The sequence below is a fragment of the Cupriavidus sp. C1SS-2L genome (assembly GCF_057073735.1).
This window is the reverse complement of the sequence record NZ_CP172708.1, coordinates 1,014,963-1,127,700: the sequence shown is the minus strand read 5'-3', so window position 1 is coordinate 1,127,700 and position 112,738 is coordinate 1,014,963. Positions and strand designations below refer to the sequence as shown.

The 112,738-nt window shown below is 64.2% G+C and carries 109 protein-coding genes and 1 tRNA gene (1 of these 110 running past the window's edge); 38 read left to right on the top strand and 72 right to left on the bottom strand.

Annotated features, from left to right (window positions below):
• Positions 1–58: 58 nt before the first annotated feature.
• Together ACIGJG_RS05225 and ACIGJG_RS05220 are read right to left on the bottom strand one after the other, a co-directional pair.
• Positions 59–646 (bottom strand): malonic semialdehyde reductase, encoded by a 588-nt coding sequence (locus ACIGJG_RS05225; RefSeq protein ID WP_011297228.1) that lies wholly within the window; start codon positions 644–646, stop codon positions 59–61.
• Between the two features lie 89 nt (positions 647–735).
• Positions 736–1,662 (bottom strand): DMT family transporter, encoded by a 927-nt coding sequence (locus ACIGJG_RS05220; protein ID WP_011297227.1) that lies wholly within the window; start codon positions 1,660–1,662, stop codon positions 736–738.
• Between the two features lie 102 nt (positions 1,663–1,764).
• Here ACIGJG_RS05220 and ACIGJG_RS05215 point away from each other — a divergent pair, with 102 nt between their 5' ends.
• Together ACIGJG_RS05215 and ACIGJG_RS05210 are read left to right on the top strand one after the other, a co-directional pair.
• Positions 1,765–2,196 carry a DUF1841 family protein gene (locus ACIGJG_RS05215; RefSeq protein WP_483672853.1) on the top strand — a complete coding sequence of 144 codons (432 nt, stop codon included), beginning with the start codon at positions 1,765–1,767 and terminating at the stop codon, positions 2,194–2,196.
• A gap of 129 nt (positions 2,197–2,325) precedes the next feature.
• Positions 2,326–3,579 (top strand): phospholipase A, encoded by a 1,254-nt coding sequence (locus tag ACIGJG_RS05210; protein WP_483672852.1) that lies wholly within the window; start codon positions 2,326–2,328, stop codon positions 3,577–3,579.
• Positions 3,580–3,583: 4 nt separating this feature from the next.
• Here the strand turns inward: ACIGJG_RS05210 and ACIGJG_RS05205 are convergent, their stop codons facing one another.
• Together ACIGJG_RS05205 and grpE are read right to left on the bottom strand one after the other, a co-directional pair.
• Complete coding sequence (locus ACIGJG_RS05205; RefSeq protein WP_483672851.1) at positions 3,584–4,009, bottom strand: thioredoxin family protein; 426 nt, start codon at positions 4,007–4,009, stop codon at positions 3,584–3,586.
• 101 nt (positions 4,010–4,110) lie between these two features.
• Entirely contained in the window at positions 4,111–4,665 is a 555-nt protein-coding gene (grpE, locus tag ACIGJG_RS05200; protein WP_011297223.1) for a nucleotide exchange factor GrpE, read from the bottom strand.
• 272 nt (positions 4,666–4,937) lie between these two features.
• Here grpE and ACIGJG_RS05195 point away from each other — a divergent pair, with 272 nt between their 5' ends.
• Positions 4,938–5,096 carry a hypothetical protein gene (locus tag ACIGJG_RS05195; RefSeq protein ID WP_011297222.1) on the top strand — a complete coding sequence of 53 codons (159 nt, stop codon included), beginning with the start codon at positions 4,938–4,940 and terminating at the stop codon, positions 5,094–5,096.
• Positions 5,097–5,167: 71 nt separating this feature from the next.
• On the opposite strand, the gene ACIGJG_RS05190 is transcribed toward ACIGJG_RS05195, so the two are convergent.
• The 3 genes from ACIGJG_RS05190 to hrcA form a co-directional block, all read right to left on the bottom strand.
• Positions 5,168–5,563, bottom strand: coding sequence for an RNA-binding S4 domain-containing protein (locus tag ACIGJG_RS05190; RefSeq protein ID WP_011297221.1), 396 nt, complete (start codon positions 5,561–5,563; stop codon positions 5,168–5,170).
• Entirely contained in the window at positions 5,560–6,675 is a 1,116-nt protein-coding gene (gene hemH / locus ACIGJG_RS05185) for a ferrochelatase (protein ID WP_011297220.1), read from the bottom strand. Before hemH ends, ACIGJG_RS05190 begins: the two co-directional genes overlap by 4 nt.
• Before the next feature lie 82 nt (positions 6,676–6,757).
• A complete protein-coding gene (gene hrcA, locus ACIGJG_RS05180) occupies positions 6,758–7,795 on the bottom strand; it encodes a heat-inducible transcriptional repressor HrcA (protein ID WP_011297219.1) in 1,038 nt (345 codons plus the stop codon).
• A gap of 112 nt (positions 7,796–7,907) precedes the next feature.
• On the opposite strand from hrcA, the gene ACIGJG_RS05175 reads away from it, so the two are divergent.
• From ACIGJG_RS05175 to mprA, 4 genes are all read left to right on the top strand, one after another.
• On the top strand, positions 7,908–8,825 hold the full coding sequence (locus ACIGJG_RS05175; RefSeq protein WP_041679527.1) for an NAD kinase: 918 nt from the start codon (positions 7,908–7,910) through the stop codon (positions 8,823–8,825).
• Between the two features lie 53 nt (positions 8,826–8,878).
• Entirely contained in the window at positions 8,879–10,609 is a 1,731-nt protein-coding gene (gene recN / locus ACIGJG_RS05170; RefSeq protein ID WP_483672850.1) for a DNA repair protein RecN, read from the top strand.
• A 63-nt stretch (positions 10,610–10,672) separates the two neighbouring features.
• A complete protein-coding gene (locus ACIGJG_RS05165; RefSeq protein ID WP_483672849.1) occupies positions 10,673–11,107 on the top strand; it encodes a hypothetical protein in 435 nt (144 codons plus the stop codon).
• A 142-nt stretch (positions 11,108–11,249) separates the two neighbouring features.
• On the top strand, positions 11,250–12,911 hold the full coding sequence (gene mprA / locus ACIGJG_RS05160; protein ID WP_220631450.1) for an MprA protease, GlyGly-CTERM protein-sorting domain-containing form: 1,662 nt from the start codon (positions 11,250–11,252) through the stop codon (positions 12,909–12,911).
• A gap of 12 nt (positions 12,912–12,923) precedes the next feature.
• Here mprA and rrtA read toward each other — a convergent pair whose 3' ends face one another.
• Together rrtA and glnE are read right to left on the bottom strand one after the other, a co-directional pair.
• Positions 12,924–13,502, bottom strand: coding sequence for a rhombosortase (rrtA, locus tag ACIGJG_RS05155; protein WP_011297214.1), 579 nt, complete (start codon positions 13,500–13,502; stop codon positions 12,924–12,926).
• A 31-nt stretch (positions 13,503–13,533) separates the two neighbouring features.
• On the bottom strand, positions 13,534–16,386 hold the full coding sequence (glnE, locus tag ACIGJG_RS05150) for a bifunctional [glutamate--ammonia ligase]-adenylyl-L-tyrosine phosphorylase/[glutamate--ammonia-ligase] adenylyltransferase (RefSeq protein WP_483673051.1): 2,853 nt from the start codon (positions 16,384–16,386) through the stop codon (positions 13,534–13,536).
• A gap of 226 nt (positions 16,387–16,612) precedes the next feature.
• Here glnE and ACIGJG_RS05145 point away from each other — a divergent pair, with 226 nt between their 5' ends.
• The 4 genes from ACIGJG_RS05145 to aroG all read left to right on the top strand — a co-directional run bounded on the left by ACIGJG_RS05145 (position 16,613) and on the right by aroG (position 24,762).
• On the top strand, positions 16,613–20,872 hold the full coding sequence (locus ACIGJG_RS05145) for a YhdP family protein (RefSeq protein ID WP_011297212.1): 4,260 nt from the start codon (positions 16,613–16,615) through the stop codon (positions 20,870–20,872).
• Positions 20,873–20,909: 37 nt separating this feature from the next.
• The gene (locus ACIGJG_RS05140) at positions 20,910–21,731 is read left to right on the top strand and encodes a carbon-nitrogen hydrolase family protein (protein ID WP_011297211.1); all 822 of its coding nucleotides are present in this window, start codon (positions 20,910–20,912) and stop codon (positions 21,729–21,731) included.
• An 84-nt stretch (positions 21,732–21,815) separates the two neighbouring features.
• Positions 21,816–23,276, top strand: coding sequence for a metalloprotease TldD (tldD, locus tag ACIGJG_RS05135; protein ID WP_041679861.1), 1,461 nt, complete (start codon positions 21,816–21,818; stop codon positions 23,274–23,276).
• A gap of 406 nt (positions 23,277–23,682) precedes the next feature.
• Positions 23,683–24,762 (top strand): 3-deoxy-7-phosphoheptulonate synthase AroG, encoded by a 1,080-nt coding sequence (gene aroG, locus ACIGJG_RS05130; RefSeq protein ID WP_140950138.1) that lies wholly within the window; start codon positions 23,683–23,685, stop codon positions 24,760–24,762.
• A 93-nt stretch (positions 24,763–24,855) separates the two neighbouring features.
• Here the strand turns inward: aroG and ACIGJG_RS05125 are convergent, their stop codons facing one another.
• The gene (locus ACIGJG_RS05125) at positions 24,856–25,254 is read right to left on the bottom strand and encodes a c-type cytochrome (protein ID WP_011297208.1); all 399 of its coding nucleotides are present in this window, start codon (positions 25,252–25,254) and stop codon (positions 24,856–24,858) included.
• Between the two features lie 13 nt (positions 25,255–25,267).
• Entirely contained in the window at positions 25,268–25,615 is a 348-nt protein-coding gene (locus tag ACIGJG_RS05120; RefSeq protein WP_011297207.1) for a c-type cytochrome, read from the bottom strand.
• A 503-nt stretch (positions 25,616–26,118) separates the two neighbouring features.
• On the opposite strand from ACIGJG_RS05120, the gene ACIGJG_RS05115 reads away from it, so the two are divergent.
• Genes ACIGJG_RS05115 through ACIGJG_RS05105 form a run of 3 tightly spaced genes read left to right on the top strand, consistent with a single transcriptional unit; the run spans position 26,119 to position 28,812 of the window.
• A complete protein-coding gene (locus tag ACIGJG_RS05115; RefSeq protein WP_140950139.1) occupies positions 26,119–27,006 on the top strand; it encodes an AAA family ATPase in 888 nt (295 codons plus the stop codon).
• Positions 27,006–27,599: a GNAT family N-acetyltransferase gene (locus ACIGJG_RS05110; protein WP_483672848.1), complete on the top strand. Its 594-nt coding sequence runs from the start codon at positions 27,006–27,008 to the stop codon at positions 27,597–27,599. Before ACIGJG_RS05115 ends, ACIGJG_RS05110 begins: the two co-directional genes overlap by 1 nt.
• Before the next feature lie 37 nt (positions 27,600–27,636).
• Positions 27,637–28,812: a vWA domain-containing protein gene (locus tag ACIGJG_RS05105; protein ID WP_220631446.1), complete on the top strand. Its 1,176-nt coding sequence runs from the start codon at positions 27,637–27,639 to the stop codon at positions 28,810–28,812.
• Positions 28,813–28,851: 39 nt separating this feature from the next.
• On the opposite strand, the gene ACIGJG_RS05100 is transcribed toward ACIGJG_RS05105, so the two are convergent.
• Together ACIGJG_RS05100 and ACIGJG_RS05095 are read right to left on the bottom strand one after the other, a co-directional pair.
• Positions 28,852–29,892, bottom strand: a complete 1,041-nt coding sequence (locus tag ACIGJG_RS05100; RefSeq protein WP_181184419.1) for an ABC transporter substrate-binding protein — start codon at positions 29,890–29,892, stop codon at positions 28,852–28,854.
• A 213-nt stretch (positions 29,893–30,105) separates the two neighbouring features.
• A complete protein-coding gene (locus ACIGJG_RS05095) occupies positions 30,106–31,008 on the bottom strand; it encodes a LysR family transcriptional regulator (protein ID WP_041679524.1) in 903 nt (300 codons plus the stop codon).
• Between the two features lie 133 nt (positions 31,009–31,141).
• Between ACIGJG_RS05095 and ACIGJG_RS05090 the strand changes: the two genes are divergently transcribed.
• The 3 genes from ACIGJG_RS05090 (at position 31,142) to ACIGJG_RS05080 (ending at position 34,023) form a co-directional block, all read left to right on the top strand.
• Positions 31,142–32,128, top strand: a complete 987-nt coding sequence (locus ACIGJG_RS05090; protein ID WP_011297201.1) for a tripartite tricarboxylate transporter substrate binding protein BugE — start codon at positions 31,142–31,144, stop codon at positions 32,126–32,128.
• Positions 32,129–32,141: 13 nt separating this feature from the next.
• A complete protein-coding gene (locus tag ACIGJG_RS05085) occupies positions 32,142–33,032 on the top strand; it encodes an N-formylglutamate amidohydrolase (RefSeq protein ID WP_011297200.1) in 891 nt (296 codons plus the stop codon).
• Positions 33,033–33,237: 205 nt separating this feature from the next.
• Positions 33,238–34,023: a BspC domain-containing protein gene (locus ACIGJG_RS05080; RefSeq protein WP_368013928.1), complete on the top strand. Its 786-nt coding sequence runs from the start codon at positions 33,238–33,240 to the stop codon at positions 34,021–34,023.
• A gap of 69 nt (positions 34,024–34,092) precedes the next feature.
• On the opposite strand, the gene ACIGJG_RS05075 is transcribed toward ACIGJG_RS05080, so the two are convergent.
• Complete coding sequence (locus ACIGJG_RS05075) at positions 34,093–35,235, bottom strand: M14 family metallopeptidase (RefSeq protein ID WP_140950145.1); 1,143 nt, start codon at positions 35,233–35,235, stop codon at positions 34,093–34,095.
• A 23-nt stretch (positions 35,236–35,258) separates the two neighbouring features.
• A complete protein-coding gene (gene yaaA, locus ACIGJG_RS05070; RefSeq protein WP_140950146.1) occupies positions 35,259–36,044 on the bottom strand; it encodes a peroxide stress protein YaaA in 786 nt (261 codons plus the stop codon).
• Positions 36,045–36,083: 39 nt separating this feature from the next.
• On the opposite strand from yaaA, the gene ACIGJG_RS05065 reads away from it, so the two are divergent.
• Both ACIGJG_RS05065 and ACIGJG_RS05060 read left to right on the top strand, forming a co-directional pair.
• Positions 36,084–36,608 (top strand): putative toxin-antitoxin system toxin component, PIN family, encoded by a 525-nt coding sequence (locus tag ACIGJG_RS05065; RefSeq protein WP_140950147.1) that lies wholly within the window; start codon positions 36,084–36,086, stop codon positions 36,606–36,608.
• 79 nt (positions 36,609–36,687) lie between these two features.
• Positions 36,688–37,860, top strand: coding sequence for a pyridoxal phosphate-dependent aminotransferase (locus tag ACIGJG_RS05060; RefSeq protein WP_483672846.1), 1,173 nt, complete (start codon positions 36,688–36,690; stop codon positions 37,858–37,860).
• Between the two features lie 87 nt (positions 37,861–37,947).
• Here the strand turns inward: ACIGJG_RS05060 and ACIGJG_RS05055 are convergent, their stop codons facing one another.
• The gene (locus ACIGJG_RS05055) at positions 37,948–38,589 is read right to left on the bottom strand and encodes a glutathione S-transferase (protein ID WP_011297194.1); all 642 of its coding nucleotides are present in this window, start codon (positions 38,587–38,589) and stop codon (positions 37,948–37,950) included.
• A gap of 184 nt (positions 38,590–38,773) precedes the next feature.
• Between ACIGJG_RS05055 and ACIGJG_RS05050 the strand changes: the two genes are divergently transcribed.
• From ACIGJG_RS05050 to ACIGJG_RS05030, 5 genes are all read left to right on the top strand, one after another.
• Positions 38,774–40,297 (top strand): 3-hydroxyacyl-CoA dehydrogenase, encoded by a 1,524-nt coding sequence (locus tag ACIGJG_RS05050; RefSeq protein WP_011297193.1) that lies wholly within the window; start codon positions 38,774–38,776, stop codon positions 40,295–40,297.
• Positions 40,298–40,339: 42 nt separating this feature from the next.
• Positions 40,340–41,119, top strand: coding sequence for an oxepin-CoA hydrolase, alternative type (locus ACIGJG_RS05045; protein ID WP_483672845.1), 780 nt, complete (start codon positions 40,340–40,342; stop codon positions 41,117–41,119).
• 89 nt (positions 41,120–41,208) lie between these two features.
• Positions 41,209–41,934: a histidine phosphatase family protein gene (locus tag ACIGJG_RS05040; protein ID WP_140950806.1), complete on the top strand. Its 726-nt coding sequence runs from the start codon at positions 41,209–41,211 to the stop codon at positions 41,932–41,934.
• 60 nt (positions 41,935–41,994) lie between these two features.
• A complete protein-coding gene (locus ACIGJG_RS05035) occupies positions 41,995–43,071 on the top strand; it encodes a phosphotransferase (RefSeq protein ID WP_011297190.1) in 1,077 nt (358 codons plus the stop codon).
• Between the two features lie 222 nt (positions 43,072–43,293).
• A complete protein-coding gene (locus ACIGJG_RS05030) occupies positions 43,294–44,295 on the top strand; it encodes a Bug family tripartite tricarboxylate transporter substrate binding protein (RefSeq protein WP_011297189.1) in 1,002 nt (333 codons plus the stop codon).
• Positions 44,296–44,375: 80 nt separating this feature from the next.
• Here the strand turns inward: ACIGJG_RS05030 and ggt are convergent, their stop codons facing one another.
• The 3 genes from ggt to ACIGJG_RS05015 form a co-directional block, all read right to left on the bottom strand.
• Positions 44,376–46,262 (bottom strand): gamma-glutamyltransferase, encoded by a 1,887-nt coding sequence (ggt, locus tag ACIGJG_RS05025; RefSeq protein WP_483672843.1) that lies wholly within the window; start codon positions 46,260–46,262, stop codon positions 44,376–44,378.
• Positions 46,263–46,383: 121 nt separating this feature from the next.
• The gene (locus ACIGJG_RS05020) at positions 46,384–47,493 is read right to left on the bottom strand and encodes a CAP domain-containing protein (RefSeq protein WP_483672842.1); all 1,110 of its coding nucleotides are present in this window, start codon (positions 47,491–47,493) and stop codon (positions 46,384–46,386) included.
• A gap of 266 nt (positions 47,494–47,759) precedes the next feature.
• A complete protein-coding gene (locus tag ACIGJG_RS05015; protein WP_041679860.1) occupies positions 47,760–48,698 on the bottom strand; it encodes a LysR family transcriptional regulator in 939 nt (312 codons plus the stop codon).
• A 177-nt stretch (positions 48,699–48,875) separates the two neighbouring features.
• On the opposite strand from ACIGJG_RS05015, the gene ACIGJG_RS05010 reads away from it, so the two are divergent.
• Both ACIGJG_RS05010 and ACIGJG_RS05005 read left to right on the top strand, forming a co-directional pair.
• Positions 48,876–50,138 carry an acyl-CoA dehydrogenase family protein gene (locus ACIGJG_RS05010; RefSeq protein WP_483672841.1) on the top strand — a complete coding sequence of 421 codons (1,263 nt, stop codon included), beginning with the start codon at positions 48,876–48,878 and terminating at the stop codon, positions 50,136–50,138.
• A 144-nt stretch (positions 50,139–50,282) separates the two neighbouring features.
• Positions 50,283–50,975: a glutathione binding-like protein gene (locus tag ACIGJG_RS05005; RefSeq protein WP_140950800.1), complete on the top strand. Its 693-nt coding sequence runs from the start codon at positions 50,283–50,285 to the stop codon at positions 50,973–50,975.
• 52 nt (positions 50,976–51,027) lie between these two features.
• Here ACIGJG_RS05005 and ACIGJG_RS05000 read toward each other — a convergent pair whose 3' ends face one another.
• Positions 51,028–51,600, bottom strand: a complete 573-nt coding sequence (locus tag ACIGJG_RS05000; RefSeq protein WP_483672840.1) for a hypothetical protein — start codon at positions 51,598–51,600, stop codon at positions 51,028–51,030.
• Positions 51,601–52,124: 524 nt separating this feature from the next.
• Between ACIGJG_RS05000 and ACIGJG_RS04995 the strand changes: the two genes are divergently transcribed.
• On the top strand, positions 52,125–52,514 hold the full coding sequence (locus ACIGJG_RS04995) for a helix-turn-helix domain-containing protein (RefSeq protein ID WP_483672839.1): 390 nt from the start codon (positions 52,125–52,127) through the stop codon (positions 52,512–52,514).
• A gap of 9 nt (positions 52,515–52,523) precedes the next feature.
• On the opposite strand, the gene ureG is transcribed toward ACIGJG_RS04995, so the two are convergent.
• The 45 genes from ureG to ACIGJG_RS04770 all read right to left on the bottom strand — a co-directional run bounded on the left by ureG (position 52,524) and on the right by ACIGJG_RS04770 (position 96,546).
• Entirely contained in the window at positions 52,524–53,153 is a 630-nt protein-coding gene (gene ureG, locus ACIGJG_RS04990; protein ID WP_224002923.1) for an urease accessory protein UreG, read from the bottom strand.
• 14 nt (positions 53,154–53,167) lie between these two features.
• Positions 53,168–53,860, bottom strand: coding sequence for an urease accessory protein UreF (locus tag ACIGJG_RS04985; protein WP_483672837.1), 693 nt, complete (start codon positions 53,858–53,860; stop codon positions 53,168–53,170).
• A 21-nt stretch (positions 53,861–53,881) separates the two neighbouring features.
• Positions 53,882–54,517 carry an urease accessory protein UreE gene (gene ureE / locus ACIGJG_RS04980; protein WP_483672836.1) on the bottom strand — a complete coding sequence of 212 codons (636 nt, stop codon included), beginning with the start codon at positions 54,515–54,517 and terminating at the stop codon, positions 53,882–53,884.
• Positions 54,518–54,531: 14 nt separating this feature from the next.
• Entirely contained in the window at positions 54,532–56,250 is a 1,719-nt protein-coding gene (gene ureC / locus ACIGJG_RS04975; RefSeq protein WP_280640419.1) for an urease subunit alpha, read from the bottom strand.
• Positions 56,247–56,552 (bottom strand): urease subunit beta, encoded by a 306-nt coding sequence (locus ACIGJG_RS04970; protein WP_011297177.1) that lies wholly within the window; start codon positions 56,550–56,552, stop codon positions 56,247–56,249. Before ACIGJG_RS04970 ends, ureC begins: the two co-directional genes overlap by 4 nt.
• A 10-nt stretch (positions 56,553–56,562) precedes the next feature.
• Positions 56,563–57,174, bottom strand: a complete 612-nt coding sequence (locus ACIGJG_RS04965) for a HupE/UreJ family protein (RefSeq protein WP_483672835.1) — start codon at positions 57,172–57,174, stop codon at positions 56,563–56,565.
• 50 nt (positions 57,175–57,224) lie between these two features.
• Entirely contained in the window at positions 57,225–57,527 is a 303-nt protein-coding gene (locus ACIGJG_RS04960) for an urease subunit gamma (protein ID WP_011297175.1), read from the bottom strand.
• Between the two features lie 34 nt (positions 57,528–57,561).
• Positions 57,562–58,431 carry an urease accessory protein UreD gene (locus tag ACIGJG_RS04955; RefSeq protein ID WP_483672834.1) on the bottom strand — a complete coding sequence of 290 codons (870 nt, stop codon included), beginning with the start codon at positions 58,429–58,431 and terminating at the stop codon, positions 57,562–57,564.
• A gap of 133 nt (positions 58,432–58,564) precedes the next feature.
• A complete protein-coding gene (urtE, locus tag ACIGJG_RS04950) occupies positions 58,565–59,257 on the bottom strand; it encodes an urea ABC transporter ATP-binding subunit UrtE (protein ID WP_011297173.1) in 693 nt (230 codons plus the stop codon).
• Between the two features lie 2 nt (positions 59,258–59,259).
• Entirely contained in the window at positions 59,260–60,108 is an 849-nt protein-coding gene (urtD, locus tag ACIGJG_RS04945) for an urea ABC transporter ATP-binding protein UrtD (RefSeq protein WP_011297172.1), read from the bottom strand.
• Positions 60,105–61,319, bottom strand: a complete 1,215-nt coding sequence (gene urtC / locus ACIGJG_RS04940) for an urea ABC transporter permease subunit UrtC (RefSeq protein WP_140950136.1) — start codon at positions 61,317–61,319, stop codon at positions 60,105–60,107. The genes urtD and urtC overlap by 4 nt, the downstream gene beginning before the upstream one ends.
• Positions 61,319–62,980 (bottom strand): urea ABC transporter permease subunit UrtB, encoded by a 1,662-nt coding sequence (gene urtB, locus ACIGJG_RS04935; RefSeq protein ID WP_140950131.1) that lies wholly within the window; start codon positions 62,978–62,980, stop codon positions 61,319–61,321. Before urtB ends, urtC begins: the two co-directional genes overlap by 1 nt.
• A gap of 139 nt (positions 62,981–63,119) precedes the next feature.
• Positions 63,120–64,376, bottom strand: a complete 1,257-nt coding sequence (urtA, locus tag ACIGJG_RS04930; protein ID WP_011297169.1) for an urea ABC transporter substrate-binding protein — start codon at positions 64,374–64,376, stop codon at positions 63,120–63,122.
• 335 nt (positions 64,377–64,711) lie between these two features.
• A complete protein-coding gene (gene cyoD, locus ACIGJG_RS04925; protein ID WP_011297168.1) occupies positions 64,712–65,062 on the bottom strand; it encodes a cytochrome o ubiquinol oxidase subunit IV in 351 nt (116 codons plus the stop codon).
• Entirely contained in the window at positions 65,063–65,710 is a 648-nt protein-coding gene (gene cyoC, locus ACIGJG_RS04920) for a cytochrome o ubiquinol oxidase subunit III (protein ID WP_041679857.1), read from the bottom strand. It abuts the gene before it with no gap.
• Positions 65,711–65,715: 5 nt separating this feature from the next.
• Positions 65,716–67,689 carry a cytochrome o ubiquinol oxidase subunit I gene (gene cyoB / locus ACIGJG_RS04915; RefSeq protein ID WP_011297166.1) on the bottom strand — a complete coding sequence of 658 codons (1,974 nt, stop codon included), beginning with the start codon at positions 67,687–67,689 and terminating at the stop codon, positions 65,716–65,718.
• An 8-nt stretch (positions 67,690–67,697) separates the two neighbouring features.
• Positions 67,698–68,669 carry a ubiquinol oxidase subunit II gene (cyoA, locus tag ACIGJG_RS04910; RefSeq protein WP_140950132.1) on the bottom strand — a complete coding sequence of 324 codons (972 nt, stop codon included), beginning with the start codon at positions 68,667–68,669 and terminating at the stop codon, positions 67,698–67,700.
• Positions 68,670–69,238: 569 nt separating this feature from the next.
• Positions 69,239–69,715, bottom strand: a complete 477-nt coding sequence (locus tag ACIGJG_RS04905) for a MaoC family dehydratase (protein ID WP_011297164.1) — start codon at positions 69,713–69,715, stop codon at positions 69,239–69,241.
• A gap of 38 nt (positions 69,716–69,753) precedes the next feature.
• Positions 69,754–70,197, bottom strand: a complete 444-nt coding sequence (locus ACIGJG_RS04900) for a MaoC family dehydratase (protein ID WP_011297163.1) — start codon at positions 70,195–70,197, stop codon at positions 69,754–69,756.
• Positions 70,198–70,354: 157 nt separating this feature from the next.
• Positions 70,355–71,473 carry an acyl-CoA dehydrogenase family protein gene (locus ACIGJG_RS04895; protein WP_011297162.1) on the bottom strand — a complete coding sequence of 373 codons (1,119 nt, stop codon included), beginning with the start codon at positions 71,471–71,473 and terminating at the stop codon, positions 70,355–70,357.
• Between the two features lie 13 nt (positions 71,474–71,486).
• The gene (locus tag ACIGJG_RS04890; protein WP_011297161.1) at positions 71,487–72,689 is read right to left on the bottom strand and encodes an acyl-CoA dehydrogenase family protein; all 1,203 of its coding nucleotides are present in this window, start codon (positions 72,687–72,689) and stop codon (positions 71,487–71,489) included.
• Positions 72,690–72,775: 86 nt separating this feature from the next.
• Positions 72,776–73,234, bottom strand: a complete 459-nt coding sequence (locus tag ACIGJG_RS04885; protein ID WP_483672833.1) for a DUF1178 family protein — start codon at positions 73,232–73,234, stop codon at positions 72,776–72,778.
• A gap of 155 nt (positions 73,235–73,389) precedes the next feature.
• Positions 73,390–74,004, bottom strand: coding sequence for an NUDIX domain-containing protein (locus ACIGJG_RS04880; RefSeq protein WP_483672832.1), 615 nt, complete (start codon positions 74,002–74,004; stop codon positions 73,390–73,392).
• A 45-nt stretch (positions 74,005–74,049) separates the two neighbouring features.
• Entirely contained in the window at positions 74,050–74,358 is a 309-nt protein-coding gene (locus ACIGJG_RS04875) for a DUF2818 family protein (RefSeq protein ID WP_011297158.1), read from the bottom strand.
• Positions 74,359–74,377: 19 nt separating this feature from the next.
• Positions 74,378–75,853 (bottom strand): NADH-quinone oxidoreductase subunit NuoN, encoded by a 1,476-nt coding sequence (gene nuoN, locus ACIGJG_RS04870; RefSeq protein ID WP_011297157.1) that lies wholly within the window; start codon positions 75,851–75,853, stop codon positions 74,378–74,380.
• 18 nt (positions 75,854–75,871) lie between these two features.
• A complete protein-coding gene (locus tag ACIGJG_RS04865) occupies positions 75,872–77,338 on the bottom strand; it encodes an NADH-quinone oxidoreductase subunit M (protein WP_011297156.1) in 1,467 nt (488 codons plus the stop codon).
• Between the two features lie 27 nt (positions 77,339–77,365).
• Entirely contained in the window at positions 77,366–79,453 is a 2,088-nt protein-coding gene (nuoL, locus tag ACIGJG_RS04860) for an NADH-quinone oxidoreductase subunit L (protein ID WP_011297155.1), read from the bottom strand.
• Positions 79,454–79,514: 61 nt separating this feature from the next.
• Positions 79,515–79,820, bottom strand: a complete 306-nt coding sequence (gene nuoK / locus ACIGJG_RS04855) for an NADH-quinone oxidoreductase subunit NuoK (protein ID WP_011297154.1) — start codon at positions 79,818–79,820, stop codon at positions 79,515–79,517.
• Between the two features lie 17 nt (positions 79,821–79,837).
• Entirely contained in the window at positions 79,838–80,482 is a 645-nt protein-coding gene (locus tag ACIGJG_RS04850) for an NADH-quinone oxidoreductase subunit J (protein ID WP_041679521.1), read from the bottom strand.
• Positions 80,483–80,625: 143 nt separating this feature from the next.
• A complete protein-coding gene (gene nuoI / locus ACIGJG_RS04845; protein WP_011297152.1) occupies positions 80,626–81,117 on the bottom strand; it encodes an NADH-quinone oxidoreductase subunit NuoI in 492 nt (163 codons plus the stop codon).
• Positions 81,118–81,188: 71 nt separating this feature from the next.
• Complete coding sequence (gene nuoH, locus ACIGJG_RS04840; protein WP_011297151.1) at positions 81,189–82,253, bottom strand: NADH-quinone oxidoreductase subunit NuoH; 1,065 nt, start codon at positions 82,251–82,253, stop codon at positions 81,189–81,191.
• 27 nt (positions 82,254–82,280) lie between these two features.
• Positions 82,281–84,656 (bottom strand): NADH-quinone oxidoreductase subunit NuoG, encoded by a 2,376-nt coding sequence (gene nuoG, locus ACIGJG_RS04835; protein WP_011297150.1) that lies wholly within the window; start codon positions 84,654–84,656, stop codon positions 82,281–82,283.
• A 12-nt stretch (positions 84,657–84,668) separates the two neighbouring features.
• A complete protein-coding gene (gene nuoF / locus ACIGJG_RS04830; RefSeq protein WP_011297149.1) occupies positions 84,669–85,964 on the bottom strand; it encodes an NADH-quinone oxidoreductase subunit NuoF in 1,296 nt (431 codons plus the stop codon).
• 1 nt (position 85,965) lies between these two features.
• The gene (gene nuoE / locus ACIGJG_RS04825; protein WP_041679856.1) at positions 85,966–86,466 is read right to left on the bottom strand and encodes an NADH-quinone oxidoreductase subunit NuoE; all 501 of its coding nucleotides are present in this window, start codon (positions 86,464–86,466) and stop codon (positions 85,966–85,968) included.
• A 188-nt stretch (positions 86,467–86,654) separates the two neighbouring features.
• Positions 86,655–87,908 (bottom strand): NADH-quinone oxidoreductase subunit D, encoded by a 1,254-nt coding sequence (locus ACIGJG_RS04820; protein ID WP_011297147.1) that lies wholly within the window; start codon positions 87,906–87,908, stop codon positions 86,655–86,657.
• A 9-nt stretch (positions 87,909–87,917) separates the two neighbouring features.
• The gene (locus tag ACIGJG_RS04815; protein WP_011297146.1) at positions 87,918–88,517 is read right to left on the bottom strand and encodes an NADH-quinone oxidoreductase subunit C; all 600 of its coding nucleotides are present in this window, start codon (positions 88,515–88,517) and stop codon (positions 87,918–87,920) included.
• A 1-nt stretch (position 88,518) separates the two neighbouring features.
• Positions 88,519–89,001 carry a NuoB/complex I 20 kDa subunit family protein gene (locus tag ACIGJG_RS04810; protein WP_011297145.1) on the bottom strand — a complete coding sequence of 161 codons (483 nt, stop codon included), beginning with the start codon at positions 88,999–89,001 and terminating at the stop codon, positions 88,519–88,521.
• Positions 89,002–89,007: 6 nt separating this feature from the next.
• On the bottom strand, positions 89,008–89,367 hold the full coding sequence (locus ACIGJG_RS04805) for an NADH-quinone oxidoreductase subunit A (RefSeq protein WP_011297144.1): 360 nt from the start codon (positions 89,365–89,367) through the stop codon (positions 89,008–89,010).
• A 166-nt stretch (positions 89,368–89,533) separates the two neighbouring features.
• Positions 89,534–89,618 (bottom strand) — tRNA-Leu (locus tag ACIGJG_RS04800).
• A 187-nt stretch (positions 89,619–89,805) separates the two neighbouring features.
• On the bottom strand, positions 89,806–90,171 hold the full coding sequence (gene secG, locus ACIGJG_RS04795; RefSeq protein ID WP_220631430.1) for a preprotein translocase subunit SecG: 366 nt from the start codon (positions 90,169–90,171) through the stop codon (positions 89,806–89,808).
• A gap of 52 nt (positions 90,172–90,223) precedes the next feature.
• The gene (gene tpiA / locus ACIGJG_RS04790) at positions 90,224–90,928 is read right to left on the bottom strand and encodes a triose-phosphate isomerase (protein WP_049796403.1); all 705 of its coding nucleotides are present in this window, start codon (positions 90,926–90,928) and stop codon (positions 90,224–90,226) included.
• Between the two features lie 130 nt (positions 90,929–91,058).
• A complete protein-coding gene (locus tag ACIGJG_RS04785) occupies positions 91,059–92,063 on the bottom strand; it encodes an NAD(P)H-quinone oxidoreductase (protein WP_140952714.1) in 1,005 nt (334 codons plus the stop codon).
• A 162-nt stretch (positions 92,064–92,225) separates the two neighbouring features.
• On the bottom strand, positions 92,226–94,424 hold the full coding sequence (gene pnp / locus ACIGJG_RS04780; protein ID WP_483672829.1) for a polyribonucleotide nucleotidyltransferase: 2,199 nt from the start codon (positions 94,422–94,424) through the stop codon (positions 92,226–92,228).
• Between the two features lie 428 nt (positions 94,425–94,852).
• Positions 94,853–95,122, bottom strand: coding sequence for a 30S ribosomal protein S15 (gene rpsO / locus ACIGJG_RS04775; protein ID WP_011297139.1), 270 nt, complete (start codon positions 95,120–95,122; stop codon positions 94,853–94,855).
• A gap of 173 nt (positions 95,123–95,295) precedes the next feature.
• A complete protein-coding gene (locus ACIGJG_RS04770) occupies positions 95,296–96,546 on the bottom strand; it encodes a branched-chain amino acid ABC transporter substrate-binding protein (protein ID WP_011297138.1) in 1,251 nt (416 codons plus the stop codon).
• Between the two features lie 200 nt (positions 96,547–96,746).
• Here ACIGJG_RS04770 and ACIGJG_RS04765 point away from each other — a divergent pair, with 200 nt between their 5' ends.
• Positions 96,747–97,274: a hypothetical protein gene (locus ACIGJG_RS04765; RefSeq protein ID WP_011297137.1), complete on the top strand. Its 528-nt coding sequence runs from the start codon at positions 96,747–96,749 to the stop codon at positions 97,272–97,274.
• A 132-nt stretch (positions 97,275–97,406) separates the two neighbouring features.
• Here ACIGJG_RS04765 and ACIGJG_RS04760 read toward each other — a convergent pair whose 3' ends face one another.
• From ACIGJG_RS04760 to ACIGJG_RS04730, 7 genes are all read right to left on the bottom strand, one after another.
• Complete coding sequence (locus ACIGJG_RS04760; RefSeq protein WP_011297136.1) at positions 97,407–98,948, bottom strand: 2-isopropylmalate synthase; 1,542 nt, start codon at positions 98,946–98,948, stop codon at positions 97,407–97,409.
• A gap of 314 nt (positions 98,949–99,262) precedes the next feature.
• Positions 99,263–99,766, bottom strand: a complete 504-nt coding sequence (lysM, locus tag ACIGJG_RS04755) for a peptidoglycan-binding protein LysM (RefSeq protein ID WP_011297135.1) — start codon at positions 99,764–99,766, stop codon at positions 99,263–99,265.
• Positions 99,767–99,892: 126 nt separating this feature from the next.
• Positions 99,893–100,786 carry a CDP-diacylglycerol--serine O-phosphatidyltransferase gene (pssA, locus tag ACIGJG_RS04750; protein ID WP_011297134.1) on the bottom strand — a complete coding sequence of 298 codons (894 nt, stop codon included), beginning with the start codon at positions 100,784–100,786 and terminating at the stop codon, positions 99,893–99,895.
• Between the two features lie 25 nt (positions 100,787–100,811).
• On the bottom strand, positions 100,812–101,465 hold the full coding sequence (locus ACIGJG_RS04745) for a phosphatidylserine decarboxylase (RefSeq protein ID WP_011297133.1): 654 nt from the start codon (positions 101,463–101,465) through the stop codon (positions 100,812–100,814).
• 246 nt (positions 101,466–101,711) lie between these two features.
• Positions 101,712–102,728 carry a ketol-acid reductoisomerase gene (ilvC, locus tag ACIGJG_RS04740; RefSeq protein ID WP_011297132.1) on the bottom strand — a complete coding sequence of 339 codons (1,017 nt, stop codon included), beginning with the start codon at positions 102,726–102,728 and terminating at the stop codon, positions 101,712–101,714.
• A 125-nt stretch (positions 102,729–102,853) separates the two neighbouring features.
• Positions 102,854–103,345: an acetolactate synthase small subunit gene (gene ilvN, locus ACIGJG_RS04735; RefSeq protein WP_010809144.1), complete on the bottom strand. Its 492-nt coding sequence runs from the start codon at positions 103,343–103,345 to the stop codon at positions 102,854–102,856.
• Positions 103,346–105,109, bottom strand: a complete 1,764-nt coding sequence (locus ACIGJG_RS04730; protein ID WP_140952704.1) for an acetolactate synthase 3 catalytic subunit — start codon at positions 105,107–105,109, stop codon at positions 103,346–103,348.
• Between the two features lie 346 nt (positions 105,110–105,455).
• Between ACIGJG_RS04730 and ACIGJG_RS04725 the strand changes: the two genes are divergently transcribed.
• From ACIGJG_RS04725 to ACIGJG_RS04680, 10 genes are all read left to right on the top strand, one after another.
• Positions 105,456–106,022, top strand: a complete 567-nt coding sequence (locus tag ACIGJG_RS04725; RefSeq protein WP_011297130.1) for an RNA polymerase sigma factor — start codon at positions 105,456–105,458, stop codon at positions 106,020–106,022.
• Complete coding sequence (locus ACIGJG_RS04720) at positions 106,019–106,453, top strand: DUF3619 family protein (RefSeq protein WP_011297129.1); 435 nt, start codon at positions 106,019–106,021, stop codon at positions 106,451–106,453. The genes ACIGJG_RS04725 and ACIGJG_RS04720 overlap by 4 nt, the downstream gene beginning before the upstream one ends.
• A 2-nt stretch (positions 106,454–106,455) precedes the next feature.
• On the top strand, positions 106,456–107,217 hold the full coding sequence (locus ACIGJG_RS04715) for a DUF3106 domain-containing protein (RefSeq protein ID WP_011297128.1): 762 nt from the start codon (positions 106,456–106,458) through the stop codon (positions 107,215–107,217).
• Between the two features lie 116 nt (positions 107,218–107,333).
• Complete coding sequence (locus tag ACIGJG_RS04710; RefSeq protein ID WP_483672828.1) at positions 107,334–107,882, top strand: RDD family protein; 549 nt, start codon at positions 107,334–107,336, stop codon at positions 107,880–107,882.
• Entirely contained in the window at positions 107,879–108,853 is a 975-nt protein-coding gene (locus ACIGJG_RS04705; RefSeq protein WP_483672827.1) for an esterase/lipase family protein, read from the top strand. The genes ACIGJG_RS04710 and ACIGJG_RS04705 overlap by 4 nt, the downstream gene beginning before the upstream one ends.
• 116 nt (positions 108,854–108,969) lie before the next feature.
• Positions 108,970–109,968, top strand: coding sequence for a UDP-2,3-diacylglucosamine diphosphatase (locus ACIGJG_RS04700; protein ID WP_483672826.1), 999 nt, complete (start codon positions 108,970–108,972; stop codon positions 109,966–109,968).
• Between the two features lie 56 nt (positions 109,969–110,024).
• Entirely contained in the window at positions 110,025–111,152 is a 1,128-nt protein-coding gene (locus ACIGJG_RS04695) for a glycosyltransferase family 4 protein (protein WP_483672825.1), read from the top strand.
• Complete coding sequence (locus tag ACIGJG_RS04690) at positions 111,079–111,564, top strand: diacylglycerol kinase (RefSeq protein ID WP_011297123.1); 486 nt, start codon at positions 111,079–111,081, stop codon at positions 111,562–111,564. Before ACIGJG_RS04695 ends, ACIGJG_RS04690 begins: the two co-directional genes overlap by 74 nt.
• Positions 111,565–111,654: 90 nt before the next feature.
• Positions 111,655–112,362, top strand: coding sequence for a TetR/AcrR family transcriptional regulator (locus ACIGJG_RS04685; RefSeq protein ID WP_011297122.1), 708 nt, complete (start codon positions 111,655–111,657; stop codon positions 112,360–112,362).
• Positions 112,359–112,738, top strand: partial view of an LOG family protein gene (locus ACIGJG_RS04680; RefSeq protein WP_011297121.1) — the 5' portion only. It continues 205 nt past the right edge of the window; the window shows 380 of its 585 coding nt (coding positions 1–380); it begins with the start codon at positions 112,359–112,361; its stop codon lies off the right edge, out of view. The genes ACIGJG_RS04685 and ACIGJG_RS04680 overlap by 4 nt, the downstream gene beginning before the upstream one ends.

The window sequence follows — 112,738 nt, the reverse complement described above, 5'->3', positions numbered from 1 at the left end:
ACCCACGAACGAAAAAGACCCGCGCTGGCGGGTCTTTTTTCATGAGCGACGTGCCAGATCAGACGATCCGGCAAGCCTCGTCGAACGACAGGCGCGGCAGGCGCGGATGCAGCTTGTCGCCTTCGCCATAGCCGAGGTTGCACAGGAAGTTGACTTCCCACTTGCCGTCCGGGAAGAACGCGGCATTGACCTTGTCGGCGTCGAAGCCGCCCATCGGGCCGCAGTCCAGGCCCATGGCACGTGCGGCCAGGATGAAGTAGCCACCTTGCAGCGAGCTGTTCATCAGCGCATCGCGCGCGATCTTGGCATCGTTGCCGGCATACCACGAGCGTGCATCGGCATGCGGGAACAGCTTGGGCAACTGGTCGTGGAAAGCCTTGTCGAACGCGATGATCGCCGTGACGGGCGCCGAGCGCGTCTTTTCGGTGTTGCCAGCCGACACGCACTCGACCAGGCGGGCCTTCTCGGCGGCGCTCTTGACGAAGACGATACGTACCGGGCAGCTGTTGGCAGCGGTCGGGCCGAACTTCATGGCTTCATAGACCTGGTTCAGCACGGCATCGTCCACGTGACGATCTTGCCACACGTTGTGCGTGCGGGCTTCGGTGAACAACTGGGCCAGGGCTGCCTGATCGATCTGGGTCATGCGCTCGTTCCTGTACATGGGTGTGAAAGGGAACGCGAATTGTACCGAAGCGCGAGGCGCCTCGCGTGCAGGCGCTTTGATCGGGAAATTCAATTCTGTTGGACTTCCCCCGATCCGCTCGCACGGCGGGTCAGCCACAGCACGCCAGCCAGAATCAGCCCACCGCCGACCGCCTGCGCCCCGCTGATGTGCTCGCCCAGCAGCACGGCGGCCAGGGCGACAGTGACGACCGGTTCCAGCGTCGACAGCATCGACGCCTGCGCAGCGCCCAGGCGCTGCAAGCCGGCAAAGAAGGTCAGGATAGCCAGCACCGTGGACAGCAGCGCAATGCCGAGCATCGCGAGCCAGCCGCCGGCGGTGACCGGAAACTGCGGCGGCACGCCTGCGCCAATCCGCAGCACGCTGACCGTGCCATAGACTAACGCCGCGGCCGTGCAGATCACCGTAGTGGTGGCAATCGCATTGACGCCCGCCGTGACGCGCGCGCCAATGATGATATAGACGGAGTAAATCACGGCAGCCGCCAGACCCAGCGCAATCCCGAGCGGGCTGCCCTCCCCGCCGCCCACGGTAAGCCCCGCGCCCACCGAGCAAAGTACAAGCGCGATGACAGCGGCCGTGGTCAAGCGCTCCTTGAGGAAAATCGCCGCCAGGATCGTGACGAACAGCGGGTACAGGTACAGCAGCAAGGCCACCAGGCTGGCTTGCGCGTGATTGAGCGCGCTGAAGAAGCAGAACGACTGGCCGACGTAGCCGATGCCGCCCATGGCTGCCAGCGCCAAAACGCGCCCCCACGATGGCAGGCGGATGCCGCGCACCCGCATGACGAAAGCGAGTGCCACCGCAGCCAGCGCGAAACGCACGGTCAGCAGGCCATAGACATCGGCGCCGGCCTCGTAGGCAAAACGCGCAAAGATGGCCATGGCGCCGAAGGCGCTCGCCGACAGGGCAATCAGCAACACGCCAAAGAACTTTTCCCGGGCGCGCTCGGAGACAGCGGTCGTGGTAGCGGTCATGGAATTGGGTGAACAGCACGGCAAATTGGCCAACCCCGCATTCTAATGGCGCTGGCGCCAGCGTCAGCGCGTGCGGAGGCGCTCGTTTACAATGGCGCCATCATGTTCAATCCGTCCCGAGAAGAAGTCCGCCGATTTTTCTGCGATGCCTGGCAGAAGCAACTCACCGGCGGCGTCCTGACCCCGCTGGAAGCCATTGCCGTCGACTGGATCCGCGAGCACCCTGAGTACCACGCGCTGCTCACCGATACTGAAGGCGCTCTGACACAGGACTACACCCCCGAGCAGGGCCAGACCAATCCCTTTCTGCATTTGTCCATGCACCTGTCGATCTCGGAACAGGTGTCGATCGACCAGCCCCCGGGCATCCGCCAGGCTTATGAAGCCCTGACACAGCGGCTCGATTCGCCACACGAAGCCCAGCACCAGATCATGGAGTGCCTGGGAGAGATGTTGTGGCAGGCACAGCGTTCGGGGCTGCCGCCCGACGGCGCGCAATACGTCGACGCCGTACGGCGCCGCGCATCGCGCTAACCTCGTACGGCCAGACGGGCCTGCCGCCTGCGTACAATTCGTCACAAACGCTCTCGAGTGACGTGGTAGGCTTACGGGCATTGCCATCCGCCTGCGCCCGTCGTCCAGCCGGACAAGGCGCCTACCGACATGCTCCAGACTTCAACGACCTGGGGACGGCTTTGCCTGCTGTTCGCTTGCACCTGGCCCCTCTCAGGCCACGCAGCGGTCTCGATGCTCCAGCCTCCCCGCGTCATCGACGGCACCCGGCCACTCGCGCTCACCCTGCTGATCAGCGCGGAAACCGGCACCCGGCGGTACGCGGTACCTGACACGCTTGAAGTCACGGTCTCGGGCGATTTGCAGGCGCCCGTGAAGCTTGTGCTGCGGCGCACGGAGCCAGGCCCCGCCATTCTTTCCTTGCGCAAGGGCGAAAACCGGACGATCCGCTATGCGGCGGAGCTGCCGCCCGGGCTGCGCGGCACGGTGCGCCTGGATGCCACCGGCATCGACGCTGCACCGGTGCTCGTCACGCTGAACCAACAGGCGGCGCCTGACCAGCCTGCCGCTGCGCCATTGGCCACCGCCCCATCCGCGCCGGCCCGTCAGATCCAGTCCGCCGAAACACCAGCACCAATAGTCACCGTCGCCTCGGCCACCCAGCCGGCACCCGCGCCCGTCGACCTGCGCGACAGCGCGCGCCTGTCGTTCAACGATCCGATGTACTTCATCGTCGGCGCGCACGACGGCGGCAACGCGAAGTTCCAGCTCAGCTTCAAGTACCGGATCTTCGAAGGCACGGATCCGGCGTCGCGACGCTTGATCGACAATCTCTACTTCGGGTACACGCAGTTCTCGCTGTGGGACTTGTCGCAGGAGTCCAAACCGTTCCGCGACACCAACTACCGACCGAGTTTCTATTACTACCTGTCGGACACCGGCGTGCATAACCGCGCCATCAGCCGCCTGTCGCTAGGCACCGGATTCGAGCACGAGTCCAACGGGCGCGACGGCGACCAATCACGCAGCATCAACACGGTCTTTCTCAAGCCGGCCTTCTATTTCGGCGACCAGAACGACTGGCACTGGCGCGTCGCGCCCAAGCTCTACGCCTACCTGGAAAAGAACGACAACCCCGACATCGCGCACTACCGCGGCTACATGGATCTGGAGCTGGCTTATGGCAAAGCGGATTCGTGGGAATTCGCCGCGACCGTGCGCAAAGGCACGCGCAAGTGGTACGGCAGCGTCGACGCGCGCGTCACCTATCCGCTCGCTCGGCTGATTCCGGGCACGGCCGGGTATCTGATGGCGGGATATTTCGTCGGCTACGGGGAAAGCCTGCTCGACTACAACCAGAAGGTTCCGTGGCAGTTCCGGCTCGGCTATGCGCTGTCCCGCTAACTGGCTAACCGGCCAGCGGCTTGCCTTCCGACTTCAGACGCGCATTGGCCACGGCCGCCGCAAACTGGCCATGGCCATGCCAGCCGGTAGCCCGGCCAAGCTTCTTGCCATTCCGGAAAAACATGAAGACCGGGATGCCATGCAGCCCGAAGCGCCGGCCAAGGTCGGGATGCGCGTAGACATTGGCATGGAGCCAGTGCAGGTCCAGCGCGCGGATCGGCTCCGCATTAGCCAGCATGGCCTTCTTCGCCATCTCGCAGTTGAAACAGTCCACGCCCCAGAAAAATACGCATACCAGCTTGTCCCCGGCCGCGGCCACGGCGGCGTCGATCGACGTGCTGTCCACCGACTGCATGCAGAGTGCGTCGAACGCGCGGTGGTCAGGGTGCGCGTCGGAGGACGCGGAGGTTCCGGCTGCTGCATCGCTCATGTCATACCTCGCGGAATGGCAAGACGCCCCAGGGCCAGGATGGCGCTGGGGCGTCGTTGGGCAGAGCCTGCGGGCGCATCAGCCGCGCCCGCCGCTACCGCTTACTTAGGGGCCGATACCGTCACCAGCGCCGGACGCAGCACGCGATCCGCAATCGTGTAGCCGCGCTGCAGCACGGTCACGACCGTGTTCGACTCCTGCTCGGACGGGACCATCGAGATGGCCTGGTGGCGATGCGGGTCGAACTTTTCGCCGACCGGGTTCAGTTCGACGATCTTGCCGCGCTCGAAGGCTGCCGACAGCTGGCGCGCGGTCAACTCGACACCTTCACGCAGCTTGGCGATATCGCCCGAGCCGTCGGCGAGCGCGGCTTGCAGGCTGTCCATCACGGGCAGCAGATTGTCGGCAAAATTCTCGATGGCGAACTTGTGCGCCTTGGACACGTCTTCCTGTGCCCGGCGGCGGATGTTTTCACCCTCCGCGACGGCACGCACGTACATGTCGTAGTGCTCGCGCGCCTTAGCTTCCAGCGCGGCAAGCTGCGCCGCCACGTCATCCGCGCCGGCAGTCTCGGGCGCGGCCGTTGCGGCGTTGACGGCCGCTTCGGCGGCCGTGTCAGGCGTCGGGGTGGATGGCGTCTGCTTCTGTTCTTCCATGTCGATCCGTATCAATACATTGTCGCGACCGGCCAATGCGGGCCGCGGTGGGTAAATCGGCGTGTGTCACGAGGATGTTGTACCAAACCGTGAGTTTTCAAGAGTGGTTGCAAAGAGACCCCGAAACACACCGTTACAAACGCCCCCCTTATGCAATCGACCGCTTATTGCTTTGGTGCACTGCACTCACTAAGATTCTTATTAAGAAAAATGACAAAAATACCGGGGGGCCGGAGTTGATTCACATTTGTGCCTCTTCCGAAAGGTGGGCCATGCACAAGCTGCCTGTCGTGACGCTCTGCCTGCTTGCCGCACTGTCGGTAATGACGGTCTTTATCTGCCTGTCCGGCGCGCTGACGCCGCGCGATACCGAGTATGGCAGCGGCAAGGCTGTGTTCAAACATTACATCGTCCAATACGTCAACCCTTAAAGCCATCGCGGTTGACGTCGATTCTGCCCGCGCGGCCGACCGGTTTCTGCTGGTTAGGCCGTGTTGTTGTATCAGTTTCTAAAATCATCGATGCGCCGGCGGTCCCGCTTGGTCGGGCGGCCCTGTAACTGGGACGACGGTTCAGGCTGGTAGCGCCGCTGCTCCGTCTCGGCCTGGCGGCGCGCCTGGCTGGCTTCCGTCTCGGCATACAGCGTCTGCGCCACCGGCGCCGAACCGCGCGCTGGCGCAATGCCCTTCACCACCAGTTCCCAGCGCTGCTGGTGGGCTTCCAGCACGATCGTGTCGCCGGGCTTGACCTCGCGCGAATTCTTGCACGGCTGGCCATTGACCGTCACCTTGCCGCGCTCCACGGCCTCGGCCGCCAACGAGCGCGTCTTGAAGAAGCGCGCGCACCATAACCATTTGTCGATACGCAGGCGGGCATCGGGTTCGAAACTGACATTCACGCTGCGGCTCCACGGGTCTGCGCGCGACTGCGGCGCGCTTCGAGTTCATGCGCATGCGGCATGTTCAGCGGCCAGCCCTGCACGTGCTGCAAGGCAATCTCGGCCAGTGCGGAAATCCAGGGCTGCGCGTCGTTCATGCATGGGATGAAATGGAACGTCTTGCCGCCGGCGACCATAAATTCGGTTTGCCCTTCCATGGCGATTTCTTCCAGTGTCTCGATGCAGTCAGCCGGAAAACCCGGGCAAAACACATCGACCCGGCCCGCACCGACCTTGCCGAGTTCGGCCAATGTCGGGGCGGTATAGGGCTGCAACCACTCGGCTTTGCCAAAGCGAGACTGAAACGTCACCTGATACTGCCCCGGCTGCAAGCCCAGGGCGTCGCCAAGCAGCCGGCCGGTCTTCAGGCACTCGCAATGGTAGGGATCGCCTAATTCCAGCGTTCGGCGCGGCACGCCGTGAAACGACAGGATCAGCTTATCGCCGCGCGCGAAATCAGGCGTGCCGTGCTGCGCCCAGTATGCGCCGACCTGCTGGTGGAGCGCCGCGATATAGGCGGGATGGTCATGGAAATGCTTCACGAGCCGGATTTCTGGCTGGTTGCGCCACTGGCCGAGCACGCGAAACACCTCGTCGAATGCGGTGGCCGTGGTGGTACCGGAGTACTGCGGGTACATGGGCAGCACCAGAACCTGTTCCGTGCCCTGGCGGCGCAGTGCTTCCAGCACGGAAGCAATCGACGGATTGCCGTAGCGCATTGCGCATGCCACTGTAAGCTCGTAGCCCTGCTGGTTCAGCAGGCGCTGCAGCGCGTGCGCCTGGCGCTCGCTGTACACGAGCAGCGGCGATCCGGTCATATGCGCCTCGCGCAGCCAGATCGATTCGTACTTGAGTGCCGACGCACGCGCGCGCAGCGGCAGAATCACACCGTACAGCAACGGCAGCCAGGCCAGGCGCGGAATCTCGACCACGCGCGGATCGGACAGGAATTCCTTCAGATAGCGCCCCACCGCCTTCGGGGTCGGCGCATCGGGGGTGCCTAAGTTGACTAGCAAAATGGCCGTGCGCGGCGCCTGGCCGTGCTGGTAGGCCGGTTCGGGAGAAAACGTCATGTCGCTTCCGGTATGGCCGGGCAGCCAAGGCCGCCGGGCTGTGGAAATGGGGACGCAGACTGTGTGACCCGTCGGACGGGTCCTAGTTCTGGCTCAGTGCACTCGAGAGCAGGCGCGCGGTGATGTCGACAATCGGAATCACGCGCTCATAGGCCATGCGGGTCGGGCCGATGACCCCCAGCGTACCGACGATCTGCCCGTCGACCTCATAGGGCGCGGTGATCACGGCCATTTCCTCGATCGGCACGAGCTGGCTTTCGCCGCCGATGAAGATCTGCACGCCCTGAGCATGGCTGGACACGTCCAGAAGCTGGAGCAGGCTGGTCTTGTGCTCGAACACATCGAACAGCCGCCGCAGCTTGTCCATGCTGGAAGCCAGGTCCTCGACCTCGAGCAGCTTGCGTTCGCCGCTGATATAGAGGTGGTCGTCTTCTTCTTCCATGGCGCTGCTGCCTGCCTCGACCGCCGCCTGCATCAACTGCGACATGTCGCGGCGCAGGTCCTGCAGCTCCACGCGCAGGTGGTCGCGCACGGCATCGAAGCTCATGCCCGCATAGTGCGCGTTGAAGAAGTTCGCCGCTTCGATCAGCTGCGCCGGCGTGTACGACAGTTCGGTCTGGATGATCCGGTTCTGCACGTCGCCTTCCGGGCTGACGATGATCAGCAGGATGCGCTTGTCCGACAACCGCATGAATTCGACCTGCCGGAACGACTGCGCGCGCCGCGGGGTCATGACTACGCCGGCGAAGTGCGAGAGGTTCGACAGCGTGCGCGCCGCCGCCGTGATCATGCGCTGCGGCCCGAGTTGCTGGCCGCCGAGCTGGCCCTGGATCTGGCCGGCCAGTTCGGTCATTTCCAGGCCGCCGCGCTCGATCGGCTTGACCGTGAGCATGGTGTCGACGAACAGGCGATACCCGCGCGGCGTGGGGATCCGCCCCGCCGACGTATGCGGACTGGAGATGAAGCCCATCTCCTCCAGATCGGACATCACATTGCGGATGGTGGCCGGCGACAGGTCCAGTCCGGAATACTTGGACAAGGTCCGGGAACCGACCGGCTGGCCTTCGGCAATGTAGCGCTCGATCAGAGTCTTGAGCAGCGTTTTGGAACGTTCATCCATGATGCCCCGATTTTACGCAAGTTTTACAGCTTCGGGCGCCCGCGCGGCCGGTGCCCGGTGGCGCGCCCGGCCCATGCTGACAACGGTCACAGCGGTATGGTCTAATCCCGGCATGTCTGCCCCCCAGAAAACCAGCGCCTTGCGCACCCCATTCAAGACCGTGGCCCTCGTGGGCCGGTACTCGACTGCCGGCATCGAAGGCCCGCTGGAGGAGCTCGCGTCCTACATCCTCCGGAATGGCCAGGATGTTGTCTTCGAGCGCGAGACCTCACTGGCCACCGGCCTGACGGGCTACCCGGCCCTGACCGCCGAGGAGATCGGCCGGGAAGCGGACGTGGCCGTGGTGCTCGGTGGCGACGGCACACTGCTCGGCATCGCCCGACAGCTTGCCGGCCACAATGTGCCGCTGATCGGCGTCAACCATGGCCGGCTCGGTTTCATGACCGACATCCCGCTCGAAGACGTGCAATCCGTGCTGCCTGACATGCTGGGGGGGCGCTACGAGGCCGAGACCCGGCTGCTGCTGGAATCGAGCGTGGTGCGCGACGACAGCCCGATTTTCTCGGCGCTGGCGCTCAACGACGTGGTCGTCAACCGCTCGGGCATTTCCGGCATGGTCGAACTGGCGGTGTCGGTCGATGGCTATTTCATGTACAACCAGCGTTCGGACGGCTTGATCGTGTCCACCGCGACCGGCTCGACGGCGTATGCGCTGTCGGCCGGCGGCCCGATCCTGCATCCGACGCTGTCTGGCCTGGTGCTCGTGCCGATCGCCCCGCATTCGCTGTCCAACCGGCCGATCGTGCTGCCGCAGGAGGCGGAGGTTACGATCGAGGTTGCGACCGCGCGCGATGCCAGCGTCAACTTCGACATGCAGTCGCTGACCTCGCTCTTGCCGGGCGACCGCATCGTCGTGCGCCGTTCGAAGAAGACCATCCAGCTGCTGCACCCGGTGGGCTACAACTACTACGCTACGCTGCGCAAGAAGCTGCACTGGCACGAATATCCGACCGAGGACAACCGGCTCTGAGCCTGAGGCCCGGCGCCTTCCGTCCGCACTGACCGAAACCCTTCACCGCCACGATGCTGCGCAGCCTGTCCATCCGTGATTTCGTCATCGTCGATACGCTCGACCTCGATTTCCAGTCCGGCTTCACCGTCTTCACCGGAGAAACCGGGGCCGGCAAGTCGATCCTGATCGATGCGCTGGCACTCGTGCTCGGCGAACGCGCCGATGCCGGTGTGGTTCGCGAAGGTTCAGCACGCGCGAGCATCAGCGCCACCTTTTCGACCCATGCGGCACTCGACGCGTGGCTCGAGGAACGCGAACTCGGCGGCGACGAGGATGGCGACGTGCGCACGGTGCTGCTGCGACGCACGGTGGACGGCAGCGGCCGCAGCAAGGCCTTCATCAATGGCGCGGCCGCGACGCTTGCCCAGCTGCGCGAAGTTGGCGACCAGCTTGTCGATATCCACGGCCAGCACGCGCACCAGCAACTGCTGCGCCCCGACGCGCAGCGGCTGCTGTTCGACGCGCATGCCGGGCTGACCCAGCAGGCTGGCGCCGTGGCGGAATCCTGGCGTGCATGGCGCGCCTGTGTGCGCCAGCGCGAGGCCGTGGAGCACCAGTCGCGCGAAATGCAGCTCGAACGCGAACGGCTCGAATGGCAGGTCGGCGAGCTGGAAAAGCTCGCGCCGCAAGCCGGCGAATGGGAAGAAATCCAGGCCGAATACAATCGCCTGTCGCACGCTGCGGGCCTGATCGACGGCAGCCGTGCCGCGCTCGACGCGCTGTCCGAAGCCGACGGCTCGGTGCTGTCGGCACTGAATTCCATCGTCCACCGCGTGCAGCAGCTCGCCGACGTCGACCCGTCGCTGCGCGACGTGCTGGCCGCGCTGGAACCGGCACAGGTGCAGGCCGAGGAAGCCGCGCATTCGCTGATGCGCTATGTCGACCGGCTCGAACTCGATCCCGAACGGCTCGAAGCCGTCAACGAACGCATGCAGGCGCTGCACACCACGGCACGCAAATACCGCCTGCCGCCCGAGCAGCTCGCCGATGAACTGGTAACGCGCCGCCAGCAGCTCGACGACCTCCAGTCGGCGCAGGACATCAACAAGGTGCTCGCACGCGAGGCTGCCGCCAAGGCCGCCTACCTGACGCTGGCCCAGCACCTGAGCCAGGCGCGCAAGGTAGCCGCCGAAGCACTGTCCACAGCCGTCACCGAGGCCATGCAAGGCCTGTCGATGGCGGGCGGCAGCTTCGTCGCGGCGCTCAATCCGCTCGACGAAGGCCAGAGCTATGGCCTGGAACAGATGGAATTCCTGGTGGCCGGCCATGCCGGCGTCAGTGCCCGGCCGCTGGCACGGGTCGCGTCGGGCGGCGAACTCGCCCGCATCAGCCTGGCCATCTCGGTCATCACCAGCGAAGCCGCGCCTACACCCACGCTGATCTTCGACGAAGTCGACACCGGCATCGGCGGCGCCGTGGCCGAAGTGGTTGGCCGGCGCCTGCAGGAACTGGGCCGCGCACGCCAGGTCCTGTGCGTGACACATCAGCCGCAGGTGGCCGCGCAGGCCGGGCACCACCTGCTGGTCAGCAAGGAGACCACCGGCGATGGGGCCGGCTCTGTCACGCGTTCGCGCATCCGCTCGCTAGACGCCGCGGGCCGCGTGGTGGAAACCGCGCGCATGCTCGGCGGCGCGACGGTGACCCCCACCACTCTCCAGCACGCCGAGGAAATGCTTGCGCAAGGCGCGCGCGCGGCCGGCGGCGGCAAGGAAGGCCGGCGCTCGCGGCGCAGCGCCGGCTGAGCGTCCAGGGGGGCCGGCATCCGTCACCACCGCAAAATCTTCATGCATTCACAGGAGCAACCCATGACCCGCCCACTCCCGACTGCCAGCCGACCGCGCGCCTTCGTGCCGGCGCTGGCCGCCGCGGCGGCCGCCACCCTGGCACTGCTGGCGCTGTCCGGGTGCCAGGCCCAGCCTTCCCAACCGCCGCGTGGCGCCATTACGGCTGACCGCGTGGTGGGCGATATCATGGTCCGCTTCACTGCCCCCGACGTCATCGTCTCCGAGGAAGCGGGCAAGCTGCTCGACACCATCGAAGGGCCGATCCGCTTCGTGGTCAAGCGGCCGCTGTCGGGCGGGGTATGGCTGGTGACGGCGATCAGCGCGTCGCCGGACGCCACCATGGATCAGGCACTCGCCACCCTGCGCGCCGCGCCGCGCGTCGGCACCGCCGAGCCGGACCGGGTGCTGAAGCCCAACCACACCATGCCGGGCAGCCGCGACATGCCCGCAAGCTAGCTGCGTGGGCTACCGGACTTTACGAGCCGGGTTAAGCCTTCGGCACACTTGCGGAATCCAGCTGAATCGTATTCGCTACATAGCATTGTCCCCAGCGTCGGCGCCATGAGGCGAGTCCGCAGGGACACACCGGGAGGTGTTCATGCCGCATCCGTCGCACCCCGTTTCTCGTCCTGGCCGCGCTGCTGCCGCCCGATGGTCGGCAGCCGTGCTCGCATTGCTGTCCTGGACCGCATGCATCCCTGCCGCAGCGGCCGGTGACGGCGTCCGCGCAGCGCCGGTTTATACGGGCAATGTCATCGTTCGCTGGCGTGATGCCAACATCGTGCCCAGCGCGTCCGGTGTGGGCGGTGCTTCCAGCGCAATGGCGGACGCCAAGCAAGCTGCAACGGCCTCCGAAGACCGCCTGGAGCGCCTGCGCAATCAGTCAGGCGTGAACCTTGCCGTGCGACGGAGCATGGCAGGCAATATGCAACTGCTGGGAACCGCGGATGGCAGCCAGACCGATCCGGAAGGGTTGGCCGCCAGGTTGCGGCAGGATCCGCGCGTCGCCGACGCGGTGCCCGACCGCTGGCTGCACCTGCACGACACCCTGCCCAACGACCCTGAATTTGCCTCGGCACAGCCTTACATGATGGGCACGGGCACCGTCACCGGCGGCGCCAATCTGCCGCATGCGTGGGATCGCTCTCGCGGCAGCACGAACATGGTCGTGGCGGTGCTCGACACCGGCACCCTGCCCCATCCAGACCTGGTGGCCAAACTGCTGCCCGGTTACGACTTCATCAGCAGCACGACGATCTCCAACGATGGCGACGGCCGCGACAGCGACGCCACGGATGCCGGAGACAACGTGCCGCAGGGCTTCATGTGCCCTGGCGCGTCTACACCTACGCAGGAAGCCACTCCAAACAGCTGGCACGGCACTCGGGTGGCAGGCGTACTCGGCGCCGTGACCAACAACGCACTGGGCATTGCCGGCGTCGACTGGAACACGCGTATCCTGCCAGTGCGCGTCTCTGGCCGTTGCGGCGCCCTGCTGTCGGATACCGTAGATGGCCTGCGTTGGGCAGCCGGCATCAACGTGCCCAATGTGCCGGACAATCCCAACCCCGCCCGCGTGGTCAACATCAGTCTCGGGGGCGGCACCTGCACCAGCATCGAACAGCAGGCTATCAACGACGTCGTCGCGCGAGGCGTATCCGTTGTCGTGGCGGCCGGTAACAACGCCGGGGCGTTGGAAGCCCCAGCCGACTGCAGCGGCGTGATTGCGGTTACCGCGCATGCCAACGACGGCGAAAACGCGAGCTACGCCAATGTGGGCCCAAAGGTCACCATCAGCGCACCCGGGGGCGGCTGCGGCAATTCCAAGGTCGTGAACGGAACCTGCACAACAACCCTGTCGTTTATCCGCACGCTCTTCAATAACGGCACGACATCGCTGGGCGCGTACACGATCAGCAACTCTCAGGGCACGAGTTTCGCGGCGCCGATGGTCTCCGGCGTGGTGTCGCTGATGCTGGCCGTCAACTCGTCGCTGACGCCGGCACAGGTCACTGCGGCGTTGAAGAGTTCTGCAAGGCCCCATCCGTCCGGCACTTTTTGCACGACTAATCCGGGCGTTTGCGGCGCGGGCCTGCTCGATGCCGATGGGGCGCTGAGTGCGGCGGCCAACGTCAGCGCGGCGCCGCCGGCTGCTTCGCAATCCAGCGGCGGTGGCGGCGGAGGCCTGGTGGCGCCATGGCTGGCAGCAGCACTGGGCGTGATCGGAATGCTCGCTTTCGCGCTGCGCCGGCGCGGCTGATCGCCGCCGTCTTCAATGCGGGGCCCGCGCGTGCCGGCCCCGCCACCAGTCCTGCAGCAGCCAGCAGGCAAGACCGGCCACGGCGCCGGCCGCATGAGCGGCACGAACCACGCCAAACCCCCATGACGGATCGAACACCACCGGCGCGAGCCACGATTGTTCGAGCCACACCTTGACGATCACGCCAAGGCTCAGCAGCACACCGATCGCACGTGGCAAGCCCGGCTCGCGCAGCAGGCTCAGTGCGCCCCAGAGCGCCAGCCCGTGCAGTGCGCCCGACAGCCCGCCATACCAGCCGATCGCCGGTACGCGCAGTAACGCCACCTGCACGGCGATGCCGCAGACCACCAATACCGCCAGCGCCGCGCGCGCGCGCGCCACGCGGCCGGCCAGCAGCAGCAAACCCGCCGCGGCACAGGCATCGGCAAGCCAATGGCGCCAGTCCAGGTGGACCCACATGGCGGTGACGAGTCGCCACCACTCGTTCCCGGTCCGCACGGCATCGCGCAGGTAGAGGCCATGCGCGTGCAGCCATGGCACGAAGCTCATCAGCGCGGACAGTATCCACACCGCGCCGATCGCGGCCAGCATGCCCGGCCATGTCGCGCCGGCCCGGCTCGGATCAGCCAGCACGGAATACGGCCTGCCAGAGGGCCCGTACGTGCGCCGTCTGTTCGGCCACTTGCTCGGCGGGCACGCGCGCGTGGGCCTGCCCGTCGAGCCGCAACTGGTGCTGCAGCGCGCGGAACTGCCGATAGGCGTCGCCAACCTGCACGGCCAGCGGGGCGGCGATCAGCCCCAGCTCACCGGCTTCACGCAGCAGCGCGATATTGCCCGCGTTACGCGTGAGCTGCGGATGCGTCCCGCTGTGCAGCAGCACGAGATACTGCACGGTGAACTCGATATCCACCATGCCGCCGCGGTCATGCTTCAGGTCGAACAGTGGTGTCGGGTTGGGATGCCCCTCAGCCACCTTGCCGCGCATCTGCACGATCTCGTCGCGCAGTGCGGCGGCATCGCGCGGCTGGCGCAGGATCTCGTCACGCAGCGCTTCGAAGCGTGCGCCGATCGAAGTATCGCCCGCGCAAAAGCGTGCACGCGTGAGCGCCTGGTGCTCCCACACCCAGGCGGTGTTGTCGCCTTCGCGAAGCTGGTAGCGGCGGAACGCGTCGAAGCTCGTCACGAGCAGTCCCGCCGCGCCGTTCGGGCGCAGGCGCATGTCCACGTCGAACAGCGAGCCGGCTGCGGTATGGCTCGTCAGCCAGGTGATCAGGCGCCGCGCGTACGCGGCGTAGACGTCCGGCGCGCGCTCGTGCTCGTCTTCATACAGGAAGATGATGTCGAGGTCCGAGGCATAGCCGAGTTCCTTGCCGCCCAGGCGCCCGTAGGCAATCACGGCGAAGCGCGGCTTGTCGCAATGGCGCGTGGCGAGCTGCCGCCAGACGGTTTCCAGCGTGGCCTCCAGCATGGCATCGGCCAGGTCGGACAGCCGGTCCGCAATCTGCTCGACAGTCAGCAGCCCCTGCAGATCCTGCAGCAGGATGCGGAAGGTCTCGGCATGATGCTCGCGGCGCAGGACGTCCATCTGCTGCTCGATCTGGCCGTCCGCGGCCAGCAGCCGCTCGGCCAGCCGGCGCCGGAATGCGGGCCAGTCGGGCGCGCCCGCCAGCGCATCGCTGTCCAGCAGCTCGTCAAGTAGTTGCGGATGGCGCGTCAGGTAGGCGGCCGCCCAGCGCGACGCATGCAGCGTATGCGCGACGCGGTCCATGGCCTGCGGGTATTCCGACAGCAGCGACAGATACGATGCGCGGCGGCTGATCGCCTCCAGGAAATCGATAAAGCGCGTAATGGTGCTGTCCGCGTCCTTCTGCCTGGCCGCAAGATCGAGTGCACGGTTGACCAGCTGGTCAAAACGCACGCGGCTCGATTCGGACAGCGCGCGGTAGCGCAGTGATGTGGCGATCGCGCGCAACCTGTCGAACAGCCCGGTGCAATCGGTAAAGCCTGCTTCCTGCAGGCGCTGGCATGGCGACACCTCCGTATCCGGACCGCTCTGGTCGGGCCCGTCCTGTGTGCTGCGCGCCTGCTGGTCTTCGAGCACGATGCCTGGCCAAAGCGCCTCGCACGGCGAGGCGTCGGGGTCCGAGAACGTGGCCTCGAACTGCTGCGCGACCGGCTCCTGCAGCGCCGCGAGCTTGTCGGTCAGCGCGGCCCAGTCGGCGCAGCCCATCATCTGCGCGACTGCGAGCTGTTCTTCCGGCGTGGTCGGCAGGTGGTGGGTCTGGGCGTCGTCGCGATACTGCAAGCGGTGTTCGAGCTGGCGCAGGAAGCGGTAGGCATCGCAGAGTTGCGCGGCCTGGGCTGCGGGCAACAGGCCGCGGTCGACGGCGACGGCCAGCACCTCGAGCGTCGGTCGCACGCGCAGCGCGGGGTCCTGCCCGCCTCGGATCAGTTGGAACACCTGCGCCATGAACTCGATCTCGCGGATGCCGCCGCGGCCGAGCTTGATATTGAACGAACGCTGGTTGACGCCATGCCCGGCCAGGCCGCCGCTGCGCTTCGCCGCCTCGCTGCGGATCTGGGCGTGCAGCGAGCGGATTGCCGCGATCACGCCGTAGTCCAGGTAGCGCCGGAACACGAACGGCGTGGTCAGCCGCGCGAGCAGCGCCGCCGTGCGCTGGGCATGCGGGGTGTCGAGCGCCGACACTACCCTGCCCTTGATCCACGCATAGCGCTCCCATTCGCGGCCCTGCACCACGAGGTATTCCTCGAGCATGCCGAAGCTGCAGGCAAGCGGACCCGCGTCGCCGTTGGGCCGCAGGCGCATGTCGACGCGGAACACGTAGCCGTCGCCGGTCACGTCGGCCAGCAGGTTGATCAGGCGCCGGCCGAGCCGAATGAAGTACTCATGGTTGGACAGGCTGCGCGTGCCGCCGCGGGTCTCGCCGTCTTCGTCGTACAGGAAGATCAGGTCGATATCGGACGACACATTGAGTTCGCGGCCGCCCAGCTTGCCCATGCCGACCACGACAAGCTCCTGCACCTCCCCGCTCTGTTCGCCGACCGGCCTGCCGTAAGTCGCGGCCAGGTCGTCGCCGAGCATGGCCAGGCCGTGCTGGATGCAAAGCTCGGCAAGGTCGGTCATCGCACCCGTGACTTCGGCCAGCGTCGCCTGGCCGCGCAGGTCTCGCTCGATCGCCACGCACATGACCTCGGCACGCAGACGCCGCAGGGCGCGCTTGACGGACTCCTCCATGTCGGCCGAAGGCTCCTGCAAGGCCTTCAGGCGCTCGCTCATCCAGGCCCTGGTCAGCGGCTGCGCCGCAGCGGCGGAAACGATGCCCGGCAGCTCCGGCCTGGCCAGGAGGACACGCCTTGTGTAATGCGAGTACGAGGCCGAGTACAATACGTGGCCCTCGAAATCGACCGGTTCCGGCCCTGTGGCAGCGGTAGTGGCGAATGCGCCGCAGGCCATGTCGCATAACGGCTGGCCCGTGGCGCCTGCGCCATATTGACCGGGTTGGATTTCGGCGGTGGTGCCCGCGGCGGAACTCGTCGGATCAGAGGCAGTCATTCCAGTAACTTGAAATGCAGGGACAGGTGCGGCGCGCCCGCGGCATCCCTTGCGTGTCAACTGTTTGCAACATACAAAGGCCGGGCGCCAGATTGGAGAGCGGCTAGTATTGTCGGATAATCTGCGCATGTCCAGCCGCGCCCCAAACCCCGCTGACGGCTCCAACCCCAATGCGGGCGCGGGTAGCCAGGAGGCCGTCGCCGGCCTGGCCCCTTCCATTGCATCCCCTGCTGCCCCGACGCCGGTTTCGCCTGCCGATCGCCTGCGCGCGTTTGCACGCCTTTGCGCCGGGTCGCTGCGCGCCGCGGTGCGCCATCCGGTCTGGCGCGGACTGGGCCGCACGCTGGCCCGCCTGGCCCTGGCTTTGGCTGCGCTGGCCCTTGTGGCTGGCCTGCTGATCCGTTTTGTGCTCTGGCCGCAGGCGTCCGCCGCGCGGCAATGGCTGGAAGACCGCGGCACGCTGGCGCTGTCGGCCAAACTGACCATCGATTCGCTCGATACCTATTGGGACGGCTGGCATCCGGCCTTCCGCGCACGCGGCCTCAAGCTGGTCGATGCCCAGCAGCGCACGCTGCTCGCGGCCGGTGCACTGGACGGCAAGCTGGCCTGGCGCTCGCTGTTCAGCATGGACCTGCAGTTCGTGACGCTCGATGCTTCGGGGACCGATGTGCTTGTGCGCCGCACGACCGAAGGCAAGCTGCTCGTCGCGGGCATGGCCGTCGATACTGCCCGCGGCAAGCCCGACGACAACCGCTTCCTTGACTGGCTGATGGGCCAGGGCAATATGGAGCTGAGGGACGGCAAGCTGCGCTGGCTGGACGAAAAGGGCCGCCTGCCGCAACTCGACGTGGCCCAGATCCACTTCAGCGCCCAGCGCAATGGCCTGCACCACGAGATCAGCCTGGAGGCGCAGTCCGAAGCGCTGGCGCCGCGGCCGCTGGTGTTGCGCGCGAGCCTGCGCCACGACTACCTGCACAGCGCCGGCAACTGGCGCTACTGGTCGGGGCAGGCAAGCTGGGACGTGACGCAACTGCAACTACCGGTGGTGCAACGCTACCTGACCGTGTTCGAACGCGTGTCGGGTGGCAGCTTCAGCACCGACGGTACCGTGGAGTTCAGCGGCGGCCGCATCGTGCGCAGCCAGGCGCGACTGCGCGGCAGCGGCATCGACCTGCAACTCGCAGGCGCCAGCGAAGCCCTGCAACTCGCCAATACGCAGGCCTTCCTCGTGCATCGCAGCGACCGAGAAGGCAACAACCTGCTGACCATCAACACCCTGCTGTGGCAGCCTCGCCCGGCTGCCGGCCCGCCCTCCCCCAGCGACACCGCCTGGCGCGAAGGCATGCGGCAGGTCACGCTGGGATGGGCCCGAGATAACAAGGACCAGTTGCGCAAGTTCACGCTGAAGGCGCCGACGTTCGACCTCAACACAGTGCGAGCATTGGCCACGTCGATGCCGATCGATACCGCGGTGCTGCGCCAGTTGCGCGCCTTGCAGCCGGCAGGCCATATCGACAACCTGAACGTGAACTGGAATCGCGACCGCGCGGGTGTGCTCGAACGCCGCCCGGGCAAGGCCCACTACACCGTTCAGGGCACACTGCGCAATGTGTCGGTCAATGGCCAGCCAGCAGTGCCCGCTGTCGGGCCCAACGGCAAGCCGAACCTGGGCGTGCCGGGCTTTGCCAACCTGTCTGGCACGTTCAGTTTCGATGACCGGCAGGGCAAGGTGCATGTCGAAGGCAGCAATGCCGCGCTGGTCCTGCCCGGCATGTTCGACGAGCCGCGCCTGCCCTTCGACGAGATCAGCGGCGATGTGCGCTGGACCCGCCAGGACGGCAACACGGCAGTCAACGTGGAAAACATCCGCTTTGCCAATGCCGACACGGCGGGCAGCGTGAACGGCACGTGGCGCACTGGCGGCGACAGCGCATCCGGCATTGCCGACCTGAGCGGCGAACTGAGCCGCGCGCAGGTCGCGCGCGTGCCGCGCTATCTGCCGACGGGCATTCCCAGCGGCACGCGCCACTACCTGGCGGGCGCGCTGGCCGGCGGCGAAGCGAGCGGCGTGCGCTTCGTGCTCAAGGGCGACCTGACGCATTTCCCGTTCCATGGACCGTACGAAAAAGCCGGCGATTTCCGTGTCGAAGTACCGATCCGGCAGGTCAGGTACCAGATCGCCGCGCACGACACCGCCCCCGGGGGCGCTCCGCTGTGGCCAACGTTTGCCGATATCGACGGCCAGGTGCTGTTCGAGCGCGGCGGCATGTCGTTCGTGGCCCGCCGCGCCACCGTCCTGGGCATTGCCGGCGTGACGCTGCAGGACGTGAACGGCCGCATCGATGACCTCAGCGACCACGGCCGCCTGGAGATAGACGGCGGTGCGAGCGGCGCCGTGCAGGGCTTCCTGCGCTATATGGCGGCCTCACCCGTGCGCGAGTGGACCGGACACTTTGCGGACAACGCGCGCGCGCAGGGCAACGGCGAACTCAAGCTCAAGCTCGATATGCCGCTGACCAACGCCAACGCCACGCGCGTCGAGGGCAGCTTCCGGTTTCCGGGCAACGACGTCGTGCTCAATCCGCAGATCCCGCAACTGAGCGGCGCCAGCGGCGTTATTGCCTTCAACGAGCATGGCTTCCAGCTGGAGAACATGCGTGCCCGCTTCCTCGGTGGCGAAGTGAGCATCGGCGGTGGATCGCAGCCCGACGGCAGCGTGCGCGTGACCGCGAACGGCAATGCCACGGGAGCCGGCATGCGCGAAGCGGCAACGGGTTCTTCGCTGGCCACGCTGGCGGCCCGCCTGGAAGGCAGTACCGCTTACAGCGCGGTGTTCAGTTCGCACGAGAAGCAGACGCAGGTCCAGGTCAACTCGGACCTCAACGGCATGGCCATCGGCCTGCCCGCGCCGCTGGCCAAGACCGCCGCGCAAGACATGCCGCTGCGCTTCGACCTGCGGCCCGCTCCGGGACGCACCGGCCTGGAAGAGGTAGTGGTCCAGCTTGGCGGCGCGCTCAACGCGCGCTATCTGCTGCGCTCGGACCGCAATGGCGGCGACACCGAGGTGGTGGCCGGCGGTATCGGCCTGCAACAGGCCGCGTCCTTGCCCGCAAGCGGCGTCACGGCCGTGGCCACGCTCGACCAGTTCGATTTCGACGGCTGGCGCGCGGCACTGGCCAGCCTTGGCAGCACGCAGGGCGATGGCAGCCATCGCGCCAGCCCGCCGGCGTTCCTGCCTGAGCGCATCAACGCACGCATGCGCACGCTGCACGCCGCGGGTCGCACGCTCGACGACGTCACGGTCGATGCGGCGCGCGAGGCCGCCGGCTGGGACGTCAAGCTGGAATCGCGCCAGATCGCCGGCAATATGCAATGGCGCGCCGAAGGGCCGTCCGGTTCCGGCGCCATGCGCCTGCGCCTGAGCCGTCTGAACGTGCCCGATGCGAACGACGAACACAATGTCGTCGACGCGATCGCCAACAGCATCGACACCCTGCCGTCCATCGACCTGGTCGCCGAGCAGTTCACGCTGCACGGGCATGACTTCGGCAAGCTCGAGGTAGTGGCTCACAGCAGCAAGAGCGGCGACGAACCAGTCTGGACGCTGGAGCGGCTGCTGATCGACCAGCCTGGTGCCACGCTGACCGGCAGCGGCACGTGGCGCGTGCCGCGCCGGCTGCGCGACGGCGACGCGGCCAATGCCCCGCGCCGCACGGCGCTGACCTTTGCCATCGACATCCGTGACGCGGGCGCAACGCTGGAACGGCTGGGCCTGCCGCACACGCTGCGCGACGGCAAGGGCAAGCTCGAAGGCCGCGTGGTGTGGCGCGGCTCGCCGATGTCGATCGACTACCCGACTCTGACTGGCCGGCTATCGATCGATCTTGAGAACGGACAGATCCTCAGCGTCGACCCGGGCGCCGCGCGCCTGCTCGGCGTGCTCAGCCTGCAAGGCCTGTTGCGCTTTGCCACGCTGGATTTCCGCACGCTGTCGGGGCGCGGCCTGCTGTTCGACCGCATCACCGGTTCCGGAACCATCGAGAACGGCGTCGGCACCATCCAGGATTTCGAACTGAAGAGCCCGCAGATCATTGCGAGCATGACGGGATCGGCCAATCTGCTGCGCGAAACCCAGGACATCGATGTGCGCGTGGTGCCGCGCATCAACGCCACCACCACGTCGGTGGCGGCGGCGTTCATCAACCCGGTACTGGGTATCGGCACGCTCGCCGCGCAGCTGCTGTTTGCCGACGAGTTCTCCAAGGTGTTCACGCAGCACTACCGCATCACGGGCAGCTGGGCCAACCCGCAGATCGGCAATCTGGGGGACAATAAGCCGCAACATCCGACGTACCAGAACCGCGCCGAGCCGGCCCTGCAGCGCTGATCCCCGCGCCGCGGCGCGCTGCCAGAGGAAACGACCCATGCAAGCCCCTGCCCCGTTCCGTGTTGCCGCCATCCAGACCGTGACCGGCACGTCGCTCGACGCCAACCTCGCACGTGCTGAATCGCTGATTGCCGAAGCCGCGCGCGGCGGCGCGGAACTGGTGCTGTTGCCCGAATACTTCTGCATGATGGGCCAGCGCGAATCCGACAAGATCGCCATCCGCGAACAGGACGGCGACGGCCCCGTGCAACGGTTCCTGGCCGATGCCGCGAAGCGCCACCGCGTCTGGCTGGTGGGGGGCACCCTGCCGATGTGGTGCGGCGACGACGACCGCGTCTACAACACGTCGCTCGCGTTCGACCCGCGCGGCGAACGCGTGGCGCGCTACGACAAAATCCACCTGTTCGGCTTTACGCGCGGCGCGGAAAGCTATGACGAATCGCGCACCATCCTCGCGGGCAACACGCCCGTCAGCTTCGACGCGCCATGTGGACGCGTAGCAATGTCGGTGTGCTACGACCTGCGCTTCCCTGAACTCTATCGCGGTCTGGCCGGCGGCGACGGCGCGAGCCTGATCCTGATGCCCGCCGCCTTCACCTACACCACCGGACAGGCACACTGGGAAATCCTGTTGCGTGCGCGTGCGATCGAAAACCAGTGCTATGTGCTTGCCGCGGCACAGGGCGGCAAGCACGAGAATGGCCGGCGTACCTGGGGCCATTCGATGCTGGTCGACCCATGGGGCGAAGTGCTGGCCATGCTGCCCGAAGGCGAAGGCGTGGTCAGCGGCGTGATCGACCCGGCGCGGCTAGCCGAAGTCCGACAGAACCTGCCCGCGCTGCGACACCGGGTGCTGTAGCATTGGCGGTAACTCCGCCTTCCAACCTGATTCACGACGCCGGCGACCATGTCGGCGCATCTGCAAGAAAGAAAAGGACTGTTCATGAACGCCGGCGATCTCGGAATCCGCAACCTTGCCACCGCGCAGCAACTGCTGCTGGCGCCGTACGGCCTGGACGAAGCCAAGCTGCAGCGCGTACTGGCCGACATCTTCACGCACAAGGTCGACTATGCCGACCTGTATTTCCAGTACACGCGCAACGAGGCGTGGAGCCTGGAAGAAGGCATCGTCAAATCGGGCAGCTTCAGCATCGACCAGGGCGTCGGTGTACGCGCGGTCTCGGGCGACAAGACGGCCTTTGCCTATTCGGATGACATCAGCCTGCCCGCGCTGTCGCAGGCCGCCGCGGCCACGCGCACCATCGGCCGCGCCGGCAGCGGCCGCGTCAAGGTGGCTGGCGAACTGGCCTCGCAAACCGGCCGCAACCTGTACACGCCGAACGACCCGCTCGATTCGATGGCCGCTGCCGAGAAAGTGGCCCTGCTCGAGCGCGTCGAGCGCATGGCGCGCGCGAAGGATCCGCGCGTCGTGCAGGTCATGGCTGGCCTGGCTGGCGAATATGACGTGGTGCTGGTGGCGCGCAGCGACGGCGTGCTCGCCGCGGACGTGCGCCCGCTCGTGCGCGTGTCGGTCACCGTCATCGCCGAACACAACGGGCGACGCGAGATGGGTTCGTCCGGCGGCGGCGGCCGATATGCCTACGGCTACTTCACGGATGAACTGCTGCAGAAGTATGTCGATGAGGCCGTGTCGTCGGCGCTGGTCAACCTCGACGCACGTCCCGCACCGGCCGGCGCGATGACCGTGGTGCTCGGTCCGGGCTGGCCCGGCGTGCTGCTGCACGAAGCCGTGGGCCACGGCCTGGAGGGCGACTTCAACCGCAAGGGCTCGTCGGCCTTCGCGGGCCGCATGGGCGAACGCGTGGCCGCCAAGGGCGTGACGGTGGTCGACGACGGAACGCTGGCCAACCGCCGCGGCTCGCTCAACCTCGACGACGAAGGCAACGCGACCCAGTGCACCACGCTGATCGAGGACGGCATCCTGCGTGGCTATATCCAGGACACGCTCAACGCGCGCCTGATGAAGATGCCCGTGACCGGCAACGCGCGCCGCGAAAGCTACGCCGCGCTGCCGATGCCGCGCATGACCAACACCTACATGCTCAACGGCGACCGCGATCCGCAGGAGATCATCGCCAGCGTGAAGAAGGGTCTGTATGCCGTGAATTTCGGCGGCGGCCAGGTCGATATCACCAACGGCAAGTTCGTGTTCTCGGCGAGCGAGGCGTACATGATCGAGGACGGGAAGATCACCTACCCCGTCAAGGGCGCCACGCTGGTCGGCAACGGCCCGGAATCGCTTAAGGACGTGACCATGATCGGCAACGACATGCGGCTGGACTCGGGCGTGGGCGTGTGTGGCAAGGAAGGCCAGAGCGTGCCGGTGGGCGTCGGCCAGCCGACGCTTCGCATCGAAAACATGACGGTAGGCGGCACGGCGTAATCGATGGCGATCGCGCCCTGGCCGGCTGCGGGCTGGGCGCGACACTTGCCAACTTTTGCAAAACGCGCTATAAAGATGCTTCGTACTTCGGCAGTGACTCGCCGCACCCCGAGTTTTTGACGGTGTCTGCGCAATTTTCTGCCCCGTTGTCACGCGGCGCAGCATAAATGCCGCGCCTCGAAACGAAATCGAATTCAAGCTGACCTCAGCCAAATCCTTCTCCGCCATGTCCGCTAAGTTTTACTTTTACTTTTTTGGCGAACCCACACCGCTGGCGGATAGGGAGGGACGGCTGTAAGCGCCCCGAACCGAAAAGAAAAAACCGCCAGCAAGACTGGCGGTTTTTTTATATCTGCCTTTTTACTTGTTTCGCCCAGACCTACGACCTCACAAGACCGGACCCATCATGCTGAAGAACACCGACGACCTGCGCATCCGTGAACTCAAGGAACTGCTGCCGCCCGCGCACCTGATCCGCGAGTTCGCCTGCTCCGAAAAGGCCTCGGACGTGATCTACGCCGCGCGCCAGTCCATGCATCGGATCCTGCACGGCATGGATGACCGCCTGATCGTCATCATCGGCCCGTGCTCGATCCACGACACCAAGGCCGCGCTCGAATACGCGAAGCTGCTGAAGGTCCAGCGCGAGCGCTTTGCCAACGAGCTTGAAATCGTGATGCGGGTCTACTTCGAAAAACCGCGTACCACGGTGGGCTGGAAGGGCCTGATCAACGACCCGTTCATGGACGGCAGCTTCAAGATCAACGACGGCCTGCGCACCGCGCGCGAACTGCTGCTGAATATCAGCGAACTAGGCGTGCCGACCGGCACCGAGTATCTCGACATGATCAGCCCGCAGTACATCGCCGACCTCGTGAGCTGGGGCGCGATCGGCGCGCGTACGACGGAGTCGCAGGTGCACCGCGAGCTGGCGTCGGGACTGTCGTGCCCGGTAGGCTTCAAGAACGGCACCGATGGCAACGTGAAGATCGCCGTCGATGCTATCAAGGCTGCATCGCAGCCGCACCATTTCCTGTCGGTGACCAAAGGCGGCCATTCGGCGATCGTGTCGACCTCCGGCAACGAGGACTGCCACATTATCCTGCGCGGCGGCAAGGCGCCGAACTACGACGCCGCGAGCGTGCAGGAAGCGTGCGATGCGATCGCCAAGGCGGGCCTGGCCGCTCGCCTGATGATCGATGCCTCGCACGCCAACAGCAGCAAGAAGCACGAGAATCAGATTCCCGTGTGCGAAGACATCGGCCGCCAGCTCGCCGCCGGTGATGACCGCATCGTCGGCGTGATGGTCGAATCGCACCTGGTGGCAGGCCGTCAGGACCATGTCCAGGGTACGCCGGTAGAAAGCCTGACCTACGGCCAGTCGGTAACCGACGCGTGCATCGGCTGGGACGAATCGGTCAAGGTGCTGGAAACGCTGGCCGAGGCCGTCAAGGCCCGCCGACTGGCAAGCGGCAGCGGCAACTGAGCCCAAGACGCGGGGCAATGCCTCGCGTACACCGCAAAACAAAAAGCCGCTTCATATTGAAGCGGCTTTTTTGTAGCCTGCCCTGCGTGCAGCTTACTTCTTCAGCACCAGGTCACCCGGCAGGGACTCGATATACGCGGCGATGTCCTTCAGCTCCTTGCGCGTGAACGGACGCGGCTTGCCATCCTTGCCCGTGACTGCCGGGTTGGCATTGACCTGGCCGGCCATGATCGCGTTGGAGCGGCCCACTTGCGGCACGCCCGAAACCTGGTACGACAGCAGCGCGTGGTAGAGGTAGTCGGCATGCTGCCCGGCCAGCTTCGGATAGTCCGGCGAGATCGGGGCGTTCAGGCCCTGGCCATGACAGGCCACGCAGTTGCCCTTTTCCACGAGCGCCTTGCCGGCGGCGAGGTCGGCCGCCGAGGCGGTGGCAGCGGAGGCACCCAGCACGAGTGCGCCAATCGCGAACGAAAGCGTCTGAAGCGTCTTCATGATCCGGTGTCTCTTACTTGAGGGAGTTGTTCTGCGAGCCGCCCTTCTGCTGCGAGTAGTACGCAGCCACGTCGGCGATGTCCTGATCGGACAGCGAAGCGGCGATGCCGCGCATGGTCGGGTGCTTGCGATCGCCCTTCTGGTAGGACTTCAGCGCATTCTCGATGTACTTGGCGCTCTGGCCGCCCAGCATCGGCACTTCATAGACTTCGGGGAACGACGCACGGTAGCCCGGAATGCCGTGGCATCCGATGCACATTGCAACCTTGTCCTTGGCAGCGTCTCCATTGCCCTTGACTTCCTGTGCCTGTGCGGCCGTTGCAGCCGCGCCCAGCACCACCATCGTGAGGAGCTTTTTCATTGTCTTTGCGGATTGGAAGTTAAACCGTGCGTGACCTGCCCTGCCGGGCGGAGACGGTCTCAGAATGCTTCTGGGGGAAGCCTGGCAGCCAGCGGCCAGGGAGCAATCCGCCAGACTTTTCGCATCCGGTTCGTTGCCGGGATGTGGAACACCATTCTGGAACCACCTCGCGCAATCGCCGCGACCCGGAAGGGCCGCAGGGACTTCTGAACGCGGACTGCCGGATACTGGAGAACTGGACGTGGGGGCGCGTCAAACCGCCGCATTGTACAGCAGGCGGCACCTGGCAGTCCAGCCAACGGCCCCGGGCGCGGCCGGGATGTCAGCGTGTCCCAACACGAACCGCAAAGGTCTTTTATACTCGTCCATTCAGGGAATCCGAACGACCGTTCGCGAATCCAGTTTCCATAAAGAAAGCGCGCGTCACAGCGCGAAGAGACTGCGCTCAATGCGCCGACCCGGCATCATCCAGCCGGGTGCCGGCCGTCACCTCAGGTTGCCTCATGTCCAACACCGCCAACGCTTCCGCCCAAGCCTCCTCCCAGCAGGTCAAATTCGAAGGTAGTGACCAGTATGTCGCCACCGATGACCTCAAGCTGGCCGTCAACGCCGCGCGCACGCTGCAGCGTCCGCTGCTGATCAAGGGCGAGCCCGGCACGGGCAAGACCATGCTGGCCGAGGAAGTGGCCGCCGCGCTGGGCATGCCGTTGCTGCAGTGGCATATCAAGTCCACCACCAAGGCACAGCAGGGCCTGTACGAGTACGACGCAGTGTCGCGCCTGCGCGATTCGCAGCTCGGCGACGACCGCGTGCATGACATCCGCAACTACATCGTGAAGGGCGTGCTGTGGCAGGCGTTCGAAGCCGACGAGCAGATCGTGCTGCTGATCGACGAGATCGACAAGGCCGACATCGAATTCCCGAACGACCTGCTGCGCGAACTCGACCGCATGGAGTTCTACGTCTACGAGACGCGCGAACTCGTGAAGGCCAGGCACCGTCCGCTGGTGATCATCACGTCGAACAACGAGAAGGAATTGCCCGACGCGTTCCTGCGCCGCTGCTTCTTCCACTACATCAAGTTCCCCGATGCCGAGACCATGCAGCGCATCGTCGACGTGCACTACCCCGGCATCAAGCGCGAACTGGTGGCGGCCGCGCTGGAATCGTTCTACGAGATGCGCAACCTTCCGGGCCTGAAGAAGAAGCCGTCGACCTCGGAACTGATCGACTGGCTCAAGCTTCTGATGGCCGAGGACATCCCGCCCGAGGCGCTGAAGAGCCCGGACAAGAAGGCCGCGATCCCGCCGCTGCACGGCGCGCTGCTCAAGAACGAGCAGGACGTGCACCTGTTCGAGCGGCTGGTGTTCATGAACCGGTCGAACCGCTGATGAGCGATTTCATCCAGCCCGTCACACTGTCGGGACGTCACGCCACGCTCGAGCCACTTCGGCCCGAGCATGCGGAAGGCCTGCGTGCCGCGGCTGCGGACGGTGACCTGTGGAAACTCTGGTACACGAGCGTGCCGGCGCCCGAGCGCATGGAAGCTGAGATCGCGCGGCGTCTGGGTCTGCAGCAGCAAGGCTCGATGCAGCCCTTCGCGGTGCGCGACGCAAGTGGCCAGCTCGCCGGCATGACGACGTACATGAACATCGACGCCGCCAACCGGCGCGTCGAGATCGGCTCCACGTGGTACGCGCAAAGTGTTCAACGCACGCCGCTGAACACCGAGTGCAAGCTGATGCTGCTGCGCCATGCGTTCGAGCAGCTCGAATGCATTGCCGTGGAGTTCCGCACGCACTGGATGAACCACCAGAGCCGCACGGCTATTGCGCGCCTGGGCGCGAAGCAGGACGGCGTGCTGCGCAACCACATGCGCATGCCGGACGGCTCGCTACGCGACACCGTGGTGTTCTCGATCATCGCGAGCGAATGGCCGACGGTGCGCAACCACCTGCAATTCCAGCTCGAGCGGCCGCGCTGAAGCGCGCCGCCTGCTGCCACACTGATCGCGAGGCATCATGCTGATCGACTTCTTCTTCTCGCTGCGCCACGCCAAGCTGCCGGTCTCGGTCAAGGAATACCTGACCATGCTCGAGGCGCTCAAGGCCCAGGTCATCACGCCGTCGATCGACGAGTTCTACTACCTGGCGCGCATGACCCTGGTCAAGGACGAGAAGCACTTCGACAAGTTCGACCAGACCTTCGGCGCGTACTTCAAGGGCGTGGAAAGCCTGGTCGACTGGAAGTCCGACATCCCGCTCGACTGGCTGCAGAAGACGCTCGAACGCGAGCTGTCGCCCGAGGAAAAAGCAAAAATCGAGGCCATGGGCGGACTCGACAAGCTCATGGAGCGCCTGAAGCAACTGCTCGAAGAGCAGAAGGAAAAGCACGAGGGCGGCAACAAGTGGATCGGCACGGGCGGCACCTCGCCGTTCGGGCACGGCGGCTACAACCCCGAGGGTATCCGCATCGGCGGTCCGTCCAAGGGCAACCGCACCGCGATCAAGGTGTGGGACGCGCGCACCTACAAGGACTACGACGATCAGGTCGAGCTCGGCACGCGCAACATCAAGGTCGCACTGCGCCGCCTGCGCCGGTTCGCGCGCGATGGCGCCGACACCGAGCTGGATCTCGACGACACCATCCACTCCACCGCGGCCAACGCCGGCCTGCTCGACATCAAGCTGCGGCCCGAGCGCCATAACAAGGTCAAGGTGCTTATGCTGATGGATGTGGGCGGCTCGATGGACGACCACATCAAGCGCGTGGAAGAACTGTTCTCCGCGACCAAGACCGAGTTCAAGCACCTCGAGTACTACTACTTCCACAACTGCCTGTACGACCACGTGTGGCGCAACAACCGGCGCCGCCATGCTGAAAAGCTCAATACGTGGGATCTGCTGCACAAGTACACGCCCGACTACAAGGTCATCTTCGTCGGCGATGCGACGATGAGCCCGTACGAGATCCTGCAGCCGGGCGGCTCGGTCGAATACAACAACACCGAGGCCGGCTCGGTGTGGCTCAACCGCGTGACCGAGCAGTTCCCGCACTTCGTCTGGCTCAACCCGGAACCGGAAGGCTTGTGGCAATACCGCCAGTCGATCACGGTTATCAACCAGCTAATGAAGGGTCGCATGTACCCCGTCACGCTGGCGGGGCTCGAATCGGCGATGAAGGTGTTGTCGAAGTAAGAGACACAAGAGAGGCGCCCGGCAGCGCCTCTCTTCTTTTCAGCTGATGATGCGGCCACCGTTGCCAATCATCGCGATTTCCACATAGTCGGGACCGCTGTGCCGGTTGCGGTCATAGTGCACGCGCAAGCCGCCAAACTCGCGCTTGCCGAATGCCTCCAGCTTGCTGATGAACAATTCGCGGGTCGGATTGGCACCGCACGCAAGCAGGCCCTCGACCACCACTTTCGCCGTCACGAATCCTTCCACGGCCTCGTAGGTCCGGTTGTCGCTGACGCCGGCCTTGTCGAGCACGTCCTGGAATTCGCGCGCCAGCGGCACAACGCGTGAGGCCGGGTTGGGCATGATCTGCGTGACCGCCACGCCGCGCGACAGGTCGCCAGCCTTTTCGAACACCTGCCTGGCCGAGGTGACAGACAGTATCCACGGATACGGCAATGGGCCATACCGAGACTGATGGGCCGTCAGGATGTCCGTTACCGATTGCGGCGCGGTGAACAGCAGCGTGGTTTGCGCCCTCGCGCCCCGCAGCTTTGCCACGACAGCGGCGACGTCGTCGCCCTTCACGCTATGAACAACCATGGTGGCGATCTCTGCGCCGTATTTGCGCGCCGCATCGACCGCCGCATCGGCGTTCACCTTGCCGAACGCGTTGTCCTGGTAGACCACGGCGATCCGCTTCAGGCCGATCGTGGCCGCATGCTGGACCATGCGCATCACTTCGTCGACGTAGCCACCGCGAGTGTGGAACAACGGCGCGGCATCGCGGCGCACGTCCGGTGCGCCTGTGAATGTGCCGACCACCGGAAGCCGGTGCTGCCCGATCAGCGGCAGCGCCGCAAGCGTGTTGCCGGTGCCTGCCATGCAGACCAGCCCGAAAACTTCGTCCTGAAGGAACGCCTGCACATTGGCGACCGTCTTCTCAGGCACGTAGTTGTCCTCGCGCCGCTTCACAATCAGCCGGCGGCCATGGACGCCGCCCTTCGCGTTGACGTGGTTAAAGTACGTGAGCAGACCTTCGGTGTAGCTGCGGTACGGACCGCCCCACACACTGTCGAAACCGATAGTCTGGCCGAACACGATGCGGTCCGGATAAATCCCCGGCGCCGCTCCAGCCGCCCGAGCGCCCCTTGCCACAGCGGCCGCCCCGCCAATGGCTGTCGTCGTCCACACAAATTGCCTTCGATCCATGGATTGACCCCGCCTCTGTTCTTTTGCGGGGCAGTGTCCGCGACGGCTCAGGCGCGCAACATGGCGGCAAACCCTGTCTGTTGCTGCCGCGAGGCAACAAAGTCAGCCGCGCGTGTCGGTACCCTCCATCAGCCAGGCACGGAAAGTCTGCAAGGCAGGCAGATGTTGCTTGTGCTCGGGGTAGCACAGGTAATAGCCCTTGTTGCTGAGCACGCGCGCCGGATGCGCGACCACCAGTGCGCCGTTGGCCAGCTCTTCCTCGATCAGGCAACGCGGAATCAGCGCAATGCCAAGACCCGATAGCGCCGCTTGCGTGAGCAGCGAAAACTGGTCGAAACGCGCCCCGGCCCAGGCATCGCGCGTCGGCACGCCAAGTTCAGCGAACCAGTCGGGCCAGGCTTCCGGCACTGTCGTGTGGTGCAGCAATGGATATTGCTGCAGCTCTGCGGGCGCGCCGACCACGCCGCCCGGATGGCCGGCCACCAAAGCCGGCCGGCACACGGGCACGATTTCGCGGCCGATCATGTAGTCGGCCAGACTCCCGGGCCAGACGCCCACGCCAAAGCGGATCGCCGCGTCCAGTTCGGGCTCGGCAAAAACATAGCCCTGCGCGTGCGGGACAAACTCGAGCCGGACTTCGGGATGCCGCGCAAAGAACTGGGGCAAGCGCGGGATCAGCCATTTGGCGCCGAGCGTCGGCATGCTCGCGATATGCAGCGTCCCCGCCTGTTGTTCTCGTCCCGCCGCTTCTACCGTGGCCGCCTCGATCTCGTCGAGCGTGGGCCGGACTCGTTCCAGATAGCGCACGCCGGCCGGCGTCAGTATTAGCCGCTGGCGCACGCGTTCGAACAACTCTACGCCGAGAAGAGACTCCAGGCTGCGCACCTGCTTGCTCACCGCCCCCTGCGTCACATGCAGCGCCCGCGCGGCCGCGGTAAAGCTGCTGTGCCTGGCCGACGCTTCAAACGCCTGCAATTCGGTCATCGACGGCATCATGCGCCGCATACATCACCTCAACTTCACAACCAAATGGAATGACCGTGCGATTTTATTTCGTTTGCGGGCATCTTGCCGGCGCGAGCAGAATCGGAGAAACCGCTTTTCTCTCCATTCCGATCCCTCCTGCTCCGCAAAAATCATGCAACGTCGACAACTCCTCCGCGTTCTCGCCGCAGCCTCGGCTGCCATTGCCGCAGGCGCCGCGCTGCCTGCCGCCGCCCAGTCCAACTACCCGACCAAGCCGATCACGCTGGTGGTGCCGTTCCCTGCCGGCGGCACGACCGATATCGTGGCGCGCATTGTCGCCGACAAGCTCGGCCAGCAACTCGGCCAGGCCGTGGTGGTGGACAACCGTGGCGGCGCGGGCGGCAGCATCGGCACCGCCTACCTGGCCAAGGCTGCGCCGGATGGCTACACGCTCGGTATTGCCACGGCTTCGACGCACGGCATCAACCCTGCCGTGTACCCCCGCCTGTCGTATGACGCCACCAAGGACTTCACGACCATCACGAACCTGGCCTCGGTGCCCAATGTGATGAGCATCCACCCGTCGGTGAAGGCTACCGACATGAAATCGTTCATCGCGCTGGCGCATTCGCAGCCCAACAAGCTCGCGTACGGTTCGGCTGGCAATGGCAGCGTGTCGCACATGATGGGCGAGCTGTTCAAGATGAGCAGCAAGACCGAACTGCTGCATGTGCCGTACAAGGGCGTGGGACCGGCGCTGAACGACGCGCTGGCCGGCCAGGTCCAGGTGCTGTTCGACAACCTGCCGTCGTCGCTGCCGTTCATTGAAGGTGGCAAGCTGCGCGCGCTGGCCGTGGCCGCGCCCAAACGCGTTGCCGCACTGCCCAACGTGCCGACGTTCGCCGAACTGGGCCTGCCCGAAGTCAACGACTCCGCATGGTTCGGCCTGATCGCCCCGGCGAATCTTCCCGCCGACCTCCAGAACAAGCTGAATGCCGCGGCCATCAAGGTGCTGGCGTTGCCCGAGGTGAAGGCTAAACTTGAAAAGCTGGGCGCCACGCCGGTGGGCAACACGCCTGCGCAGTTTGCCGCGCAGATCAAGAGCGAAGTGGCCAAGAACAAGCGCGTCGCCGCCGCAGCCAAGATCTCCCTCGACTGATTGCCGCAGCACCATGACCGAAGCAGACCGAAAGAGCGCGGACAGTCCGTACCAGCTTTACCTGCCGGAAGGCCCGGTGAGCGCACTGTTCCTTGACTCGCCGCACAGCGCGACTGTCTATCCGACGGACTTCCGCCCCGCCGCCACGCTACCCTTGCCGCTGCTGCGGCAGGCCGAAGACACCTTTGTCGACGAACTCTACGCAGGCGCCCCGTCGCGTGGCATTCCGCTACTGTGCGCGGGCTTTCCGCGCAGCTACCTGGATGCCAACCGCGGGCTCGAGGAAATCGACGAGGCACTGCTCGACGCGCCGTGGCCCGGCGCTAAGCAGGATACCGCCAAGACCCGCCTGGGCAAGGGCCTGGTCTGGCGCGTGCTCGACACCGGCGAAGCGATCTACGACCGCAAGCTGAGCGTGGAGGAAGTGCAGTCGCGCATCGAGCGCTGCTACCTGCCTTACTACGCGCAGTTGCAGAAGCTCGCCGATCGCGCCGTGGCCGAACATGGCGCGGCCTGGCACATCAACTGCCATTCGATGCCGAGCCAGGCAGCGCAGTACGCGACGGAATTCCCGGGGATCCAACACCCGGATTTCGTGGTGGGCGACCGCGACGGCACGACGTGCGACAAGCGCTTCACCGACCGTGTCGAAGGCGTGCTCAAGGACATGGGCTATGACGTCTGGCGCAACCACCCGTACAAGGGCGTCGAAATCGTGCGCGTCGTCGGCCAGCCGCAGACCGGCCGCCACAGCCTGCAGCTCGAGATCAACCGCAAGCTCTACATGGACGAAGCTGGCCTGACCCACACGGCCGGCTTTGCCAAGCTGCGGCACGACCTCAACACGCTGCTCGATGAACTGCTGAAGTTCACGCGTTCCATGCCCGCTCGCGCGCTGCGTTGAGCCGCGGCAGAAGCTATCCCGGATGCAGCGCGCTGCATCCGGGTTCATCTCGGTTGCACAACACACAGGCTTTCTGTTAATGCCCGCCGATCATTCGTGCGCAAAAAGAATGGGTAACAAAGTTTAGGAACTTTGCAAGATAGGTTTCCTCTATCATGGCAATCCTTTGCGAACCCACGCTTGCCAGAATGGCAAGACAGACACCGTGATCCGACGACTCTCCCGACTGATCGGCAGCCGCCTCAGCATGCTGGCCGCCGCAGTAACCGGTGCGTTGGTGCTGGCGGGCTGCGCCAATACGCCGGCTGATGGCACCGATGCCGCCAGCCAGTCCGCGACCCCTGCCGCCCCTGTACGCCCCGCGCCCGCAGCCCCGGCAACGCCCGCGCCGGAACCGACCAAGACCATCACCCTGCCCGACCGCGGCCGCGTCAGCCTTGCCGAGTACCGCGCCAAGATGCGCGATCAGCTGATGAAATCCGAGGGCGCTACGAGCGACGTCGCCGACTGCGCAGCCCACGCGAGCTGGGTCCTGCCCCGCTCGGCCACCTACGACGCGCTCAAGATCCCCACCGGCGCGCTTGGCGCCGGCCAGGCCATGGTGGAACCGTGGAGCGGCCGCTTCTCGCAGGGCAAGCAATCCGTGCCGGTGAGTTCGGTGGTGACATTCTCCGCGATGGCTCACAAGCGCCGTGGCGAGGAACAATGGCAGCCCGTCAAGGTGCGCTGCGGCTACGACGACGGCATGATGCTCGCATACGAGTTGCTCGACAGCAGCGGCACGGCTATCGCGGAACCGGCGGCAGCCCCCGCTGTCGCGACATCCAGTCACGCCTCGTCCAGCAAGGGCAGCAAGAAAGGGGCGAAGGGCAGCAAGTCCAAGAGCACGTCTACGGCTTCGTCCAAGAGCAGTACGTCGGGTAAGTCTTCGGCCAAGGCATCGTCCTCGTCGTCGTCCAAGTCGTCGAGCAAGAGCAAGAAGAAGCAGTAAGCGTCGGGGCAGTCCCATGTAAAAAGGCCCGCCTTGCCGGCAGGCCTGTGTTGCTTACTGCGGTCGGGCTTAGCCGAGAAAATTCAGGATCGCCTCCAGCATCGCCGTGCCCAGCAACGCGCTGCGCGCGCCGTTCCAGCCCACCGTGGCATCGGGCAGGTCGGCGTTGTCCTTGAACGGCATTTCCAGCGTCAGAGACAGGCAGCCAAACGTGTGGCCGACGTACTTCGACGCGAGCTTGAGCGCGTCGGCGTTGTACTTGCTCGCGGCATAGCCATGCACGTCCTGGAAGTCCGGCGTGACGCGCTTGAAGGCCTCGATAAAGCGTGTTTGCTCCTCCCGCTGCTTCTCGGAAAAGCTCGGCAGCATCTCGCTCCCGGCGACGAAGTTGTAGGGCAGGCCCTCGTCGCCGTGGATGTCGAAAAACAGGTCGCAGCCCGTCGCCTCGATCGCGCGGCGCACGTGCCAGACTTCCGGGCTCGTTTCCGGGCTCGGCGTCATCCACTCGCGGTTCAGGTTGGCGCCCGCGGCGTTGGTGCGCAGGTTGCCGCGGGCCGAGCCGTCCGGGTTCATGTTGGGCACAATATGGAACACGGCGCTTTCCAGCAGCTTGCGCGCGACCGGATCGTGCGCCCACATGCCGGTGCCGGTCAGGCGCTGGAGCACGCCTTCGCAGAACCATTCGGCCATGCTTTCGCCGGGATGCTGGCGCGCAATCATCCAGATGGTCTTCTTGCCGGGACCGGGCTGGCCCACCGTCACGCGGGTCATGTCGCGGCCGTCGACTGTACTTCCCAGATGCGAAAGCTTTGCGAGCGGCGAGCGCTGGCACGTTGCCAGCAACGACAGGTGGCGCTCTTCGGGATAGGGCTCGAAGTATGCGAACCAGACGCTGTCATGTTGCGGCGTGAACTCAACGGTCAGCACCTGCCCGTCAAAGCGCGTCGGCACGCGGAACCAGTTCGCGCGATCGTACGAGGCCACCGCGCGATAGTCTCGCCAGCCGTCCGGATACGTGCAGTCCCCCGCGTTGAGGAACTGCAGCCGGCACGCCTGCCCCGCCGCGCCCTGCAGGCGGAAATGAAACCACTGGCGGAAGTCCGCGTGCGAATCGGCACGGATACGCACGCGGATATCGTCGGCATGGTCGAGCGCTTCGACCTCGATCGCGCCCGAATCGAAACTGGTGGAAATATGCAGGCCTGAAGTCATGTCGGGCAGCTCCGTGGCAGGGTTCAGTCTTCGAGGCGGCGGCGGAACACCCAGCGGCCGTCGTCGGAAGCAGCGGCATCGAAGGCGTAGCCGTCTTCGGCAAAGCGCTTGAGCGCAGCAGGCTCCGTCACGCGATGCGTGACCGCATAGCGTGCCATGGTGCCACGTGCGCGCTTGGCATGGAACGAGATGATTTTGTAGCGGCCGCCCTTCCAGTCCTCGAACACCGGCGTGATGATGCGCGCGTTCAGCACCTTGGGGCGCACCACCTTGAAATACTCTTCCGAGGCGAGATTGACAAGCGTCGGCGCGCCTTCGTGCTTGAGCCCGGCCAAGTCGTCGTTGAGCAGCCGGGTCACGTCGTCGCCCCAGAACGCGTAGAGATCCTTGCCCGCGACGTTATCGAGGCGCGTGCCCATCTCCAGGCGGTAAGGCTGCATCCAGTCCATCGGGCGCAGCACGCCGTACAGGCCGGACAGGATGCGCACATGCGTCTGCGCAAAGCCAAGGTCATCGGCCGACAGGCTCTTTGCATCGAAGCCGTCGTAGACGTCGCCGTTGAAGGCCAGCACCGCCTGCTTGCTGTTGGCGGCGGTGAAGGTCTCCGACCACTCCGCATAGCGCGTAACGTTGAGCACCGCGAGCTTGTCGGAGATGTCCATCAGCGCGCCGACATCCTGCGGCGCGAGCTTGCGCAGGCGATCGATCAGCACCGCCGAACGTTCGATAAAACGGGGCAGCGTATGGGTCTTGGTGCGCGCGGGTGTCTCGTAGTCCAGGGACTTCGCGGGAGACAGGACGATGAGCATGGCAAAATTGCGGGAAACACAAAGCCAAGATTGTAGCGAATGACCAACCCGACATCCGGCGACGCTTCAGCGCCCAGCCTCGCCGGCATCACATCTGCCGCCAGTAACCCTCCGCGCGTTGTACTGGACTCCAATATCTGGGTCGACCTGCTGGTGTTCGGCGATCCGCACACCCGACCGATCCTCGAAGCGCTCGAAGCCGGCACCTTCGCGCCAGTGATCCGCGCCGACTGCCGCGAAGAACTGCGCCGCGTGCTCGCCTATCCGCAATTTGCACGTTTTGCCGTCGATATCGACGCGGCACTGGCCACCGTGGACCGCTTCAGCACGTTGGAGCCGCTGCCCTCGCAGGAAGACGCCGACGCCATCCGCCTGCCGCGCTGCAAGGACACGGACGACCAGAAGTTCGTCGAGCTTGCGCACTTCTCGCGTGCCGCGTGCCTGGTGTCGAAGGACAAGGCCGTGCTCAAGCTCAGGAGCCGCTTGCGCCGCTCCAGCGGCGTGGAAGTGATGACACCGCCCGCGTTCGGCCAGTGGCTGGTTGCCCTGGCGGCCGCCGCCTGATGCCTCGAATCGCTTTAGAATTGCCGCTGTTGCCGCTCCGGCAAGCCGATTTTCGCTCTCGTCCTACAACGTCGCAGCCATGTCCGCAGACTCCACCCTCGCCCCGCTGACTCCGCCCGTGTCGCGCCTACCATCCGTCGGCACCACGATCTTCACCGTGATGTCCGCACTGGCAGCCGAAAAGAACGCCGTCAACCTCGGACAGGGCTTTCCCGACTTCGATTGCGATCCGCGCATCGTCGATGCCGTGACCCATGCCATGCGCACGGGTCACAACCAGTACCCGCCGATGGCCGGCGTGCCGCGCCTGCGCCAGGCAATCGCCGACAAGATCGCCACGCTGTACGGCCATCGCTATAGCTGGGAAAGCGAGATCACCGTCACGGCCGGCGCCACGCAGGGCATCCTGACCGCGATCCTGTGCGCCGTGCATCCCGGCGACGAGGTGATCGTGCTGGAACCGTGCTACGACAGCTACCTGCCGGCGATCGAACTGGCCGGCGCGACCGCTGTGCCGGTCACGCTGGAGGCGCCCGATTTCCGCGTGCCGTTCGACCGCCTCGCTGCTGCCATCACGCCGCGTACGCGGATGATCCTCATCAACACGCCGCACAACCCGACCGGGACGATCTGGCGTGCCGCCGACATGGACAAGCTGGCCCAACTGCTGGCCGGCACCGACATCCTGCTGCTGTCGGACGAGGTCTACGAGCACATGGTCTACGACAGAGAGCCACACGCATCGGTGTCACGCCATCCGGAACTTGCGCGGCGCAGCTTCGTGATTTCGAGCTTCGGCAAGACCTACCACGTGACGGGCTGGAAGGTCGGTTATGTGGCGGCGCCGGCGGCGCTATCGGCGGAATTCCGCAAGGTGCACCAGTTCAACGTGTTCACCGTGAATACGCCCGTACAGCATGGCCTGGCCGACTACATGGCCGATCCCGCGCCGTATCTGGAACTCTCCGCGTTCTACCAGGCCAAGCGCGACTATTTCCGCGTCGGGTTGGCCAATACGCGTTTCAAGCTGCTGCCGTCCGAGGGCACGTATTTCCAATGCGTGGACTACTCCGCGATTTCCGACCTGAGCGAGGCCGAGTTTTCGATGTGGCTGACGCGAGAGATCGGCGTGGCGGCGATCCCGGTCTCGGCCTTCTATACGCAGCCGCGCGAATCGGGCGTGGTGCGATTCTGCTTCGCCAAGAAGGAAGAAACGCTGTCGCTGGCATTGGAGCGGCTGGCAAAGCTCTGAAATCGGTCCCGCCAATACGAGAACGCCCGCGGCATGTGTGTACCGCGGGCGTTTTGCTTCAGGCGCAGTACCCATGCAGGCCGGCGCTTACTTGTTCCGGCTCAGCATCAGCTCGGTGTTCGCCTTGCGGTCGGCATTGACCTTCTGCACCGACGGGCGCTCCGACAGCGTCTTCAGGTATTCCTTGACTGGCAGGTCGGCCAGCAGGTCCTTGCCGTAGATGATCTTTGTGCACGACGACACCAGTGGCAGGTGGACGGCGGCTGCACAGTCGGCCAGCGTGAAGGTATCGCCCGCCACATACGGCGAGAACTTCGCGAGCTTCGCGAACGCGGGAACATAGCGCGACAGCAGCTTGAGCTGGCGCTCCTTCACGTTGTCGCTGACCTTGCCGCCGAAGAACGCCTCCGGGTACAGCTCGCGCGCGGTCAGTTCGAGGTACAACTCCAGGAATGTGACGATTTCGCGTACCTTGCCGGCCTGCATCGGATCGCGCGGCAGCAGCGGCGTCTGCGGATAAGCGGCTTCCAGGTATTCGTTGATGACTTCCGACTCGCACAACGAACCCGATTCGGTGATCATGTAGGGCACCTTGCCGGCTGGCGTGGCGGTCGTGTCGGTCTCGCCGATCCAGGCCAGCACCTCCTCGAACGGCACATTCTTTTCCAGCAGTGCCAGCTTGACCTTGTTGTAGTAGTTGCTGGCGGCAAATCCGCACAGTTTCAGCATGTCGTCTCTCTCCTGTTGGAATCCACGCTTGCGGGCGCAAGCCCGTAGCGATTGTGAACCATCCCGGTCTTCTGGTGCCGCCGGACTGGCCGATCAGCGCACGCCGCCTGCCTTCCGGCCATTTCCGGAAAGATGCAAAAAACGTACGATCGTGCTAATTTAACCACAACTTCAGGGACAAAAAATGAGCACTTTCACCATCGAGACGCTCGGCATCGTGGGAACGGGCGCCATGGGCCGCGGTATCGCCCAGATCGCGGCGCAGGCTGGCCTGACCGTCAACCTGTACGACGCCAACCCGCAAGCCGTGGAAGCCGCGCGCAAGTATCTGCAGGATACGCTTGGCAAGCTCGCTGAAAAAGGCAAGATCTCGGCGGCCGATGCCGATGCCACGCTGGCTCGCGTGAAGCCGTGCGGCGCGCTCGAAGACCTGTCCCGCTGCGACATGGTGGTGGAGGCGATCGTCGAGCGGCTCGACGTGAAGCGCGATCTCGTCGCCAAGCTGGAGGCCGTGCTGCGCCCCGACGCGATCATCGCGTCGAACACCTCGTCGCTGTCGATCACCGCGATTGCGGTCGGTGCGAAGGAACCGGGCCGCGTCGTCGGCTACCACTTCTTCAATCCGGTGCCGCTGATGAAGGTGGTCGAGGTCATCGACGGCCTGTCGGGCAATCCGGCCGTGGGCGATGCGCTGATGGCGCTGTCGCGCCGCATGGGCCATACGCCGGTGCGATGCAAGGACATGCCGGGCTTTATCGTCAACCACGCCGGCCGTGGCATGAATATCGAAGGCATCAAGGTCGCGCAGGAAGGGGTGGCCGAATTTGTCGATATCGACAACATCATGCGCGAGCAGGCCGGCTTCCGCATGGGGCCGTTCGAGCTGATGGACCTGACCGGACTCGATGTGTCGCACCCGGTCATGGAATCGATCTACAACCAGTTCTACCAGGAGCCGCGCTACCGCCCGTCGCCGATCACGGCGATCCGCTCGGTGGGCGGGCTGGTCGGGCGCAAGGCAGGCGCCGGTTTCTATCGCTACGTGGACGGCCAGAAGCAGGTCCCGGCCGTTGCCGCCGTCCCGTCGGCGCGTCCGGCCAGCGTGTGGGTCAGCCGCGCGAGCGAGCGTGGCCATGCGATGGTCACGAAGCTGCTCGGCGCGATGGGCGTGACGCCCGAGAGCGGTGAACAGCCATCAGCCGATGCACTGATCGTCGTCACGCCGCTGGGCCTCGACGCCACGACTACCGCGCTCCAGCAGGGTCTGGATGCCTCGCGCACGGTGGCCATCGACACGCTGCTGCCGTTCGAAGCCACCAAGCGCCGCACGCTGATGACCACACCCGCCACAAGCGCTGCCGCACGCAACGCCGCGCACGGCCTGTTCGCGAGCGACGGCGTGCCGGTCACGGTGATCCGCGATTCGGCCGGCTTCGTGGCCCAGCGCGTGCTCTGCTGCATCATCAACATCGCCAGCGACATCGCGCAGCAGCGCATTGCCTCGCCGGCCGACATCGACCTGGCCGTGAACCTCGGCCTCGGCTACCCGAAGGGTCCGCTGGCGCTTGGAGACGCCGTCGGCCCGCAACTGGTGCTGGAAACGCTGCGCAATATGGAAGCCCTGACCGGCGACATGCGCTACCGCCCGAGCCCGTGGCTGTGGCGCCGTGCCGGTCTCGGCCTGTCGCTGCTGACCGAAGAGAACTGAGGAGCCTGGCTCCCCTGCCCCCGCAATATCCCGAGGCCGTCCATGACCGCACAGTTGCTTACGTCCCGCGTTGATTCGACGCTGGTGCTGACCATCTCGAACCCGGAGGCACGCAATGCGCTGCATCCGGATATCTACGCCGCCTCTTTCGAGGCGCTGAACGCCGCCGCCGGCGATGATTCGGTGCGCGCCGTGATCATCACCGGTGCCGATGGCATCTTCTGCGCCGGCGGCAACCTGAACCGGCTGCTCGGCAACCGCTCGAAGCCGCGCGAAGTGCAGGCCCAAAGCATCGAAACGCTGAACCACTGGATCGAAACGCTGCACGCGTTCCCCAAGCCTGTCATCGCGGCAGTCGAAGGCGCGGCGGCGGGGGCCGGTTTCTCGGTCGTGCTGGCGTGCGATTTTGTCGTGGCCGCGAGCGATGCCAAGTTCGTCATGGCCTACGTCAAGGTCGGACTGACGCCCGACGGCGGCGGTTCGTACGAACTGGCGCGCGCGCTGCCGCGCGCGCTGGCCAGCGAACTGATGATGGAAGGCAAGCCCGTGGATGGCGCCAGGCTCGCGCAGTTCGGGCTGGTCAACCGTGTGGCGCCACCGGGCCAAGCGCTGACCGAAGCGTTGCGCCTGGCCGAGGCCATCGCCGAACAGTCCCCGCATGCGGTCGGCCGCATCAAGGGCCTGATCAACCATGCGGCCACGGCTTCGCTGAGCGAGCACCTCGTGGCCGAGCGCGACAACTTCGTGGCCGCGCTGCACCACCCGGACGGCGGCGAAGGCATCAGCGCCTTCCTGGAAAAGCGCAAGCCGCGCTACCGCTGAACATTGCGTTGAATCATGGCGGCGCGGTAGCGTGCCGCCGCAGAAGCCCGCGCAAGACGGGCCTGCTGACATCAATGAGGGAGACAAGCATGGAATTGCCGCCGTCCTCACGCCGCCGCATCTACCTGATGCGCCATGGCGCCGTTTCGTACTTCGATGAAGGCGGGCGCCCGGCGCTGCCCGAGATGGTCCCGCTCAACGAGACCGGCCGCATGCAAGCCACGGCCGCGGGGCGTGCTTTTGCAGCCGAAAAGATCCGCTTCGACCGCGTCATCGTCAGCGGCCTGCCCCGCACCGTGCAGACCGCCGAGCTTGTGCTCGCCGAACTGCCCCACATGCAGGACATATCGCCCGAGGTCTGGCCCGACTTCCGCGAAATCCGCGGCGGCGACCTGTCGGCGATTGCCACCGAAGACCTGCGCGATGCCTTTGTCGGCGCGTTCGAAGGCGAAGTGTCGGAAGACAAGCGCTTTCTGAACGGCGAGACCATCGGCCACTTCCTTGACCGCGTACTGCCGGCACTGCAACGGCTGCGCGATGATCCAGGCTGGGACACGGCACTGCTGGTCTTGCACGGCGCCACGAACCGCGTGATCCTTTCACAGGCCATCACCTGCGGCCGGCGCGTGTTCTTTGGCTCGCTGCTGCAGACCGCGGGCTGCATCAACGTGCTCGACATGGGCGACGATCCGCTCGACTGGGTCGTGCGCATGACCAACTATTCGCCACCGACGCCCGTGCACAGCGGCTCTCGCCACACGACGATGGAAGTCCTGCTGCACCAGTACCTGCGCGGACGGCCGCCCGCTGCCTGATCCAACCGCGGGCACACCATTCTTCATCACCGATACCGACAGAAAACCACCGGAGACAGCATGAGCAGCAACGTATCGCACTTCGAGGGCACGCGCCCCGTGGCGGACCAGCAGCGTTTCGACACCGAGGCTTTGGAAGCCTGGATGCGCCAGCATGTGGAAGGCTTTGCCGGCCCGCTGAGCGTGGAGCAGTTCAAGGGCGGCCAGTCCAACCCGACGTTCAAGCTCGTCACGCCTGGCCAGACCTACGTGATGCGCGCCAAGCCGGGCCCCAAGAGCAAGCTGCTGCCGTCCGCGCACGCTATCGAACGCGAATACCGCGTGATGGACGCGCTCGCCGGCACGGACGTGCCCGTGGCAAAGATGTACGCGCTGTGCGAAGACGAATCGGTGATCGGCCGCGCGTTCTACATCATGGAGTTCGTCAGCGGCCGTGTGCTGTGGGACCAGTCGCTGCCCGGCATGAGCCCGGCCGAGCGCACCGCCATTTATGACGAGATGAACCGCGTGATCGCGGCCATGCATACCGTCGACTACCAGGCCATCGGCCTTGGCGACTACGGCAAGCCCGGCAACTACTTCCAGCGCCAGATCGAACGCTGGACCAAGCAGTACAAGCTGTCGGAAACCGAATCGATCCCCGCCATGGATTCGCTGATGGACTGGCTGCCGCAGCATATCCCGCAGGAAGACGCCGACCTGACCAGCATCGTCCACGGCGACTACCGCCTCGACAACCTGATGTTCCACCCGACCGAGCCGCGCGTGCTGGCCGTGCTGGACTGGGAGCTGTCGACGCTCGGCCATCCGATGGGAGACTTCGGCTACCACTGCATGAGCTGGCACATCGCGCCGGGACAGTTCCGCGGCATCGCGGGCCTGGACCATGCCGCGCTCGGCATCCCCGACGAGGCCAGCTACCGCAAGCTGTACGAGCAGCGCACGGGCCGCCCTATCACCGGCGACTGGAATTTTTACCTGGCTTTCAGCATGTTCCGCATCGCCGGCATCCTGCAGGGCATCATGAAGCGCGTGGTGGACGGTACTGCGTCGTCCGCGCAGGCGCTCGACGCCGGCAAGCGGGCTCGCCCGATGGCCGAGATGGGCTGGGAATACGCGAAAAAAGCCAAGCAGTAAGCGAAAAGCCACCAACGGCGGCAAACCCGCCTGACGACAGTCATGTCATCAGACAACAGCGCGCTCCGGCGCGCTGTTGCGTTTCCGGCCTGTAAACCCGCCAACGTATAGGGTTATGGCCGAATCTCAGTATTTTCCCGATGTCGGATTCGCGCAAAGCCGTCTACTATGCAACCCATGTTGTATGACGACTGATAATTAAGCGATTTCAGGAGACATTGTATGACCTCTCGCCGCACGTTCCTCCAGCAGGCATCCAGCCTGGCCGCGCTCGGCACCCTGGGCGGCGCCTCGGCGGCGCTGCCGCGTCTGGCCCAGGCCGCCGACGCCTGGCCGAACCGCCCGATCCGGCTGATCGTCCCCTACCCTGCCGGTGGATCGTCGGACATCATCGCGCGGATGATCAGCAAGCAACTCGGCGAGGCGCTCGGCCAACCGATCGTGGTGGACAACCGTCCCGGCGCCAACGGCAACATCGGCGCGGCTATGGCGGCGCAGGCCGGCTCGGATAACCACACGCTGCTGCTGTGCGACGTCGGCGCGTTGGCAATCAGCCCATCGGTGTACACCAAGCTGACGTTCAACCCCGGCAAGGACCTGAAAGGCGTGGCGATGCTCGCCTACTCGCCGCACCTGCTGGTTGTGCATCCGTCGGTCAAGGTCTCGAATCTCAAGGAACTTGTGGACCTGTCGCAGAAATCGCAACTGAATTTCGCCGTGACCGCCATTGGCAGTGCGCCGCACCTGGCCGGCGTGGCCGTAGCCCAGGCTACCGGGGCCAAGTGGCAGTACGTGCCGTACAAGGGAGGCTCACAGGCGATTGCCGACACCGTGGGCGGCACCGCGCAGGTGCTGATGAACGGGATGCTGGCCACGCTTCCGCAGGTGCAGGCCGGCAAGCTCAAGCTGATCGCGGTGTCCAAGCGCACCCGCATGCCGCTGGTGGGCCAGACGCCGACGATCGCGGAACAGGGCGTGCCGGGCTTCGAATCGGGCACCTGGCAAGGCGTGATGGCGCCGGCATCGATGCCCGACGCGATCATTGCGCGCGTCAATGCCGAACTGGTCCGCATCATCCGCTCGCCGGATATCCGGGCGCAGCTCGCCGGTCAGGGGGCAGAAGTCGTGACCATGACTCCGGCTGAAACCACGCGCTTTTACCAGACCGAGGAAACTCGCTGGGCCAAGGTGGTCAAGGCCGCTGGGGTGAAGCTGGACGCCTGACGGCGGTAATTGTTGAAGAAAGTCCGATAGAAAACAAAAGGGCGGGACTTCGAATCCCGCCCTCTTCTGGTTTCCGGCGCTCAGTCCCCCATCGCCACGCCTTCCCGCCGCGGATCGGCCCCACCCGCCCATACCAGCCGCCCATCGGCCCGCTGACGCCGCATGATGGCCTGCGTGCCGCTCGTCATCTCGATCTCCGCCACCTGATGGCCGCGCTGCTTCAGCGCATCGGCCAAAGCCGGCGTAACCAAACCCTTCTCCAGCTCGGTCGGCCCGTTGCGGCTACCAAAGTTGGCCATGCCGATGGCCGCCTGCACGTCCATATTCCAGTCGAGCAGTCCAACCAGCGTCTTGGAAACGTACTCGATGATCTGCGAGCCGCCCGGCGATCCCACCGTGCCCAGGAATTTGCCGCTCTCCCGGTCGAACACGAGCGTCGGCGCCATCGACGAACGCGGGCGCTTGCCCGGCTCGACGCGGTTGGCCACGGGCTTGCCGTTTTCGCTCGGCAGGAAGGAGAAGTCCGTGAGCTGGTTGTTGAGCATGAAGCCGCGCACCATGATGTGCGAGCCGAAGTAGGACTCGACCGTCGTCGTCATGGAAATGGCACCGCCGCGGCTGTCCACCGCGACGATCTGCGACGTTGAGATGCGCGGCGGCGAGCGGTCCGGCGCGAAGGCCACCGAGGTGCCTGGCGGCACGCCGGGCTGGGCCTTCCCCATGCTCTTGTCACTGATCAGCGACGCGCGCTGCTCCAGGTAGGCCGGATTGACCATGCCCGCGATATCGACTTGCACGAAGTCCGAATCCGCCACGTAGAGGCCACGGTCGGCGTAGGCCAGGCGATCGGCTTCGGCGATGGCGTGGACGGCATCGGGATTGGCTTCCAAGACAGCGGGCGTGCTGACCGCGGATGGCTTGAGTGCGGCGAGCGCGTACTTCGGGTTACGCGTTTCCAGCGCCTGCAGCGTGCCAAGAATCTGCGCCAGCGCGATCCCGCCCGACGACGGCGGTGGCATGCCGCAGATCTTCCAGCGCTTGTAGTCGGTACAGACCGGAACACGCAATTTGGCCCGGTAGTTCACGAGGTCGCGCGTGGACAGGCTGCCCGGATTGAGGCTTCCGTTGACCTTGGTGACGATGTCGCGCGCGATCGGTCCGGTGTACAGCGCGTTGGGACCATTAGCGGCAATCGCGCGCAGCGTCTGCGCGAGTTGCGGGTTCTTCAGGATGGTGCCGGCCGGCTTGGGCTTGCCCTGGGCGTCGAGGAAATACGCGGACATCTCAGGAGAGTTCGACATGAACTTGTCGCTCGCCACCTGCGCGTAAAGCCGTGGAGAGATCGGGAATCCCTTCTCCGCAAGCGAGATCGCGCGCTGGAACAGTTGCGACCACTTGAGCTTGCCATGCTCGCGGTGCGCCATTTCAAGCGCGCGCAGCACCCCGGGCGTGCCCACCGAGCGCCCGCCGATCTGCGCCTCGCTGAATTCCATCGGCTTGCCGTCGGGACGGAGGAACAGGTTTTCCGTGGCGCCGGCCGGTGCGGTCTCGCGGCCGTCGAAGGCCTGCACGCGCTTGCCGTCCCAGTACATGATGAAGGCGCCGCCGCCGACACCCGAGGCCTGTGGTTCCACCAGTGTCAATACCGCCTGCATGGCGATGGCGGCATCGATTGCCGAGCCGCCCTGGCGCAGTACGTCGCGCCCGGCTTCGGTGGCCAGAGGATTGGCTGCCGCTGCCATGTATTTCTCGGCGTACACCGTCGACATGTCGGTGCGGTAACCCGACGCAATTTCAGGTGCAGGTGGCAGCGTTGCCGTGGCGGGAGGCGGAGGTGCCGCGGGCGCGGCAGTAGCGGCAGGCGCCGCAGGCGCCCCGCTTTGCGTGCCGCACGCGGCCATCAGCGCCGTGAACGTCACAATGATCGAACCGCGCCACGCCAATCGGGATGCAAGCAGGTGAACCATGCGATATCTCCGCCACGAACGATCTGCCGATTGTAGTGGCCGCAGACGCACGGCGGTGTCAGACAAAGCCCGACAAGCTCACCCGGTGTGCACGATACGCATGCCGGGTGACGGAAAAGGCTCAGCGCGTGGTAAATGACCAGTTCAGGTTGACCGCCTGCCCGCCCAGCTTGCCGCTGACGGCGACGCTGTAGCGCTGGCCACTTGCCAGTGGCGCGAGCGGCGTGCAGATCGCGAGGCCGCGCGCCGCACCGGAAAGGCCGGACGAGCGGCTGTCGACTTTCAGGCAATCGACATTGCGGCCCTGCGCGTCGGTGATCGTGAAGCTGTCCGCATCGAATTGCAGCGAGGTGTTGATCGCCTGCAGCGATACCGGATAGCCCATGGTCTTGTTCTCATAGCCGGGCGCCGGATTCGGGCTTTCCGAATTGATCCAGCTTGCCGGCACGTCGGCCTGCCCATCGAACGGATATGCGACCATCTGGTTGTCCGTGCCGCCCTTCGACGCATCGGCCAGATCGACGGTCTGGTAGTAGTACGCCGCGGTGCCGGTGCCGTCCGGACCCACGCTTTCCGCATAGCCGCTGCCTGCGGACGCGTAGCTGCCCAGCAGCGAAGCACGATGGAATGGCGCGTTGATGAGGTCGGACACCAGCGAGTCCTTCGGCGACAGCGATAGCTGGGCGTTGGCCACCGACGTCCACTTGTTCGCTCCCGCGACGACTTCTGCGTCGGCGTTGGTCGGGTACGCGGCCTGGATACGCGCGTCAGGCGTGGCGCCGGTGTAGCCGGCCTTGCCCGAGACTTCGTCGTGCGTGAGCGTCTGGTTGGCGAGCATGTACGCCGTGTGGTTCTGCGCCACATTGTTGAGCGCATCACCCGCCGCGAGCGGTGGCAGGCCAACCTGTTCGCGCCGGTAGTTGGCATAGCACAGGCCTGCGCTGCGCGCGTCGTCGAGCACGCGATAGTTGCTCACGGCGCTGCCACGCGCGGGCAGCAGAGCGATGCCGCCACCGGCTGGCGCGGCAGGCTTCGAACCGCTTACCGTGTAGCAACCACCTGCCGTTACGGGCGTCGAGGACCCCGCCTGCGTCGAACTGCTCTGGCCCGATGGCTGGGCTGTGCCGCTCGCGGCCGTACCGCCGCCGTCGCCGCCATCACCGCCGCCGCCACAGGCGGCAAGCGCCGACAGCAAGGCGGCGCCGCACAGCGTACGCCAGCGCAGCGGCATCGTGCGCGAACTCAGAAAATGTAATGGGTTTTCAGCAGGCAAGCGTTTCCCGGTCATCGATCTGTATCGTCGTAGTTCTGATGGAGAAACTGCCCGTGGCAGCCCGGCATTGCGGGCGCAGCAGGACATCACCGGAACGCAGGCGCGGGCTTGCGGGGTGACCCCGGGGGCAGATGTGACCCGATGATGGTAGGGAGACGGTCGGCGAGCGTCCAGCCCGCTAACAATGGCTTACGTGTGACCCGCGCGCGCTGCACCAGGCGACGTCAGACCGCCGACTGCGCTTCGGGCACGCCGCCGCCGAGCGAGGACATCACCGCCATGAGTTGCTCGCGCAGCCAGCGATTGGCGCCATCGTTTTCGCCGCCTGCATGCCAGTACAAATGCAGCTCGAGCGACGGTACTTTGAACGGCAGCGACAGGATGCGGTTGGCATAAGGTTCATTGGCGATGCGCGCATAACGCAGCGGCAGCGTTGCAAGCAGGTCCGTGCAGCTCACCACGCGGCAGGCCGCGGCATAGTGCTGGCAGCGCAGCCGCACCCGGCGCGTCAGCCCCATGCGGTGCAGCGCCTGGTCTTCCAGCCCCGCACCACGGCGCCGCGAGGACACGTGCACATGCTCGGCAGCCAGATAGCGTTCCAGCGTCAGCTCTTTCTTCACGAGCGGATGGTCGCGGCGCGCCAGCACGATCATCGGATCGGCCATGAACTGGGCATGATGGATGGCCGGCGACACCGGCAGCAGGATATCGATCGCGGCATCGATCGTGCCGGCCAGCAGTTCGGATTCCATCTCGCGCCGGTCGAACCGGATCGCGGCAATCTCCACCTGCGGCGCCACCGAGGTCACGCGCGCCATCAGCGGCGGCAGCAGCGTGGATTCCAGCGCGTCGCGCATGCCAATGGTGAAGCGGCGCACAGTGTTGGTCGGATCGAAGTGCGGCGTGTCCTGCAGGGTGCGCGCAAAGGACTGCAGCGCCGAGCGGACCTCCGATGCGAGCGAGCGTGCCAGCGGCGTGGGCGCCATGCCCTGCCCGCGCCGCTCGAACAGCGGATCATCGAACAGGCCGCGCAGGCGGCCCAGCGCGTGACTCACCGCCGGCTGCGTCAGGTTGAGCTGACGAGCCGCCGCGGTGATGCTGCCTTCGCTATAGATAGCGTCGAACACCACGAAGAGATTGAGGTCGATGCGGGATAGCTGCATGGCTCCCATTCTGGCACGGAATGCAGGACATTGATACTGACAAATCCAGAAAATTCATTTTTGTTATTACCAGGTTTCGGATAGAGTGCTTTCCATCGGCATATGCCGCGTACTGTCCGTACCAACCCGTGCTGCCGGGGCCACCGGCGCACCACTACCTGGTAGCGAGGAGACCCCATGCAATTCGAATACACGCCCAAGGTCAAGGAGATGCAGGCCAAGCTGCTGGCCTTCTTCGACCAGTACATCTACCCGAACGAAAAGCGCTTCTACGAAGAGATCAACGCCAACCGCCAGGCTGGTAACGCGTGGGTGCCGAGCAAGCTGATCGAGGAACTGAAGCCCAAGGCACGTGAAGCCGGCCTGTGGAACCTGTTCCTGCCGCGTTCGCCGCGCGCGCCGCAGGGCCTGTCGAACCTCGAATACGCAACGCTGTGCGAAATCATGGGCCGGGTGCCCTGGTCGGCCGAAGTCTTCAACTGCGCCGCGCCCGACACCGGCAATATGGAAACGCTCGAGCGCTACGCGTCCGAAGAACTGAAGGACAAATGGCTCGAGCCGCTGCTTGCGGGCGAGATCCGCTCGGCCTTCCTGATGACCGAGCCGGCCGTGGCTTCGTCGGACGCCACCAATATCGAATGCCGCATCGAGCGTGATGGCGACCATTACGTGATCAACGGCACCAAGTGGTGGTCGTCGGGCGCCGGCGATCCGCGCTGCAAGGTCTACATCGTGATGGGCAAGACCGATCCGAATGCGGGCCGCCACGAGCAACAGTCGATGATCGTGGTGCCGGCCGACACCCCGGGCATCACCATTAAGCGTTTCCTGCCGGTGTTCGGTTATGACGACGCACCGCACGGCCACATGGAAATCGAACTGAAGAACGTGCGCGTGCCGGTTTCGAACATCCTGCTCGGCGAAGGCCGCGGCTTCGAGATCGCGCAGGGCCGTCTCGGCCCGGGCCGCATCCACCACTGCATGCGCAGCATCGGCGTGGCCGAGCGCGCGCTGGAACTGCTGTGCAAGCGCGCACTGTCGCGTGTGGCGTTCGGCAAGCCAGTCGCCAACCAGGGCGTCACGCAGGAGCGCATTGCCGAAGCGCGTTGCGAAATCGAAATGGCCCGGCTGCTCACGCTTAAGGCCGCCTACATGATGGACACCGTGGGCAACAAGATCGCCAAGGCCGAGATCGCCATGATCAAGGTAGTGGCCCCGAACGTCGCCCTGAAGGTGATCGACTGGGCGATCCAGGTGCACGGCGCGGCCGGCGTATCGAGCGACTTCCCGCTGGCCAACTGGTGGGCGCACCAGCGCACGCTGCGCCTGGCCGACGGTCCGGACGAGGTGCACCGCAACGCCATCGCCAAGCTGGAACTGGCCAAGCACATGGGCCTGAAGCCGGAAGACGTGAAGATGCCCGTGGCACGCGGCTTCTGAGTCCAGCCCGACACACGCGCCCGGCAACCCCGTCGGCAGTATGGAAACGCGCAGCCCCGCTGCGCGTTTTTTTCTTCTGTGCTTAAATCGATCGATCCTTTTCTGCCCCTCCTTCCCCATATCGCCGTCAGGAGACTTCTTGCGATGATCGATGTCTATAGCTGGGCGACGCCCAACGGCCACAAAGTGCATATCATGCTCGAGGAGTGCGGCCTCGAGTACAAGGTCCACCCTATCAACATCGGCGCGGGCGACCAGTTCAGCGAGGCGTTCCTCAAGATCAGCCCGAACAACAAGATCCCCGCCATCGTTGACCCTGACGGTCCGGACGGCGAGCCAATCTCGCTGTTTGAATCCGGCGCCATCCTGCTGTACCTGGCCGGCAAGACCGGCAAGTTCCTGCCGGAAGACGTGCGCGGCAAGTACGAGGCGCTGCAATGGCTGATGTTCCAGATGGGCGGCGTCGGCCCGATGCTTGGCCAGGCCCACCACTTCCGCATCTACGCGCCCGAGAAAATCGAGTATGCGGTCAATCGCTACACCAACGAAGCGAAGCGCCTGTACGGCGTGATCGACACGCAGCTGTCGCGGCATGAATGGCTGGCCGGCGACCAGTACACGATCGCCGATATCGCCACGTTCCCGTGGCTGCGCAGCTGGCAGAATCAGGGCGTGGAACTCGACGAGTATCCGAACCTCAAGCGCTGGTTCAACACCATCGCCGAGCGCCCGGCCGTGAAGCGCGGCGTCGAAGTTCTGGCCAGTGCGCGCAAGCCCCTGCAGGACGACAAGGCTCGCGAAATTCTATTCGGCGCCACGCAATACAAGCGTCACTGAAGCCGGATGAACGCCGGCGGCATGCATTGCCACCGGTTGATTGCGCCCTGCTTCAGGCCGGCAGGCATTCCGCCTGCGCGCCGTACGGCGCGCGCGGCATTTCAAGGATGCCGCCGCGCCCGACTGGCAATCGACATACGGCATGGAATCCATCCAGCGCTTCGCGCTCCGCGTCACCACTGCAGTACAGCAGGCCAGTTGCGGGCAGCAGGACTTCCACGCTGTAAGACTCATGCGAATCCGGCACGAACAGCGTGCCCGGCTGAACGAAATTCAGATAATTCTCCCCGCCCTGACGCCAGCGCAGGCACAGCGCGCCGCGATGGCATAGCGCCCAGCGCAGGCCATCGGCGAGCATGCACTCCCCCGCCTGCAACTGCATGAAGCCCGCATGCCTGCGCGCCGCGATTTGTTCGCTGCAATCGTTTTCCAGCGTCGGGCCGGCCTGACTGTCGAGCGTAGCGACACATCCCAGCGAATAACGCAGCGCCTCACCTTGCAACAAGGTGTCTTCAGTTGGCCGTCCATCGGCGGTTGAAGGGCTATCATCCGGCGCAATACGAACCAGGATGCTGTCGAGCGCGACGTGTACCTGCATGGGTAAGTCGGGCGCCGGCGCAAACATGTCGGCACTCCCGATCAGCACAGGCTCATGGCCCGGCGCTGCAATGCGGATGCCTCCGCGCAGGCACGCCCACCATTCACCGCGTCCGGCCACGAAGACCTGCTGGGTTTGCCCTGCCTGCAGGAAAACGTAGTCGCATGTCACGCCCGGCCCCGCACAGGGCGGCAACAGGCGGGAATGGAATCCGATATGAAGGTCCGCGGCAGTTGCGCGGCCTTGGCTGAAGGCACGCATCGGCGCGTCGAACAGCGAGTAGATCTGCATGGCAATCCCCTGACAGAGCGAAGGAGACACGATGGTCCCCTCAGACGCAACGACACCCGCGCATTCGACGCGAGCTTTCCATTGCGTGTACCCCGTTTGGCACGGCCATCAGGCCGCCCGGTTCATGCCATGGTGCGCGCCTTCTGCTGGCGCATCCCTTGAGACTGCGGATCAGACACCGATGGTGAGTCCGAATATAAGGCGTCGTTGCTGCAGCGTCAAACTCCTAGCCTGTGGCCGAGCATAACTTCCCACTGACCATGACCAAACACACTCTCAGAGAATTCGGATTGCATCTTGCCCGCCTGCGCAAGCGACGTGGCTGGTCACAGGAAACGCTCTCGCTGGAAAGCGGCCTGGCACGTTCTTACCTGAGCGGTATCGAACGCGGCAAGCGCAACCTCGCGCTGCTCAACATCTGCATGCTGGCCGATACGCTCGGCGTGCCACCGTCAGAGATGCTCGATTTTGAGACACAGGGAAGCTCTGCCCTGCACGTCGAAGAACCACGTTCCGTGTTCGGCAATGCGCAGAACGCCGCCATCGAAGCGACGCTGCGCCATATGGCCGAACTCAGTGAAGCCGAGGTAGACCTGGTAGCCGCAATGGTCCGTGCGCTAGCGCGCAAGGGCAGTTATCGCCTGGACTGACGAGCGCGCTCAGACGCCCAGCATGCCCTGCTGCTCGATGAAGCGGATCACCTCATCCAGGCCTTGCCCCGACTTGACGCTGCCCATCACGAACGGGCGCCCCCCGCGCATCTTGCGCGCATCGCTCTCCATCACTTCGAGTGAAGCGCCAACATACGGCGCCAGGTCGGTCTTGTTGATCACCAGCAGGTCCGACTTGGTAATACCCGGCCCGCCCTTGCGCGGGATCTTCTCGCCTCCGGCCACGTCGATCACGTAGATCGTCAGGTCGGACAATTCCGGACTGAACGTCGCGGCGAGATTGTCACCGCCGGATTCGATGAAGACCACGTCCGCATCCGGAAACTTCGCCAGCATGCGGTCGACAGCTTCGAGGTTGATCGATGCATCTTCGCGAATCGCCGTATGTGGGCAACCGCCCGTCTCGACACCCATGATGCGCTCGGCAGGCAGCGCGCCGGAGATTGTCAGCAGGCGCTGGTCTTCCTTCGTGTAGATATCGTTGGTGATGGCGACCAGGTCATAGCGGTCCCGCATCGCCTTGCACAGCATTTCCAGCAGAGTGGTCTTGCCGGAGCCGACAGGACCGCCGACGCCGACGCGCAGCGGAGGATTCTTTTTGGTACGAGCCTGGGTCATGATCGCTTCGGGATTCAGGAACGGAACAGCCGGGAATATTGCGTTTCGTGACGCGACGAAAGCAATCCCAGCATTGGTGAAAAGGTGGAAAGCCTCGGAGGCGTTTCCGCGGCGCGTTGTACGGCTTCATCAACTGTCATCAGTACGGCTTCGTGCAGACGCCGCAGCATGTGCTGGCCGGCCACCTGCCCTAGCGGCACGGCCTTGATAGCGGCGGCCACCTGGTTTTCAGCCCAGTTGAAGCAGTAAGCAGCCAGCCCCTCGTGCTCATCGATCTCCAGCGCCACGCAGGCTGCCGCAAACGCCGTTGGCAGGCATACCGGAGATATGACGGCAAGATGCTCGCGCAACGCATCGCCACCCCATCCCATCTGCCCCACGAGCTTCGCGAGCGACCACCCCATCTGTTCAGTTTCGAGCCGCAACTCGGACGTCTCGCGGGTGGCATGGAACCAGCTGTTCCACTCGCGCACCGCATCGGCGTCCATCGCCTGCCAGCCGCGATGCAGCAGCAGCCACAACGGCGCTTCGCATTGCGCCTGCACGTATAGCAGGTTGTCGCGAATCCAGCGTTCGGCGGTATCGGCATCACGGACACAGCCAATGTCGATGGCGGCTTCGAGACCTTGCGAATAGCTGAAGCCACCGATAGGGAGCGCGGGTGAGGCCAGGTGCAGGAGAGAGATGAGCTGACGCAGCGGTGTCATGGTTAGCGGTGTGCTACGCGTTCAGTGCTTGTGCCCGCAGCCGGGGCCGTGAACGTGCCCCTTTACATCATGGTCGTGATCGTGCGAGTGCGAGTGCGAGTGCGAGTGCGAGTGCGAGTGCCCATGATCATGGTCATGCCCATGATGTTCATGAAACACCGCCTGCGCCGCCGCATAGTCTTCTGCAAAGGTGGCGTCATGTCCGTGCTTATGACCGCCACCATAGGCGCCCGCTTCCGGCTCAAACGGCGCGTCGATCTGCACTGCCTGCACACCCAGCCGCGCCAGCATGTCCGCCAGCACCGGATCAAATTCGAGCCGCAGATAGTCGCGCCCTACCTCTACCGGCGTGTGCCGGTTTCCGAGGTGATACGCCGCGCGCATCAGCCCATGCTGGTCAGCGGCGCGCACTTCCAGCACGCGCTCCGCTGCCGCCTGAACTTCGACAAAGCTGCCGTCTTCGGCAATCAAAAGATCACCGCCTCGCAGCACCGTGCCGCGAGGGAGGAACAGCGCGGCCTCGTCGCCGTTGTCGAGCACAGCACGAAGGCGGCTCTTGCTGCGTTTGCCAAACGGCAGAACCAGCTTGGGAGCACGGCGCACGAGCACGGCGGCGATGCCGTGCGGCGCGCTCAGGACTTTGTCGATCTTCAGCATTGCGGGAACCAGAATCAGAACAGGAAATAGCGCTGCGCCATGGGCAGCTCCGTGGCTGGCTCGCACATCAGCAACTGACCATCGGCGACGACCTGGTAGGTCTCGGGATCCACGGTGACATGCGGCTGCCAGTCATTGTGCACCATGTCCCGCTTGCTTACCGTGCGCGTACCGCGTACGGCCGATAGCGTCTTCGCCAGCCCGTACCGCTCGCCGACATTTGCAGCAAGCGCGGCCTGCGAGACAAAGGTCAACGACGATTTGTGCAGCGCGCCGCCCGCCGATGCGAACATCGGGCGATAGTGCACCGGCTGCGGCGTCGGGATCGAGGCATTGGGATCACCCATCGCCGCAGCAGCAATCATTCCGCCCTTCAGGATCAGGCTCGGCTTCACGCCAAAGAACGCTGGTCGCCACAGAACCAGGTCCGCCCACTTGCCCACCTCTATGGAGCCGACTTCGTGGGCGATGCCATGCGTCAGCGCCGGATTGATCGTGTACTTGGCGATATAGCGCTTGACGCGGAAATTGTCGTGCCCGCCGCGCGCATCGTTCGGATCGCCCGGCAGCTTGCCGCGCTGCGCCGCCATCTTGTGTGCGGTCTGCCACGTGCGGATGATGACCTCGCCCACGCGCCCCATCGCCTGAGAATCGCTCGATATCATCGAAAACGCGCCGAGGTCATGCAGGATGTCTTCCGCGGCGATAGTCTCGCGGCGGATGCGGCTTTCGGCAAAGGCGATATCCTCGGCAATCGCCGGATCCAGGTGATGGCACACCATCAGCATGTCGAGGTGCTCGTCCAGCGTATTCACCGTGTAGGGCCGGGTCGGATTGGTCGACGACGGCAACACGTTGGCCTCGCCGCACACCTTGATGATGTCGGGTGCGTGACCGCCGCCGGCGCCTTCCGTGTGGTACGTATGGATGGTGCGGCCCTTGAACGCGGCGATGGTCGCCTCGACAAAACCGGCTTCGTTGAGCGTGTCAGTATGGATGGCCACCTGGGTATCGGTCGCATCCGCCACGGACAGGCAGGTATCGATCGCAGCCGGCGTCGTGCCCCAGTCCTCGTGCAGCTTCAGGCCAATGGCGCCTGCTTCCACCTGCTCCAGAATCGGCGCTTGCTGGCTTGCATTGCCTTTCCCGAGCAACCCGATGTTCATCGGATACGCCTCGATGGCCTGCAGCATGCGCTCCATGTACCACGGCCCAGGCGTAACGGTAGTCGCGAACGTGCCCGTGGCCGGGCCGGTGCCACCGCCGATCATGGTGGTCACACCACTCATCAGCGCTTCTTCGATCTGCTGCGGGCAGATGAAGTGGATGTGCGTATCGATGCCGCCTGCGGTAACGATCATGCCCTCGCCCGCGATCACTTCCGTGCCAGGCCCTACGACAATAGTCACGCCCGGCTGGATATCGGGATTGCCGGCCTTGCCGATCGCCGCGATCCGCCCGCCCTTGAGCCCGATATCGGCCTTGACGATGCCCCAGTGGTCAACGATCAGCGCGTTGGTAATGACCGTATCGACGCAGTCCTTCGCCATGCGCTGGCTCTGGCCCATGCCGTCGCGGATCACCTTGCCGCCGCCGAACTTCACTTCCTCGCCGTAGATCGTGAAGTCCTTCTCGACCTCGATCACGAGCCCGGTATCGGCGAGCCGCACGCGGTCGCCGGTGGTGGGGCCGAACATTTCCGCATAGGCCTGCCTGGAGATCTTCACCATCACAGCGCTCCCATGATCTTGCCGTTGAAGCCGTAGACGATGCGGTCACCATCGAGCGCGACGAGTTCCACGGTACGTGTCTGGCCCGGTTCAAACCGCACTGCAGTCCCCGCGGCGATATTGAGGCGAAAACCTCGGGTGGCCTCGCGATCGAATGACAGTGCGGCGTTGGTTTCGTAGAAGTGAAAATGCGAGCCCACCTGGATCGGCCGGTCGCCCGTGTTGGCTACTGTTACGCTGGCCGTGTGACGGCCGGCATTGAGTTCGATCTCGCCGTCCGCTGCCATCAGTTCACCGGGAATCATCGCCGTCTCCTCAGGCTACCAACAGGCCGACGCCGTAAAGCGCAACGCCCGCGCCGGCCAAACGCGCCAGCCAGCCCGCGCGATTGCGCAGGTACGTGCCCGCGACGATGCCGAGCAGGTGCAGCGCCATGGTGGCCACCGCAAAGCCGGCAACGTACGCGAGCACAGCCGGCAGCGCTGCAGCCGTGCCGGGCAACTCGGCGCCGTGCGCATAGCCATGGAACACGGCGAAGCCCCCGACGATCGACATGCCCGCCCAGGCGGGAAGCTTCGCGCGGACTGCGACCAGTACGCCGACGACGAGCAGCGAAGCCGCAATCATTGGTTCTACCGCAGGAAGAGCCAGACCGGCGAGCCCAAGGCCAGCGCCAACCAGCATCAACGCAACGAATGCCAGCGGCAAGCGCAATGGGTCCGATGCCGAGCGTGCGCACAGTGCGCTCCAGACACCTACCGCCGCCATCGCCAGCAAGTGATCAGCGCCGGTAAGCGGATGCAGAAGCCCCGCCCAAAGGCTCGCCCCCACGGTAGCGGCATCATGGCCGGGATGGGCAAACGCGGAGACGGCAGCGAGGGACAGCGTGGCGCCCAGGGCCAGGCGTGAACAGGCGGAACGGTTCATATCGGCTCTCGATGGATGTTGTTCGTGTTGTCGGTGTGGTCGGCACGTCGTCAGACAATGGGATGGTGAACCGTGACGAGCTTGGTGCCGTCCGGAAAGGTCGCCTCGACCTGGATCTCTGGAATCATTTCGGCCACGCCATCCATCACGTCGTCGCGGCTCAGCACCGTCGTGCCTTCGTGCATCAGCTCGGCGACCGTGCGGCCATCGCGCGCGCCTTCCATGATTGCGGCGGTGATCAGCGCCACGGCCTCGGGGTAGTTCAGCTTGAGACCGCGCGCGCGTCGGCGCTCGGCAAGCAGCGCGGCAGTGAAGATCAGCAGCTTGTCCTTCTCTCTCGGTGTCAGTTCCATTGTGGATGTCCTTGTTGCTTTCGTATTCCTGCCTTCAGGTGGCCCACAGCCGCAGCGGCCGCGCCGGCACGCCGTGGATCGGCTCGCGCAGCGCGCTCCATGCGTCGACCATGATATGCCTGACCGCTTCCATCTGCCGGCCCAGCACGCGCACCAGCAGCATCGACTGCGCCGGTGACGACAGGCATGTCACCCCGGCGCGCAGACCAGCCGCGTAAGGCAGGCGTTCCGCGAGCGACTCGGCCAGTTCTTGCGTCGCGCCATGTCCGACCGCCCACAGCGTGCCGAGCACCGACATGCCGTCGAGCCCAGCCACCGCACCGCGCAGTGGCGACCCGGCATCCAGCTGCGATTGCTCGATCCACAGCGCATGGCCATTGCAGCGCACCTGCGTGTCTAGCCACAGCACGCCCCGGTTCCACTGCTCGCCCGATGCTTGCCGGCCCAGCACGACGGCATCCCAGCCGATCGCGCTGCCGCCAGGCGCAATTGAAAGTTCGGTCGCAATGCGCGCACGCGCATCGTCGAACACGATGTTCTCCTGCGGCAGCCAGTCAAGCCGCGCGCCTTCCTCGACGGTAAGTCGCACATGCTGCGACGCGTCACGGCCTAGCGACTTGTACCACTTCGTGGCGCCCGGCGTGGCGATGACAGCATGAGTACCCGCTTCCGCATGCAGGGCAATATCGAGCGTGTCGCCCCCGGCCACGCCAGCCGGTGGATGCAGGATGACGGCATGGCAGATGTCACCCTCCGGATAGAGGGGCTTCTGCACCATCAACGGGCCACGGTGCTGCCGCGCGGCCAGTACGGTACGTTCGCCGCGCGCGGCAAAACGCAGGCGCAGGCTGGCCTGCCATGCAGGCGGCACGGCAACGGCGGAAGGAAAATCGGGATGACGCATGGCTCGATGAGTGGACCGGCGATGCAAGCGAAGGCAAGCTGCGGGACGCGCTCTGCAGCGGATGCCGGAAATCATAGCGCGCCGGCCGCCTCTGCGGAAGCGTCGCGAACAGCACCTGCGCCGCCTCGCATGTTCACACGGCAATCAGCTCCCGCACGCCGTCCTGTTCCATGGCCGCGCCTTCTCCCTTCGCCACGACTTCGCCGCGGCTCATCACCACGTAATGGTCGGCGATATGTCGCGCGAACTCGTAGTACTGCTCGACAAGCAGCACCGTCATGCCGAACTCGTCGACCAGCAGGCGCAGCGCACGTCCGATGTCCTGGATGATCGATGGCTGGATGCCCTCAGTCGGCTCGTCGAGGATCAGCAGTTCGGGCTCGCTCATCAGCGCACGGCCGATCGCTAGCTGTTGCTGCTGTCCGCCGGACAGGTCTCCGCCGCGGCGCTGGCGCATGGTGCGCAGCACCGGGAACAGCTGATAGATGCGATCCGGCACGCCCGTCGGGCGCGCCCGGCTCGCCGCGCCGATCAGCAGGTTCTCTTCGACCGTGAGCCGTGGAAAAATCTCGCGCCCCTGCGGCACATAGGCGAGACCTGCCGAGACGCGCTCGTAAGGCGGCTTCTTTTCCAGCGCGCGCCCTTCCCATTGGATACTGCCGCTGCGCGTGGGCACCACCCCCATCAGGCACTTGAGCAAGGTGCTCTTGCCCACGCCGTTGCGGCCGAGCAGCGTGGTGAGCTTGCCGCGCGGCACCTCGAACGAGACGTTGCGCAGGATATGGCTGCCGCCGTAGAACTGGTTCAGTGCATTGACCTGCAGCATGGCTATCTTCCCAAATAGGATTCGATCACGCGTTCATCGCGCTTGACGCTGTCGAGCGTGCCTTCGGCGAGCACGCTGCCCTCGGCAAGCACCGTGACCCTGCCCTCGTCGCCGGCCAGCGCCGCGACGAACTCCATGTCGTGCTCGACCACCATCATCGAGCAACTGCCACGCAGGCTGTTCAGCAGCGCGGCGAGTTGCATGGTTTCCTCATCGGTCATGCCGGCCACGGGTTCGTCCAGCAGCAACAGCTGCGGCTGCTGCATCAACAGCATGCCGATCTCCAGCCGCTGCTTCTGGCCGTGCGACAGCAATCCGGCCGGACGATAGGCCTCGTCCTCCAGCCCCGTCAGCGCCAGCGTCTCTTCAATGCGACGATGCCCCTCCCCGGTCAGCCGGGCACGCAGCGACGACCACCAGCGCTTGTCGGCCTTCATCGCGAGTTCGAGGTTTTCCCAGACGGCATGCTGCTCGAACACCGTCGGCTTCTGGAACTTGCGGCCGATGCCGACCTGCGCGATGCGCGGCTCGGTCATGCGGATCAGGTCGATGGTCTGGCCCAGGAACACGCGGCCGCTCACGTTGGCGTTGCGCGGGCCTGTCTTGCCGGTGATGACGTCCATCATCGTGGTCTTGCCGGCGCCATTGGGGCCGATCACGCAGCGCAGTTCGCCGTGGTCGATCGACAGGCTCAGCTTGTTGAGCGCGCGGAAGCCGCCGAACTGCACCGTCACGTCTTCCAGGTAAAGGATGGGGCCATGCGAGACATCGATCGTGCCCGGCTCCACTACGCGGCCAAGGCCCGTGGCATTGCCGCTTTCCGCCTGACCGTATTCGAGCGCGGCATTCATGCTTCACCTCCGGTGCGTCCTGCTACTGCAGGACTGGATACGGCCTCGGTCGGCGCGGCCACTGCCGGCGTGGCACGGCTGCCGCGTTGGCGCAGACGCTTCCACAACCCGATCACGCCATCCGGCAGGTACAGCGTGACGAGCACGAACATCGCGCCGAGGAGGAACAGCCAGTACTCGGCAAAGTACGCGGTGAACATCGTCTTGGCGCCATTGACCAGGAACGCCCCGATCACGGGCCCGATCAACGTGCCGCGGCCACCAACGGCCACCCATACGGCCATCTCGATCGAATTGCCCGGCGACATCTCGCCCGGGTTGATGATGCCCACCTGCGGCACATACAGCGCGCCCGCAACACCGCACAGCACGGCCGAGAACGTCCATACGAAGAGCTTGTAGCCGAGCGGGTTGTAGCCCGAGAACATCACGCGCATCTCGGCATCGCGCACGGCCGTGACTACGCGGCCCAGCTTCGACGTCACGATATAGCGGCACGCGACGAACCCGGCGATCAGTGCGAGGAACGTCAGCACGAACAGCGCCGTGCGCGTCTGCGGCGCGGCGATCGCGAAATCCGCGATGCGCTTGAAGTCAGTGAACCCGTTGTTGCCGCCGAAGCCGGTCTCGTTGCGGAAGAAAAGCAGCATCGCCGCATACGTCATGGCTTGCGTGATGATCGACAGGTACACGCCCTTGATGCGCGAACGGAACGCGAAGAAGCCGAACAGCCACGCCAGCACGCCGGGCACGAGCACCACCAGCAGCAGCGCATACCAGAGGTGTTCGGTGCCGTGCCAGAACCACGGCAGTTCCTTCCAGTCGAGGAACACCATGAAGTCCGGCAAGTCGCTCTTATACACGCCTTCGCGGCCGATGGATCGCATCAGGTACATGCCCATCGCATAGCCGCCAAGCGCAAAGAACAAGCCATGTCCAAGGCTCAGGATGCCGCAGTAGCCCCACACGAGATCGAGTGCGATGGCAGCCAGCGCGAAGCACATGATCTTGCCGATCAGCGTCAGTGCATAGGCCGACAGGTGAAGCGGATGCCCTTCCGGCACCATCAGCGCGCACACCGGAACGCCGACCGCCACGACGAGCGTCAGTATCGCCAGCACAGCCCAGCCGCGCCCAGTGAACAGCGGCTGGCGCTCGGGCACCGACAGACGAAACGGCGTGCCCGGGGAGTTTGAGTGAAAGCTCTGCATCATGCCTCCGCGCTGCGCCCCTTGAGCGCGAAAAGTCCCTGCGGGCGCTTCTGGATGAAAAGCACGATCAGCACCAGGACGAAGATCTTGGCGAGCACCGCGCCATAGAACGGCTCGATGAACTTGTTGATGATGCCGAGGCCGAACGCGCCGACGATAGTGCCTGCCAACTGCCCTACCCCGCCCAGCACCACCACCATGAAGGAATCGATGATGTAGGCCTGGCCGAGGTCCGGGCCGACATTGCCGATCTGCGACAGCGCGCAGCCGCCCAGGCCGGCAATGCCCGCACCGAACGCGAACGCGTAGCTGTCGACCTTCCACGTGCGCACGCCCACGCACGCAGCCATGGTCCGGTTCTGTGTCGTGGCACGTACGAACAGGCCGAGTCGCGTACGGTTGAGCACCGCCCAGGCAACGGCCACGACGGCCAGCGCGAACAGGATGATCACGATGCGGTTGTACGGAATCACAAGGCCCGGCATCCATTCGACACCGCCGCTCATCCACGCGGGGTTGGCCACCTCAACGTTCTGCGCGCCGAACAACGTGCGCACCGCCTGCATCAGCAGCAGGCTCACACCGAACGTGGCGAGCAAGGTCTCCAGCGGGCGGCCATAGAGATGGCGCAGCACCAGCCGCTCGAGCACGAAGCCGACGATGCCGGCCGCGAGGAACGATGCCGGCAGTGCCGCGGGCAGGTACCAGTCGAACGCACCGGGCGCATACGTGCGGAACAGCGTCTGCACCACGTAGGTCGCATAGGCGCCGATCATCAGGAATTCGCCGTGCGCCATGTTGATGACGCCGATCAGGCCGTAGGTGATCGCCAGGCCCAGCGCGGCCAGCAATAGCACGCTGCCAAGGCTCAGGCCTGCGAACAGGTTGCCGACCAGTTCGGCGCGGCGCTGGTCGCTGCGCAGCGTGTCGAGCGCCTGCTGCGCGGCGGTACGTACCTCGACATCGGGTTCGCGATACTTGCCGTCGCTACCGCGCTCGACTAACGGTGCGAGCTTCTGGCGGCTTTGCGGATTGCTGTCGCGGCCGAGGACGCGAATGGCTTCGAGACGCGCCTCGCGCTGCGCGGCATCGCCAGCCTTCAGCTCCTCCGCTAGCACCGTAGTGGCCCAGATCACGTCCAGGCGTGCGCGCAGGCCGGGATCGGCCTCAGACTTGCGCGCAGTTTCCACACTGGCGCGCGACGCATTCTCTGGTTGATCGTACAGCGTGTTGATCGCCTGCGTGCGCAGCGAGATATCGGGCGACTGCAGCAGGAATCCGCTTGCGGCGCTATCGACGATCGCGCGCAGGCTGTTGTTCAGGGTCAGCGATTCCAGTTCATCGGCCTTGACCGTCACTGGCTTGCCGGTGATCGCATCGACGGTCTTGTCACCGTCCTGGCGCACCATGCCCACCGATGGGGCATATTGCAGCGTATCGTCCTGCAACGCCTTGAGAATAGGCCCGGCCTGCTCCGGCGGCGCCTTGGCCAGCGCGGACAAGGCCGCGGTCTTGGCATCGAAATCGTCCTCGGCCAATGGCTTGAGGTCGGCTTGCGTCAATGCGCCTGCGGCTGCCGCCAATAGCGGCACGGCAAGCAGCAGCGCAGCCAGCATGGCGCGCAGCCACGACATGGCGATCTTCGGTAACGATTGGGACATAGGTGCTGGCGATTGGGCGGCACGAGTCGTGCCTGCTTTTTTCGGGGACCCCCCCAGGCCCGGTCAGGCGCGCACCACCGCCAGCCGGCAACGGTCAGCCGGCGGAGCGCGCCTGCCAGGGGTGCAGCGACTGGCTGCCTTACATCACCTTGTCCGGCTTGCCTTCATTGCCGGAGATGAACGGGCTCCAAGGCTGCGCGCGGATCGGCTTCGCGGTCTTCCACACCACCGTGAACTGGCCGTCGCCCTTAACCTCGCCAATCATCACCGGCTTGTACAGATGATGGTTGTCGCCCATGGTCAGCGTGAAGCCGTCCGGTGCCTTGAAAGTCTGGCCATACATGGCCGCGCGGACCTTGTCCGGATCGGTCGTGCCGGCCTTCTTCACGGCCTGCGCCCACATGTGGATGCCGACGTAAGTGGCTTCCATCGGGTCATTGGTCACGCGCTTGTCGCCACCAGGAAGGTTGTTCGCCTTGACCCATGCCGCCCATTGCTTCTTGAACGCTTCGTTCTCGGGGTTCTTGACCGACATGAAGTAGTTCCATGCGGCCAGGTGGCCGACCAGCGGCTTGGTGTCGATGCCGCGCAGTTCTTCCTCACCCACCGAGAAGGCCACCACCGGCACGTCCTTGGCCTTCAGGCCGGCGTTGCCGAGCTCCTTGTAGAACGGCACGTTGGAGTCACCGTTGATGGTCGAGATCACAGCCGTTTTTCCGCCCTGCGAGAACTTCTTGATGTTCGCGACGATGGTCTGGTAGTCGCTGTGGCCGAACGGCGTGTAGACCTCTTCGATATCCTTGTCCGCCACGCCCTTGCTCTTCAGGAACGCGCGCAGGATCTTGTTGGTGGTGCGCGGGTAGACGTAGTCGGTGCCAAGCAGGAAGAAGCGCTTCGCGCCGCCACCTTCCTTGCTCATCAGGTACTCGACCGCCGGGATGGCCTGCTGGTTGGGCGCCGCGCCGGTGTAGAAGACGTTCTTGGACATCTCCTCGCCTTCATACTGCACGGGGTAGAACAGCAGCGAGTTCAGTTCCTCGTAGACCGGCAGCACCGACTTGCGCGACACCGAAGTCCAGCAGCCGAACGTGACAGCGACCTTGTCCTTGGTAATCAGCTGGCGCGCCTTCTCGGCGAACAGCGGCCAGTTTGATGCCGGATCCACGACCACGGGCTCGAGCTTGCGGCCGAGCACGCCGCCGCTCTTGTTGATCTCGTCGATGGTCATCAGGGCCACGTCCTTGAGCGACGTCTCCGAAATGGCCATGGTGCCCGACAGCGAATGGAGGATGCCGACCTTGATCGGTTCCTTGGACTGCGCCATCGCCAGCGGGCTGGCGCTGATCATCGCCGCGGCGGCTACCGCCGACAGCTTCAGCATGTCACGTCGTTTCATTGCAGCTCCCAGTTTGTCGTTTGGTTACGGGACTCAACGCACCCCGGGTGATGCATCTGCAACTAGCGTGCCATGGCGTACCGAGACGGCGAAAGACGACAGGAAGCCGGCGGGCGCCCGGCAAGTGACAAATCGAGGGAGGCTACCGAGCGGAAGCACCACGCTGGTGCTGGGAGAGCATGGACACCGACGCACCGGCTTCGTGCACGGTGCAATCGGGTGCAAGGATTCGGCGGACGCGCCGGCCAACGAATACGGGCGCAACCAGACGTGGTGCGGCGCCAAAAGCAAAACGGGGCCCGAAGGCCCCGTTTCTGTTCATTACCGGAAGATGATTACTTCATCATCCACGGCATCATGTTTGCGTTCATGTTGTGCATGATCCAGAGCGAACCGGCCAGCACGATGAACAGGATCAGCAGCGTGAACAGGAATGACATCACGTTCCAGCGCTGTTCCTTCGAACCATCCATATGCAGGAAGTACTTCAGGTGGACGACAACCTGCACCGCGGCCATGCCGAGGATGATCAGCAGGGTCGTGCCGCGGTCCATAGTGCCGTCCATCACGATCTTGAACGGGATGACGGTCAGGATCACCGCCAGCACGAAGCCGATCGCATAGGACTTGAAGCTGCTGTGGCCGTGCGACTCGGCGTGCGCGGACGCTGCGTGTTGCTGTGCCATTTACATTGCTCCCATCAGGTAGACCACGGTGAAGACGCCGATCCAGACGACGTCCAGGAAGTGCCAGAACAGGCTGAGGCAGTTCAGGCGCTTGGACATCGTCGGGGTCAGGCCCTTCTTGCTGACTTGCCACATCAGGACCAGCATCCACACCATGCCGCTTGCGACGTGCAGGCCGTGGGTGCCCACCAGCGTGAAGAACGACGACAGGAACGCGCTGCGGCTCGGGCCGGCGCCTTCGGCGATCAGGTGATGGAATTCGTTGATTTCCATGTACATGAACGCGGCGCCCAGCAGGAACGTGATACCCAGCCAGACCAGTACCCGCCCCTTCGAGCGGTTCTGCATCGAGATCATCGCGAAGCCGTACGTGATCGACGAGAACAGCAGGATGAAGGTCTCGACGAGCACGTAGTTGAGCTCGAAAAGCTCCTTGGCCGACGGGCCGCCCGCCACTTCGCCGCGCAGGACGGCGAAGGCGGCGAACAGGCACGCGAACAAGATGCAGTCGCTCATCAGGTACAGCCAGAAACCAAAGATGGTGTTCTCGCTGGTGTCGTGGTGCGCGTGGTCGTGCGTCTCGTCGTGCGAGTGCGCATGAGCCGGGGCTTGCGCCGCCCCGAAGCGATCAAGGACTTCTGTCGACATGGTCATCAGGCCTGCGAAGCAATGCGCTGCAGTTGGCGCGTTTCAATCTGCTCGACCTCTGCGGCCGGCACGTAATAGTCGATGTGGTCATCGTTGGCGCGGCGGATGAACGACACCACCATGCCGACCAGGCCCACGGCGGCAAGCCACCAGATGTGCCAGACCAGGGCGAAGCCCAGCACCAGGCTGAACAGGCCCATCCAGAAGCCAGCGCCGGTGTTCTTCGGCATGTGGATCTGCTCGTAGCCGCTGGTCGGGATGGTTTCGCCACGGGCCTTCATGTCGGCGAACGCGTCCAGGTCACGCACCACCGGGGTGTGCGCGAAGTTGTAGAACGGCGGCGGCGACGAGGTAGCCCATTCCAGCGTGCGGCCACCCCACGGGTCGCCGGTCACGTCGGCCAGCTTCTTGCGGTCGCGGATCGACACGACGATCTGCAGCACCTGGAAGAAGATGCCCAGCGCCACGAAGACCACGCCAACCACGGCCAGGTACAGCCACGGCGTCCAGGCCGGGTTGTCGGTGTGGTTCAGACGACGGGTCATGCCCATCAGGCCCAGCACGTACAGCGGCATGAAGGCGAAGTAGAAGCCCACCAGCCAGCACCAGAACGCGTACTTGCCCAGTCGCTCGTTCAGCGTGAAGCCGAACGCCTTCGGCCACCAGTAGGTGATGCCGGCCAGGTAGCCGAACAGCACGCCGCCGATGATCACGTTGTGGAAGTGGGCGATCAGGAACAGGCTGTTGTGCAGCACGAAGTCGGCTGCCGGAACGGCCATCAGCACACCGGTCATGCCGCCGATCACGAAGGTGATCATGAAGCCCAGCGTCCACAGTACCGGCGTGGTCATCTGCACACGGCCGCGGTACATCGTGAACAGCCAGTTGAAGATCTTCACCCCGGTCGGGATGGAGATGATCATGGTCGTGATACCGAAGAACGCGTTGACGTTCGCACCCGAGCCCATCGTGAAGAAGTGGTGCAGCCACACGATGAACGACAGCACCATGATGGCCGCGGTCGCGTACACCATGCCCTTGTAGCCGAACAGCTTCTTGCCCGAGAACGTGGCGATGACTTCAGAGAAGATACCGAACGCCGGCAGGATCAGGATGTACACCTCGGGGTGGCCCCAAATCCAGATCAGGTTCACGTACATCATGGCATTGCCGCCGCCATCGTTCGTGAAGAAGTGCATGTCGAAGTAGCGGTCCAGACCCAGCAGTGCCAGCGACACGGTCAGCACCGGGAAGGCGGCCACGATCAGCACGTTGGTGCACAGGGCGGTCCAGGTGAACACCGGCATGCGCATCAGGGTCATGCCCGGGGCGCGCATCTTCAGAATCGTCACCAGGAAGTTCACGCCGGTCAGCAGCGTGCCCAACCCTGAGATCTGCAAGGACCAGAGGTAGTAGTCCACCCCTACGCCCGGGCTGAAATCGAGGCCCGACAGCGGCGGGTAGGCGAGCCAGCCGGTCTTGGCGAATTCGCCAACGCCCAGCGAGATGTTGACCAGCATGGCGCCCGACACGAACAGCCAGAACGACAGCGTGTTCAGGAACGGGAAGGCCACGTCGCGCGCGCCGATCTGCAGCGGCACCACGAGGTTCATCAGACCTGTCATCAGCGGCATGGCCACGAAGAAGATCATGATCACGCCGTGGGCGGTGAAGATCTGGTCGTAGTGTTCCGGCGGCAGGACGCCGTGGGCACCGTTCGTGGCGAGCGCCAGCTGGGCGCGCATCATGACCGCGTCGGAAAAGCCGCGCAGCAGCATGACCAGCGCGACCAGGCAGTACATCACGCCGATCTTCTTGTGATCGACGGAAGTGAACCACTCATTCCAGAGGTAGCCCCACTTCTTGAAATACGTGATCGCGCCTAGCAGCGCAGCGCCGCCGAGGGCGACGCCGGCCAGTACGACCATGATGATCGGCTCATGAAACGGAATCGCCGACAAACTCAATTTGCCAAACATCATTGCTCCTAGGATTGCGCGCCCAGCGCCGGCTTGGCCGGCGTGGCCATGGACACCCGCTCTTCGCCGAGCGTGTTACGCGACGTGCAGATCGGGCCGCCATCAAAACCTTCGCGGGCCATGGCGTGGCCGTCGTTGCCCATGTACTGGTGCAGGATGCCGGTGAACAGGCCGTCTTCGACCTTGCCGTAGTAGGCCACCGGTTCCGCTTCGCTCGGCTTGGCGAGGACCTTGTAGTCCGCGCTGGCGAGCTGACGTTCGGACGCGCGCACCTTGGCAACCCATGCGTCGAACTCGAAGTTCGACATGGCGGTCGCCTTGAACTTCATGCCCGAGAAACCGCCGCCGCTGTAGTTGGCGGACATGCCGTCATACGTTCCGGCTTCATTGGCAATCAGGTGCAGCTTGGTCTCCATCCCGGCCATGGCGTAAACCTGGCTGCCCAGTTGCGGGATGAAGAACGAATTCATGATCGAATCGGACGTGATCTTGAAGTTCACCGGCGTGCCCACCGGGAACGCGATCTGGTTGACCGTCGCGATCTTCAGTTCCGGATAGATGAACAGCCACTTCCAGTTCATCGCGACCGCCTCGACGGTGATCGGCTTCTGCTTGGATTCCAGCGGCTTGTACGGGTCCAGGTCGTGCGAAGACTTCCACGTGATGATGCCGAGCGCAATGATGATCAGGCAGGGAATCAGCCACACCACGACTTCAATGGCGGTCGAGTGCGACCAGTCGGGTTCATAGCGCGCCGAACTGTTGCTGGCACGGTACTTCCACGCAAACACCAGCGTCAGGACGATCACCGGCACTACCACCAGCAGCATGAGCCAGGTGGCGATCAGGATGATGCCTTTGATGTCGACGCCTACCTGCCCTTTCGGGTCGAGCAGCGTCATGTTGCAGCCGGCGAGCAGCAAGAGCAGGCCGAGGCCTGGCAGAGACCGCGTCCACCGCGGCAGTATGGGTTTCTTCATGTCACGACTGGTTTGGTTAGGCCGCGCTTGGGCAAAGCGTGGCTTCACCGCCTGATGCCGGAAGCAAGAGGCGTTGGGCTGAGGGAAAACCGGAAGGACGTGTCCTTAGCTGGCGTTGAGGTCTGGCGGATCTAACGCCGGATGACCATGCGGCCTGACAACGCCATGAACACGGAAGGACAACTGACGACTGCGCAAGCGGCCCGCCTGAGGCGGTGGCACTGCGGCACCTGATGGCCGAAACCGCGAACGGTCCCGGCTCAAGACTGCGGCCGGGTAGCGTTGAACCACGAAGTTTTTGCACTTCCCGGCTGGCCTGCCTTGTGAGCAAGCGCGGTTTCCGTCCAGGATGTGCAACACGTAAAACATCGTGGGCGCGACTGTACCGCAACGCAACATTACGGGTAAACCCAACGACTCAGAACACACTGTTCAGAAAACCGGACAATCGTAATATGCGATGTCACAGTCACTGGAAATGTGTGGCGTTGTCATCATTATCGTCAAAAACTGAAAAAGGCCGCCTACCGACGGCCTTTTTCTTCCTGTATCAACAAAACAACAGTGGCTTAACCGTACCTGCGACTAATTGACTCAGCCACGCACACCGGACGGTCGCTGCCCTCGCGTTCGATCGTCACTTCCCACGTCGACTGCGCACCAACCAGCTCGGGCGACTTAGGCAGCGGATCGAGCCGCTCGACCTTCTGCAGCTTGATGCGCGCGCGCAGCTTGCTGCCCACCGGCACCGGTGCGGTGAAGCGCACCCGGTTCAGGCCATAGTTCACGCCGATCTTCGACGGCATGTGCAGCGCGTTGTGCATGAACTTCGGCACCAGAGACAGCGTCAGGAAGCCGTGCGCGATCGGACCGCCATAGGGCGATTCCTTCCTGGCACGTTCCACGTCGACGTGGATCCACTGGTGGTCGCCGGTCGCTTCGGCGAACAGGTTGACCTGCTCTTGCGTGATCTCCATCCAGTCGCTGACGGCGACCTCCTGCCCTTGCAGGCTTTCCAGTTCTTCGAGCGATGCGATCGTGCGCATGTCGGTGATCTCCTCTGTGTTTAGGGTGTGTTGCGATCTCAGGCGGGACGGCGGCCGTACATGCCCATGCCCTTGACCGTGCAGACCAGTTCGCCGCGCTGGTTGGTGGCTTCCCACTGGGTGTGCACCACGCCACGATCGGGCTTGGATTGCGACGGCCGGGTATCCAGCACGACCAGCACGGCGGTCAGCGTGTCGCCGGCATAGACAGGCTTCAGCCAGCGGATCTCGTCGACGCCCGGCGAACCCATGCTGGCCGACTTGCCCGTTGTGCTGAGCACCAGCAGGCGCATCATGATCGAGCACGTCATCCAGCCGCTGGAAATCAGTCCGCCGTAGATGCTCTTGGCGGCCGCTTCCTTGTCGATGTGGAACGGCTGAGGGTCGTACTGACGGGCAAAGCTGAGGATCTCTTCCTCAGTGACGAGGTAGGAGCCGAGTTCACGGCGGCTGCCCACCTCAAAGTCCTCGAAATACAGCATGGATTGTGTCTCCGTAGTCGCTGGCTGTTGACTTGTCATCACGATCATCGCATGGCGCGTGACGGCGTGCGTCCGTATTTGCCGAAGCCGCCCCTAACAGCCCATAAAGAAAAAACCGCGCCTGGACTACGGCGCGGTTTCGACAGTCATCATTGGATCAGGCAGCTTCCTGGAAGCTTGCCTGGCCGGCGAACCGGCCCAGGTGATGATCCACGTCACCGAACGTGGTGTTGATCAGCGTCAGGCGCTTGAACATGTGCGCGGCCGGCAGTTCGTTGGTCACGCCCATGCCACCGTGGATCTGCACGGCTTCCTGGCCGACATAGCGCGCGGCCTGGCCGACCCGTGCCTTGGCGGCCGAGACGTAGCGGCGGCGCTCTTCGGGGTTGCTCTCCTCGAAGCGGGCCGCTGCCAGCAGCGTGATCGAGCGCGACTGCTCGGCATGGATGAACATCTCGACCATGCGGTGCTGCAGCGCCTGAAAACGCGCAATCGGCTGGCCGAACTGCTGGCGCGTCTTGGCGTATTCCAGCGTGGCGGCGTTGAGGTTGTCCATGACGCCCACGGCCTCGGCGCACAGCAGCACCGCGGCGTAGTCCGCCACCTGCTCGACCTGGTCGAAAGCCTTGCCGGCCTCGCCGAGCAGTTGAGCCGGCGCATCCTGGAACGTGATATCGGCCGCGCGCAGGTTGTCGATGGTGCGGTAGTCCTTGATGCTGACGCCGACACCCTTGGCATCGACGAGGAACAGCGAGATGCCATCGCGATCGGCATCCGCACCGTTGCTGCGTGCCGACACGATCAGCTTGTCAGCCTGGCCGCCGTGAATCACCACCGACTTGCGGCCATTGAGCTTGCCGTCGCGCGCGGTCACGCGGACGTTGTTCAGCTCATAGCGCGCCTGCGGCTCATTGAAGGCTACCGCCAGCTTCAGCTCACCGCCTGCAACCTGCTCGAGCAGCGCTTCCTGGCCACCGGCCAGGCCCAGCGCATACGCGCCGACCACGGTCGCGAGGTACGGCTCCACGATCAGGCCGCGGCCGAGTTCCTGCTGCACCACCATCATGTCCAGCGCCTTGCCCGCGAAGCCGCCCTGCTCTTCCGGCACCGGCAGCGCGGTCAGGCCGAGCTCGACCAGCGCGCCCCACGTATTCTCGCCGTAGCCGGCTGCACTCTCGTAGCGCTTCTTGCGCGACTCGAAGTCGTAGTCCTTGTCGATGAAACGGCGTACGGCGTCAGCCAGTTGCTTCTGTTCGTCGCTGAGATTGAAGTTCATGTTCCGTGTCTCCTCACAGCCCCAGGATCATCTGGCTGATGATGTTGCGCTGGATTTCATTGGACCCGCCGTAGATGGAGGTCTTGCGATAGTTGAAGTAGTAGGAGGCCAGCGGAGCGGCGTCGTCATAGCCGGTCACCGCATGCTCGTGTTCGCACTCCAGGTAGGCCGGGTCGAACGGCTGCGCGTACGGGCCGACGGCTTCCACCATCAACTCGGTCAGCAATTGCTGGATCTCCGTGCCCTTGATCTTCAGCATCGACGCTTCCGGACCGGGGCCCTTGCCCGCGGCTTCGCTCGACACAACGCGCAGCACGGTGATCTCCAGGGCCATCAGTTCGATTTCCAGTGCGGCGACCTTGGCGCCGAACACCGGATCTTCGAGCAGCGGCTTGCCGTTCTTCTGCTGCTGGCGCGCCACGCGCTTGAGGAAGCCAAGCTCGCGCTTCGAATTGCCGACGCGGGCAATGCCGGTGCGCTCATGGCCGAGCAGGTACTTGGCGTAGGTCCAGCCCTTGTTCTCCTCGCCCACGCGGTTTTCCACCGGCACCTGGACGTTGTCGAAGAACACTTCATTCACTTCATGGTCTTCGTCGAGCATGATGATCGGCCGCACGGTGATGCCCGGCGTCTTCATGTCGATCAGCAGGAACGAGATGCCTTCCTGCTTCTTGGCTTCGGGGTCGGTGCGCACCAGACAGAAGATCATGTCGGCATGCTGGCCGAGCGTGGTCCAGGTCTTCTGGCCGTTGACGATGTAGTGCTTGCCATCCGACGTCAGTTCCGCACGGGTCTTGAGCGAAGCCAGGTCGGAGCCCGAGCCCGGCTCGGAGTAGCCCTGGCACCACCAGTCGGTGCAGTCCAGGATACGCGGCAGGTAGTACGACTTCTGCTGCTCGTTGCCGTACTTCATGATCACGGGCGCGACCATGGCCACGCCGAACGGCAGCACGCCGGGCGCGCCGGCGCGGGCGTTTTCCTCGTCCCAGATATGGCGCTGCGTGGCGTTCCAGCCGGTGCCGCCGTATTGCACGGGCCAGTGCGGCGTCGACCAGCCCTTGCCCGCCAGGATCTTGTGCCAGCGCACCAGGTCGTCGCGGTTGGGGCGGCGGTGGTTGAGCACCTTGCTGCGGATGTCCGCCGGCAGATTGGCTTCCAGCCAGCTACGCACTTCCTCGCGGAAGGCGTCGTCGGACGCCGAGTAATTGAGATCCATGCCCGTCTCCAGTGATGCCGGCACGGTGCCGGCAAGTAGTTCTGCCTGCGCGTCTTGCGCCGACAACTACGGGCACAGGACGCAATTCAGTGAGCCGTCTGCTTCAAAGCATCCGGCACCACGAGCGGGAATGTCTCGATGCCCTCTTCCGCGAGCGCCTGCACTTCCTCCGCAGAAGCCGAACCGCGAATACCGCGCTCCGGCGCTTCGTCATAGTGCATACGCCTTGCCTCCTCGGCAAAGCGGTCGCCCACGTCCTCGGTCTGTGCCATCACCTTGCGCACGGCCCTCATATAGGCCGCCTGCAAGGCTTGCAGCGTAGCCGGCGCATTCGCCGCCTGCTCCGCCTTCACCGGTCCGCGCTGCGCCTGCGTCGCCCCTGACAGATTCAGGCGCGGCGCACTGGGCAGCCGGCTCACGGCGTGGTCACCGCAGACCGGGCACTGGACGAGGTCGCGTGCGATTTGCGATTGCGCATCATCCTCTGAGGCAAACCAGCCTTCGAACCGATGATCTTGCGCACAGCACAGGTCGAGCACCTTCATGATCTTTCCAGCCCGTCAAAGACAATAGTATCCGTGAATCAAAATTTTGTGAACGGTCGTGCTAATTTTTTCCCAAAGGGATTTCCCGCATTCTTATGGCGCGAAAAGCACACCGCTCAGTTGTTGGCCGGCTATCGCCGTTTTTCTTCAGTGAATCAGGACTGAAGCGGCTGCTCGCCCGGTTGCCAGACCCCCGAGATTACCTTTTCCAGCCAGAACGCGCCGATGATCGTCTTCACGTCGGTAATGCGGCCCTTGCGCACCCAGTCGAGCACCTGGCCAGCCGGGACGATGAAGGTTTCGAGGAATTCGCCGTCGTCGAGCTTGGCCTGGCCGGCGGTCAGGTCGCGCGCGAGGAACAGGTCGATGAACTCGGTCGAATAGGAAATTACCGGGTGAATCCGGGTCAGGTAGTCCCAGCGCGCAGCGCTGTAGCCGGTCTCTTCCTCCAGCTCGCGCTCGCCACAGCGCAGCGCGCCCTCTTGGGGATCGAGCTTGCCGGCGGGAAATTCGACCATGACTTCACCGACCGGATAGCGGAACTGCCGCTCCATCAGCACGGTGCCGTCATCAAACAGCGGGATCATCATGACCGCGCCGGGATGCACCACGTACTCGCGGCCCGTCTGCTTGCCGTCGGGCAGGCGGACGATGTCTTGCTTCAGCGTGAGAAATTTGCCCCGATGGACGGTGGCCGAAGCCACGCAGACTTCCTTGAGTCCATCGTCGCTCGACGGTGGAAAGTCTTTGTCCTGGGTCTTGTCCGTCATAAGCGCTCCGGGTGAATGGCACGCCCGGCGGCTTCGTGACCGGCTTCAGGCCGTGCGGTGTTTGACGAGGTACTGCCAGGTAAAGCCCGGGAAGGCGAACACCAGCATCATGCACGCCGTGATGGCGTAGAACTGCCAGCCTTGTGGAAAGGCGTTGCCGAGGCTTGCCTCTACCGCAAAGCCGGCCAGGCCGGCGGCCGCATACCAGCAGATCAGTTCCAGCAGCCGCAGCCACAGCGGCTTGCGGCTCCAGCGCAGCGGGATCACTGCGAACAGGCGCTGGTTGACGAACGGCAGGTTGGCACACACCAGTGCCAACAAGATGACAAACCAGCCGCCCGCCGGGGAACTCATGCCTTGTCGCCTCGTACGCTTACGAGGCCAGCGTTGCGCGGATGGCCTGATAGCACAGGTTCATCAGCGCAGCCGGGAAGATGCCCAGCACGATCACTGCCGCACCATTCAGGCTCAGCATCGAACGAAGGCCAGCCGTCGCTTCGAGCGGCTCTTCGCCCACCGGCGCATCGAAGTACATCAGCTTGACGACACGCAGGTAGTAGAACGCGCCGATCAGCGAGAACAGCACCGCCACCACCGCCAGCCACGTCATGCCGGACCTCACCACGGCTTCGAGCACCGCCAGCTTGGCGTAGAAGCCCACGGTCGGCGGAATGCCGGCCAGCGAGAACATCATCACCAGCATCAGGAACGCGAACCACGGGTTGCGACGCGACATGCCCTTCAGGTCTTCCAGCGTCTCGGCTTCGAAGCCCTTGGTCGTACGCAGCAGGATCAGGCCGAAGGTGCCCAGCGTCGTCAGCAGATACGTGATCGAGTAGAACATCGACGCACTGTAGGCATTCGCCGCGCCATCCGCCTTGTTGGCCACCACGCCGGACAGCATGCCCAGCAGGATGAAGCCCATGTGCGAAATGGTCGAGTAAGCCAGCATCCGCTTCAGGTTGGTCTGGACGATGGCGGTCAGGTTACCGATTGCCAGCGACACGATGGCCAGCACCACCAGCATGCTCTGCCAGTCGGCGGCCAGCGGCAGCAGGCCTTCCACCAGCACGCGCACGATCAGCGCGAACGCCGCGACCTTCGGGCCACCTGCGATCAGCAGCGTCACCGCGGTCGGCGAGCCCTGGTAGATGTCCGGAATCCACATGTGGAACGGTGCGGCGCCCAGCTTGAACGACAGGCCGGCGACGATGAACACCACGCCAAAGGCCAGCATGGTCGTGTTGACACGGCCGGACTCGACCACGCGGAACACTTCGCCGAGGTTCAGCGAACCGGTCGCGCCGTACATCATCGAGATGCCGTACAGCAGGAAGCCAGAAGCCAGCGCGCCCAGCACGAAGTACTTCATCGCCGATTCCGACGTCACGCGCGACTCGCGGCGCAGCGCCACCAGTGCGTACGACGACAGCGACAGCAGTTCCAGACCCAGGTACAGGGTCAGGAAGTTGTTGCCGGTGATCATCACGATCTGGCCACCGAGCGTGAACAGCGCGAGTTGGTAGAACTCGCCGGCATACATGTCGCGGTCGGCCAGGTAGCGCCGCGTGTAGACCAGCGTCATGAACAGACCGGCCGAGCAGAACGCCGACAGCACATTGGCCAACGGATCGATCACGACGAGGTTGGCGAACGCATAGTGCGTCTCGCCGGTCGAGGCGTTGATGCCGAACCAGACGGTCAGCACCGCCGTGAACAGCAGCGACAGCGGGTACGCGACGCTTTGCTTGCCCTTGCCGCGGGCAAGGTCGATCCAGTTGACCGCGGCAATCGCGATCGCAAGGAAAATAATCGGCGCCACAGGGGCTAGACTCGAGGACGGTTGCATAGTGTTATCTCTCCCCGCTTACAGCTTCGACTGCGCCACGTGGGACAGCAGGTTGACCACCGAAGCGTGCATCACGTCGGTGAAGGGCTTCGGGTGCAGGCCCATGTACAGCGTCATGATGGCGAGAAGGCCCAGCATCAGGAACTCGCGCTTGTTCAGGTCGACCAGCTCGCGGACGTGCTGGTGCACGATGTCGCCGAAGATCACGCGCTTGACCATCCACAGCGAGTAGGCGGCGCCGAAGATCAGTGCAGTGGCGGCAAGCAGGCCGATCCAGAAGTTGAACTCGACCGAGCCCAGGATCACCATGAACTCGCCCACGAAACCAGAGGTCGCCGGCAGGCCGCAGTTGGCCATCGCGAAGAACACCGACAGCGCGGCGAACTTCGGCATGGTGTTCACCACGCCGCCGTAGTCGGCAATCTGGCGCGAGTGCACGCGGTCGTACAGCACGCCGATGCACAGGAACATGGCGCCCGAGATGAAGCCGTGCGAGATCATCTGCACGATGCCGCCTTCGATGCCGATTTCGTTGAAGATGAAGAAACCGAGCGTTACAAAACCCATGTGCGCGATCGACGAATACGCGACCAGCTTCTTCATATCGGCCTGAACCAGCGCCACCAGGCCGATATAGATCACGGCGATCAGCGAGATGGTGATGATGAACGCCGCCAGCGAATGGCTTGCGTCAGGCGCGATCGGCAGCGAGAACCGCAGGAAACCGTAGGCACCGAGCTTCAGCATGATCGCGGCCAGCACGACGGAACCGCCGGTCGGCGCTTCCACGTGGGCATCGGGCAGCCAGGTGTGCACCGGCCACATCGGAACCTTGACGGCGAAAGCCATGAAGAAAGCGATGAACAGCGCGATCTGCTCGTTCAGCGACAGCTTGGCCTGGTGCCACTGCAGGATCTCGAAAGTACCGGTCTTGCTGTACAGGTACAGCAGCGCGACCAGCGTCAGCAGCGAGCCCAGCAGCGTGTACAGGAAGAACTTGAAGGCCGCGTACACACGGTTCGGACCGCCCCACACGCCGATGATGATGTACATCGGGATCAGCGTGGCTTCGAAGAACACGTAGAACAGCATGCCGTCCAGCGCGCAGAACACGCCGACCATCACGCCAGACAGGATCAGGAACGAAGCCATGTACTCGGCCACGCGTTCGGTGATCACTTCCCAGGCCGAAATCACGACGATCACGGTGATGAAGGCCGTCAGCACGACGAACCACATCGAGATGCCGTCAACGCCCAGGTAGTACTGGATATTGAAGCGTTCGATCCAGGACGACTTCTCCACGAACTGCATCGCCGCCGTGGATTTGTCGAAGTGGAACACCAGGGGCAGCGTAACGATGAAGCTGGCGATCGAGCCGAACAGCGACATCCACCTCACGTAGCCGGCGCTGCGGTCCGAGCCGGAGGCCAGTACCAGCAAGCCGAAGAAGATAGGCAGCCAGATTGCGAAAGACAGAACCATTTCTTTGTTTTCCTTACTCGGTGCCTATCACTTGGTGCCAATCACGCCCGTGACGGTGAGCGTCAGCAGCACCAGCATGCCGACGATCATCGCGAATGCGTAGTGGTAGATGTAACCCGATTGCAGGTAGCGGCTGGCTGCGGCGAAAGAAGCCACCACGCGCGCCGAACCATTGACGAACAGGCCGTCGATAAAGCTCTGGTCGCCACCCTTCCACAGGCCCGTACCCAGCAGGCGGGCACCACGTGCGAACACGGCCTGGTTGATGGCGTCCATGTAGTACTTGTTGTCGAGCAGCTTGTACAGGCCCGAGAAGCGGTTCTTGATCGCTTCGGGGATGTCCGGGCGCTTCATGTAGAAGAACCACGACAGCACGACACCGGCGATGGCCAGCCACAGGACCGGGGTGGTCAGCGAATGAATCGCCATCGGCACCCAGCCGTGGAAGGCTTCTTCCAGTTCCTTCATGGCGTGGTGGTTTTCGCCAACGAAGATCACGTCCTTGAATGCCACACCGTGCTTGAAGAATTCACCGAACAGCATCGGCTCGATGGCGATCGCACCGATGATCACCGACGGGATGGCCAGCAGCACCAGCGGCAGCGTCACCACCCACGGCGACTCGTGCGGCTTCTCGCCCGCAGACAGGCCATGATGGTGGTCATGCGAAACTTCCTCATCCTCGTGGTCGCCTTCGTGACCATGGTGAGCATGGTTCTGGCCCCAGCGCTCCTTGCCGTGGAAAACCAGGAAGTACATGCGGAACGAGTAGAACGCGGTCACGAACACGCCGGCCAGCACGGCGAAGTACGCAAAGCCCGAACCGGCCAGATGCGACTCGGCCACGGCTTCGATGATCGAATCCTTCGAGTAGAAGCCCGAGAAGAACGGCGTGCCGATCAGTGCCAGCGAGCCCACCAGCGAGGTGATCCAGGTGATCGGCATGTACTTGCGCAGGCCGCCCATGTTGCGGATGTCCTGGTCGTGGTGCATGCCGATGATGACCGAACCCGCGCCAAGGAACAGCAGTGCCTTGAAGAACGCGTGGGTCATCAGGTGGAACACGGCGACCGAGTAGGCCGACGCGCCCAGCGCCACGGTCATGTAGCCGAGCTGCGACAGCGTCGAGTACGCGACCACGCGCTTGATGTCGTTCTGGATGATGCCCAGGAAGCCCATGAACAGCGCAGTAATGGCGCCGATCACCAGCACGAAGGACAGTGCGGTGTCCGACAGCTCGAACAGCGGCGACATGCGGCTGACCATGAAAATGCCGGCCGTCACCATGGTAGCGGCGTGGATCAGCGCGGAAATCGGGGTCGGGCCTTCCATCGAGTCAGGCAGCCAGACGTGCAGCGGGAATTGGGCCGACTTGCCCATGGCGCCGATGAACAGGCAGATGCAGGCCACCGTCAGCATCATCCAGTCAGTGCCCGGGAAGATCACCGTTGCCAGCTTCTCGCGGGCTGCGAACACGTCCGAGTAGTTCATGCTGCCGCTGTAGGCCAGCAGCAGGCCGATGCCGAGGATGAAGCCGAAGTCACCGACGCGGTTCACCAGGAACGCCTTCAGGTTCGCGAAGATCGCGGTCGGGCGGGTGTACCAGAAGCCGATCAGCAGGTAGGACACCAGGCCCACCGCTTCCCAGCCGAAGAACAGCTGCAGGAAGTTGTTGCTCATCACCAGCATCAGCATCGAGAAGGTGAAGAGCGAGATGTACGAGAAGAAGCGGTTGTAGCCGGGGTCCCCGTCCATGTAGCCGACGGTGTAGATATGCACCATCAGGGACACGAAGGTCACCACGACCATCATCATCGCGGTCAGCGAATCGACCAGGAAGCCGACTTCCATCTTCAGGTCGCCGATGGCCATCCACTCGTAGACGGTGCCGTTGTAGCTCGCGCCGTTCATCACGTCGAGCAGCACCATCACCGACAGCACGAAGGAAATGGCCACGCCGAGAATCGTCGCGGAGTGAGCCACAATCCGGCCGCCGCGCGACTCCGAGGAAAACAGGCCAAAGAACTTGGTGCCGAACAGGCCGGCGATGGCTGAGCCGACTAGCGGCGCCAGCGCAATCGCGAGCAGCAGGTTGGGGTTGAGCGTGGTTGCCATAGGACGCTTATTGGTGTGCGAGCGGTGAGCAGTCTGGGTTCATTGCGTGGTGCGTCATGGATCAGTACTTCAGGGTATCCATGTCATCCACGTTGATCGTGTCCAGATTGCGGAACAGCACGACCAGGATTGCCAGACCGATTGCCGACTCGGCTGCGGCCACCGTGAGGATGAAGAAAACGAAAACCTGTCCGGCCAGGTCGCCCATGTAGTGCGAGAAGGCGACGAAGTTCATGTTCACCGCAAGCAGCATGAGTTCGATCGCCATCAGCAGCACGATCACGTTCTTGCGGTTCAGGAAAATACCGACGATGCTGATCGCGAACAGGATCGCACCGAGCACGAGGAAATGGGCGAGAGAGAGCACAGCGTTTCTCCGTGGCTTTAGTTCTTGTTGGCAGTCGCCGCGGCGTCGGCCTGGGCAGTCTGGCTTTCAGCAGGCATGGCAACCAGGCGTACGCGGTCGTCGCGGCGAGTACGCAGCTGCGACGGAATATCCTGGCCCTTGACATCCTTGCGGCGGCGCAGGGTCAAAGCAACGGCCGCGATGATAGCCACCAGCAGGATGATGCCGGCCACTTCGAACGCATAGATATAGTCGTTGTAGATCAGCTTGCCGAGCGCGGCGGTGTTCGAGTAGCCCGGATCCTGCGAACCGGCGGGCAGCACCGGCGCAGTCGTGCCGATGAAGTTGCGCACCAGCACGATGGCCATTTCGGCAATGATCAGCGCACCGACCACAGACGCGAGCGGCACGTACGTCCAGAAATCCCTGCGCAGATGTTCGATGTCGATATCGATCATCATGACTACGAACAGGAACAGCACCATCACGGCGCCGACATACACCAGCACCAGCAGGATGGCGAGGAATTCTGCCTTGAGCAGCAACCAGATCGCCGCGGCCGTGAAGAACGACAGTACGAGGAACAGTGCGGAGTGCACCGGGTTCTTCGCGGTGATGACTTTTAGTGCGGAGAGCACCAGCACCAGCGCAAAGACGTAGAAGATGGTGGTCGTGAGTTCCATGGTCCTTGTCGGATCCTCTCTTGGCCTTCGGCACAAACCTCCCCTACCGGGTGGCCCGCGCCTGCGGCATCCTTCCATTGGCCCCTTGCGGGACCCGATTCAAATTCGCTTGGCAGCGCCGGCCGGGCCGGCGCCAACAGATATCAGCGGTACTTGGCGTCCGCAGCCTTCGCAGCGGCAATCTGCGGCTCGTAGCGGTCGCCCACTGCCAGCAGCATGTCCTTCGTGAAGTACAGGTCGCCCCGCTTCTCGCCGTGGTATTCCAGGATCGGCGTTTCGACGACGGCGTCGACCGGGCAGGCCTCTTCGCAGAAGCCGCAGAAAATGCACTTGGTCAGGTCGATGTCGTAGCGCGTGGTGCGGCGGGTGCCGTCGGCACGCACGTCAGACTCGATAGTGATGGCCAGCGCCGGGCACACGGCTTCGCACAGCTTGCAGGCGATGCAGCGCTCTTCCCCGTTCGGGTAGCGGCGCAGCGCGTGCAGGCCGCGGAAACGCGGCGAGATCGGCGTTTTCTCTTCCGGGAACTGGACCGTGACCTTGCGCGCGAAGAGATAGCGGCCGGTCAGAGCCATACCCTTGAAGAGTTCCTTCAGGAGCAGGCTGTTGAAGAAGTCCTTGATGGCGAGCAGCATGACGATTGCTTCCTAGTATTTCCGGAGGGGCGCACCGTATCGTTGCGGCGTGCGCGCCCTCGCCTGGCCGTTCAGTGCCAGATGTTCCAAGGCGACTTGATCCAGATCGCCACGATGATCAGCCAGCCCACGGTCAGCGGAATGAACACCTTCCAGCCCAGGCGCATGATCTGGTCATAGCGGTAGCGCGGGAACGAGGCACGAATCCAGATGAAAACCGACAGCAGCAGGAATACCTTGATCAGCAGCCAGAAGAAGCCGGGGATCGCATTGGTCACGAAGCTCGAGAACGGAGGCGCCCAGCCGCCGAGGAACAGCAGCGCCGTGATCGTCGAGATGATGATCATGTTGATGTACTCAGCCAGGAAGAACAGCGCGAACGCCATGCCCGAGTATTCGATCATGTGACCTGCCACGATTTCCGATTCGCCTTCCACCACGTCGAACGGGTGGCGGTTGGTTTCGGCCACGCCCGAGATGAAGTACACGCCGAACATCGGCAGCAGCGGAATCCAGTTCCACGACAGCACGTTGATGCCCATGTTCGCGAAGTAGCCGGTGTTCTGGCTGTTCACGATCGCCGACAGGTTCAGGCTGCCCGACACCATCAGCACCGTCACCAGCGCGAAGCCCATGGCGATTTCATACGACACCATCTGCGCGGCAGCGCGCATGCCGCCCAGGAACGCGTACTTGGAGTTCGAGGCCCAGCCGGCCAGGATCACGCCGTACACGCCGACCGAGCTGATCGCCATCACGTACAGCAGACCGGCATTCACGTCGGCCATCACCACTTCCGCCTGGAACGGGATCACGGCCCAAATGGCAACCGCAGGCATCAGCACCATCAGCGGGGCAATCAGGTACATGCCCTTGCTGACGTGCGTCGGCGTCATGACTTCTTTGAGCAGCAGCTTCAGCACGTCGGCGATCGGCTGCAGCAGGCCCAGCGGGCCGACGCGGTTCGGCCCCAGACGCACGTGCATCCAGCCGATCAGCTTGCGCTCCCACAGAATCAGGTAGGCCACGCACAGCAGCAGCGGCACCACAATGAGCACGGCCCGAATCAGGATCCACAGCGGCGTCCAAGCGCCGCCGAAGATGGCGTGGCCTTGCGAGGTAATCCAGTCGATCATGTTGCGTTCTCGCTATTCTTGTATGGCTCAGGCCGCGCCGGCCGTTGCAGCGGCCTTCTGGCCGGCGGACAGGTCGACAGCCTTCTCGACCTTGACCGTGCCGAACATGGCGCCGAGGCTCATTGCCGCCGGGGTTGCAGCCGGAACGCGCACAGTGTTGGCCGGCAGCGTGTTTTCCAGCACGCCCGGCAGCACCACGCTACCCTCGCCCTGCGTCACGCGGACCGGGTCGCCCGATTGGATACCCAGACCGGCGAACAGATCGGCGGACAGCGCCACTTGCTGCGCGCGACGGGCCGCGGCGGTCAGCTGCAGCGATTCGGCACGGCGCACGATCGGATCGGCGTGGTAGATCGGCACATCTGCAATACGCTCGATGCCATTGGCAGCGGCGGCGCTCACCCGGATCGGCGCGTCGGTGGCGTTGCTCAGTTGCGGTGCAACCGGGTTGGCCAGCACTTCGGCGCGAACTGCTTCGGCGCTGTCGTAGTCGAAACCGGCCACGTCCAGCAGGTTGCCCAGCACACGCAGTACCTTCCAGGCCGGACGGGATTCGCCGAGCGCGCGCACCACGCCATTGAAGCTCTGCGGCAGGCCTTCGCAGTTGACGAAGGTACCCGCAGTTTCGGTGAACGGCGTAACCGGCAGGATCACGTCGGCATACTGCATGGCCGCTTCCGAGCGGAACGGCGACAATACGACCACGGTGCCAGCCTGGGCCAGCGCGGCCAAGGCCTTGCGCGGGTCGGCGGCGTCGAACTCAGGTTCCGTGTTGAGCAGCACGTAGGCCTTGCGCGGCGATTCCAGCATCGCCTGCGCGTTGGCACCGCCCTGCTTCGGCAGCGCACCGGCGACATAGCCACCCACGGTGTTTGCAGCCTCGGTCAGGAAGCCCAGCGTGGCGCCGGCTTCCGTAGCGATCCACTGTGCCAGCGCGTGCAGCGCAGCGAACTGCGGATGACGCACGGCCTCGTTGCCGAGGAACACGGCGCGGCGCTCGCCCGACAGCAGCGCGTCGGCGGCGGCACGGGCGGCATCGCCACCGTCAAAACCTTCGGTGCCTGCCGGTGCGGCGACGCCCTTGGCGGTCGCCACGGCACGGGCGATACCAGCCAGCGCAGCGGTCCAGCCCGACGGGGCCACGTCGATACGCGCGGCCAACGGCATCAGCAGGTCTTCACCGCCTGCACCGAGCACGGCGACGCGGGCGCCCTTCTTGCCTGCCTGGCGCAGACGCGAGGCCAGCAACGGGTGGTCTTTGCGCAGCGACGAACCGATCACCAGCACGCGTTGCAGCGTGGACACATCGGCCACCGGCATGCCAAGCCAAGGCGCGCCCTTCAGCGCTGCCGAGAAATCGGACTGGCGCAGACGGAAGTCGACGTTGTCGCTACCAATGCCGCGCATCAGCTTGCCGAGCAAGTACAGCTCTTCCAGCGTGCTGTGCGGGCTGGCCAGCGCAGCGATCTGGTCGGCGCCATGGTCGCGCTTGATGCTCGACAGGCCATTGGCCACGTATTCGAGCGCGGTCTGCCAGTCGGTTTCGATCCACTGGCCGCCCTGCTTCAGCAGCGGGCGCGTCAGACGGTCGGCACTGTTCAGGCCTTCATACGAGAAGCGGTCCTTGTCCGAGATCCAGCACTCGTTGACGTCTTCGTTCTCGAGCGGCAGCACGCGCATGACGCGCTGGTTCTTGCTCTGGACGACCAGGTTGGCACCCAGGCCGTCGTGCGGCGACACCGACTTGCGGCGTGCGAGCTCCCACGTACGGGCCGAGTAGCGGAATGGCTTGCTGGTCAACGCGCCGACCGGGCACAGGTCGATCATGTTGCCGGACAGTTCCGAGTCCACGGTCTGGCCGACGAAGGTCGTGATTTCCGAGTGCTCTCCGCGGTTCAGCATGCCCAGCTCCATCACGCCGGCCACTTCCTGGCCAAAGCGCACGCAGCGGGTGCAGTGAATGCAGCGGGTCATCTCTTCCATGGAGATCAGCGGGCCCACATTCTTGTGGAACACCACGCGCTTCTCTTCTTTGTAGCGCGACTCTGAAGCACCATAGCCCACGGCCAGATCCTGCAGCTGGCATTCGCCGCCCTGATCGCAGATCGGGCAGTCGAGCGGGTGGTTGATCAGCAGGAATTCCATCACGGACTTCTGCGCCTTGACGGCCTTCTCCGAATTGGTGAAGACCTTCATGCCCGGGGTCACCGGGGTGGCGCAAGCCGGCAGCGCCTTGGGCGCCTTTTCAACTTCAACCAGACACATGCGGCAGTTGGCCGCGATGGACAGTTTGCGGTGGTAGCAGAAGTGCGGGATGTAGGTGCCCAGCTTGCGGGCGGCTTCCATCACCAGGCTGCCTTCTGCAACCTCAACCTTCTTGCCGTCGATCTCGAGTTCAACCATGTTCTGCCACGCTTAGATGTAGGCCGGAACCATGCACTGCTTGTGTTCGACGTGATATTCGAACTCTTTCCAGTAGTGCTTGAGCATGCCGCGGACCGGCATCGCCGCGGCATCGCCGAGCGCGCAGATGGTGCGGCCCATGATGTTTTCCGCGACGTTGTTGAGCAGGTCCAGGTCTTCCTGGCGCCCCTCTCCGTGTTCAATGCGATTGACCATGCGGTACAGCCAACCGGTGCCTTCACGGCACGGCGTGCACTGGCCACACGATTCTTCAAAATAGAAATACGACAGGCGCAGCAACGAGCGCACCATGCAGCGCGTCTCGTCCATCACGATCACGGCGCCCGAGCCCAGCATCGAGCCGGCCTTGGCGATCGAGTCGTAGTCCATGTCGGACGCCATCATCATCTCGCCCGGTACGACCGGCGCGGACGAACCACCGGGAATCACGGCCTTGATGCGCTTGCCACCGCGCATGCCACCAGCCAGCTCCAGCAGCTTGGCGAACGGCGTGCCCAGCGGGATCTCGTAGTTGCCCGGACGCTCGACGTCACCGGAGATCGAGAAGATCTTGGTTCCGCCGTTGTTCGGCTTGCCCATCTTCAGGTAGTTCTCCGGGCCGATGGCCAGCAGGAACGGCACCGCGGCAAACGTCTCGGTGTTATTGATGGTGGTCGGCTTGCCGTACAGGCCGAAGCTCGCCGGGAAGGGCGGCTTGAAACGCGGCTGGCCCTTCTTGCCTTCCAGCGATTCGAGCAGCGCGGTTTCTTCGCCGCAGATGTACGCGCCATAGCCATGGTGGGCGTGCAGCTGGAAGCTGAAGCCCGAGCCCAGGATGTTGTCGCCGAGGAAACCCGCGGCGCGCGCCTCTTCGAGGGCTTCCTCGAAGATCTTGTATTCGTTCCAGATCTCGCCGTGGATATAGTTGTAGCCCACGGTGATGCCCATCGCGTAAGCGCCGATGGCCATGCCCTCGATCAGCGAGTGCGGATTGAACCGGATGATGTCGCGGTCCTTGAACGTACCGGGCTCGCCCTCATCGGTATTGCAGACGAGGTACTTCTGGCCCGGAAACGTACGCGGCATGAAGCTCCACTTCAGGCCGGTCGGGAAGCCCGCGCCCCCACGGCCACGCAGGCCCGAGGCCTTGACGTCCGCGATCACCTGCTCGGGCGGGATCTTTTCGGTCAGGATGCGCTTGAGCTGCTGGTAGCCGCCGCGCTTGACGTAGTCTTCCAGGTGCCAGTTCTTGCCGTCCAGGCCGGCCAGGATCAGCGGCTGGATGTGGCGGTCGTGCAGAGAGGTCATGTTACTTTGCCCCCTTGGCGGCAGCGTCGGCCTTCAGCTCGTCGACCAGCGCGTCGAGCTTGTCGTCGCTCATGAAGCTGCACATGCGGGTGTTGTTGACGATCATTACCGGCGCGTCGCCGCAAGCGCCCATGCACTCACCTTCTTTCAAGGTGAAGCAGCCGTCGGCAGTGGTCTCGTTGTAGTCGATGCCAAGCTTGCGCTTGAGGTACTCGCCGGCCCGCTCGCCGCCCGACAGGGCGCACGGCAGGTTGGTGCAGACGGCGAGCTTGAATCTACCCACCGGCTTGGTGTCGTACATGTTGTAGAAGGTCGCCACCTCTTCCACCCACACGGGCGGCATGTCGAGATAGCTGGCGACGAACTGCATGACTTCGGGGGAAACCCAGCCCACCTCGCCCTGCGCCACGGCAAGCGCCGCCATCACGGCCGACTGCTTCTGGTCGGCCGGATACTTCGCGATCGCGCGATCGATTTCCTTGAGAGCTTCTGCTGATAGCATGGTCATTGCAGTAAAACGGCGGAGGCAGCAAACGGGCTTGCATCCGCAGGTTTGCAGCCGTCGCTGCCTGTTCCGCCGGCGGGCCTTAGGCCCTGCCGTTCCGCCGTGGGTTTCCCCGCCGCTCCCCGATGACACACCGGTCGCGGCAAGGAAGCGCCCGGATCGTCGTCCGGGCCAGCGGTCCGTGTTTAGCGGTCGATCTCGCCGAAGACGATGTCTTGCGTGCCGATGATCGTTACCGCGTCAGCAATCATGTGTCCCTTGGCCATCTCGTCGAGGGCGGCCAGGTGGGGGAAGCCGGGTGCGCGGATCTTCAGGCGGTACGGCTTGTTCGCGCCGTCAGAGATCGCGTAGATACCGAATTCACCCTTCGGGTGCTCCACCGCTGCATACGCTTCACCTTCCGGCACGTGCATGCCTTCGGTGAACAGCTTGAAGTGGTGGATCAGTTCTTCCATGTTCGACTTCATGTCCACCCGCGACGGCGGCGCAACCTTGTGGTTGTCCGTGATCACCGGGCCCGGATTACGGCGCAGCCATTCGATGCACTGCTTGATGATGCGGTTGGACTGGCGCATCTCTTCGACACGGACCAGGTAGCGCGCGTAGCAGTCGCCGCCCACGCCCACCGGCACATCGAAGTCCATCTTGTCGTACACCTCGTACGGCTGCTTCTTGCGCAGGTCCCAGGCAATGCCCGAACCACGCAGCATCGGACCGGTGAAACCCATCTGCAGCGCGCGCTCCGGGCTGACCACGCCGATATCGACCAGACGCTGCTTCCAGATCCGGTTGTCGGTCAGCAGCGTCTCGTACTCGTCGACGTACTTCGGGAACCGGTTGGTGAAGTCCTCGATAAAGTCCAGCAGCGAGCCTGAACGGGCTTCGTTCATGACCTTGATGGCACGCTCGTTGTGAACCTTGGACGCGCGATATTGCGGCATTGTGTCAGGCAGGTCGCGATACACGCCGCCCGGACGGTAGTAGGCCGCGTGCATGCGCGCGCCCGACACCGCCTCGTACATGTCGAACATGTCCTCGCGCTCGCGGAACGCGTAGAGGAACACCGCCATCGCGCCCACGTCGAGCGCATGCGCACCGATCCACATCAGGTGGTTCAGCAGGCGAGTGATTTCGTCGAACATCACACGGATGTACTGCGCGCGGATCGGCACTTCGATGCCAAGCAGCCGCTCGATCGCCATCACATAGGCGTGTTCGTTGGACATCATCGACACGTAGTCGAGACGGTCCATGTATGGAACGTTCTGGATCCAGCTCTTCTGCTCTGCCAGCTTTTCGGTGGCACGATGCAGCAGGCCGATGTGCGGGTCGGCACGCTGGATCACTTCGCCGTCCAGCTCCAGCACGAGGCGCAGCACGCCGTGCGCGGCCGGGTGCTGCGGTCCGAAGTTCAGGGTGTAATTCTTGATGTCTGCCATGGCGCCTAATCAGTGCTGCGTGCCGCCGTAGTTTTCCTCGCGGATCACGCGCGGCGTGATTTCGCGAGGTTCGATCGTGACCGGCTGGTAGATGACCCGTTTCTGCTCGGGGTCGTAGCGCATTTCCACGTAACCCGACACCGGGAAGTCCTTGCGGAACGGGTGGCCGACAAAACCGTAGTCGGTCAGCAGGCGGCGCAGGTCCGGATGGCCTTCGAAGACGATGCCGTAGAAGTCGAACGCTTCGCGCTCGAACCAGTTCACCGAGTTCCACACGTCGATCAGCGACGGCACCACGGGGAAATCGTCATCCGGCGCAAACACACGCAGACGCAGACGCCAGTTGTGAGTCACGGACAACAGGTGCGATACCGCGGCAAAACGCAGACCATCCCAGGCGCCATCGCCGAAGTCGGAATAATCGACGCCGCAGAGGTCGATCAGCTGCTCGAAACGCAGCGACGGATCGTCGCGCAGCGTGCGGGCAACTTCGAGGTAGTCATCTGCCTTGACGATCAGCGTCAGTTCGCCGGTCGCCTCGATCAGTTTCTGCACGCGCTTGCCGAGAACTTTCTCGAGCGCGGCCTTCAGGGTCTCAAGCTTCGCCATGTCAGCCCTTGCGCGCGATGGTGTTGGTGCGCTTGATCTTGTTCTGCAGCTGGATCACGCCATAGATCAGCGCTTCAGCCGTGGGCGGGCAGCCCGGCACGTAGATGTCCACCGGCACAATGCGGTCGCAGCCACGCACCACCGAATACGAGTAGTGGTAATAGCCGCCGCCATTGGCGCAAGAGCCCATCGAGATCACCCAGCGTGGCTCGGCCATCTGGTCGTAGACCTTGCGCAGTGCGGGCGCCATCTTGTTGCAAAGCGTGCCGGCCACGATCATCACGTCCGACTGGCGCGGCGACGGGCGGAACACCACGCCGAAGCGGTCCAGGTCATAGCGCGCCGCGCCAGCATGCATCATTTCCACAGCACAGCAGGCCAGGCCGAAGGTCATCGGCCACAGCGACCCGGTGCGGGTCCAGTTGATCAGCTTGTCAGCGGTAGTCGTGACAAAGCCTTCGTTGAGAACGCCTTCGATTGCCATTTCACATCACTCCCAATCGAGCGCGCCCTTTTTCCAGATGTAGACGAAGCCCACGATGAATTCCAGCAGAAACACGCCCATGGCGATGAATCCCGGCCAGCCGATTTCACGCAGGGCAACACCCCACGGAAACAGGAAGGCGGTTTCGAGATCGAACAGGATAAAAAGGATGGCGATGAGGTAATAGCGCACGTCGAACTTCATGCGCGCATCCTCGAACGCTTCGAAGCCGCACTCGTACGGCGACAGCTTCGCAGGATCAGGCTTGTTCGGACCGAGGATCCGACCAATCGACATCAGCGCGATGCCAAGCACGACGCCGAAGATGATGAAGATGAGAACGGGGAAGTAGGCTTCGAGAGTCAAGATGCGGCCAGCCTTATCTGGAATGTTGTCAACAGCACCAGCTGAAGCGGCGTCCTGTTGCCCACCCCAGGCGCTAAGCCGAAGACCTCACGGCGCGCCGCCTTGCGGACCGCCGGAGCCCGCTGGCCGGGAGCATTGCCCGGGAGCGGACTCCGATCGAGTTGTTTGGTGCCGACGGCGAGACTCGAACTCGCACAGCTTTCGCCACTACCCCCTCAAGATAGCGTGTCTACCAATTTCACCACGTCGGCTGGGGGAGAAACAATATTGCCTGGCGCCGGGTTTTTTAGGCCCTTCAGAGCTTTTGCAGAGGTTTTTGCCTTTGCTTAAGCCCCATCGCTGGGGAATCGTTTCAAGCCTTGGATTCTAACCCGGTTTGCTGCATTGTTCAACGCACAACTGCAAAAAAAATCAGGAATCGAATTCAAGGCTGGTTGATTATTTCGGAACAGCGGGCGCTGCCGGCGACGATGCGTCAGCAGCTGCCGCAGCAGGCGCGGATGCAGCGGCCGGAGCCGGCGCAGCAGTCGGGGCCGCACCCATCACGCCCAGCGACGTGGAGGGCTTGTAGTTGCCCATCAGCGTCAGGCTGAGCGTGCAGATGAAGAAGAGCGTGGCCAGCACCGCTGTGGTACGCGACAGGAAGTTTGCCGAGCCCGTAGCGCCGAACAGGCTGCCCGAAGCCCCCGACCCGAACGCCGCACCAACATCGGCACCCTTGCCGTGTTGAATCAGCACGAGGCCGATGACGCCGAGCGCCGACAACACCTGCACCAGCACCAACAAAGTCTTGAAAATTGCCATTTGGATAAAGTTAGCGTTACTTGCCTGATCGGATGTCTGGCACGACGGGCATTCAGGCGTTGCCGATCGCGAGAAAATCTTCCGACTTCAGCGAGGCACCCCCAATCAGGCCCCCGTCGATATCGGACATGGAAAACAATTCGGCCGCATTGTCCGGCTTGACACTGCCACCGTACAAAATCGCCATACGGTCAGCCACACCGGCGTCGCGCTCGCGCACCTCTGCACGCAAGAACGCATGCACGGCCTGCGCCTGCTCGCTGCTTGCGGTCTTGCCAGTACCGATGGCCCACACCGGTTCGTAGGCCAGCACCACACGACCCAGTTGCTCCACCGACAGCGCGTCGAGAGCGGCCTGCAATTGACGACCGACCACAACTTCGGTTTCACCGGCCTCGCGCTGGGCGAGCGTTTCACCGACGCAAATCACTGGAATGATGCCGAATTCCAGCGCGCGCAGCGCTTTGGCAGCTACCACGGCATCGGATTCCCCATGGTACGTGCGGCGCTCCGAGTGTCCGACCAGCGCGTACGTGCAGCCGAACTCACCCAGCATCGACGCGGCCACCTCGCCGGTGAACGCGCCACGGGCCTCGGCGGACACATCTTGTGCGCCCCAGGCTACCTGCGAGCCATTCAGCAACGCCTGGCACTGTGCAAGATAAGGGAAAGGCGCGCAGACTGCCAACCGCGCGCGCGCAGGTGCAGCCTTGATACCTTCCAGCAGCGCAGCGTTGGCTGCCAGGCTGCCGTGCATCTTCCAGTTGCCGATGACGAGCTTTTGTCTCACGAGGTCCCCTCCCAAATCAAACCCGTTATTGTAGCTTGCGGCGGGGGACCGGCGCTACCGCGGCCGGATTGGCCGCGGTAGCAACTTTTTCGTGCAATTACCAGGTCAGCACGATCTTGCCGATGTGTTCGCTCGATTCCATCAGACGATGCGCTTCGGCGGCCTGCGCCGCCGGGAAAACCTTGTGGATCACGGGCTTGATCTTGCCGGCTTCGAGCAGCGGCCACACCTGCTGGTGCAGTGCCTGCGCAATCTGCCCCTTGAACGACGCGGAGCGCGGACGCAGCGTCGAACCGGTGACGGTGATACGGCGGCGCAGAATGTCGCCGAGCGGAATTTCCGCCTTGGCGCCGCCAAGCAGCGCGATGATGACGATACGGCCATCATCGGCAATGCACTTCAGCTCGCGCGCGAGATAGGAGCCAGCCACCATATCGAGGATCACGTCGACGCCCTTGCCCTCGGTCAGCGACGCGACTTCGGCAACGAAATCCTGAGTCTTGTAGTTGATCGCGCGATCGGCGCCGAGGTCCTCGCAAGCCTTGCACTTCTCGTCCGTACCAGCCGTGACGAACACCTTGTAGCCGAGCGCCTTGGCAATCTGGATCGCGGTCGTGCCGATGCCGCTCGAACCGCCCTGGATCAGCAGCGTCTCGTCCTTGCCGCGCGGGCCCTGGCCCAGATAGCCGCGATCGAACACATTGCTCCATACGGTGAAGAACGTCTCGGGCAGCGCAGCGGCTTCAATATCACTCAGGCCCTTTGGGGCCGGCAGGCATTGCGCCACCGGGGCGATGCAGAGTTGCGCATAGCCACCGCCCTGCACGAGTGCGCACACGCGATCGCCTACCTTCAGGCCGAAGCGGTTGTCGGCATGGGACAGGTCACCACCGACAACCACGCCAGCCACTTCCAGGCCCGGCAGATCCGACGCGCCTGGCGGCACCGGATAGTTGCCGGTACGCTGAAACACGTCCGGACGGTTGACGCCAGCCGCGGCCACACGGATCAGGATTTCGCCGGCACCCGGCACCGGGTCGGGACGCTGCGTCTCCTGCAGGACCTCGGGGGCACCGTATTCGCGAATCTCGATGGCTTGCATTGCTGCTCCTTGTCTTTGTCTGTGCGCGAGGCGATGACGCTGTCGCGGCGCTTCGGGAAGAGCGATTGCTCAATGGGTTGCCCGGCAGTGTAAACAAAAAAACGGCTGGACATCGCCAGCCGTTTTTTGTCCGACGCCGCCTGAGGCGGCACCGATTGCAGCTTATTGCTGCTGGTCCGACGGAGTTGCCGGAGCCGGAGCCGCAGCCGGAGCCGGAGCCGGAGCCGGAGCCGCTTCACCAGCGTTCACCGGGCTGATGCTGCCACCCTCTTCCGCCAGCGCAGCCTTCAGCGACAGGCGCAGACGGCCCTTCTCGTCAGCCTGGATCAGCTTGACGCGCAGTTGCTGGCCTTCCTTCAGCCAGTCCTTGATGTCCTTCACGCGCTCGTTGACGATCTCGGAGATATGCAGCAGACCATCCTTGCCCGGCAGGATGTTCACGATCGCGCCGAAGTCCAGGAGCTTCAGCACCGTGCCGTTGTAGATCTTGCCCACTTCGGCTTCGGCGGTAATGCCCTCGATACGGCGCTTGGCTTCTGCCATGCCATCGGTCGAGGTCGACGCGATGGTGATCGTGCCGTCTTCCTGGATGTCGATGGTCGTGCCGGTTTCCTTGGTCAGCGCCTGGATGGTCGAGCCACCCTTGCCGATCACTTCGCGGATCTTGTCCGGATGGATCTTCATGGTGATCATGCGCGGTGCGTGCGCCGACAGCTCGGTGCGCGCGTGGCCCATGGCACCCTGCATGGCGCCCAGGATATGCAGACGGCCTTCCTTGGCTTGCGCCAGCGCAACCTGCATGATTTCCTTGGTGATGCCCTGCACCTTGATGTCCATCTGCAGCGCGGTGATGCCGTTGTCGGTACCCGCCACCTTGAAGTCCATGTCGCCCAGGTGATCTTCATCACCGAGGATGTCGGTCAGCACGGCAAACTTGTTGCCTTCCAGGATCAGACCCATGGCCACGCCGGCCACGTGCGCCTTGACCGGAACGCCGGCGTCCATCAGCGCCAGGCAGCCGCCGCAGACCGAAGCCATCGACGACGAACCGTTCGATTCGGTGATTTCCGAAACCAGGCGGATGGTGTAGGCGAACTCGTCGTCCTTCGGCAGCACCGGAATCAGTGCGCGCTTGGCCAGGCGGCCATGGCCGATTTCGCGGCGCTTCGGGCTGCCGACGCGGCCGGTTTCGCCGGTGGCGAACGGAGGCATGTTGTAGTGGAGCATGAAGCGGTCGCGGTATTCACCGGCCAGCGCGTCGATGATCTGCTCGTCGCTCTTCGTGCCCAGCGTGGCCACGACCAGCGCCTGGGTTTCACCGCGGGTGAACAGGGCCGAGCCGTGGGCGCGCGGCAGGACCGACGAACGGATCTCGATCGGACGCACCGTGCGGGTGTCGCGGCCGTCGATGCGCGGCTCGCCGCCGAGGATCTGTCCGCGGACGATCTTCGCTTCGAGGTCGAACATGATGTTGCCGACTTCCACCTTGTCAGCGTCGACGCCGGCCTCGGCCAGGGCGGCCGTCACGTTCGCCGACACTTCCTTCAGCTTCTGGCTGCGGGCCGACTTCTGGCGCAGCTGATAGGCTTCCTGCAGCAGCGGCAGCGCGACTTCGGTGACCTTGGCGATCAGCGCTTCGTTCTTCGGCGCAGGCGCCCAGTCCCACTCGGGCTTGCCGCCTTCGCGCACGAGATCATGGATCGCGTTGATGGCGATCTGCATCTGCTCGTGGCCATACACCACGGCGCCCAGCATCACGTCTTCGGACAGCTGGTTGGCTTCCGATTCCACCATCAGCACGGCGCGCTCGGTACCAGCGACGACGAGGTCGAGGTCCGACGTGGCCATTTGCGAACGGGTCGGGTTCAGCAGGTACTGGCCGTCCTTGTAGCCGATACGTGCAGCGCCCACCGGGCCGTTGAACGGGATGCCCGACACGGCCAGCGCGGCGGACGCGCCGATCAGCGCAGGGATGTCAGCCGGGATTTCCGGATTCAGCGACACCACGTGCACGACCACCTGCACGTCGTTGTAGAAGCCTTCCGGGAACAGCGGGCGCAGCGGACGGTCGATCAGGCGCGAAGTCAGCGTCTCGTTTTCCGACGGACGGCCTTCGCGCTTGAAGAAGCCACCGGGGATCTTGCCGGCAGCGTAGGTCTTTTCGATGTAGTCGACGGTCAGCGGGAAGAAGTCCTGGCCGGGCTTCGGGCTCTTGGCGGCGACGACAGTCGCCAGCACGACGGTATCTTCCACGTCGACGATCACGGCGCCGCCGGCCTGGCGGGCGATTTCGCCGGTTTCCATGCGGACCGTATGCTGGCCCCACTGGAACTGCTTCACAACCTTGTTGAACATGGACATTTGCATTCCTTGTCTTGCGCGCACGCCGCAATCGTTGCGCGGCGTGTCTCGCCCGCGTTCTCAGCCGCGGGCTAACTGCCGGATGCGGTCGCAGTTGCAGGGAAGTGCTATGCCATTCCAGCGCGGCACTGTCGCCGATGCCGCGCTGGAATGACACAAAGCCCTGTTTCCTTGGCCGGTCCGGATACTGAAAACCATGAAAAAGAGCAACTTACTCCGTTGCAGGGCTTGCCGCAACGGGTGACCGGCGAATCAGAATTCGCGCGATCCAGTGACCTGAAAATCACCCTTCAACGTATTGCATGTCGGAGCCGAAAAATTGGCCGCCAGAAATGCAAAATGCCTGCCCCAGCAATGCTGAAGCAGGCATCGAGGCCTCACGCGAAACCGTGCAAAACCAGGAATCGCGCTGCCATGCCAGCCAATCCTTACTTGCGCAGGCCCAGCTTTTCGATCAGGGCACGGTAACGGTCAGCGTCGTTGGACTTGAGGTAGTCCAGCAGGCGACGACGACGGCTCACCATGCGCAGCAGACCGCGGCGGCTGTGGTGATCCTTCATGTTGGCCTTGAAGTGCGGGGTCAGTTCGTTGATGCGGGTGGTCAGCAGGGCGACCTGAACTTCGGGGCTGCCAGTGTCGTTGGTGCCACGGGCGAACTGCTTGATGACTTCGGACTTGTTGATATCGGCGACTGCCATGATGATTTCCTTTCACTTGCGAACGCCACAGCGCGGGATGCGCCGCTTGCGTCGTGCCATGCATTAACAGGCATCTGCCTTCATACCGGCAGACGCCGGATGACGACAGCCGCGGATTATAACGGAAAAGCGGCACCAGCGGCCAACCCCAGCGCCGATCCCGCCTACTAAGCCTATGGGCGCTGCATACGACACGTGGTCGCCAGCGTGGTCTGGGCCGCCTTGAGCTTGCGCACAGTGCGGAAGCCGTATCCCGAGCCCTCATTGTCGAAACGCACTTCGCCGCCCTGACGCTCCATCACCGACACATACAGCGGTTGCAGCACCTGATGGTCTTCGGCGCGGATCGTGGCTTCATGGAAGTCGTTGACGTAGCGCATGTTTTCCAGCGAACGGGCGACCTTCACCGCATCGGTCGAGCCGGCCTTTTCAATCGCACGCGCCAGCATCTCGATCATCATCTGCATGCGCAGGTGCACGTAGTCGTCCTTGGGTTCCGGGTAGCGCGTACGGAATTGTTCGTAGAAAGCGTCCGACGCGGCGCCGCCGACGTTCGGATGCCACTCGGCCACCGCCAGCACACGACCCACACCGGCATCGCCCATCGCGGCCGGCGCACCAAGGCCATTGCCATAGAACGTATAGAACTTCGCCTGCAGCCCGCCTTCGCGCGCGGCCTTGACCATGAGCGTGAGGTCGTTGCCCCAGTTTCCCGTCACGACGGCGTCGGCACCACTAGCCTTGATCTTGGCGATATAAGGCGCGAAGTCCTTGATCTTGCCGATCGGATGAAATTCATCGCCGACCACCTGCACGTCCGGCCGCTTGGCCGACAGCATATCGCGCGCGGAGCGCGATACCTGTTGGCCGAAGCTGTAGTCCTGGTTCATCAGGTAGACACGCCGCACCGAGTGATCCTGACGGATGACCTCGGCCAGCGCCTGCATGCGCATGTCCGCGCTGGCATCGAAGCGGAAATGCCAGAAGCTGCAGTTTTCGTTGGTCAGGCTGGGATCGACCGCCGAATAGTTCAGGAACAGCACCCGCGCATCGGGCTGGCGCGCGTTGTGCCGGTTGATCGCCGCGACCAGCGCGCTGGCCACCGCGGAACTATTGCCCTGCAGGACGAACGGAATACCCTTGTCCACGAGGCTGCGGAACTGGATCAGGCTTTCGTCGACGTTGCCCTTGCTGTCGAACGTAACCAGTTCCATCGGCCGTCGGCCCTGCGCAGTCTTCACGCCGCCGCGCGCATTGACGCGCTCGATCGCAATGCGCAGATTGCGCACAACGGCTTCGCCGGCATTGGCGAATGGCCCGGACAGCCCGTCGATCATGCCAAGCCGGATCGGCTCCTGCGCCTGGGCGCCCGCTGCTATCCACATCAGGCCGGCTGCGAGCCAACCCTTTGCCAGTTTCCACATGCCAAGTCTCCGCGAAAGCGCGCATGGTAAGGCAGCGCCGCGCGCATCGCAAATCGCTACGCGGTGTCGCACCGCGCGGAAAAAGAAGCGGTCATGCACGAACTTGCCGCAAGTTCGCGGCGAAAAGATGCGTCGAATGCACGTCGGTCGCGTGAATCGCTACACTGCAGCCACTAGCATCGACATGAACCGAGGTAGCCATGAACCGAACCCTGAAGCGCGCCGGCCGCCGCATCGCCATGGTGGCATGCGTCGCGCTGCTGTCGGCTTGCGTCACCCTGATGCCTGTAGACGAGGGCCGCAAGCTGATCGGCTCGCCACAGGCAGCGGTGGCAGCCCGCTTCGGCCCGCCGCCAGAGGTATATGCCTTGCGCGATGGCACCACACGCTGGATCTATTCGAAGCAGCCGCTCGGCCAACAGGCCTACGCGGCAGACTTCGACCGCAACGGCAACCTGACCAACTTCCGCAATATGCTCGAGACGCCCGAGCTGTACAAGGCCGAGGTCGGCAAGTGGACCAAGCGCGATGTGCAGGAACACTTCGGCATGACGCGCGAGCCGGTCCAGTACTATCCGCGCATGGAGCGCGATGTCTGGACATACCGCTTCCGCCATGAGGGCGTGTGGCCATCACTGTTCAATTTCTATTTCGATCAGGACGGCATCCTGCGCCAGACGCAAATCACGCCAGACCCGCTTAATGACCCGGACCGCCGGCGGTGGTAAGCCGGCCCAATGAAAACTGCCCGCGGACCGCGTCTGGCGGCCGGCGGGCTGGTTCGGGCGTTGAGGCCGGATAGGCTCTTCGCCGCAGGCGCCACCCGGATTACGAGTGGCGCCACGATGCGGGTCTGAAAATCAGATCTGCGGATTGATCTTTTGCACGGCCTTGTCGTGCAGCTTGTTCAGGGCGGCCAGGTAGGCCTTTGCCGAAGCTGCAACGATGTCCGGATCGGTACCGACGCCATTGACGATGCGGCCGGCCTTGGACAGACGCACCGTCACTTCGCCCTGCGCCTCGGTGCCGCCCGTGATGGCGTTCACCGAATACAGCACCATCTCCGCGCCGCTGTTCACCTGCGATTCGATCGCATGCAGCGTAGCGTCGACCGGACCGTTGCCCTCGCCTTCACCGGAATGCTCCTGGCCGTCCATGTTGAACACGACGCGGGCATGCGGACGCTCGCCGGTTTCCGAGCGCTGCGACAGCGAAATGAAGCGATAGTGCTCATTGGCGTCGTGCTGGGCCTCGTTCGAAACGATGGCCATGATGTCCTCATCGAAGATCTCGGCCTTCTGGTCGGCGAGTTCCTTGAAGCGGCCGAACGCGGCGTTGACTTCAGCCTCGCTTTCGAGCTCGACGCCCAGTTCCTGCAGGCGCTGCTTGAATGCATTGCGGCCCGACAGCTTGCCCAGCACGATCTTGTTGGCGGTCCAGCCTACATCCTCCGCGCGCATGATCTCGTAGGTGTCGCGCGCCTTCAGGACGCCATCCTGGTGGATGCCCGATGCATGCGCGAACGCGTTGGCACCAACCACGGCCTTGTTCGGCTGCACCACGAAACCGGTGATCTGCGACACCAGCTTCGAGGCTGGCACGATCTGCGAGGTGTCGACACCGACATCGAGATTGAAGTAGTCGCGGCGGGTCTTCACGGCCATCACGACTTCTTCAAGGCTGGTGTTGCCGGCGCGCTCGCCGAGACCGTTGATCGTGCATTCGATCTGGCGCGCGCCGCCGAGCTTCACCGCGGCCAGCGAGTTCGCCACGGCCATGCCGAGGTCGTTGTGGCAGTGCACGGACCACACAGCCTTGTCCGAGTTCGGAATGCGCTCGCGCACCGAGCGGATCAGGTCGGCGTAGCCTTCCGGCACCGCATAGCCCACGGTGTCCGGAAGGTTGATGGTGGTCGCGCCCTCGGCGATCACGCCTTCGAGCACGCGGCACAGGAAGTCCATGTCGGAGCGGCTGCCGTCTTCCGGCGAGAACTCGATATCGTCCGTGAACTGGCGCGCGAAGCGCACGGCCAGGCGGGCCTGCTCATAGACCTGGTCCGGCGTCATGCGCAGCTTCTTCTCCATGTGCAGCGCCGACGTGGCGATGAACGTGTGGATACGGAACGAGTTGGCCGGCTTGAGGGCCTCGGCGGCACGCGCGATGTCCTTGTCGTTGGCACGGGCCAGCGAGCAGATCGTGGAATCCTTCACGACCTGGGCGATCGAGCGAATGGCTTCGTAGTCGCCGTTGGAGCTTGCCGCAAAGCCCGCTTCGATCACATCGACCTTCAGGCGCTCCAGTTGCTTCGCAATGCGGATCTTCTCCTCGCGCGTCATCGAGGCGCCGGGCGACTGCTCGCCATCGCGCAAGGTGGTATCGAAAATGATGAGTTTGTCAGACATTGTGGAGCTCCTGGGCTTTATCGTGTGCTGTCCCCGCCATCGTGCCGCCGGGTACCGCCTGTTCCACGCATTCGCTGCGAGTGAATGCAAAACGCCCCGGCGTGCATCGATGCAGGCCGGGGCGTTGGAAAATTCCTTGATGATTCCGCGCTAAGGTATGGATTGCCTCAGCGCGCGCGCGTCCCGACCTGATGGCCTAGTAGGCCACCTAGCGTGGTGTGGGCGAGTAGGGCTTGGCGCGAAATCATGGCAGGGAATATAGCGGAGTTGCCGCCCCCGTGCAAGATGGGCATTTCCCGGACGCAGCAGCGATCTCAGCCCTTCGGCGGAATCCGCAGCTTCTGGCCCGGATAGATCTTGTCCGGATGGGACAGCATCGGCGTGTTGGCTTCGAAGATGCGGTTGTATTCGGCGCCGTTGCCGTAGGCCGCTTGCGAGATGGCCCACAGGGTGTCGCCCTTGACCACCGTGTGCCACTGCGACTCGGTCGATTCCACGTTGACCGACATCTTGTCCTCGACCTTGTCGACGCCTTCGACGTTGCCGCAGCACAGGATGATCTTTTCCCGCGTGGCCTGGTCCGGCGCCACGCCGAACACGGTCACCAGGCCCTGCGAGCCGTCCACTTGCACCATCAACCCGGTGGCATCGAGACCCATCTTCTTGACGTACGCCTCGATGGCGTCGCCAGCCGCGCGGTTTGCTGCATCGACCTTTTCCGTCGATGCATCGGCCGCGGCGGCCTCTTGCGCGGCCTTGGCCTCGCCGGTGCCGAACAGCTTTTCCCCCGCTTCCTTGATGAAGTCGAACATGCCCATGACATCCTCCTGACGGTGAGTGAAAAAGACAGAATGCATGCCACGGTTGCGACCGTGGCAAGCCGGATCCGGAACAGCCGGCGAAAAGCACGAAGGGCGCCGGAGCGCCCTTCCCTGCCACAACGCTCAGTGCGAGCCGTTATCGCGCACTTTCTTTGCCACTCCCGGCTGGCCGTGGATGGCACGCCAGCCCCACAGCACGTAACCGGAAATCGCATACGCGACAAAGAGCGCAAACAGCGCCACCGGCGGATCCGTCGACACCAGCACGAACAGCACAAGAACGAGCACCATCATGCCAAACGGCACGCGGTAGCGGACATCCAGCGCCTTGCCGCTGTAGAACGGTGCGTTCGACACCATCGATAGCCCCGCGTACAGCGTGATACCGAAGGCCACCCACGGCATCCACAGCTCCTTGACGGGGAGCTTGTTGTCGATGACCAGCCAGACAAAGCCGGCCACCAATGCGGCAGCGGCCGGGCTAGGAAGTCCCTGGAAAAAGCGCTTGTCGACGACACCGATATTGGCGTTGAAGCGCGCGAGCCGCAGCGCCGCGCACGTGCAGTACACAAAGGCGGCGATCCAGCCCCACTTGCCCAGGTCGTGCAGAATCCATTCGTACATCACCAGGGCCGGCGCCACGCCGAACGATGTCATGTCCGACAGCGAATCGTACTGTTCGCCAAACGCGCTCTGCGTGTTGGTGATGCGTGCCACGCGTCCATCCATGCCGTCGAGCACCATGGCTGCGAAGATGGCGATAGCCGCCACGTCGAAGCGCATGTTCATGGCCTGCACGATCGCGAAGAAGCCGGCGAACAGCGCAGCCGTGGTGAACGCATTGGGCAGCAGGTAGATGCCGCGCCGGCGCGGCCGCTGGTAGACGATGTCATGGTCGTCGTCGACGGCATCGTCATCCAGGTCGTCTGTGCCGCGCAGCTGGTTATGACGGAACGGACGCAGATGCGTCACGTTTCCGCTGTTGGCCCGCTTGTTGCGGCGGTGAAAGGCAACCATTACAGCGCTCCTGTCTGGTTGTCGCTTACTTGACTTCGTCCAGCTCGGCAAGGATCGTCGACGATGCCGACACCTTTTCGCCGATGGTGACGCGCGGGCGCGCGCTCACGGGCAGGTAGACGTCCACGCGCGAACCGAAGCGGATGAAGCCATAGCGCTGGCCGCGCGACAGGCTGTCGCCGACCTTCGTGTAGCACAGGATGCGGCGAGCCACCAGGCCGGCCACCTGCACCAGCGTCACGATTTGCCCGTCTGCGGCGCGACGGATCACCACCGCATTGCGTTCGTTTTCCACCGATGCCTTGTCCAGGTCAGCGTTGACGAACTTGCCCGGAAAATATTCGAGCTTCTCGACCTTGCCATCGACCGAGGCGCGGTTCGAATGCACATTGAACACGTTCATGAACACGCTGATCTTCAGCGCTTCACGGCCGGCATAGGGATCCTGCACCTTCTCGACGACAACGATCCGTCCGTCGGCAGGGGCCAGTACGGCATTCGGCTGTGCAGGAATCGGCCGCGGCGGATCGCGGAAAAACTGGAGCACGAACAACGTGATGATCCACAGCGGCAATGCCCACCAGAAGCCCGCACTGGCGTGTACCAGCAGCGAGATAAGAAAGGCGCCAGCCAGAAACGGCCAGCCTTCACGGGCGATCAGCGGATGAGGATAGTTCATGCAGTGCTTGGTTCGTTGAGAGGAAAAGGCACCATCGTGCACTCAGATGCAGATGCGGCCACTGCCGGGGGAATGGCGCCGACGCAGAGCAGGATAAGGCACGCTCTGTCCAAAGTCTGACAAGGATAACAAAAAGCCGTTCAGGCCCCGCCAATCCCTTCCCAATATAGAAGGCATCCACGAAACACTGAACGGCTTTGGCCGGCCACCAAGATGGGCGGCGCGGCCTTCACGCTGACGGGCAGCTTAGTTCTTCGACTGGTCGACCATCTTGTTCTTGGCGATCCACGGCATCATTGCGCGCAGCTTTTCGCCAACCACTTCGATCTGGTGCTCGGCATTCAGGCGACGGCGCGACGACAGGGTCGGAGCGCCAGCCTTGTTTTCCAGCAGGAAGCTCTTGGCGTATTCGCCGGTCTGGATGTCCTTCAGGCACTGCTTCATGGCCTTCTTGGTCTCTTCCGTCACGATGCGCGGGCCGGTGACGTACTCGCCGTATTCGGCGTTGTTCGAGATCGAGTAGTTCATGTTGGCGATGCCGCCTTCGTAGATCAGGTCGACGATCAGCTTCAGTTCGTGCAGGCACTCGAAGTAGGCCATTTCCGGCGCGTAGCCGGCTTCCACCAGCGTTTCGAAGCCAGCCTTGATCAGCTCGACGGTACCGCCGCACAGCACGGCCTGCTCGCCGAACAGGTCGGTTTCGGTTTCTTCGCGGAAGTTGGTTTCGATGATGCCGGCACGGCCGCCGCCGTTGGCGGTGGCGTACGACAGGGCGACGTCACGGGCAGAGCCCGACTTGTCCTGGTACACGGCGATCAGGTGCGGCACGCCGCCACCCTGGGTGTACGTGGCGCGCACGGTGTGGCCCGGGGCCTTCGGGGCGATCATGATGACGTCCACGTCTGCGCGCGGCACCACGGCACCGTAGTGCACGTTGAAGCCGTGGGCGAAGGCCAGCGCGGCGCCTGCCTTGATGTTGTCGTGAACTTCGTTCTTGTACACGTCGGCGATCTGCTCGTCCGGCAGCAGGATCATGACCACATCGGCACCCTTCACGGCCTCGGCCACTTCCTTCACTTGCAGGCCGGCGTTGACGGCCTTGTTCCACGACGCGCCGCTCTTGCGCAGGCCGACCGTCACGTTCACGCCCGAATCCTTCAGGTTCAGCGCGTGGGCATGGCCTTGCGAGCCGTAGCCGATGATGGTGACGTTCTTGCCCTTGATCAGGGAGAGGTCGGCGTCCTTGTCGTAAAACACTTTCATGATAATTCCTTCAGTCTCAATCTTTGTATGAGGAGGCGGCATCATCGGGCGCATCGTGTGCAACCGGATCGCGCCGCCCGGGGGGATACTGCTTAAGCGTTGGGATGCGTTGCCAAACGTCCTGGTCAGACCTTCAGGATGCGCTCGCCACGGCCGATGCCCGAGCCGCCCGTGCGGACGGTTTCGAGAATCGCAGTGCGGTCGATGGCATCGAGGAAGGCATCGAGCTTGACGCCGTTGCCGGTCAGTTCGATGGTGTAGGTCTTCTCGGTGACGTCGATGATGCGGCCGCGGAAGATGTCGGCGGTGCGCTTCATTTCCTCGCGCTCCTTGCCGACCGCGCGCACCTTCACAAGCATCAGCTCGCGCTCGATATGCGCGCCCTCGGTCAGGTCGACCACCTTGACCACTTCCACCAGGCGGTTCAGGTGCTTGGTGATCTGCTCGATCACGTCATCCGAACCGCTCGTGACGATCGTCATGCGCGACAGCGAGGCATCTTCGGTCGGCGCGACCGTCAGCGTCTCGATGTTATAGCCGCGGGCCGAGAACAGGCCCACCACGCGCGACAGCGCGCCCGGTTCGTTTTCCAGCAGGACCGAAATGATGTGTCGCATTTACAGGTCCTCCGCGCCGAGCAGCATTTCCGAAATGCCCTTGCCCGCCTGGACCATCGGCCAGACGTTTTCAGTGGGATCGGTCTGGAAGTCCAGGAACACGGTACGGTCCTTCAGGCGGAAGGCCTCGCGCAGCGCCGGCTCGACGTCGGACGTCTTTTCCACACGCATGCCGACGTGGCCATAGGCCTCAGCCAGTTTCACGAAGTCGGGCAGCGCATTCATGTAGGAATGCGAGTAGCGGTTGTCGTACTCGATTTCCTGCCACTGGCGCACCATGCCGAGGTAGCCGTTGTTGAGCGAGCAGATCTTGACGGGGGTGTCGTACTGCAGGCAGGTCGACAGTTCCTGGATACACATCTGGATCGAGCCCTCACCGGTGATGGTGACGACTTCCTTCTCCGGAAACGCCTTCTTGATGCCCATTGCGTACGGCAGGCCTACGCCCATCGTGCCCAAGCCGCCCGAGTTGATCCAGCGGCGCGGCTCGTTGAACTTGTAGAACTGCGCGGCCCACATCTGGTGCTGGCCGACGTCGGAGCAGATGAACGCATCGCCCTTGGTCAGTTCCCAGATCTTCTCGACTACGTATTGCGGCTTGATGATCTCGGAGCTGCGGTCGTACTTGAGGCAGTCCACCGAACGCCATTGCTCGATCTGCTCCCACCACTTGGCGAGCGCCTCGCGCTTGGGCTTGACGTCGCTGGCCTGCAGCTGCGCGATCAGTTCCTGCAGCACGTCCTTGACGTTGCCGACGATGGGGATATCCACCTTGACGCGCTTCGAGATCGACGACGGGTCGATATCGATATGGACGATCTTGCGCGCCTGCGAGGTGAAGTGCGACGGGTTGCCGATCACGCGGTCATCGAAACGCGCACCGATGGCAATCAGCACGTCGCAGTTCTGCATGGCCATGTTGGCTTCATACGTGCCGTGCATGCCAAGCATGCCGACGAACTGCTTGCTGGTGCCGGGGAACGAGCCCAGGCCCATCAGGGTGTTTGTGACCGGGTGGCCCGTGAGGGCCGCGAGCTGGCGCAGTTCCTCGCTGGCGTTGGCCAGCACCACGCCGCCGCCGGCGTAGATGTACGGACGCTCGGCGCCCTGCAGCAGCGCCACGGCCTTGCGGATCTGGCCCGAGTGGCCCTTGTTGACCGGGTTGTACGAGCGCATGTCAAGCGACTTCGGGTACTCGTACTTGCAGGTGTTGCGCGAAACATCCTTGGGGATGTCCACGACCACCGGGCCCGGACGGCCAGTCGAAGCAATGTAGAAGGCCTTCTTGATGGTCGAGGCGAGATCGCGCACGTCCTTCACCAGGAAGTTGTGCTTGACGATCGGGCGCGTAATCCCGACGGTGTCGCATTCCTGGAAGGCATCCTGGCCGATCGCGTGGGTCGGCACGTTGCCGGTGATCACCACCATCGGGATCGAATCGAGGTACGCGGTGGCAATGCCCGTGACGGCATTGGTCACGCCGGGACCCGAGGTCACCAGGGCGACGCCCACCTTGCCGGTTGCCCGTGCATAGCCGTCTGCGGCATGGACCGCGGCCTGCTCGTGGCGCACCAGGATGTGCTCGAATTTCTTTTGCTTGTGAAGCTCGTCGTAGATATACAGCACTGCGCCGCCGGGATAACCCCAGACGTATTCAACGCCTTCTTCGGCAAGTGCATGAACGAGGATTTCCGCACCGATCATTTCGGGTGCGGCAGATGAATTGCTGTCTGCGTGGGAGAATTCCGCGCTGGGCATGTTCATTTCAGTCCTTTGCAATTTTCGGCAAAAAATTGTTTGGATGCTCTCTGCCGGGCTTGTGGCACGGGTTCAAGCGGTGCGCGTCTGCATGAGAAGACCGCCTCATAAGCGGTCTGATGAGACAACCACTGATGTCGTGTGAACCGTCGATGATACTGCAATGCACCAGCGCGGTCTACGGTCTTTTTGTGTCGTCCCGACGGCATTTTGAAGACCGCATCTTGTATTAAGCGCAATACAGAAGTGGTCATGCCCGCTTGTTTTTTGCTAGCATCGCACCACTCCGAGGTGTGCGGCGAGCCGTTCGCAGCACATCCGCCAGCACAGAGATAATGTTTTCCCCGCCTGCATGGCTACCGACCAGGAACTGTCCGATTTTCTCGCCAGCGTCGAGCGGCGCGCCTTCAAGCAGGCGGTATTTGCCGTGCGCGACGACGAAGCTGCGCTGGACATTGTCCAGGACGCCATGATCAAGCTCGCGGAAAAATACGGCGACAAGAGCGCCGCCGAGCTGCCTCCGCTGTTCCAGCGCATCCTCCAGAACACCATTCACGACTGGTTCCGCCGCCAGAAAGTCCGCAATACCTGGATATCACTGTTTTCCTCGCTGCGCGACGAGCGCGACGGCGACGATAACGACCTGCTCGATACACTCGAGGCCGAAGCCGGCACGGAAATGGCCGAAAGCAGTGCCGACAAGGTCGAGCGGGCGCAGGTCATGGCGATCATCGAACAGGAAATCCAGCGACTGCCCACGCGTCAACGGGAGGCATTCCTGATGCGTTACTGGGAGGATATGGACGTCGCCGAAACCGCCGCGGTCATGGGGTGCTCAGAAGGCAGCGTCAAGACGCACTGTTCCCGTGCCACGCATACCCTGGCGCAAGCATTGCGCGCACGGGGGGTCCGACTATGAGCAGAAACGACAGAGAAATCCAGGAACTACGCTTCGCGCATGAGGTTCGCACTGCACTTGATGCGGCCACCGACGATTTGCCGGCCGACGTGACCGAACGGCTCGCGGCAGCTCGTCGCATGGCGCTGGCCCACAAGAAGGCCGAGGCACCTGTGCGCGTGCCGCAGTATGCGATGCCGGGTGGCCACACGCCCTCGTTCGATGACGAGGAAGACACGCCGCTGCACCGGATCGGCGGCTGGCTGCGACGCGGTGCGCTGGTCTGGACGCTGGTCGCGCTTGGCGCCGGCCTGTTCGGCATCTATCACTGGCAGCAGCAGAAACGAGTCGAGGAACTCGCGGACATCGACGCCGCGATGCTGCTCGACGACCTCCCGCCGACGGCGTACGCCGACCAGGGCTTCCACGTGTTCCTCAAGCGCGGGCAATAGACATGGCCCGTGCGAATTTCCGCCCCGACGCACCACGCCGCCGGCTGGGCACCTTGCTGCTGGCCGGTTTGTGCGCAGCTGCCGCCTGGTGCGCGGCACCGACCGACGCACTGGCCCAGGGTCCAGCGTCCGCAGGGCAAGCCGCACAGGCGGTGAATGCTCGCCCGGCATGGTCCGAACTGACCCCGGTCCAGCAACGCATCCTCGGCCCGCTGCAGCCTCTGTGGGACACACTTCCCGAACTGAATCGACGAAAATGGCTGCGGATTGCCGAGCGTTATCCGAAGTTCTCGCCCGATGAACAGGCGCGCCTGCAGACACGCATGACCGAATGGGTCAAGCTGACACCGCAGCAGCGCCGTCTGGCGCGGGAGAACTACCAGATCACGCGGTCGTTGCCAGCGCAAAAGAAGGCGGAAGCCTGGGACAAGTACCAGCAGCTGCCTGAAGAGCAGAAGAAGAATCTCGCCGCCGCGGAACGCGTACCGCGCCGCCCCGGCGCTGTCAGTGCACTGCCGAGCGGCAAGCGCCTTCCCGCCGACACCAGCCGCCAGATTCATCAGGACAAGAAGTCCGCGTCGATAGCAGCCAGGCCGGCGTCGGCGCCGGCTGCCAAGGCCAGCACCGCCGATGCGTCCGGGACGGCCCCGGCCGCAACGCCTGCAGCGCCCGTTCCGGCTGCGCCTGCGGCGCCACCAGCGGTCATGGACGGCGCCTCGGAAGCAGCTGCCGCCACACAGGCCGACACCACGATCCGGCAGTAAGGGCGCCAACGCGCCCACCAGACGGGCATTTGGCATAATCGCCGGATTCCGCACGTGGCCTTGCAGTGCCTGCCACGACCGGTACGCCTGAACCAAGGTCTCCCGATTTCCGCGCCATGCCAGCCGCCACCCTCGCTCCGTCGTCCGCCAACGCCCCCCTCCCGACCGCGCCATCGCTGCGCCGCCGCATCGCCTGCATGCTGTACGAAGGCGTGCTGCTGTTCGGGGTGCTGAGTGCGTCAACCGCGCTCTTCCTGCTGGTCCGCCCGGCGCTGCAGAAACTCGGCCTCGACAGCCCGTACGCGATCCAGGGCTGGAGCTTCGTGGTAATGGGCCTCTACTTCACTTGGTTCTGGCAGCGCAGCGGCCAGACGCTGGCGATGCAGACCTGGCGCATGCGCATCGAAACCGCTGCCGGAGTGCCGCCGCGCTGGCCACAGTCCGCGTTGCGCTACGTGCTGGCGTGGCTCTGGCTGCCGCCATCGGCCGCGCTGGGGCATGCGCTCGGGCTCCTCAAAGGGCCCTTCGTCGGCGTTCTGGGCGCCGGATTGCTGATCTGGATCCTGCTGGCCTGGCTCGATCCGCGCCGCCAGTTCCTGCACGACCGTATCGCGCGCACGCGCCTCGTTGACCTGCGGGTTGACCTGCGTACGCCGCGCCCATGACCCTGAGCGCCGCCGGCGCCCGCCGCGTGGCGGTGGCACTGCAGGCGGCCACAGCAGCCGGCATTGGCTGGCAACTGACGCAGCACGCTGGCTGGCACTGGCCTGCGGCACTGGCTGCAGGCGCAGTGACGGTGCTCGGCGGGCTTGCCATTGGCATCGCGATCGCATTCGCCACGACGCAGCACGGCATCGGCGTTTCTCGCCAACAGCGGCCTCCCAAACCCGCACCGATTGCGCGCAGCAAGCAATCGCTGCCGCTGTCCGAAGCCATGCGCTGCTTTGCCATGGAATACATCGCGGTATTCCGCATGTTCAACTGGCTGCAACCGTTCTGCTCACACCGCCGCTACGCGGCACCTGACGATTCCCTCGCCTCTGACCAGACGCCTGCCGTGCTCCTGGTGCATGGCTATGCCTGCAACCACGCGGTGTGGCTTGACCTGCAGCCCGCGCTGGCGGCGGCGGGCTACCGTTGCGAGGCGATCGACATGGAGCCGGTTCTCGGCGACATCGACGACTATGCCGGTGCTTTGCTGCAGCATATCGAGCAGCTCACAGCAACAACAGGAAACGCACCGCTGCTGGTGTGCCACAGCATGGGTGGACTGGTCGCGCGCGCGGCACTCGCGAAAGCCGAGCGTGGCGTCTGCGCCGGCATCGTCACGCTCGGCACACCGCATCATGGCTGCGCCCTGGCCCGCTTCGGCGCGGGGCGCAATGCATGGCAGATGCGCTGCGGCAGCCCTTGGCTAACGGCTCTGGGCGATGCCGAGACGCCTGCCCTGCGCGCACGCATGGTTTCCATCTTCAGCTGGCACGACTCCATCGCGGGGCCGCCGTGCACAAGCTGGCTGGATGGCGCAAAGCACATTCCGCTGGCGGGCATTGGCCACGTATCGCTGCTGCGCGATCCGCGCGCCGTCGCGGCCGTGGTGGAAGCGCTGTCCACGCTACGCAATATGGCGGCCTGACAGTACCGCCCGACGCTGTCGGATCCCGGCAACGTTTCATATGTCAGTCATGTTTCCGACACGTCTTCGTCACGGCGCGCTGGCTGAATGCAGCCATTGCCGTCAACGGGGCTGCCATGGTTCAAGCCATCCGATCCGCACTCGGAGTTCTGTCGGGATTCACGCTCAGGCTGCGCGGCAGCCCTGACCCCGAGCTTTCCCAGGTCTTGTCGCGTATCGCCGCGCTGGCGGCCTTCGTGCCGCCACCGGCCGAGCCCGCCGCCATCCCGCCGCTGATACCTCCCGCCGATGCCGGCCAGCACTTTCCTCCGGAGCCGCACCCGATCCAGCATTACCGCGCGATCTGGCTGTCAGATATCCATCTGGGCACCGCCGGCTGCCAGGCTGATTACCTGCTCGACTTCCTCAAGCACAACGAATCCGAACGGCTCTATCTGGTCGGCGACATCATCGACGGCTGGCAGCTCCGGCGTGGCTGGTACTGGCCGCAGCGCCACAACGACGTGGTGCAGAAGCTGCTGCGCAAGGCGCGCAAGGGCACCGAGGTCATTTACGTGCCTGGCAACCATGACGAAGTCGCGCGCCAGTTCGATGGCCTGGCGTTCGGCGACATCACAGTGCGAGAGGAAGCGGTGCACGTGACAGCAACGGGCAAGCGCTTGTGGGTCGTGCACGGTGACCTGTTCGATGGCGTGGTGCAGCACGCGCGCTGGCTCGCCTACCTCGGCGATTCGCTCTACACGGTGATACTGGCGATGAACCGCCATTTCAACCGCATCCGCGCGCGGCTCGGCTTCCCGTACTGGTCGCTGTCGCAATACCTGAAGCACCAAGTCAAGAACGCGGTGAACTACATCAGCTCGTTCGAGCATGCAATGGTCGACGAAGCGCGCCGGCGCGGCTGCGACGGCGTGGTCTGCGGCCACATCCACAAAGCCGAAATCCGCGAGGTGAACGGCCAGATCTACTGCAACGACGGCGACTGGGTGGAAAGCCTGTCCGCACTGGTCGAGACCATGGAAGGCGAGCTGAAGATCGTGTACTGGACCACGCTGCTCGACCCGCTCGAGGCCCGTCCGCGCAAGCGCCGGCGCGTTGCCGCCATCAGCGGTTGAGCGGCACGCCAAACCGCTACCCTCCCTAGAACGCGGCTACACATCGAGGAGCCCGCATGAAGATCCTGATCGTCACCGACGCCTGGGAACCGCAGGTCAACGGCGTGGTGCGCACGCTCAAGTCCACCCGCCGCGAGCTGGAAGCCATGGGCCATACGGTCGACATGATCACGCCGCTGGAATTCCGCACCCTGCCCTGCCCGACCTATCCCGAGATCCGCCTGTCGCTGATGCCCACGAGCCGTGTGGCAAAGCGCATTGACGACTTTGCGCCGGACGCCCTGCATATCGCCACAGAAGGCCCGCTCGGCCTGGCGGCGCGCCGCTACGCGCTGCGCCGGCGCATGCCATTCACCACGGCCTATCACACGCGCTTTCCGGAGTATGTGCACGCGCGCTTTGGCATTCCACTGTCGTGGACGTACCGCTTCCTGCGCTGGTTCCATGGCCAGGCACAGGCCGTGATGGCGCCCACCCCCGTGGTACTGGACGACCTGCAGCGCTATGGCATCGGCCACTGCGTGCTGTGGACGCGCGGCGTGGATCTCGACGTGTTCAAGACGCAGCGCGTCAACGTACTCAACACCGCGCATCCGATCTTCCTGTACGTTGGCCGAGTGGCCGTGGAAAAGAACGTGGAAGCCTTCCTGGCGCTGGACCTGCCGGGCTCCAAATGGGTGGTCGGCGACGGCCCGGCGCTGGCTTCGCTGCGCGCGCGCTACCCTGGCGCGAACTACCTCGGTGTGCTGAGCCAGCCAGAACTGGCCAGGGTGTATGCTTCGGCTGATGTCTTCGTGTTCCCGAGCCGCACCGACACCTTCGGGCTCGTACTGCTCGAAGCGCTGGCCAGCGGCCTGCCGGTGGCGGCCTATCCGGTCACCGGCCCGATCGACGTGCTTGGCGACAGCCCGGCCGGCGTGATGCATGAAGACTTGCATGAAGCCTGCCTGGAAGCGCTGCGCATCGACCGCGCCACCGCCCGCGCCCATGCCGAGCGGTTTTCGTGGCGCGCCGCCTCCGAGCAGTTCCTGGCGCACCTGCGTCCGCTTTCGGCCGGCGGCAGTACCGGCAGCGCGGGCGAGATGCCAACCCAACCAGCCTCGCACAACTATGTCGAAACCCACTCAGCCGCTGCCGTCCGACCCGCCGCTGCGGGCACAGGCACCTCGTCCGCCAAGCAGTGACTATTCGATCGAACAGAACCCGCACAAGGGCAACCGCGGCCTGGCCCGCGCCTGGCATGCCGCGCTGAATTCGCTGTCCGGCCTGCGCTACGCGGTGCTCGAAGAAAGCGCATTCCGCCAGGAACTGACGCTGGTGGCGATTCTCACGCCGTGCGCGTTCGTGCTGCCCGTCGGCACGGTCGAGCGCATCATGCTGCTGGGCACGCTGCTCGTGGTGCTGATGGTGGAATTGCTGAACTCGAGCGTCGAGGCGGCGATCGATCGCATCTCGCTGGAGCGGCACAGCTTGTCCAAGCGCGCCAAGGATTTCGGCAGCGCCGCGGTCATGCTGGCGCTGATCCTGTGCGGCGGCACGTGGATCGCCATTGCCGGGCCGCACGTGCTGCACTGGCTACGCCAGCTCGGGGGCTGAACGCTGGCGCCCCGGAAGGGCGGCCGGGGCAGGCAGGCCGATTGCTTATAATCGCTACCCTGCCCCGATTTACCGATCGCCCGGACGCCCATGGAACCCAAACCGCAAACCGGCCCCCGCCGCACCAGGGACCGCATCCTCGACGTCTCGCTGCGCCTGTTCAACGAAGTCGGCGAACCCAACGTCACCACGACCACCATTGCGGAGGCAATGGAGATCAGCCCCGGCAATCTCTACTACCACTTCCGCAACAAGGACGACATCATCAATTCCATCTTCGTGCTCTTCGAGCAGGAGATGGAACGCCGCCTGAAGCTGCCCGACGATCACAAGGCCACGCTGGACGAAAGCTGGGGCTACCTGCAGTACATGTCGGAGTTCCTGTGGAACTACCGCTTCCTGTACCGGGACATCAACGACCTGCTTGCGCGCAACCGCATGCTGGAGACCAACTTCAAGCGGATCGTCGAGCAGAAGAAGCGCTTTGCGCTGGAGATCTGCCGCCAGTTCATCGAAGATGGCGAGATGGAAGCCACGCCCGAGCAGGTGGAAGCGATTTGCACGAACATCGTCGTGATCGCCACGTACTGGCTGTCGTTCCAGTTCGTGCAGCGTCCGCGCCAGTACAACGACCCCGAGCAGATCCGCGGCTATCTGCACGGTTCCAGCTACCACATCTTCTCGATCCTGGCGCCGTACCTGCGCGGCCGTGCGCGCGATGCGTTCGACCAGCTCGCGCGCGACTACGCGGCGTCCAAGGCGGCCCAAGAAAACCAGTCAGACAAGGACAGGAAGTGAAATCCGTTTGCGTGTATTGCGGTTCCAGCCCCGGCAACCGCCCCGAATATGCCGACGCCGCATGTGCGCTCGGCAAGGCTCTCGTCGAAAACGGCATGTCGCTGGTCTACGGTGGCGGCAAGGTCGGCTTGATGGGCATCGTTGCCGATGCCGTGCTCGAGCATGGCGGCAGCGCCATCGGCATCATTCCCGACGCGCTGATGCAGAAGGAAGTCGGCCATCGCGGCCTGACCGAGTTGCATGTCGTGCGCAATATGCACGAGCGCAAGCAGATGATGGCCGACCGCGCCGATGCCTTCATCGCCATGCCCGGCGGCGTCGGCACCTTCGAGGAACTGTTCGAGACCTTCACATGGCTGCAGCTGGGCTACCACGC

Excerpts from the sequence above, each read along its gene's own strand:
- ACIGJG_RS05225 (WP_011297228.1), bottom strand. The coding sequence starts at position 646 with ATGACCCAGATCGATCAGGCAGCCCTGGCCCAGTTGTTCACCGAAGCC.
- ACIGJG_RS05220 (WP_011297227.1), bottom strand. The coding sequence starts at position 1,662 with ATGACCGCTACCACGACCGCTGTCTCCGAGCGCGCCCGGGAAAAGTTC.
- ACIGJG_RS05215 (WP_483672853.1), top strand. The coding sequence starts at position 1,765 with ATGTTCAATCCGTCCCGAGAAGAAGTCCGCCGATTTTTCTGCGATGCC.
- ACIGJG_RS05210 (WP_483672852.1), top strand. The coding sequence starts at position 2,326 with ATGCTCCAGACTTCAACGACCTGGGGACGGCTTTGCCTGCTGTTCGCT.
- ACIGJG_RS05205 (WP_483672851.1), bottom strand. The coding sequence starts at position 4,009 with ATGAGCGATGCAGCAGCCGGAACCTCCGCGTCCTCCGACGCGCACCCT.
- grpE (WP_011297223.1), bottom strand. The coding sequence starts at position 4,665 with ATGGAAGAACAGAAGCAGACGCCATCCACCCCGACGCCTGACACGGCC.
- ACIGJG_RS05195 (WP_011297222.1), top strand. The coding sequence starts at position 4,938 with ATGCACAAGCTGCCTGTCGTGACGCTCTGCCTGCTTGCCGCACTGTCG.
- hemH (WP_011297220.1), bottom strand. The coding sequence starts at position 6,675 with ATGACGTTTTCTCCCGAACCGGCCTACCAGCACGGCCAGGCGCCGCGC.
- hrcA (WP_011297219.1), bottom strand. The coding sequence starts at position 7,795 with ATGGATGAACGTTCCAAAACGCTGCTCAAGACTCTGATCGAGCGCTAC.
- ACIGJG_RS05175 (WP_041679527.1), top strand. The coding sequence starts at position 7,908 with ATGTCTGCCCCCCAGAAAACCAGCGCCTTGCGCACCCCATTCAAGACC.
- recN (WP_483672850.1), top strand. The coding sequence starts at position 8,879 with ATGCTGCGCAGCCTGTCCATCCGTGATTTCGTCATCGTCGATACGCTC.
- ACIGJG_RS05165 (WP_483672849.1), top strand. The coding sequence starts at position 10,673 with ATGACCCGCCCACTCCCGACTGCCAGCCGACCGCGCGCCTTCGTGCCG.
- mprA (WP_220631450.1), top strand. The coding sequence starts at position 11,250 with ATGCCGCATCCGTCGCACCCCGTTTCTCGTCCTGGCCGCGCTGCTGCC.
- rrtA (WP_011297214.1), bottom strand. The coding sequence starts at position 13,502 with ATGCTGGCCGCGATCGGCGCGGTGTGGATACTGTCCGCGCTGATGAGC.
- glnE (WP_483673051.1), bottom strand. The coding sequence starts at position 16,386 with ATGGCCTGCGGCGCATTCGCCACTACCGCTGCCACAGGGCCGGAACCG.
- ACIGJG_RS05145 (WP_011297212.1), top strand. The coding sequence starts at position 16,613 with ATGTCCAGCCGCGCCCCAAACCCCGCTGACGGCTCCAACCCCAATGCG.
- ACIGJG_RS05140 (WP_011297211.1), top strand. The coding sequence starts at position 20,910 with ATGCAAGCCCCTGCCCCGTTCCGTGTTGCCGCCATCCAGACCGTGACC.
- tldD (WP_041679861.1), top strand. The coding sequence starts at position 21,816 with ATGAACGCCGGCGATCTCGGAATCCGCAACCTTGCCACCGCGCAGCAA.
- aroG (WP_140950138.1), top strand. The coding sequence starts at position 23,683 with ATGCTGAAGAACACCGACGACCTGCGCATCCGTGAACTCAAGGAACTG.
- ACIGJG_RS05125 (WP_011297208.1), bottom strand. The coding sequence starts at position 25,254 with ATGAAGACGCTTCAGACGCTTTCGTTCGCGATTGGCGCACTCGTGCTG.
- ACIGJG_RS05120 (WP_011297207.1), bottom strand. The coding sequence starts at position 25,615 with ATGAAAAAGCTCCTCACGATGGTGGTGCTGGGCGCGGCTGCAACGGCC.
- ACIGJG_RS05115 (WP_140950139.1), top strand. The coding sequence starts at position 26,119 with ATGTCCAACACCGCCAACGCTTCCGCCCAAGCCTCCTCCCAGCAGGTC.
- ACIGJG_RS05110 (WP_483672848.1), top strand. The coding sequence starts at position 27,006 with ATGAGCGATTTCATCCAGCCCGTCACACTGTCGGGACGTCACGCCACG.
- ACIGJG_RS05105 (WP_220631446.1), top strand. The coding sequence starts at position 27,637 with ATGCTGATCGACTTCTTCTTCTCGCTGCGCCACGCCAAGCTGCCGGTC.
- ACIGJG_RS05095 (WP_041679524.1), bottom strand. The coding sequence starts at position 31,008 with ATGCGGCGCATGATGCCGTCGATGACCGAATTGCAGGCGTTTGAAGCG.
- ACIGJG_RS05090 (WP_011297201.1), top strand. The coding sequence starts at position 31,142 with ATGCAACGTCGACAACTCCTCCGCGTTCTCGCCGCAGCCTCGGCTGCC.
- ACIGJG_RS05085 (WP_011297200.1), top strand. The coding sequence starts at position 32,142 with ATGACCGAAGCAGACCGAAAGAGCGCGGACAGTCCGTACCAGCTTTAC.
- ACIGJG_RS05075 (WP_140950145.1), bottom strand. The coding sequence starts at position 35,235 with ATGACTTCAGGCCTGCATATTTCCACCAGTTTCGATTCGGGCGCGATC.
- yaaA (WP_140950146.1), bottom strand. The coding sequence starts at position 36,044 with ATGCTCATCGTCCTGTCTCCCGCGAAGTCCCTGGACTACGAGACACCC.
- ACIGJG_RS05065 (WP_140950147.1), top strand. The coding sequence starts at position 36,084 with ATGACCAACCCGACATCCGGCGACGCTTCAGCGCCCAGCCTCGCCGGC.
- ACIGJG_RS05060 (WP_483672846.1), top strand. The coding sequence starts at position 36,688 with ATGTCCGCAGACTCCACCCTCGCCCCGCTGACTCCGCCCGTGTCGCGC.
- ACIGJG_RS05055 (WP_011297194.1), bottom strand. The coding sequence starts at position 38,589 with ATGCTGAAACTGTGCGGATTTGCCGCCAGCAACTACTACAACAAGGTC.
- ACIGJG_RS05050 (WP_011297193.1), top strand. The coding sequence starts at position 38,774 with ATGAGCACTTTCACCATCGAGACGCTCGGCATCGTGGGAACGGGCGCC.
- ACIGJG_RS05045 (WP_483672845.1), top strand. The coding sequence starts at position 40,340 with ATGACCGCACAGTTGCTTACGTCCCGCGTTGATTCGACGCTGGTGCTG.
- ACIGJG_RS05040 (WP_140950806.1), top strand. The coding sequence starts at position 41,209 with ATGGAATTGCCGCCGTCCTCACGCCGCCGCATCTACCTGATGCGCCAT.
- ACIGJG_RS05035 (WP_011297190.1), top strand. The coding sequence starts at position 41,995 with ATGAGCAGCAACGTATCGCACTTCGAGGGCACGCGCCCCGTGGCGGAC.
- ACIGJG_RS05030 (WP_011297189.1), top strand. The coding sequence starts at position 43,294 with ATGACCTCTCGCCGCACGTTCCTCCAGCAGGCATCCAGCCTGGCCGCG.
- ggt (WP_483672843.1), bottom strand. The coding sequence starts at position 46,262 with ATGGTTCACCTGCTTGCATCCCGATTGGCGTGGCGCGGTTCGATCATT.
- ACIGJG_RS05020 (WP_483672842.1), bottom strand. The coding sequence starts at position 47,493 with ATGCCGCTGCGCTGGCGTACGCTGTGCGGCGCCGCCTTGCTGTCGGCG.
- ACIGJG_RS05015 (WP_041679860.1), bottom strand. The coding sequence starts at position 48,698 with ATGCAGCTATCCCGCATCGACCTCAATCTCTTCGTGGTGTTCGACGCT.
- ACIGJG_RS05010 (WP_483672841.1), top strand. The coding sequence starts at position 48,876 with ATGCAATTCGAATACACGCCCAAGGTCAAGGAGATGCAGGCCAAGCTG.
- ACIGJG_RS05005 (WP_140950800.1), top strand. The coding sequence starts at position 50,283 with ATGATCGATGTCTATAGCTGGGCGACGCCCAACGGCCACAAAGTGCAT.
- ACIGJG_RS05000 (WP_483672840.1), bottom strand. The coding sequence starts at position 51,600 with ATGTTTGCGCCGGCGCCCGACTTACCCATGCAGGTACACGTCGCGCTC.
- ACIGJG_RS04995 (WP_483672839.1), top strand. The coding sequence starts at position 52,125 with ATGACCAAACACACTCTCAGAGAATTCGGATTGCATCTTGCCCGCCTG.
- ureG (WP_224002923.1), bottom strand. The coding sequence starts at position 53,153 with ATGACCCAGGCTCGTACCAAAAAGAATCCTCCGCTGCGCGTCGGCGTC.
- ACIGJG_RS04985 (WP_483672837.1), bottom strand. The coding sequence starts at position 53,860 with ATGACACCGCTGCGTCAGCTCATCTCTCTCCTGCACCTGGCCTCACCC.
- ureE (WP_483672836.1), bottom strand. The coding sequence starts at position 54,517 with ATGCTGAAGATCGACAAAGTCCTGAGCGCGCCGCACGGCATCGCCGCC.
- ACIGJG_RS04970 (WP_011297177.1), bottom strand. The coding sequence starts at position 56,552 with ATGATTCCCGGTGAACTGATGGCAGCGGACGGCGAGATCGAACTCAAT.
- ACIGJG_RS04965 (WP_483672835.1), bottom strand. The coding sequence starts at position 57,174 with ATGAACCGTTCCGCCTGTTCACGCCTGGCCCTGGGCGCCACGCTGTCC.
- ACIGJG_RS04960 (WP_011297175.1), bottom strand. The coding sequence starts at position 57,527 with ATGGAACTGACACCGAGAGAGAAGGACAAGCTGCTGATCTTCACTGCC.
- ACIGJG_RS04955 (WP_483672834.1), bottom strand. The coding sequence starts at position 58,431 with ATGCGTCATCCCGATTTTCCTTCCGCCGTTGCCGTGCCGCCTGCATGG.
- urtE (WP_011297173.1), bottom strand. The coding sequence starts at position 59,257 with ATGCTGCAGGTCAATGCACTGAACCAGTTCTACGGCGGCAGCCATATC.
- urtD (WP_011297172.1), bottom strand. The coding sequence starts at position 60,108 with ATGAATGCCGCGCTCGAATACGGTCAGGCGGAAAGCGGCAATGCCACG.
- urtC (WP_140950136.1), bottom strand. The coding sequence starts at position 61,319 with ATGCAGAGCTTTCACTCAAACTCCCCGGGCACGCCGTTTCGTCTGTCG.
- urtB (WP_140950131.1), bottom strand. The coding sequence starts at position 62,980 with ATGTCCCAATCGTTACCGAAGATCGCCATGTCGTGGCTGCGCGCCATG.
- urtA (WP_011297169.1), bottom strand. The coding sequence starts at position 64,376 with ATGAAACGACGTGACATGCTGAAGCTGTCGGCGGTAGCCGCCGCGGCG.
- cyoD (WP_011297168.1), bottom strand. The coding sequence starts at position 65,062 with ATGGCACAGCAACACGCAGCGTCCGCGCACGCCGAGTCGCACGGCCAC.
- cyoC (WP_041679857.1), bottom strand. The coding sequence starts at position 65,710 with ATGTCGACAGAAGTCCTTGATCGCTTCGGGGCGGCGCAAGCCCCGGCT.
- cyoB (WP_011297166.1), bottom strand. The coding sequence starts at position 67,689 with ATGTTTGGCAAATTGAGTTTGTCGGCGATTCCGTTTCATGAGCCGATC.
- cyoA (WP_140950132.1), bottom strand. The coding sequence starts at position 68,669 with ATGAAGAAACCCATACTGCCGCGGTGGACGCGGTCTCTGCCAGGCCTC.
- ACIGJG_RS04905 (WP_011297164.1), bottom strand. The coding sequence starts at position 69,715 with ATGCGCACGATCGCATCGCTCGAAGAACTGGAAAGCCTGCAAGGGCAG.
- ACIGJG_RS04900 (WP_011297163.1), bottom strand. The coding sequence starts at position 70,197 with ATGCTGTATTTCGAGGACTTTGAGGTGGGCAGCCGCCGTGAACTCGGC.
- ACIGJG_RS04895 (WP_011297162.1), bottom strand. The coding sequence starts at position 71,473 with ATGAACTTCAATCTCAGCGACGAACAGAAGCAACTGGCTGACGCCGTA.
- ACIGJG_RS04890 (WP_011297161.1), bottom strand. The coding sequence starts at position 72,689 with ATGGATCTCAATTACTCGGCGTCCGACGACGCCTTCCGCGAGGAAGTG.
- ACIGJG_RS04885 (WP_483672833.1), bottom strand. The coding sequence starts at position 73,234 with ATGAAGGTGCTCGACCTGTGCTGTGCGCAAGATCATCGGTTCGAAGGC.
- ACIGJG_RS04880 (WP_483672832.1), bottom strand. The coding sequence starts at position 74,004 with ATGACGGACAAGACCCAGGACAAAGACTTTCCACCGTCGAGCGACGAT.
- ACIGJG_RS04875 (WP_011297158.1), bottom strand. The coding sequence starts at position 74,358 with ATGAGTTCCCCGGCGGGCGGCTGGTTTGTCATCTTGTTGGCACTGGTG.
- nuoN (WP_011297157.1), bottom strand. The coding sequence starts at position 75,853 with ATGCAACCGTCCTCGAGTCTAGCCCCTGTGGCGCCGATTATTTTCCTT.
- ACIGJG_RS04865 (WP_011297156.1), bottom strand. The coding sequence starts at position 77,338 with ATGGTTCTGTCTTTCGCAATCTGGCTGCCTATCTTCTTCGGCTTGCTG.
- nuoL (WP_011297155.1), bottom strand. The coding sequence starts at position 79,453 with ATGGCAACCACGCTCAACCCCAACCTGCTGCTCGCGATTGCGCTGGCG.
- ACIGJG_RS04850 (WP_041679521.1), bottom strand. The coding sequence starts at position 80,482 with ATGGAACTCACGACCACCATCTTCTACGTCTTTGCGCTGGTGCTGGTG.
- nuoI (WP_011297152.1), bottom strand. The coding sequence starts at position 81,117 with ATGCTGCTCGCCATCAAGGACTTCTTCAACAGCCTGCTCCTGAAGGAA.
- nuoH (WP_011297151.1), bottom strand. The coding sequence starts at position 82,253 with ATGATCGACTGGATTACCTCGCAAGGCCACGCCATCTTCGGCGGCGCT.
- nuoG (WP_011297150.1), bottom strand. The coding sequence starts at position 84,656 with ATGGTTGAACTCGAGATCGACGGCAAGAAGGTTGAGGTTGCAGAAGGC.
- nuoF (WP_011297149.1), bottom strand. The coding sequence starts at position 85,964 with ATGACCTCTCTGCACGACCGCCACATCCAGCCGCTGATCCTGGCCGGC.
- nuoE (WP_041679856.1), bottom strand. The coding sequence starts at position 86,466 with ATGCTATCAGCAGAAGCTCTCAAGGAAATCGATCGCGCGATCGCGAAG.
- ACIGJG_RS04820 (WP_011297147.1), bottom strand. The coding sequence starts at position 87,908 with ATGGCAGACATCAAGAATTACACCCTGAACTTCGGACCGCAGCACCCG.
- ACIGJG_RS04815 (WP_011297146.1), bottom strand. The coding sequence starts at position 88,517 with ATGGCGAAGCTTGAGACCCTGAAGGCCGCGCTCGAGAAAGTTCTCGGC.
- ACIGJG_RS04810 (WP_011297145.1), bottom strand. The coding sequence starts at position 89,001 with ATGGCAATCGAAGGCGTTCTCAACGAAGGCTTTGTCACGACTACCGCT.
- secG (WP_220631430.1), bottom strand. The coding sequence starts at position 90,171 with ATGGCAATTTTCAAGACTTTGTTGGTGCTGGTGCAGGTGTTGTCGGCG.
- tpiA (WP_049796403.1), bottom strand. The coding sequence starts at position 90,928 with ATGCACGGCAGCCTGGCAGCCAACGCTGCGCTGCTGGAAGGTATCAAG.
- ACIGJG_RS04785 (WP_140952714.1), bottom strand. The coding sequence starts at position 92,063 with ATGCAAGCCATCGAGATTCGCGAATACGGTGCCCCCGAGGTCCTGCAG.
- pnp (WP_483672829.1), bottom strand. The coding sequence starts at position 94,424 with ATGTCCATGTTCAACAAGGTTGTGAAGCAGTTCCAGTGGGGCCAGCAT.
- rpsO (WP_011297139.1), bottom strand. The coding sequence starts at position 95,122 with ATGGCAGTCGCCGATATCAACAAGTCCGAAGTCATCAAGCAGTTCGCC.
- ACIGJG_RS04770 (WP_011297138.1), bottom strand. The coding sequence starts at position 96,546 with ATGTGGAAACTGGCAAAGGGTTGGCTCGCAGCCGGCCTGATGTGGATA.
- ACIGJG_RS04765 (WP_011297137.1), top strand. The coding sequence starts at position 96,747 with ATGAACCGAACCCTGAAGCGCGCCGGCCGCCGCATCGCCATGGTGGCA.
- ACIGJG_RS04760 (WP_011297136.1), bottom strand. The coding sequence starts at position 98,948 with ATGTCTGACAAACTCATCATTTTCGATACCACCTTGCGCGATGGCGAG.
- lysM (WP_011297135.1), bottom strand. The coding sequence starts at position 99,766 with ATGGGCATGTTCGACTTCATCAAGGAAGCGGGGGAAAAGCTGTTCGGC.
- pssA (WP_011297134.1), bottom strand. The coding sequence starts at position 100,786 with ATGGTTGCCTTTCACCGCCGCAACAAGCGGGCCAACAGCGGAAACGTG.
- ACIGJG_RS04745 (WP_011297133.1), bottom strand. The coding sequence starts at position 101,465 with ATGAACTATCCTCATCCGCTGATCGCCCGTGAAGGCTGGCCGTTTCTG.
- ilvC (WP_011297132.1), bottom strand. The coding sequence starts at position 102,728 with ATGAAAGTGTTTTACGACAAGGACGCCGACCTCTCCCTGATCAAGGGC.
- ilvN (WP_010809144.1), bottom strand. The coding sequence starts at position 103,345 with ATGCGACACATCATTTCGGTCCTGCTGGAAAACGAACCGGGCGCGCTG.
- ACIGJG_RS04730 (WP_140952704.1), bottom strand. The coding sequence starts at position 105,109 with ATGAACATGCCCAGCGCGGAATTCTCCCACGCAGACAGCAATTCATCT.
- ACIGJG_RS04725 (WP_011297130.1), top strand. The coding sequence starts at position 105,456 with ATGGCTACCGACCAGGAACTGTCCGATTTTCTCGCCAGCGTCGAGCGG.
- ACIGJG_RS04720 (WP_011297129.1), top strand. The coding sequence starts at position 106,019 with ATGAGCAGAAACGACAGAGAAATCCAGGAACTACGCTTCGCGCATGAG.
- ACIGJG_RS04715 (WP_011297128.1), top strand. The coding sequence starts at position 106,456 with ATGGCCCGTGCGAATTTCCGCCCCGACGCACCACGCCGCCGGCTGGGC.
- ACIGJG_RS04710 (WP_483672828.1), top strand. The coding sequence starts at position 107,334 with ATGCCAGCCGCCACCCTCGCTCCGTCGTCCGCCAACGCCCCCCTCCCG.
- ACIGJG_RS04705 (WP_483672827.1), top strand. The coding sequence starts at position 107,879 with ATGACCCTGAGCGCCGCCGGCGCCCGCCGCGTGGCGGTGGCACTGCAG.
- ACIGJG_RS04700 (WP_483672826.1), top strand. The coding sequence starts at position 108,970 with ATGGTTCAAGCCATCCGATCCGCACTCGGAGTTCTGTCGGGATTCACG.
- ACIGJG_RS04695 (WP_483672825.1), top strand. The coding sequence starts at position 110,025 with ATGAAGATCCTGATCGTCACCGACGCCTGGGAACCGCAGGTCAACGGC.
- ACIGJG_RS04690 (WP_011297123.1), top strand. The coding sequence starts at position 111,079 with ATGTCGAAACCCACTCAGCCGCTGCCGTCCGACCCGCCGCTGCGGGCA.
- ACIGJG_RS04685 (WP_011297122.1), top strand. The coding sequence starts at position 111,655 with ATGGAACCCAAACCGCAAACCGGCCCCCGCCGCACCAGGGACCGCATC.